The sequence below is a fragment of the Providencia lanzhouensis genome, from assembly GCF_050469745.1.
Lineage (GTDB): Bacteria > Pseudomonadota > Gammaproteobacteria > Enterobacterales > Enterobacteriaceae > Providencia > Providencia lanzhouensis.
The window spans coordinates 1,325,399-1,440,741 of the sequence record NZ_CP174123.1; the positions used below are offsets into that span (position 1 = coordinate 1,325,399).

Here is a 115,343-nt window from a genome sequence, read left to right on the forward strand (position 1 = left end):
TTCTAGTGCTAGCAGCAAACAAAGACAACCTTAGAAAGTTGTTTAGTCGTATCGCAGCATCAATAGACCGAAACTTCAGCAGTATCGTTCAGGCCATTAAAGATTGGCGAAATAAAGGGGGTAACTGATGGAAACCTTCCTTAGCAACATAAACCAGTTGGTTAATTGGATTGAGTTATATCCATGGGATGCGGCTGATATTTCATTCATGCTTACTTCAGCGATAACGGTATTTCTCTGCCCCTATAAGAAAACGAGAGATTCCGTCATTGGTAATATTCTAATTATTTGCTGGATTTGCCAAATAGGGGAAACGATATACGGAGAACGGATATCAGCGGCCTCGGATGTTTTATTTGATGGTGTATTTTTTGTCGTCATATTCGCCGTTGGCGGAAATATCATGTCGGTTGTCGTTTTCAGTAAATTAATCGCTCGACTCAAATCAATCTGGCTGCTAATTAAGCGGCCTTTTGCTTTTATGGTGAAAAAATGACTGAACCTAAATGGCTAACTGAAGCCAGAAAAGAAATTGGCGTTTCTGAACATACCGCTGAAGGTTCGAAAGCCGTAGATCAAATGTGGATTGATAGCAAGTTACGTGGATTGGTTGGTACTGCACGTAAAGTGCCGTGGTGTGCTGGTTTTGTTAATGCCATGTTAGAGCGTGCTGGTATTAAATCCCCTCGCAAAGATGCTTCAAGTTCATTTGATACTTTCGGGCAAAAGCTAACAGAGCCTAAATATGGCTGCATTGTTCGCTTCTCACGCTCAGGCGGTGGGCATGTTGGTTTCTGTGTTGGTAAAACTGAAAATGGCTCGCTTCTTATCTTGGGTGGTAATCAATCAGACGCAGTAAACATCAAAGCGTTTGGGACTGACCGAGTTGTTGCTTATCGCTGGCCTGATGGCGTTGAAGTAGACAACCGACCGCTACCAATTGGTGATGCTGCGCTGTCAGTTAAAGAGTCGTGATATGAGTGCGCTAATTAAAGTATTAATGGCCGCTTGTGCCATTTTGCTATTTTGGTTTATTTGGGTTGTGAATGATTACGACAAATTGAGTGATAAGTTTGATAAAAAATCAAATGAGCTTGCCGCCAATCAATTCATATTGTCCACTGTTTTAGAGCTATCGGTAACATTCAATGAAATTTCACGAAATAACCTTAGGGAGCGCGATGAGGCAGCAGTGGCCTCTGAAACGGTTAAAACTATTATCAAAACCGTTATTGTGGATGATAAGTGTGCTGCTATTGATGCTCCTCGTGATGCTACTGTCGAGTTGCACAACCACGCGAATAGAATACGTTCAAACGCCATCAGTGCCCATTCCAGCTCATCTACTCAATGATTGTTTGCCTGAGTACATCCCTGAGACATTTCCTTGGGGTGATTCTTTATTGATAAATGAGTCGCTACTAACAGTTATCGAGCAATGTAATTTAGACAAAAAGGCCATTCGAGAGATTGAAGCTGAAAGGGTAAAAAAATAGCCCATGCCTGGTGGGGGATGAGCTAACAGTATGCACAGCGAGGTTTATTGTTATATATGTCTTCTTTTACAGAATAGTACATTAATTGATAAATAAGTGTAATAAATTTTAACTAAGTATGTCAGCCTCGCAATCACGGGGCTTTTTATACCTACAGGAGAAACATAATGGCAACACAAGGTTGCGATAAACCAGCTCAATTCCGTGAAGAGTTGGATAAAAGCATTCCGAAAGAATAAAAAAAGCCCCTTTGCGAGGCGGGGCTGAAATAATCTATTAATTGAACCAATTTTTTTGTTTATGAATATCCCTAATAGGGAGCGCAGATAGTATCAGCATATGTTAAATAATCTAGATGTAAATTGTTACAAAATACGGAAAAGAATATTGAAAAAAGTGTATGCAAATAAAAAAAAGCCTACACAGCTGTAGGCTAAAGTGTTGCTTTACGATGAATATCAGCGTTAAGCCTAGCAGGTTATTTCAAATGCGCAATTATATTGGTGATTATCAAATGACATAAAAAAAGCCCTCTATAGAAGGGCATATCTAATGGAAATGCATCTTTATCATTATTGTTGTAGGACCAGTCATCCTTAACCAGCGGCAGGATATTACCACTACTTATTGCTTAAGCCAAATCGGAGTATTTATTGATGAGCAAAATCGTATTAACACCAGAACAAATTAAGTCCCTGCATGAGTTTGCTCAGCAAGAAGGACAAGCATCTTACACCATTGAAGTAGGCACCATCTGTGATGGTGATGAAATTGTTTATGAAGGTCTGATTGCTTATTCAGGCTCTGAAGAACATGGCGTTCTACAACTAGAATAATTGCGAGCGAGGCGCTGCGTTGTCGCTGTCTTATATGTTAGCTGAGACCCGCAACCTCTAAGCGGATAGCGCATATATAGAATCAAAAACAACGAATCCAAGTATGGATAGCTCATGCGGTGGAAACGTCAGCCATTGGAGAAGAAGCGGCGTGACTTATGGAGAGACATAATTTTATTTAATTCTACAAATGCTATTCATTGAGTAGCATTGATAGAGTTTTATATTGGTTTTGCGAGTGTTAGGTTAGCTGATTTTCGAGAGCTATATAAATTTAATTAGCACAATATTCTAAATAGCCACCAGCTAATCATTGGTGGCTTTTTCATTTGTGGAGAAAGTTATGTCAGATAAGCAAATTAATTTTGAAGCGATAGGTCGTTGCGTGAGTTTGCAGGAGAAAATATCCCAGCTAATCGAAAATAGAACGATGCTATATATGGATCTTCGTGGGATGGCTGCATCTGGAATGATAGTTTATGAAAATGCCGTAAATACTAAATCAGTGGATCTGGATTGCATCACTAAGCCTGTCGAGCTACTCAATAAAATCAACAAGATTAACCAAGATATCATTGAGACCGTTTCATCCTATAACGTATGGGCTGATAAGGCTGGTTATGAGCACTATGTTGTCAGTGGTGATTACACGAAAGATGCTGGCGAGTTAGTAGGGTTTACTGCTGAACATTTTGAGTGTAGTCATAATCCCAAGCTTATTGTGAGCCATGTTATTTGTGATGCAGCACTGCAATCGGCAGATGTTATTCATAAAATCAAGCAAGAACTCGAAGAGGCAGCGCGAGTGCAAGAAGCTGAACGTAAGGCGGTTGGCGAGAAAATTCGACAGCTTTCTATTGATGCTCTGCGTAACGGTTCAGGCTTTGCTTGATATGAAGAGACCCAATGTTTACGGCGGCAGATGGGTAAAGGTCAGGCTTAACTTTCTTAATGAGAATCCTTTGTGCGTCATGTGCAAAGAGCAAGGGCGCATTACGGCAGCGACAGTTGTTGACCACATTACCCCGCACCGACTACGAGATGCGCTCGCATCTGGTGATGTCGAGTGGATAGCCAAAGCCCAAAAGCTCTTTTGGGATAAAAAGAACTTCCAAAGCTTATGCGACCCCCATCATAACTCAACCAAGCAACGCATGGAGAAGAGTGGCGTTGTCGTTGGCTGTAGTGAAGATGGCATACCACTTGATCCTAATTCACATTGGAATAAATAGCATGACTGAAACTAAGCAGGTGAAATTATCCAAGTTATTTCGTGGTAGTCGATTTTCTGGTCATGCATTAAGTGTTGATGGACAGCTACTAAATAATCAAGAGTCGTTGGTGATCACTCCAACTACTGGTGAAACAAAACAGGTACGCGTGACCGTTACATTTATCTGTAATAACGAAATGGCTGTTGATGCACCTGATATTCATTTGAAGTCTTAGCGGTACGGTAGGGGGGCGGGGGAAAAGTTCAAAACCTTTGCCTTAAATTACCGACCGTAGTCATTAACGTGCACAACCGCGAAATGAAAAGTTTTTTTCTGGGAGGTTCCGATGGCAGGAAGGCGCCCGAAACCGACCCACCTAAAAGTGGTTACTGGTAATCCGGGTAAACGAAAACTCAATGACAAAGAGCCTAAACCCCGACGCGAAATTCCTAGCCCACCCGAACACTTAACCGATTGGGGAAAAATAGCGTGGGCAAAATTAACCTTGTTACTTGATGGCATGGGGGTTTTAACCATTGCTGATTCTTTGGCTTTGGAAAGGCTTTGCGATATCTACGCTGATATTCTTCAGCTGCGCGACACGATAGCGATTGAAGGTCGCACTTACACAACGAAAACCCAATTGGGTGATTTTCTGATTAAAGCACACCCCGCAGTCGCAATGCTGGGGGATGCGGATCGTCGTTTTAAAAGTTATTTAGTCGAGTTCGGTTTGACTCCGGCTGCTCGCTCAAAGGTGAAAATCGATGGTGGAGAAGAAGAGGAAGACCCGCTCAGCACGTACTTCGCTTGACCCTGCAACACAATATGCCCAAGACGTTCATGACGGTAAAATTCTTGCTGGTCCTGATATCCGAAACTCATGCGCAAGACACTTAAGAGATCTGAATGAAGCTAAGCAGCGAGGTTTAGTTTGGGACGTTGAGGCTGTTCAGCGTGCCATAGACTTTTTTGCCAAAGTGTTGAAGCTCAATGGTGGTGAGCATGAGGGTAAGCCATTTATTTTATTACCGTGGCAATGTTTTGTTATTGGCTCAATTTTCGGTTGGAAAATGGAAGATGGTACCCGCCGTTTTCGTATGGTGTATGTCGAATCGGGAAAAGGGTCTGGAAAGTCACCGTTATCAGCAGGCGTCGGTCTCTACTGCTTAGTTGCAGACGGTGAGCCTCGCGCTGAAGTTTATGCAGCAGCCACCAAAAAAGATCAGGCAATGATTTTATTTCGTGATGCGGTTGCAATGGTTGACCAATCACCGGCACTCAGCCAGCGGGTCATGAAGTCTGGCGGTGCAGGAAAAGAATGGAACCTCGCTTTTTTAAAGGCTGGGTCGTTTTTTAGACCAATTAGTGCTGATGATGGACAGTCGGGACCTCGTCCTCACTGTGCGCTCATTGATGAGATTCATGAGCACAAAAATAACAATGTCGTTGAAATGATGCGAGCCGGCACGAAAGGGCGACGACAAGCACTGATATTCATGATCACCAATAGTGGCCATGATAAAACCAGCGTGTGCTACGACTACCATGAATACGGTCGAAAAGTCGCTGAAGGCTCAGTTGAAGATGACAGTTTCTTTTCTTATATCTGTTCGCTTGATGAGGGTGACGATCCTTTTAAGGATGAATCGTGCTGGGGAAAAGCCAATCCCTCTTTAGGTTATACCTTCACTGACCGTTATTTACGGGAGCAAGTGACTCAAGCTCAAGGTATGCCAGCTAAAGAAAGCATTGTCCGCCGTCTTAATTTCTGCCAGTGGGTGGATGCAGATAATCCGTGGATCAATGGTGATACGTGGATGAATTGTGAGAAAGAATTCACATTAGAGGACTTGCAAGGTGAGGAATGCTATGGCGGACTCGACTTATCAGGAACACGAGATTTAACCGCGTTAGCGCTTTATTTTCCTCGGCTCAAACATCTGTATGTCGAATTCTGGACACCAAAAGATACTTTAATGGATAGGGCTAAAACTGACCGCGTTCCTTATGATGCGTGGGCTAGAAAAGGCTTCATCCATACCCCTCCTGGTAATGCGGTTAAATATGAGTTTGTTGCTGAGCGGATTGCGGAAATAACAGCACATGTGAATTTGCTCGCCATTGCATTTGACCAATACAGAATCAAATACTTAGAGCCTAAATTAGATGAGGCTGCAGTCACCGTTCCTTTGGTTCCTCATGGGCAAGGTTATTACAAGGCAAAAGATTCTGGCTTGTGGATGCCACACTCAATCGAACTGTTTGAAGGGTTGATTGATGACCGAGTCATCGTTATTCATGCAAACCCCTGTTTGCGGTGGAATGCGGCATCAGCCGTAACGGAAGCAGATCAAAAGGAAAACCGCATATTTGCGAAAAGGAAGAGTACGGGACGTATCGATGGTGTTGTGGCTTCCGCAATGGCAATTGGTGCTTCCGAGGGTGAGGTTGATGATAATGGCAACCTTGATGATTTTTTCTCTAATCCACTGAGTATGTGATGACAGATAAACAATATTCAATCGATTTGCGCACTAACAATAGTTGGTTTGCACGTCTGGCTTCCTTCTTTGTTGGAGGGAGACTTGTCACTCCCGATCAAGGTTCGCAAACGGGTCCCGTTTCGGCTCAAGGAACGCTGGGTGACTCATTGATAACCGATGAACGTATACTGCAAATATCGACAGTTTGGCGCTGTGTCAGTTTGATATCAACATTAACGGCTTGCCTGCCACTCGATGTTTTTGAAACAGATCAGGCAGGCAATAGAGCTAAAGTAGATTTAAGTAATCCATTAGCGCGTTTACTTCGTTATTCACCAAACCAATATATGACAGCTCAAGAATTCAGAGAAGCCATGACCATGCAACTTTGTTTTTATGGCAATTCTTATGCTTTGGCTGAACGGAATCGCTCCGGTGATGTGATCAGCTTGCTTCCACTCCTTTCAGCAAATATGGATGTGAGAATGGAAGGAAAAAACCTTATTTATAAATATCAAAGAGATAAGGAGTTTGCGAAGTTTAAACACTCTGAAATATTCCACTTAAAAGGATTTGGTTTCAATGGGTTAGTGGGATTATCTCCAATTGCACATGCATGTAAAACGGCAGGAACTGCCGTGGCAATGGAAGATCAGCAGCGTGAGTTTTATGCGAATGGCGCTAAGTCTCCAAAAATACTCACTACTGGCGATAAAGTGTTAAGTAAAGAGCAGCGAGCACAGGTTGAAGAAAACTTCAAAGAAATAGCGGGTGGGCCAGTTAAAAAGCGGCTGTGGATATTGGAGGGCGGCTTCAAGGCAGACGATATTGGTGTGAGCCCTCAAGATGCTGAAACGATGGCTTCTCGTAAGTTTCAGGTTAGTGAACTTGCTCGATTTTTTGGCGTTCCTCCTCATTTGGTTGGTGATGTTGAAAAATCAACAAGCTGGGGGACGGGGATTGAACAACAAAACTTAGGTTTTCTTCAATATACATTGCAACCATATATCTCCCGCTGGGAAAACTGTATAGCGCGATGGCTTTTAAAGCCCGGTGATGTTGGTAAATATCATGCTGAACATAATTTAGATGGATTGTTACGAGGTGACTCAGCTTCCCGCGCTGCATTTATGAAAGCGATGGGTGAATCAGGGCTACGTACTATCAATGAAATGCGGCGACTTGATAACTACCCACCTCTTGAAGGGGGCAATGTTGCATACCGACAAGCGCAATATGTACCAATTAATCAACTTAGCAAAGAGCCTCACGAAAGTGGGGCTTAATTATTTATGGGGGCGCAATGTCCGATATCAGAAAAACACTCGCTTTTGATGAAGCGGAGATCAAATTCTCTGGCGATGGTACGCAAGGTATTTTTGAAGGGTATGCTTCAGTGTTCAGTAATACTGATTCAGACGGCGACATTATTTTGCCGGGTGCATTCAAAAGTGTGCTAGCAAACCAAAAACGCAAAGTCGCCATGTTTTATAACCATCGCGCATGGGAACTGCCTGTCGGCAAATGGGAACACATGGAGGAAGACTCAAAAGGTCTACTTGTTCGAGGTCAACTTACTCCTGGTCATAGTGGCGCCCAAGATCTAAAAGCCGCTATGAAACACGGTACTGTAGAAGGTATGTCAGTCGGTTTTGGCTGCGTTCGTGAGGATTTCGATGTGACTTCCTCCGGTCGTATTTTTAAAAACATTTCCATGCTACGGGAAATCAGTATTTGTACTTTTCCTGCTAATGAACAGGCACAAGTCTCATCACTAAAAAGCGTTGATGGCCTGTCCACTATTCGTGATGTTGAAGATTGGCTGAGAGAGTCAGTGGGTCTATCAAAATCAGAGGCGCTTGGTTTTATCTCTCGCTTCAAATCAGCTATTCGGAGTGAGTCCGATGGCACTCAAAAATCTCAAGTAGATTCCATTATTAACCAAATTAATTCATTTAATCTGAAAGGATAAATTATGTCTGATTTAACCCAAATTCAAAAAGCCATCGAAGAGTCACAAGCTAAAGTCAGAGAGTTATTTGATGAGCAGAAGAAGCAAATTGAAGAAACAGGCACCATTTCAAAGCAGTTACAGAGTGACTTAACCACGGTTCAAAACGAACTGAAAAAAGCGGGGGAACGCCTGTTTGATTTAGAGCAGAAAGGCGCAGCGGGTGCGGATGATCCAAATGCTAAAAAAGACTTTTCTGAGCGTGCATCAGAAGAGCTCATTAAGTCATGGAATGGTAGCGCTGGAGCCTATGAAGTTAAAACATTCAATAAGTCACTGGGTAGTGATGCGGGCTCAGCAGGTGCATTAATTCAGCCAATGCAAGTGCCGGGTATTGTTATGCCGGGCATGCGCCGTTTAGTCGTTCGTGATTTATTAGCGCAAGGTCGCATTTCCAGTAATTCGCTGGAATATGTGCGTGAAAAGTTGTTTACCAATAGTGCGGCACCCGTAAAAGAAAAGGCTCAAAAGCCTGAATCTGACCTGACTTTCGAAAAACAAACCACTAACGTGATCACTATCGCGCACTGGATTCAGGCGTCACGCCAAGTTATGGACGATGCGGCGCAACTTCAGTCTTACTTGAATACCCGTTTGTTATATGGCTTAGCGCTAGTTGAAGAAAATCAACTGCTTAACGGTGATGGTTCAGCGGATAACCTGACAGGTGTTAACCAAGTCGCCACAGCGTACGATACTACGCTAAATGCCACAGGGGACACACAAGCTGACTTGATCGCCCATGCTATTTATCAGGTAACAGAGTCTGAATTTAGTGCATCGGGGATTATTTTAAACCCTCGCGACTGGCACACCATTGCGTTAATGAAAGACAAAGAAGGCCGTTATATCTTCGGTGGCCCTCAAGCATTTACCTCTAATGTGATGTGGGGCTTACCCGTTGTGCCAACAAAAGCACAGGCACAAGGTGAGTTTACGGTTGGTGCGTTCGATTTAGCATCTCAAGTATGGGATCGCATGGATGCCACTATCGAAGTGAGCCGTGAAGACCGTGATAACTTTGTGAAAAACATGCTAACCATTCTTTGTGAAGAGCGCTTAGCGTTGGCTCATTATCGCCCTCAAGCCATCATCAAAGGTTCCTTTGCTGCCGCGGAAGGTAAGTCAACTAAATAATAAGGTCGGGGTGGGTAACTACCCCGTATTACTTCAATGGATATCTTAGATGTTATTCCGCTTTCACTGTTAAAGCAGCACATTGAATATGATGATAATGATCGTGATGAGCAGATTACATTTTATGCTCAGAGTGCTTTGGATTATTGCCTAAAATGGTGTGATGAACCCGCATGGAAAGCACCTGAAGATATCCCTCATCCCGTTAAATTGGCGGCACTATTAGTTCTCGGTGATATGTTTGAGCATCGTACGAGCCAAAGCGAAATCCAGTTGTATGAAAACAAAGCGGCGGAGCGTTTATTGTTTCATCATCGAAATTGGCGGGGGGGAGAATGAATCCGGGGAGACTGCGTCACAAAGTCACTTTCCAGCGTAGTGAATTGGTTAAATTACCCTCTGGCGCTCGTGAAAATCAGTGGGTTGATATTGCTACGACACGCGCTGAAGTTAAGCCAATCTCAGGGCGTGAGCTTCTTGCATCAGGCGCCGAAATGTCCGAGGTAACTGTACGTGTTTGGATGCGCTTTCGGCCTGATATCAATTCAACGTGCCGCATGGTTTTTAACGGGCTCAACTATGATATTCAGTCCGTTATTCCTGATGTGAAAAATACCCGGCTTGAATTACTGTGCAAACAGGGGGTTAAGACTGATGGATAATTTTAATATCGATTTCAGCGGCTTTCTTGATATTTCTAAGGATTTAGAGTTACTTAGTAAGGCTGAAAGCAAAACAGTTTTGCGCCAAGCCACTTATGCGGGTGCTGCTGTTTTACGTGATGAAGTGAGAGCAAAGGCACCGAAACGCACTGGAAAACTAGCCCGAAATATTATGGCCAGCAGCCAACGTAGTCGCAAAGAGGGGGAAGTCTCAGCTGGCGTCTATGTTCGTGGCAGTAATCAGGAGGGTACTAATAGCGACAATTCGATGAAAGCTAAGGATCCGCGCAATGCCTATTACTGGCGATTTTTGGAGGAAGGGACTTCAAAGATGCCACCGGTACCATTTATTCGACCTGCGTTTGATAGCAAAGCGGATGAAGCTGCCAGTGCTGCAATCGAAAAGCTGAATCAAGCCATTGATGAGGTGCTCAACAAATGACAGATGCAGACCTGTTCAAACTCTTAGATCCTGTATTGCCTGATAAGGTCTTTCCGCTCGTTGTTCCGCAAGATGTGCCCACCATCAGTCCGCCATGGTTAATATTCTCATCCTATGAAGTTGATGAGGATGTGTTCGCGGGTCAGGCCGAAACGATGACTAACATTCAAATTGATGTTTATGCGAAAAGTCCTGATAAGGCCAGTGAATTCCGGGATAAGGCATTTATGGCCATAAAGGTATTAGCACCGACAAATGTCTCTCGAAAATCCGATTATGAATCCGACACAGCTCTATATCGTAAAACGTTAGAATTCCAAATCTGGAATTAAACCTCAACTCACACCATCAGCCACCTACGGGTGGTTTTTTTATGTCTATAGGAAACCGATATGACGAGTAAACATGAAAAAACGCAAGGTACCAAAATCAGCGTTTCTAAATTGGCGGCAACAGATATTACTGCAGTTGAAACAGATTCATTGCCAATTGATTGCACAACGAAAGAAGTTAGTTTCACAGGGGGGCAAAAAGCGGATATTGACGTCACTACGCTTTGCTCAACGGAGCAGGAAAATATAAACGGACTCGCGGCTCCTGCGGAAGTCACTATTGGCGGTAACTTTGCGATTGATGAAGGACAAGATGTGTTACGCCAAGCTTATGACAGTGATGCAGTCCATGCCTTTAAAGTTGTATTTCCATCAGGTGCAGGTTTCGCCTTCCTTGCTGAGGTTCGCCAAAATAGCTGGTCTGCCTCAACAAATGGCGTTGTGAGTGCATCCTTCACCCTTCGCCTTAATGGTAAACCTACGCCATTAGTGAAAGGCAAAGTGGTAGCTCCGGTAACGCAATCATTACCAACAGGAGGCGGTAAATAATGGCTAAAGTTAAAAAAACTAATTTGCGTGATTTAGCTCTCAGCGCCTCACAATCATTTCGGACCAAGAAAGTGATAGTTCCTGAGTGGGGAGGTCTGGAGGTGACTGTCCGTGAGCCATCGATTCAGGCGCGTATTCAATGCAGTGAATTTGTGCGTGAGAAAGAAGGTGAGGAGCTTACCTCTACTCAAAAGGCTTTACGTAACATTGAGGGTGATGCTGTTATTTTTATCAATATCCTACTTAATGAAGATGGTAGCCATGTATTTACGGAGGATGATCTTCCAGCCTTATTGAAAACGTATGGTCCAGTTCATGCGCGTTTGTTATCTGAAGCATTTGGATTGACTATTTCAGTATTAGAAGCTGAAAAAAAGTAAAAGAACCGGAAACGTTCTTTTTAATGACACTAGCGCTCAGATTAGGGAAAACACTTAAAGAGTTAATTCAGGATCTGGACGCTAGTGAATTAAGAATGTGGATGGCATACGACAAAATCAGTCCTATTGGGGATGGTCGTGGAGATATTCAAACGGCAATGCTCGCCTCCGCAGTCATGAATGCTGCTGGTGCGAAAGTCTCACTTCGAGACATGATTCTGGTTTGGGATCAGGAGGCAGCTAACGAATCTATCAGCGATAGTAAGAATCAAGAGCCGCTTGAGGCATGGTTGAGTAGTATGTCTGAATAGTTATATAGTAAGCCCATCATTCATTAATGGGTCAATGAAATGCAAAAATTAATATCTAGGGTCATGGTAATAATTGCTTCGTTAATTATCCTTTGGAGTATTTATATTGGCACAAGGGAAATAGTATCACTATTTATGATTATTCCACTCAATTTGGTGGTTGCAATTATATTTATCAAAATAAATGAGAAGTTATTAAATGATGAGGTTGGTGGAAAGAATGTTAATACTCTGTCGCTTATAAACTCCGCTATTTATTTAGTTGTAACAATGGTTTTGTGTTGGGCTATTTTATCATATGTAAATAGTGGGACATCTATTTTTGGTGACGCTTATAAAGAAAGAGTTGAGTTAGAAAATATAAAGAAAAAATCATGGCAAAATTCAGCATCTGAAATGAATCATGTGTCCATTGCAGAAAAGAGACTTAAAGAAAACCTTAAAGATCCTTCCTCTGCGGATTTTAAAGATAGTCGAATAGGGAGTAACGGGACTGTTTGTGGCCAAGTGAATTCTAAGAATGGCTTTGGTAGCTATACTGGGTATAAAAAATATATTCAAGTCGGGTCATTGACCATGATCGATGATGGGTCCGATGATTTCAAGAAACAATGGGTATCCTACTGCAATTGAGCATTAATAATTTCACAAAACCTCGCTAAAAGCGGGGTTTTTTAATTTAAGGAGCAAGTGTGGCTACTTTACGTGAATTGATTTTAAAAATATCTGCTAATTCAAGCAGTTTTCAGGCTGAGGTTAGCAAAGCTTCTCGAATTAGTAATGATTTTTATAAAAGTGCGGCGGGTGGTAGCCGTCAATTACGGCAAGAATTAGCTCAGCAAAAAAAAGCGCTTTCGGAAATTAATAGCCAATTATCCAGCGTTGCCATGACTGCAAAAATGAGTGCTGGTGCGCTGGCTGGTTTTTTCTCAGTATCCGCAGCAATCTCAACAGTTGATGAGTGGGGGCAGATGTCAGCCCGCATCACTATGGCACTAAAATCAGTTGAGGGTTCAGCGCAGCGATATGATGAAATACAGCAGCGATTTTTAACTATCAGCAATCGAAACGGTAAAGCTATAGAGACGACTCAAGAGTTGTATATTGGGACTGCATCAGCAATGAAGGAGCTTAATTACAATACAACTCAAACAGTGGATTACATTGAATCAATGTCATCAGCATTTACCGCTAATGCTACCAGTGCTCAAAAAACAGAATCAGCCCTTAATGCAATAAACAAAGCCACAATTGAAGGTAAGGTTGCTGGTGAAAATTGGAAGGCAATCCTAAATGCCACACCTTCGGTACTGATGGATATCGCTAATGAGTTAGAGCGCACCAATGGCGGAATGAAGGTTACTGAAAGCCAAGTTAAAAAACTGGCTGCAGAAGGTAAAATATCCTTTAAGTTATTTGCAGATGCAATGATAAATGCAAAGAATGCAAATAATGCTCTTGCTGATTCGATGGATAATACTGTCGCTGATGGCTTTATGCGAGTTGCTAACTCAGCAAAAAGCTATTTTGGTGAGTTAAATAGAGGTGCGGGTGCAACGAAATCAATAGCTGCTATTTTGGCTAAACTAGGCGATAACTTTGATAAAGTTGCACTTGCGGGTAGCTTAATTATTGGTGTTGGCTTGTCTCGGTACTTTGGGAATTTAACCCTAAGCGCTAAAAATTTAGCAAAAGAAACGGTTAATAGCTATCTATCCCTAGTCAATCAAACAAAGGAGCAAATCCGCAGCCTTCAGGTAACTCAAATGCGGATCAAGGACGAAAGGCAACTGCTTCTTGATATGCGCCAGTCGCTAGTAACTAAAAAGATGGTGGCAGCAACTGACAAGGAGCGATTAATTCTAGATGGTCAGTTAGCAAAAAATACCAAGGCATTAACAGTGCTTAGTAATCAAGAGGCTGCGGCGAATACAAAGCTTGCAGCATCACGCAGGGCATTAAGTAGCATGACATCAGTTACATCCACAATAGGTCGTGGGCTTTCTGGTGCACTGTCTTTAGCTGGAGGACTGCCTGGTGTGGTAATGCTAACTGCAGGTGCGTGGTATTTCGTCAATGAACGGCAAAAAGAAGCACATAGAACATCTCTTGAATACGCTAAATCTCTAGATGGTATTGCGGAGCGTACAAAGAACATGTCACTTTCCGAATCATCTGATGAGTCAAAAAAAGTTAAGGAAACGTTTGAGGCTCAAACAAAGGAAATTGAGAAGCAGCTCGAGTTGATTCAAAGAACACGATCCGGTCTTAATGAGATGAGAGGTGCGGCGGAGAAAAACTTCCCTGACTTGCCAGAAATAGCGAAAGAGGGAGCGTTAACTAATTACCAATCTGCATTGGAATCTCTTTCTGTTGAAGAAGATCGTCTTAAAGCATTAGAGCAAGATCGTGAAAAAACATTAAGTGTTCTTAATGGGCTGACCGAGCAATCAAATAAACAAATAGAAGCTGGTAATACCGCGAAAAATCAGAAGCTAGCTGCGATGGCGAAAGAGATCGCTCAAGAGTCAGAATTTAATCGACTACTTTCTCTTGGTAACAATTTACTGTCTAACCGCAATTTACTGACTCAAGCTCCTATGTTAGTTGGTAATCGTCCTGAATTAAATGATAACCAAAGACAGATGTTATGGGGCGCTGAGCAGGAGCGTATTCTTGCTGGCATGAAGCAGCGCGACCAGGTTGAGCAACGCGCCATATGGGAGGCAGAAAGTGCATTTTCCAATGACGACCACAAGAAACAGTATGTTAACGACAAACTAAAAGCCTTTGACGATCGCGAAAAAATGAATAACTCGCTTAAGTCTGGCGCGTCTTTAATGAAAGAAGCTGAACGAATCACTGAGCGCTACAAAGATAAAATAGCCGATCTTACCGTTGCGACTGAAGTTCAGCGTGTTCGTGCCTTGCAGGGGGAAAAAGCAGCTGCACTTTATGCCGCTGCGCATGAAACCGGATCTAAGTGGACGGATGAACAGCGAAAATCCATTCAATCATCTGCAGTTGAGCTGGCGGAATGGACGCAAAAAGCCGATGAAGCCGTGCGTAAGCAGCGTGAAATGACGGATGCATTGAAAGAACTAAAGGACGCAACGCGCAAATATAACGATGATGCCGCTTTAGCAAGAAGCACCGTGGGTATGGGCAATCGTCGCCGCAGTCTCGAGGAGGAGCGCCAGCAAGTTGAGCGGGTATTCAGTAAAACGGATGGCGGTACCGAGGCTTTATTAGCAAGACAAAATGCCTTGGACGCACTGAATAAAAAATACAAGGAAGCCGTTCTTGCTGAAGCTGATTGGCGTTCTGGCGTTAAAGCTGGTTTGGAAAACTGGGTTGATGATGCGAGCAACTACGCAGGGCAGGCGGCAAGCGCAACACAATCTGCAATGTCAGGGATGGTGAATAACATTTCCGACATGTTGGTTGGCAATAAAGCCGATTGGAAAAGCTGGGCAATCGACGTCCTGAAAAGTATTGATAAGGTCCTTATTAATATGGCGCTTGTTCAATCAATGAAAGCGGCGGGGAGTTATTTCGGTGGGGGATTTGGAAGCTTAATTAGCTCCATTGTCCCTAATGCGAAAGGGGGTGTTTATGATTCACCTAGCTTAAGTTCTTACAGTGGGCAAATTGTTAACTCGCCAACCATGTTTGCTTTCGCAAAAGGTGCAGGTTTGATGGGGGAGGCTGGGCCTGAAGCAATCATGCCTTTAACCCGAGGCTCTGATGGTTCATTAGGTGTACGCGTTCTTGGCTTGGAAAATGTTCAAAATGGCACTACATCCATCACTTCCAATAATGCTATCAAAATCGATGTTGGTGATATCAACCTGATCAGTGATGGATCTAAAGAGCAGCCGCCAATAGGTGACGTTAGTGGTGCTAAACAGCAACTCAAAAATGAAATTGTTAACACCGTCAATGAGCAGGCGTCGAGAGAGGGAACGCCGCTTTGGCAGCTAATTAACAGAAGAAGGTAAACTGTATGGTAGAAACGTTCACTTGGTGCCCCCGTATTAATGCGCAAAGTGATACAACATTCAGAGTCAAAAAAGCCCAGTTCGGTGATGGATATACACAAACCGCAGGGGATGGGTTAAACAACCGCTCTGATAGTTGGCAGCTTGAGTTTGTGGGTGAAGAGGCAATGATCGAACAGATTATTGCCTTTTTTGATCGCCATGGTGGGTATAAGTCTTTTATTTGGAAACCACCACTCCGACCACAAGGGTTATTTCGATGCGAACAATACAAACCTAATGCGCTGGGTGGCGGTAAATATTCATTAACGACGACATTTATTGAGGCATTTAGCTCATGAAAATAACTGCAGACGTTCAAATGCTGGAGCCGGGCAGTCGAATACAGTTAGTTGAAGTGGATGCCAGTGCGTTTGATGGTCCTATTCTGCGCTTTCATGCCTATAATTTACGTTATACCGAAAAAGAGCTTAAGGAGGCAGGTGATGAACTTGCCCCGCGTTCTATCTGGTGGCAAGGCAATGAATATGGTGCGCACCCTTATCAAATTGAAGGAATGTCCAAAAACAGTGACGGTGCGCAAGCTAGACCGAAATTTAGAGTCTCAAACGTCAATAGTGTTATTTCATCATTATGTTTGCAGTTTGATGATATGGCGCTGGCAAAAGTCACTATTTATGAAACCTTCGCTCATTATCTCGATGCTAAAAATTTTCCTGATGGAAACCCTACGGCGAACCCTGAAGAGTGCTTTACGCAAGTTTATTACATTGACTGTAAAACGAATGAAGTGGCAGGTGAAGCGGTTGAGTTCGAGTTATCTAGCCCGTTTGATTTGCAGGGAATTATGATCCCCGTTCGACAAATCCATAACCTCTGCTCCTGGTGCATGAAAGGTGACTATCGAAGTGGGCGAGGTTGCAATTATACGGGTAATAAATATTTCGATGAGCGTGGAGAGCCAGTTGATGATCCGGCATTAGATAAATGCGGCGGACTTATTAGCGACTGTAAAAAACGCTTTGGTGAGAATGAGCCTTTGGATTTTGGGGGATTCCCTGCAGCGGGGTTAATACGATGATCACAAAGAAATTAACCGAGGCGATATTTCAGCATGTAAAAGCGGAATATCCCAAAGAAGCGTGTGGCGTGATTTGCCAAAAAAGCCGAGTCAAAAAATACTTCCCTTGCCGTAACCTCTCCGATAATCCAACAGAACACTTTGAACTTTCCCCTGAAGATTATGCGAACGCTGAAGATTGGGGCGATCCAATAGCGATTGTGCATAGTCATTGCGGGGATGGGGTGACATCTCAACCGAGCGAAGTTGATAAGCTGCAGTGTGATGCGACGGGGTTGCCATGGGTAATAGCATCATGGCCAGAAGGTGACATTCGCACTATTCAGCCTCGTGCAGAACGTGAATTAGAAGGGCGCCCCTTTGTGCTAGGTCATGCCGATTGCTGGTCACTCATTATGGATTATTACCGACAAACTCACGGGATAGAGCTGCATAACTACAGCGTCGATCATCATTGGTGGGAGTGTGGTGAAAATCTGTATATGGATAACTGGCAGCAAGCGGGCTTTGTCGAGTTTGCCGGTGACTTAAAGGAGGGCGATATGGTCATTATGCAAGTGCAAGCTCATGTTCCGAACCATGCAGGGGTGATAGTGAATGGTATGCTGCTTCACCACTTATACGGTCAGCTAAGTCGCATTGTTCCTTACAGCGATTATTGGCGTGATAGGACGGTCAAGATAGTAAGACGCAAGGAGTTGGCATGAATTTAAAAACAATACGGCTCTATGGTGTTTTGGGTACCCAATTTGGTCGCGAACATCGGCTTGCTATCGATTCTCCCCGCGAAGCTATTAAAGCGTTATCGGTACTCTATGATGGATTCGAACAGTTCCTTGCCAATGCGCATCTGAAAGGGCTGGAATTTGCCGTCTTTAAAGGTAAGCGCAATATTGATGAAGATGAATTGCATCTTGATACCTGTGAAGAAATTCGCATCGCACCAGTAATCAAAGGCAGTAAGCGAGGTGGTTTCTTCCAGACTATTTTAGGTGTGGCCATGATTGGTGCGGCAATGATGTTAGGCCCAGCGGGTTGGGCTGCATTTGGTGCAGGTGGTTTTGCCGGTGGCGCATTGGCGCTCGGTGGGGCTGCTATGGCATTGGGTGGTGTTATACAAATGCTTTCACCTCAGCCACAAGGTCTATCAGTGCGACAAGATGCAGACAATAAACCTTCTTATGCCTTTGGTGGCGCCGTGAATACGACAGCGCAAGGTAATCCTGTACCGCTTTTATATGGATTAGACCGTCGAGAAGTGGGCGGCGCAATTATCTCTGCGGGGATCTATACCGAAGATCAGAAATAGTAAAACGAACACGTTAACACGAGCGGCTTAATTGCCGCTTTTTTATGGGTGAAATATGGAAACGATATACGGTGCCAAAGGCGGTGGTGGTGGCGGACATACGCCAGTCGAATCAAAAGACAGTTTGCTATCCGAATCTACCGCAAAAATTCTGTTAGCGATTTCGGAGGGTGAAATAGCCGGTGGTTTGGATGATACCCGTATTTTCCTCGACGATACACCGATTGGTAACTTAGACGGTACCAAAAACTTCGAAGGTGTGACGTGGGAGTTTAGATCTGGCAGTGAGCAACAAGAATACATCCAAGGCATTCCCTCCGTGGATAATGATATTGCCGTCGGGATGGAACTGAAAGACGATCAGCCGTACGTCAGAACAATCAATAATACTCAGTTATCCGCTATTCGTGTTCGCTTTTCGGTACCGCAATTAATGCACCAGCATGACAACGGCGATACGACAGGTTACCGCATTGATTACGCTATTGATTTATCCACGGATGGAGCCGGATATAAAGAGCTGGTTAAGTCTGCATTCGATGGAAAAACGACAAGTGAATATCAGCGTACCCACCGTGTCGATTTACCAAAAGCCACTACAGGTTGGCAATTGCGTGTTCGCCGGCTCACTAAGAATCAGAATACCGCCCGTATTGCCGATAAAGTGACGATTTCGGCCGTGACTGAGGTGATTGATGCAAAGTTGCGTTATCCCAATACCGCACTTCTGTTTGTGACGTTCAATGCGCGTCAATTCAATAACCGGATCCCCAAGATTAGCGTTCGCCCTAAAGGTGGGATACTTGTCAAAGTGCCCACGAATTATGACCCTATCAATCGGACCTATTCAGGCGTATGGGATGGGACATTTAAGCTTGCGGCAACCAATAACCCGGCATGGGTGTTTTATGATTTAGTGCTGAATAATTGCTATGGTTGCGGTGACCGTATCCAGTCTTCTCAGGTTGAAAAGTGGGACCTGTATAAGATTGCACAATATTGTGACGAGTTGGTACCGGATGGGCGAGGTGGCGACGGCAAAGAGCCGCGTTTTTTGTGTGATGTGTATATCCAATCGCAAGAGTCCGCGTATAACGTGCTGCGTGACATTGCGGCGATATTCCGTGGTATGACGTTTTGGGCTGATAATAAAGTAAATGCGGTTGCCGATATGCCAGCCAGTATCTTCCGTACGTTCACTAATGCCAATATTGTCGGCGGTAAACCATCATATTCCGGTGGTAGTATCCAAAATCGTTATACCCAAGCACTTGTATCTTTTACTGATACAGATAATCACAGTAATGATGATGTTGAAGCTGTTGCGGATTTAAAGCTTCAGCGTCGATATGGCGTGCGTAAAACCGAATTATCAGCGATTGGGTGTACGCGCCGTAGTGAAGCGAATCGTCGCGGTCGCTGGGCATTACTGACTAATGCAAATGACCGCATGATCACATTTGCCACGGGGTTAGAAGGGGCAATTCCCTCACCGGGTCATATTATCGCGGTAGCCGATTCAAATTTAGCAGGGCGTGACACCGGTGGACGTATCTCCTTAGTGAATGGGCGAAACATTACTCTCGATAGAGTCACGTCAATTAAAGCGGGTGACCGCCTGATCATCAACTTACCAGACGGAAAATCAGAAGGAAGAACCGTTACTTCGGTAAACAAAAAAGTGGTCACGGTTTCTGTTGAGTATTCGCAGGTACCGCAAAAAGAGGCTGTATGGGTCGTTGACTCTGATGATTTAGCGGTCCAGTTATATCGAGTGATTAATATCAGCGACAGCGGCGATAACACTTACTCCATCAGTGGCGCCATTCATAATCCTGATAATTACGAACACATTGACTCCGGTGCCCGAATTGATGAGCGACCTATTACAGTTATTCCTCCAAGTGTTCAGCCTTCCCCGAAAAACGTAAAAATCTCATCTTATTCTAGAGTGGATCAGGGCATTGCCTTTTCTACGCTGAGTGTCAGTTGGGAAGCGCCAGAAAGTGCGATTGCGTATGAAGCGCAGTGGCGCCGCGATAACGGTAACTGGATCAACGTGCCTCGAACGTCCTCTCTAGGGTTTGAGATTGATGGAATTTATTCTGGTCAATATCAAGTGCGTGTTAGGGCTATTAATGCGTCTGAAATTTCCAGTGTTTGGGCGAATGCGCCAGAAACAATACTGACAGGAAAAGCAGGGAACCCACCTAAGCCAGTGAATTTTAGAGCTTCACCGCTCGTGTTCGGCATTAAGCTTGATTGGGGCTTTGGTGAAAACACTAGCGACACGTTAAAGACTGAGATTCAGTACAGCAAAACCAACGATGGTAATGGGCTTATGTTACTTGCTGATGTTCCTTATCCTTCGCGTTCTCATGAGTTAGCGGGCTTGGCTGCGGGTATTGCTTTTTACTTTCGAGCGAGGCTGGTGGATAAATCAGGCAATGAATCTGAATGGACCTCATTTGTTCGTGGAGAGTCTGAGTTTGATGTGAATACTATCATGCCAGAACTTGATGAGCATTTCATGACCGCCGAAGCGGGTAAGCAGCTTGATAAAACACTCGACTGGCTTAATGAGGCATGCCTAATCAACATGGCTGCGACCTATGAGCTTCAAGAGGATTTATTTGTTAAGCATGGACAGTCGCAAGCTCAAATTAAAGAGCTATGGCGTGTGTATGTGGACAGCGAACTGGCTTGGGCAGAGAAGTACACGACGGTCAATGCCTCCATTAACGGCGTGAAATCTGAGGTTGCCACGCTAGATAAGGCTGTTGCGAAATTAGATAGCGCATTTGCAGAGTCGCAAACCCAGCTGCAGGTGAAATTTGATGAGCAAGAGGCGTTAATCAATACCAAGATGCAAGCTGAGTTTAAGCAAGGCGCAGGCTATGCGATGCACAGTACGAATATCACGATTGTTGTTGATGGTAAGAAGTACAATGCCGCAGGTATGGTGATTAGCGCTGAACTGAAAAACGGTAAAATCGAGTCATTCATCGGTTTCAATGCGAATAACTTTGCTTTCTATAATCCAGTTAATGGAAAAATGGAGCCCTTCTTATACATGAAAAACGGTCAAGTTTTCATGAATGAAGCATTTATTAGCAAGGCATGGCTTAACGAAGTTGTTGTAACTGACAAAATGACCTCAGCAAACTATGTCCCCGGTAAGATAGGTTTTAATATTGATGCTAAAACTGGGGATGCTGAGTTTAACAAACTGCTCATCAGCGGGGATTTTAAAATTGTCGGTGATGGCGGGCAATTATTAATTGATGGCACAGGAGTAACTATTTTTGATGAAAACAAACGATGGGCTACGAAACTAGGGAGACGCCCGGTATGAGTGATGATTATGGATTGTTTATTAACCCTAAAGACGGCGGGAAGCCGATTGAAATCACTAACAACTCTTATCCGCTAACCTTTCTAAAGCATATTGTTATTCATCCACTCAGCCCACAGCCGTATCAAAAAAATAAGTCTGTTAATGTACCAGGAATGTCCAAATACAATGTGGTCATTGTACCGTCAGCGTTATGCCACTTTCTGGCTTATGGTTCGGTGCAGGGTGTGAGTATCGGAAGCTATTGGGTGTCTGGCGATACATTCTATTGTAACTATGACTGGTGGGGCGGTGATTCAGGTTGGTTACCGGGGAGTGATGGTAACTCCCATTTTTTCCTATACGGTGTACTGAAGGAAGCCCCACAAGACTCTTATGGGCTTTTTATTAACTCGCAGATAGATGCTGCCGTTGATAATTTTAGAGCTATCACCCAAGAATCCACGGTTTCCTATTGTGTGTTTCGGCAAAAAATATTTATACAAGCGGATAAGAATGGTCGGGGTTATTGGAGCGTTCCGGATTCTATTCCTAACCGTAACTCGGTCTGTGTATTTATTCGACCTGAAAACACAAGTCAAACAATACGCTATGACAGACCGAATAACCGGATAATTTCGCTAGAGTCTGGTTGGGTATATGTTGTGATATTTGCGTCCGGGTTAAATCTTCAACCTTCCGACGGACTGACAATTTGGAACAGAGAGGGCAAGGTAGTCTTCAACTCCGAGTACACACCGTTTTATAACAATGGGCAGATAGTTAACACGAGCAATAATGTTGCCACTAGTAAATTCGATGTCCCGATGTTCACGATGGATAGCCCCAATACATGGTTGGAGAATGAGGGGAATACCGTTAACTGCTACATGTCTGGATTTAGGGTGTCAGGTAAACAGCTTATAGCGAAAAGAATGTGGACCATCGGTGATTACCCCACGTATGCCAACTACATGTACAACAAGATAGTGTATGCCGGCAGCTACGCCATCGACTTCAACGACTACTTCTAAATACCAATTCAACGATAAGCCGCGAAAGCGGTTTTTTTGCGTCAAAATTTTGGAGTTAATATGATTTATCAAACAGGCACAATCACAACCATAGCAGGACAAACAAAAATAAAAGGTATAGGAACTCGCTGGAAAGATAACTTAGTTGGTATCTCCGAAGGTTGTCCAATCTCTATTTTTATCAATAACGTTGTGTACTTTAACAATGTGCTATCTGTGAATTCAGATACCGAGATTAACCTTACTTATCCTGTACCTGTTGCAGCTTCGGCGGTTAAGTATCAGATTGCCACATTCGTTCTAGACAGCATGAGCGATGGCGTTCGCAAGATGTTAGCGAATCAGCAGTACATCCAGTATTTCCTGCGCAACATGGACACGTGGATGACGCAGGACGGCATTGTTGAAATTAAAACGCCAACAGGGGAAACGGTAAAACTCGAAAGCATCATTGCACTGAAGAAACTGATAGATGGGAAGTTGAGCTTGGCTGGCGGTACTATTTCTAAAAATGGAGAGGCCTTAACACTCAAGAATACATCAGAAAATCAAAGCCTTTATTTTGCAATTAGAGATACAAACGGGGTTTTGCGTGGCTATGTTGGAGCGCCAAATTCAGGAGATAGAATTGCTGTCGTCAACTCAAAAACAGGAAAAGAACTAGTTTTAACTGAGTGGGGAGCGCTTCAATATAACGGCAAGGATGTGATTCTTATAAATGATTATGGGGTTGGGCAAGTCAACTCACCGCCACATTTTGCTGATGTGAATAATTTTAGTGGAATTGGATGTGGTTTTTATTCTGCTAACTCAGTCAATACTGCAGGGCTATCCGCAATAAATGGAGGTCAGGGGTTTCACGGAGGTGGAATTCTAACTCGGTATTCGGGGGGGAATGAAAACTCAGAATTACTGCTTCTGGCAAATTATGGAACAAACTGGATACAGATGGTCAGAAAGGGTAATACATCGACGACAGCAGAACATTGCTCTGTTTATACAACGCGAAATACAACCAAAGATGCTAACGGAAACTTAAAAGCAGCATCTCCAATCATTAAAGTATTCTCTAATCACGCAGAAACTAACGACGAATCAGAGGGCGTTGAAGTCGAAAAGCTTGGTGTTGGTCGCTATAGACTCAAAGGTACTCTCGGCATGAACTCTGACGCAAGTTGGGGTGGCATCCATGGTGGTTTAGTAGTACCGAATGGGATTAATAATTTACCCCTCGTGTGGGCTGATTTTGACGTACTACCAGACGGTGACATCATCATTGAAACGCGCTATAGAAAGCACACACTTCATCCGCGACTCGAAGCGCAGCGCCTAATGACTTATCCAGAGTTTCTCGATGATAATAACATTGAGCGTGAAGACTATGACTATTGCGATATTCCCAATGGCCACTGGATTGATGTTCGTGTGAATATGCCGAGTGATTCTATCTACAATCAGAAGCTAGCTGAAGCAGAGCGATTAGCGAAAATTGAAGCGGAACGGGTAGCTAAAGAAGATGCTGACGAAACTGCGCGTGAGGAAGCGGAGAGATCAGGTGATGAATCTAAGCAAGAACAAGCAAGCAAACTAGAAGAGTAATAACTAAGGTGCGCCAGCTCGAGTAGTTGGCGCAATCTGATCATTTATCGAAATACTCCACCTCCTCAGTTTCTTTCATTTCAGGCATCCAGTCTCCATCATTCCAGATTTCTTCCAGCGTTTCTTCAATGTAGGTTTTCTTTTCGTTCTTTCCAAGACCATCAATAGACACATTCGCTTGAGATCCCCAGTTGATATCGATGTTTAAATCGGGGTATTTAGAGCTCAATCTTTTTGTGATCTCATTTCTCAATGCGTCGAAAGTCCCCATGGGTAACTTGCCTTTCATACTTGCAGCGAAGCGAACTTTAATTGTAACCATCTCACATCCTCCTTACATAAAATACTGTATATAAAAACAGTTAAATGATAGCTGTGATTATATACAGTAAAATATTAGTAGAGGTCAAGAAATAAGGTGAAATTTATCTTATGGCCAAGAAAATGACTTCCCCAAAACCATTTAAAGAATATCGTCAAATCAAGAGGTTAAATGATAGTTGAAAATGACATAAAACCAAGGGTTAATGCCATTTAAATGATTATGAATCAATAAGTTAAGTTATTATTAAGCGCATGAATAAAATACACATGCAAACTAGGTATAAATACGAAGTTAATCGCTCGCATTTCATACTGTATTGAATAGGGATATTTGGTCAAGAGTCGGATTTTGGCTTTTTGAATAAACTGAAAATAATCCGATGAGCGTTTTTCGTGAAATTTTAAATTTTTTGACGTATATCACAAAATTTAGATGCTATAAGTTAGTTATCAGCCCATGGTACACTGGGATAAATTGAGAATTCAGTACCAAAATGAAGACAAAGTATTTTTAATGGCTTAGCTTTATTGAATTGCTATTTAGTGAATAGATATCATTGATAATAAAGGCTATGCTTAAATTGAATTTCCACACTGAGCAACACGACTGAGCACGAAAGTAATGAGTGATTTTCTGGGCACATTTAAAACTGACACAATTTTTAAAGATGAAGTTGAAAAGACGCTGCAACCACCATCGATGTATAAAGTATTGTTAAATAATGATGATTATACTCCGATGGATTTTGTTGTTGAGGTGTTACAAAAATACTTTTCTTTTGATGAAGAACGCGCTACACAGATAATGTTAGATGTACATTTTCAAGGTAAAGGTATTTGCGGTGTCTATACTGCTGAAGTTGCAGAAACAAAAGCCGCTCAAGTCAATGCTTTTGCAAGGGAACATGAATATCCTTTATTGTGTACTATAGAGAAAGTCTGAAGAGTCTTAATATCAATTTTGGGAGGTGCTTATGCTCAATCAAGAATTGGAGCTTAGTCTAAATGTTGCTTTTACCAGAGCGAAAGACAATCGCCATGAATTTATGACTGTGGAGCACCTATTGCTGGCATTATTGAGCAATATCTCTGCGCGTGAAGCTTTAGAGGCTTGTAAGGTCGACTTGGTTGCCCTGAGACAAGAACTCGAACATTTTATTGCCCAAACTACGCCGCTATTACCTGAGAATGATACACGAGACACTCAACCGACTTTGAGTTTCCAGCGCGTACTGCAACGTGCTGTTTTTCATGTTCAATCATCAGGACGCAGCGAAGTGACTGGTGCGAATGTGCTAGTGGCAATTTTTAGCGAACAAGAATCCCAGGCGGCTTATTTATTACGTAAGCATGATGTTAGCCGCCTTGATGTCGTTAATTATATTTCCCACGGTACCATTAAAGGTGAAGATTCTTCTTCATCGGAGGATGATGCCGCAAACAATACACCGCCAAGTGAAGAGCAACCGGTCTCAGAAGACCATATGGATAACTTCACCACCAATCTAAATCAACAGGCTAAGAAAGGGAATATCGACCCGCTGGTAGGACGTCAGGCTGAATTAGAGCGTACCATTCAAGTGTTGTGCCGTCGCCGTAAAAATAATCCATTATTGGTTGGGGAATCCGGCGTAGGTAAAACGGCGATCGCCGAGGGCTTAGCATGGCGTATTGAGCAAAATGATGTGCCTGAAGTGATGAAAGATTGCACAATCTACTCACTGGATATCGGCTCATTGTTGGCAGGTACTAAATATCGCGGTGATTTTGAAAAACGTTTTAAAGCGCTGCTGAAAATGTTGGAAAAAGACCCGAAAAGCATTCTGTTTATCGATGAAATTCATACGATTATCGGTGCCGGTGCGGCATCGGGTGGACAGGTAGACGCTGCAAACTTGATTAAGCCGCTGTTATCAAGTGGGCGTATCCGGGTGATTGGCTCTACTACCTATCAAGAATTCAGCAATATCTTTGAGAAAGATAGAGCGCTGGCTCGACGTTTCCAAAAAATTGATATTGTGGAACCTACTCCTGAAGAAACTGTGCGTATCATTAATGGATTGAAACCGAAATATGAGTCTCACCATGATGTGCGCTACACCGCGAAAGCTATTCAGGCGGCGGTGGATTTATCGGTGAAATACATTACCGATCGCCATCTGCCGGATAAAGCGATTGATGTTATCGATGAAGCGGGAGCTAGAACCCGTTTAGTGGCGCCAAGCAAGCGCAAGAAAACCATCGGTGTACCTGAAATCGAAACTGTGGTGGCGCGTATTGCGCGTATTCCAGAAAAAACGGTTTCCTCTAGCGATAAAGATCGTTTGAGAACCTTAGACTCACGCCTGAAGATGTTAGTCTTTGGACAAGATAAAGCGATTGAGGCGCTGTCTGAGGCGATTAAAATGAATCGCGCAGGCTTAGGGTTAGAACATAAACCTGTTGGCTCATTCTTGTTTGCAGGACCAACTGGCGTGGGTAAAACGGAAGTCACCGTGCAGCTGGCAAAAGCATTGGATGTGAAACTGCTGCGCTTTGATATGTCCGAATATATGGAACGCCATACAGTTAGCCGACTGATTGGTGCTCCTCCGGGATATGTTGGTTTTGACCAAGGTGGTTTACTGACCGATGCCGTCATTAAGCATCCGCATTCCGTCGTGTTATTGGACGAAATTGAAAAAGCGCACCCTGATGTGTTTAACATTCTTCTGCAAGTGATGGATCACGGTACGCTGACGGATAATAACGGACGTAAAGCGGATTTCCGTAATGTTATTGTGGTAATGACTACCAACGCAGGGGTACAAGAAACTCAGCGCCGTTCGATAGGCTTTGCAGAGCAAGATAATAGTACGGATGCGATGTCTGAAATTAAAAAGGCATTTTCACCGGAATTCCGTAACCGTCTTGATGGCATTATTTGGTTTAATGCGCTGTCGATGGATATCATCACGCAAGTGGTTGATAAATTCATTGTTGAGCTGCAAGCCCAGTTGGATGAGAAGGGTGTCTCGATTGAGGTCAGCCAAGCAGCTCGTCGTTGGTTGTGCGAGAAAGGGTATGACAAAGCAATGGGTGCCCGACCTATGGCGCGTGTCATTCAGGACAACCTGAAGAAACCATTGGCAAATGAACTGTTATTTGGTTCGTTAACAAATGGCGGCTCGGTGAGTATCGGGCTTGATGAAAAGAGTCACACACTGACATACAGCTTCAGTAGCGTACACAAGGCCTCTCCAGAGGATGCTGTAATCTGACAATAACTAGTACCACAGGTGTCTTAGGCACCTGTGGTCTTGTCAGGCCTTGCCTGAAAATCGAAAATCAGCGGCTACGGAAAATGATGCGGCCTTTGCTCAGGTCGTAAGGAGTTAACTCTACAGTTACCTTGTCGCCTGTCAGAATGCGGATGTAGTTTTTACGCATTTTACCAGAGATGTGCGCAGTCACGACGTGACCGTTTTCCAGTTCAACGCGGAACATTGTATTTGGCAGGGTATCCAAAACGGTTCCCTGCATTTCAATATTATCTTCTTTGGCCATCTAATCCTCTAAGTCTAATAACCGTGATTTTTTACGGGCAAGATAATGCCCAAAAACCCACACTAAGTAAAGAAGTGTCGCATTTTAAAGCGATCTTTCTTTAAAATAGTTGGGGATAAAATTACTGTGTTGCCACTTTCTATCGCTTAAAAAGTGGTGATTTTTCAAATGATTGAGGTAAATCAATTGACTGTGGTAACCAGCATGCTGGGTCAATCCGCAGGTCACGCCACCGATAAAGAATATGCAGAAAATCCCTGCGGGAGATCTCCGTCGCGCCAAGTGAGGCGGTGTGGTGGTTAAGTACCTGACAATCAAAAAGTTGCCCATTATAGCGCAAAAAATGAAAATAGAATGTAATAAAAGCACATTTGGACGCATCATTCATTCTACTGAACATTGACTCCCCACAAAACAGGTGTCCCATGTTCACGCCATACAAACCGCCCACCAGCTGATCACCATGCCACGCCTCAATAGAGTGGGCGTGTCCCTCTTGGTGTAGTGCGAGATAGCCCGCTTGCACAGAGGGCAGGATCCACGTGCCTTCTTTGCGTACTGCACAAGCCGCTATCACCTCTTTGAACGCATGATTTATGGTAATGCGATAAGGGGATTTTTTTAATGTTTTGATCATGGAACGGCTGATATGCAGGTCGCCTACTTTCAAGACTGCTCGCGGATCAGGAGACCACCACAATGGGACTTCACCGGGGTTAAACCACGGGAAAATACCATCGTAGTAAGCCGCTTGTAAGCGTCGAGATGATAAATCACCGCCGATCGCCAGTAACCCATTAGGTTCCCGCATCGCTTCAGACACGGGCGGGAACAGGTATGAATCATCGTCTAATTGGTACATGGTGCACCTCAGCGAGTTTACTGAACCAAATGACGTTGACGGAATTGATAATAACGACCTTGCTCAGCTAACAATGTCGGGTGTGAGCCTTGCTCAATAATTTCGCCATTATCCATCACACAAATGGTATCCATTTGTTCTAACCCTTGCATACGATGGGTGATCACCAGTAGCGTTTTGTCAGCACATTTTTGTTTGAGCAAGCTAAGAATTTGCTGCTCAGTATGCGCATCTAACCCTTCGGTTGGCTCATCCATTAAGATAAGTGGCGCATTGTGCAGAAGGGCACGAGCGATACCTAAGCGGCGTTGCTCACCTCCTGATAATTGACGACCGCCTTCACCCATCCATGCGTTTAATTTTAGTTGATTATCCAATAAATTATCTAAGCCCACTTGGGTGAGTACATCGCAAAGTTGCTCATCTGAGGCTTGTTCGTTGGCTAATAGTAAATTGTTGCGCAGGGTATCACTGAACACATGAACGCGCTGAGGAACCACAGACATTACGCTACGTAGCGTTTCTTCGCTATAAGCTTGAATTGGTTGACCATTAATTGATATCACGCCATTGTCTACATCCCAAGCGCGGGTGAGCAATTGAAGCAGAGTGGATTTTCCACAGCCCGTTTTCCCTAATAACGCAATGTGTTGGCCTTGTTTAATCGACAAGGAGACATTTTTCAATACGGCGAAAGGCTGTTCTGGATAAGTGAATGTGACGTTATCGATGGTCAGGCTCTCAAGAGAATCGAGCGTAGTGCCTTGGCTGACAAAGCTAACTTCCGGTTTTGCATGCATTAACTGAGAAACGCGAGTAGCTGAGGCAATCACTTGTCCCATATGTTGGAATGCGACGGCAACAGGCCCTAAGGCTTCAAACGAGGCTAATGCACAGAAAACAAATAAGGCAATCAGCGCTCCGGGTTGTGTATTTCCGCCAACATGTTCAGCTGCCATCCATAAAAGCAAGGTCGCGGTTAGTCCTGATGCACACAGAATGATGGCTTGAGATAAACCTGTCAGTGCCGCTTGTTGCTGCTGGCGACCTTGCCATGAGTTTTCGATGTTTGATAAATTTTGACGAAAACGCGCAGTCGCGCCAAACAAGGCTAATTCGGCTTGACCTTGTAATGCTGAAGTTAATACGGTGCGGTAATTTCCGCGCAGTTCAGTCAGTTCGCGTCCAATCGGCTTACCTGCACGATAAAATACAAATGGCATCGTAAACAGCAGGAACAGCATAACGCCACCTAATGTCCATGCAAGGCGAGGATCAAGGAAACTTAAACCAATGATCAGGACAAACGTGACAAAGAAAGCACTGACAATCGGCGAGAGAACACGCAAGTAAAGGTGGTCTAGGGTTTCGACATCCGCAACCAGTCGGTTTAATAGATCTCCTTGGCGGAAACGGCTGATCCCACCCGGAGAGAGCGGTAACACCTTACTGAAGGCGAACACGCGCAGATGTGCTAACACTTTAAATGTCGCATCGTGGCTGACTAAGCGCTCGGCGTAGCGTCCTGCGGTACGGAAAATAGCCGCACCACGAACCCCAGCCGCAGGCAACATATAGTTAAAGAAAAAGATCCCCGGCGCACCGACGATAGCCGCACCGGCTAAGAACCATCCCGATAACGTGAGAAGGCCAATACTGGAAAGCAGCGTGACAATCGCCAGAATGATCCCTAAGGAAATCAAAAACCAATGACGGCGATAGAGGGCTAAGAAGGGGAGTAACACTTTCATTTTCAAAGCTCCTCTTGGCGATGAGCGAGTAACTGGGCAAAAGCACCTTCAGACTGGCTCAGTTGTTGGTAATCACCACGCTGGATAATTTTTCCGTTAGACATGACCCAAATTTGGTCGTAATCCATGGTTTCTTCCAGTAAATGGGTCACTAATAACGTGGTTTGCTGCTCAGATAATTGATTCAATGTTTCCATCACGCGCTGTTCGCTGTGAGCATCTAAGCTGGCAGCTGGCTCATCTAATAGCAACAAGCGAGAGGGTTTTAAGAGTACACGAGCGACAGCGACACGCTGGGCTTGCCCAACAGAAAGACGTGCTGCGAAATCACCTAAGCGAGTATTTAACCCATCCGGTAAGTTTGGCAAAAATTCCGCGACATAGGCTTTTTCGATCGCAGACTGAATTTCTGATTCAGTTGCATTGGGTTTTCCTAGGCAAATATTTTCCTGCAACGTTTGTTCAGGTAAATGTGGGTTTTGCCCAACCCAGCCGACCAAAGCACGCCACTGTTCAGGGCATAATTGATTGAGCTCATTGCCATTAATAGTGATGGAACCACGGTAAGGCAAGAAGCCAAGTAATAAGTTTAATAGGGAGCTTTTACCCGCACCACTTTGACCTACTAAGGCGATGCGTTGTTGCGGCTCAATGGTGAAATCGAGAGGACCCGCCAGGATAGTGCCATCATGGGAGAGAACTTCCAGCTGCTTGGCTTCAATGCGAATAGGTTGTTCATCAATTACCTTATCGCCTTGTGGTAATTGTTCGTCACCTTGACTTTCGAGTAAGGTCACCAGAGATTCCGCGGCGCCTACTGCTTGGGCTTTTGCATGATAGTAAGTGCCTAGGTCGCGCAGCGGCTGGAAAAATTCTGGGGATAAAATCAGCGCAAGGAAACCTGCAAATAATGTGACTGGCAGACCATAACTACCGAAACTTAACTCTCCAAGATAAGAGAATCCGAAATAAACGGCGACAACTGCAATGGAGATTGATGCGAAAAACTCTAAGACTCCCGACGATAAAAATGCCATACGCAGCACTTCCATGGTGCGAGAACGGAAGTCTTCGGTGGATTCACGAATCTGGGAGACTTCAGCTTTGCCACGGAAAAATAAGCGTAGGGTGTCTAATCCTCGTAAACGGTCGAGGAAACTACCACTCAAACGGCTTAAGGCAAGGAAGTTACGGCGGTTAGCATCGGCAGCACCGAGTCCTACCAGCGCCATGAAAATCGGAATTAACGGTGCGGTTGCAAATAAAATCAGCGCAGCTGCCCAGTTAAATGGGAAGATGGCAATCAAGATCATGATTGGGATGATGGTGGCTAAATACATTTGCGGAAGATAGCGAGAATAGTAATCCTGCATGTCTTCAATCTGCTCAAGAATAATCGTTGCCCAGCTTCCTGCTGGCTTACCCTTGACCCAGACAGGGCCTAACTCTTGCAGTTTATCTAATACCATACCGCGGACTTGCTGCCTGACAACTTGTCCACATCGGTAGCCCGCGCGTTCACGAAGATAGTGAACAACACCGCGTAAAATAAAGACACTAATTAATAATGCAAAGTCAGTGAGGAGTTGCTCTCGTGGAATGTGGTCCATCATGAGGGCTTGAAGGATCACAGCGAGGAACCAAGCCTGCGCAATAATTAATAAACCGCTGACTATGCCTAATAGCATAGAAATTCGGAGCCAACGCTTAGCAGGAGCGCTGTGTTGCTTTAACCAACGCACCAATTCAGTCTGTCTTGATTTATCCATAATGATTTAGTTAGCAGGTGTAGTTTTCATGTTATTGAGTGCAGTTAAGATAGTTGACTTTGTCATCAAATCTAACCGAATTTTTGCCTATCATAACAGCTTCCATCAGATATGTTACATAATAAAAGCCAGTTATTTGAATAGAACAATTTTTGTTATCGATATGTTTTATAAAGGTAAATTATATGAGCGTAATATAATTAAATTTGAACGAACAGAGGATGTTACCGTTATTACAAAGAAAAAATAAGATGGCTTAATTTATAATTGTTAAGCCACCTACATTTTAGGTTGAAATAATTTTGGGGGATTTTTGTGTGTTATTCAGGAACAATTTGCAACCAGGTTTTTGGTTTCAACATAAACTGGTTGTTGAGTAGCTTATCCCATGCTGTTTTTTTGAATTGCATATCATCGAATACCTCTCTTTGCGTATCCACTAATTTCCATGTGTTATCCGCGGACTGCCAAATAGTACATTCATAATCAAGGGACTCGGGTATGGAGTAGCACATCACCACGTCGTCAGTTCCATCGTTGTTTGCATCGGTCATAAATCCAAGGCATTCATAATTACTGTAATAATTGGTGCAATTCCATGCGTCGCGGATCCCGTCTTCCATATCAAACCAGCTTTGTGGCAATGGTTGGCTGCCTTTGGCGATGATAAGAACGTCTTTAAGTGGTTTAGGAACATCAGAGTAAGCGCCAACTTTGAGCTGTGCTTTCGTATCAGGGTCTTGCTCCAATTTTGCTAACGCCTCTTTTCCTTGCACTCCTAATTTCTCTAAGTCATAAGATAAATCGTAGTTAATTTTAATTTTGCCTTTTTCAACAGCCGCCATAATGCTGTTGACCGCAATGCGTTGGAAATCACCAATAGGGCTATTAATGACTAAGATTGTGGCGATTAAACCTAGAATAGCGACCTTATTTATCCTACCGAGGGAGAATGCCCAGCGGCGTTGTTTTACTATGATTGTGATGCTGTAAGCTAAAATAATCAGGGCTAAAAATAGTGCAATAGTAAATGCATATAGCCTGCTCACACTCCAGCTATATTGGCTAACACGAACGAAAATACCGTACAGAGAAAGTGCAGAAAATGCATTTAGTAGAACGATGCTGATCAGTACAAAGCCATTGATAATAGGTTTAAATTGGAATTGGGTTGTGCCATCGCCATAAAGGGCATTAATAAATATAATATTTAAAATCACAAAGCAAAGCATGGTGCCAGAACCTAGCTCTGAAGCTGTGTAATGCACACCAGTTAATATGGATACAACCAAGCCAGCTAAGAAAATTACGGCGATTAAACTGAGTAAGGGTAGGAAAAATTGCGAGAAATATTTGGCGATGTTGTTCAGTTGCATCACCAATTTGGAACGTAAAAAGAGCAAGCTAGTATTAAAACCAACTAAAAATGCTATCCAAAGGACAATATAGTGACCAAGAAATTGGCTGAGTGTTGATAGATTGACAATGCCGAATAAAAAGCTGGCTTGCTTGACAATCAGCGTTAGTAAGCCCCCAATGGCACAGGCGAAAAGACCAAATAAGGTGTTACGGAAATAGTGCCCGACTAAGCAGCTGTAATCAGCTTTCCAGGTTCCTGTGGCTTGGCGGTTTTGCATCCAAGGCAATATGAAAAAAATCAGGACAGTGAGCGTCGTAATAGAGAGGAATGGGGCATTGTTATCAGAAGTACCAATATCAAGGCTTTGCCAAGTATTGATCCAAAAAACAAGCACAATCGTTAGGATAATATTGAAATAAAACACCGCTTGCTTGGCATTGGTAATAAGAAAGCTGATAACCGAAGGAACAAAAATAACCAACATCATGGGTAAATAAGCCCATGTAGGGCTTAATGGAATTTCTATGGAATAATCAAGAGTGGCGGTGATGACAATTCCTTGAATAACCGATAGCAAGATAACAATGAAATACGCCAGCTTATTAAGTGAACCCATAAAGTTGGGCTCTTTTTGCGTTTGAGGCTCCATGTCACTTCCTTATTTGAATGAACAAGATAATTAAATTGAGTATAGGCATGGGGTAAAAAGAGGAATATAAACTTGCTCCTAATTCAGAATGGAATAGCGCTTTATTTTTAAAATAGGAATAAATAAAAAGCCCCATTCTATTTCGCTGCGAACTTAATGAACGACAACGCAAAAATGGGGCTTCTATTTTTAGATTAAAAAATTATTTCTTGTCTGCTAACCCGTCTAGGTAACGTTCCGCATCTAATGCTGCCATGCAGCCAGTACCGGCTGAAGTAATTGCTTGGCGGTAGATGTGATCCATAACATCACCGGCCGCAAAGATCCCTTCAACGGAAGTTTGAGTTGCGTTACCGTTGGTGCCGGATTGCACTTTAATATAGCCATTATTTAAGGCTAATTGACCGTCAAAAATTGCGGTGTTAGGGCTATGACCGATAGCAATAAAGGCGCCCATGACAGCAACATCTTCCGTTTTATTGGTTTTGGTGCAACGTAAACGAACGCCTGTAACGCCCATATCATCGCCCAGAACTTCGTCTAATGTATTGTCGGTATGCAGAACGATGTTCCCATTTTCAACTTTATCCATCAGGCGATTAACTAGAATTTTTTCCGCTCTAAAGCTATCGCGGCGGTGAATCAAATGTACTTCAGACGCGATATTAGAAAGATACAGCGCTTCTTCAACGGCAGTATTACCACCACCGACAACCGCAACTTTTTGGTTACGATAGAAGAAACCGTCACAAGTTGCACAAGCAGAAACACCGCGACCTTTAAATGCTTCTTCTGATGGTAGACCGATGTAACGAGCAGACGCGCCAGTCGCAATGATCAATGCGTCACACGTATATTCTGTATCATCACCAAACAGGCGGAAAGGGCGCTGCTGGAAATCCACTTTTGTAATGTGGTCGTTGATGATTTCAGTTTCGAATTTTTCCGCATGAGCATGCATGCGTTCCATGAGTCCTGGACCTGTTAAACCTTCAGGATCACCCGGCCAGTTTTCAACTTCCGTGGTTGTGGTTAATTGGCCGCCTTTTTCCACCCCAGTAATCAGTGCAGGGTGTAAATTTGCGCGAGCTGCGTAAACGGCTGCGGTATAACCTGCAGGGCCTGAACCTAAAATGATTAACTTACGATGTGTGGTTGTGCTCATGAATTCCTCTTTTTAGTCTCAAAAAAGCATAAGGACGATTGTAGGAGAAATAGGGGGGTAACAAAAGTGATTTAACCATTCATTGATGTGGAGGGGACAAATTTTTCTGATAGGTAATACCAATTAAGAGTTAAAAAATGAGAGGGAAAGTGCTTTAATCACGAAACGGTAATTTTAGGAATTATCTTGAATTGCGTCTGCGAAACGTTTTACTGAAAAAAAAACCGAAATCTTGTACTGATTTTTATTCATTTACTTTGACAATCGGCTGCGCATTTGCGAAAACATCTATCTAAGAGTTAATTATCTAGCAGGTCAATGGAAATGGCGTATTTTTGTTCTTACTGGAAAATTAACTTTACGTCACACATTCAAGCAATGTCGCGACGATTGTAAGCCGCTCCAAAAGTAAATATGTTTCGGTTTACGAGAACTTCAGTTATGACGAATAGAATAGGTTCCACGCCCGCTAGTCCGCTTAGGAAGACTGACGTATAGATGGTGCCGTTTTATAAGATGTAGAAAATAACAATTAAAGAAAGAGAGATAAGAGATGATTGACAATAAAAAGCGTCCTGGCAAAGACCTTGACCGTATTGACAGGAATATACTGAACGAATTGCAAAAAGACGGGCGTATCTCTAACGTTGAACTATCTAAGCGTGTTGGTTTATCTCCAACGCCATGTTTAGAGCGTGTTCGTCGTCTTGAAAGACAGGGTTTCATTTCTGGTTATACCGCACTGTTGAATCCACATTATTTAGATGCATCGCTGCTGGTTTTCGTTGAAATCACTTTAAACCGTGGCGCGCCAGATGTGTTCGAACAATTCAACACAGCAGTTCAAAAACTTGAAGAAATTCAAGAGTGTCACCTCGTTTCCGGTGACTTTGACTATCTGTTGAAAACGCGTGTGCCAGATATGTCCGCATATCGTAAACTGCTAGGTGAAACGTTATTACGCCTTCCGGGTGTAAATGACACTCGTACCTACGTAGTTATGGAAGAAGTGAAACAAAGCAACCGCTTAGTGATTAAAACTCGCTAATTGCGCTTTGTGTGCATCATTCCTGCACAGCAATCTGCATTGTTGTCGCACTGCTGTTTCAACGCTGGGTTTACTCAGCGTTGTTCCGTTTTTAAGCACCATGATTTTTCTCTTTAATTCTCCCAATGGTTCTTTTTCGAACATTCTCTCGTCACTGTCTGCGATAGACTCAAAATTAGTCAGAAATTTTCATTTCAATTTATTGATTTTAAAGCTATAAACAATTAAGAATTTTGACCTTAAATAGAGTTTGAAACCCTATTCGTAAGATGAAATACTGAGTCTTATGGTCTCTATGGTGTGATAATTTGTCTTAATCGTCTTAATGCAGGCGCGTTTAGGGGATTAGTGTTAGAATAATCATAGGATAATCACGTATTAAGCAAGAACATCAGTCAGTAAAGAAACAATAATGAGCCAAGAATATACCGAAGATAAGTACATCAAATTTAAAAAGCTCAGTAGCGGCAGACGGCTATTAGAGGTGATTTTGTTGGCAATCTGCCTCTGTGCGATTTTTCTTATGGTCGCGCTATGGAGTTTTAATCCTTCTGACCCGAGTTGGTCGCAAACTAACTGGGATGCCCCCGTTAAAAATTTAGGGGGAAGTATTGGCTCATGGAGTGCGGATATCCTGTTTTCTGCATTTGGTATTCTCGCGTTTGCGATCCCGCCATTATTGTTACTCGGGTGTTGGGCAATTTATCACTATGAAAGCCAACGCCGCTATATTGACTTTTTCTCGCTCTCTTTACGCCTCATTGGCGGGTTAGCGCTGATCCTTTCATCTTGTGGTTTAGCCGCGCTCAACTTTGATGATTTACCCAACTTCGCCTCTGGCGGGGTCATTGGTAGTGTATTCAGTAATGCAATTATGCCGTGGTTTAACTCATTGGGCGCTACCTTGGCGCTGTTATTCCTCTGGGCAATCAGTTTCACCCTATTCACGGGTTGGTCTTGGCTGACGATCGCAGAAAAAATAGGGGCAGGGATATTACTTCCTATCACATTGCTAACAAACCGTGCCCGTGGTGATGAACTTGATGACTACGATTATGATGTTGAAGAGACGGAAGAGGCGCTACAGCGTGCTCAAATCGCTGAACATCAAGCAAATGATGAAAACCAACAATTTGATGCGGATGATGTTCTGTTTTCCGCCCCAACAGTCTCTGAGCTCGTTTCTGAGGATGTGCAGCTTGCGACTGAGCCACAGGTTATGGCTGATCCTCTATTAACGGCTGCGCCGCAATCCATTATTGAGCAAGCCCAGCTAAGCGCTTCTTTGGCAGAGCAGCCTACCTTTATTACTCAACCAGCAGAAAATACAGCTTTACCGACATTTTCCGCGACAGAAGAGCCTTCAGCGACCAAAGAGCCGCAAACTTACCATTTTGAAGTGCCTGATGATTATCAGCCTCAAGTGGCACCGACTCAGGCATCTTCTCCTGCGCCTGTTATGCCTCAAGAACCAACATTTACGCCTGAGCCCGTTTTTGCTCCGGAACCTGTTTTTGAGTCTAAGCCTACAGCCCCAGTATTTACATCGCCACAGTTTACGCCTTTAGAGCCAACCATTGATATGGGAAGCCCTGACGTGAGTGAATCCTCGGTAACTAGCCGTGTTGCCGATCCTGCGGCGTTAGCAGCTGCGGGTATTTCGATTGCAGCGATGGAACGCCACGCGCAAGTGAAAAAGAATCTGGAACCAGAATTACCTCGTCCAAATCCAGTTCGTTTACCGACTCGCCGTGAGCTGTATGGTATTCGTATTCCATCTCAGCGTGATGCAGAGCTTCAACGTCGTCAAGAAGAGGCATCTCAGCGTGAGCAGGTATATCAGCAATGGTCTGCGACTGAAGAACCTGAAAATGAAGTGAAAACTAATGATGAGCTAGAGCAAGAAAGGTTGTTGCGCGTTCAATTCTTAGAGCAGCAACGTCAACGCTACGGCGAGCCAGATACGGATATGCAGGAGTTTGACGCTGCATTCCAGGTTAACCAGCCTGCGGTTGATTCTGTTGCCGCTTCAGATATTGCGCCAGAGCCAGAAACTCATCAAGATTATATGCCTGCGAGTACGTTTACTCAGCCAGAAATTGAACATCGTTGGGCTTCTGCTCCAGCATTTACGCCATCTTTTGAGCCTACAAAGCAAATAGAGCCAACTTCCCCTTCAGATATCCATCGCTTTACTGCCCATGCTGATGATGAGCATGAGCAGGATAATGATCTGGATGATTTTGAACCTAAAATTGATTTAAGTACGCCATTATCGGCATTTGAGCGTTTCTCGCCGGTGGATGATTTAGTCGATGATGAACCTGCAGCGCCGCTGTTTATGCCGTCATTTACCGAACCGCCAGTGCAAGCACATTCGATAACGCAAGAACAGCCAATAACACCGGCAAATAATGGAAATGAATTTGTTGCTCATCCTGCGGGGCAGCCTGAAACTGCAGCACAGCAGCCACAGCAGCCACAGCAGCCACAGCAGCCACAGCAGCCACAGCAGCCACAGCAGCCACAGCAGCCACAGCAGCCACAGCAGCCACAGCAGCCACAGCAGCCACAGCAGGATAGTTTATTCCACCCATTCTTAGTACGTAACGACCAACCGTTACCGAAACCAACGACGCCAATGCCGTCGCTTGACCTACTGGCGAGTCCACCAGAGCAAGAAGAGCCAGTGGATATGTTCAAATTAGAGCAAACCGCAAGGTTAATTGAAGCACGCTTGAACGATTATCGGGTTAAAGCTGAAGTGGTTGGCTTCTCTCCAGGTCCCGTAATCACCCGTTTTGAGTTGGATCTTGCGCCGGGAGTGAAAGCAGCTCGAATTTCCACGTTATCCCGAGATCTTGCGCGTTCATTGTCGACAACAGCGGTTCGTGTTGTTGAGGTGATTCCAGGTAAACCCTATGTTGGTTTAGAGTTACCGAATGAAAAACGTCAAACTGTTTATTTGAGTGAAGTTTTAGACTGTGATGATTTTAGAAAAAATTCATCGCCGTTGACGATTGTTTTAGGGAAAGATATCGAAGGTGATCCAGTTGTTGCCGATTTGGCAAAAATGCCGCACTTATTAGTGGCGGGTACAACGGGATCCGGTAAGTCGGTTGGGGTCAATGCGATGATCCTGAGTATCTTATATAAAGCGAAGCCTGAAGATGTTCGCTTTATTATGATAGACCCGAAAATGCTGGAACTTTCTATCTATGAAGGGATCCCGCACCTGTTAACTGAAGTCGTTACTGACATGAAAGATGCAGCGAATGCGCTACGTTGGTGTGTCAATGAAATGGAACGCCGTTATAAACTGATGTCAGCATTAGGCGTACGTAATCTCGCGGGTTACAACGACAAAATTAAAGCGGCAGCGGATATGAATCGCCCAATCCCAGATCCATTCTGGAAGCCTGGCGACAGTATGGATATGGAACATCCAATGCTGAAAAAAGAACCTTATATCGTGGTGATGGTGGACGAATTTGCGGACTTAATGATGACCGCAGGGAAGAAAGTGGAAGAGTTGATTGCTCGTTTAGCACAAAAAGCGCGTGCAGCCGGTATCCACCTCGTTTTAGCGACCCAACGTCCATCGGTTGACATCATTACTGGGTTAATTAAAGCCAATATTCCAACGCGTATCGCCTTTACGGTATCGAGTAAGATTGACTCGCGCACTATTCTTGACCAAGGTGGTGCTGAATCACTACTGGGTATGGGGGATATGCTGTATCTGCCACCAAACTCATCGATTCCAGTGCGTGTTCACGGTGCATTTGTCCGTGACCAAGAAGTTCACGCTGTCGTAAATGATTGGAAAGCACGCGGGAAACCGCAATATATTGATAGCATCACGACATGTAGCGATGATAGTGAAGGCGGTGGAAGTTCAGATAATGGTGATGAGGATCTCGACCCGTTATTTGATCAAGCTGTCGAATTTGTTGTTGAAAAACAAAGGGTATCCATCTCCGGTGTACAACGTCAATTCCGTATCGGTTACAACCGGGCAGCTCGGATTGTTGAGCAAATGGAAGACCAAGGGATTGTCAGTGAACCGGGGCATAATGGAAACCGAGAAGTATTAGCCCCGCCATCAATGGGATATTAATATTTCATGTGATAATTGCTGGTTTAATTCAAGGGGTGTATAAAGACATACGCCCCTTGTGGTATTAATTTTAAGGTCTTTTCTCGATGAAAAAAATGATGTTGTTAGGTGCATTAGCCCTGAGTTTAAACGTAGGTCAAGTATTGGCAGATGCGAGTCAAGACCTTCAAGATCGACTGAGTAAAGTGAATAGCTTCCAAGCGAGCTTTTCTCAGAAAGTAACTAGCCCAGAAGGTGATCTTATCCAAGAGGGTGTCGGTGACTTGTGGATTGAACGACCTAACTTATTTAACTGGAATATGACTTCGCCGGATGAAAGTGTTCTGGTATCAGACGGTAAAAACCTGTGGTTTTACAACCCATTTGTTGAGCAAGTGACGGTGACAAACTTAGCTGATGCTACCCAAGATACGCCATTCCTGCTATTAACTCGCAACAATCCGCAGGATTGGAAACAGTATTCTATTGTCCAACAGGGCAATACGTTTGATCTGAAACCAAAACAATCTAACGGGACATTAAAAAGTTTCTCTATTACGGTTAACCCACAAGGGACGATTGAGAAATTTGCTGCGGTTGAACAAGACGGACAAACCAGCGCCTATCAATTAAAACAGCAAAAAAATGGCCCAGTTGACCCAAGTAAATTCAAATTTACAGTACCAAAAGGGGTCACATTGGATGACCAGCGTTCTCGCGCTCACTAATATCTAGGGAGTAAAGAGGGTCTCGTGGGTAACTTATCTCTCGATTTTTCACAAAATGAATTCCAACCTCTGGCTGCGCGTATGCGGCCAGAAACGCTTGAGCAATATATTGGTCAAACACATTTACTTGCCGAAGGTAAACCATTACCACGTGCGATTAAGGCGGGTCATTTACACTCAATGATCTTGTGGGGACCTCCGGGAACGGGGAAAACTACTTTGGCTGAAATTATTGGTCACTATGCACAAGCGGATATCGAGCGCATTTCTGCGGTAACTTCAGGGATCAAAGAGATCCGTGAATCTATCGAAAAAGCGCGCCAAAATCGCAGTGCGGGGCGAAGAACCATTTTGTTTGTGGATGAAGTTCACCGCTTTAATAAAAGCCAGCAAGATGCTTTTTTACCTCATATTGAAGACGGTACCATCACTTTTATTGGTGCGACTACCGAAAACCCATCATTCGAACTCAACTCGGCACTACTTTCTCGCGCAAGAGTCTATCTATTAAAATCCTTAGAAAGTAGTGAAATTGAAGAAGTGCTGTTACAGGCATTGGGCGATAGCACCCGGGGTTTAGGTGGACAAAATATCGTTCTTCCAGATAGTACCCGAAAAATGATCGCTGACTTGGTTAATGGGGATGCAAGGCGCTCATTGAATCTGCTGGAAATGATGTCGGATATGGCGGAGGCAGATAACCAAGGTCAACGAGTGTTAACTGCCGAGTTGCTCAAAGAAGTGAGTGGTGAACGCGCAGCGCGTTTCGATAATAAGGGTGACCGTTACTATGATTTGATTTCTGCGTTGCATAAATCAGTTCGTGGTTCAGCTCCCGATGCTGCACTTTATTGGTATGCTCGGATTATTACTGCGGGCGGTGATCCTCTGTATGTCGCTCGTCGTTTATTGGCGATTGCCTCTGAAGATGTCGGGAATGCCGATCCTCGAGCCATGCAAGTGGCGATTTCAGCATGGGATTGTTTTACTCGTGTAGGCCCGGCGGAAGGGGAGCGAGCTATCGCTCAAGCCATTGTTTATCTTGCATGCGCACCGAAAAGTAATGCCGTTTACACCGCGTATAAAGCCGCAATTAAAGATGCTCAAATGCAGCCAGATTATGATGTTCCTGAACATTTAAGAAATGCCCCTACCAAATTAATGAAAGAGTTAGGTGTCGGTAAAGAGTATCGTTATGCTCACGACGAGCCTAATGCTTACGCGGCGGGTGAAAACTATTTCCCTGAACCGATGAAAGCGACGCAATACTATTACCCAACGGCACGCGGGCTAGAAGGCAAAATTGCTGAAAAACTCGACTGGTTAGCCCAACAAGATCAAATTAGCACAACAAAACGCTATCGCTAATCGGGTCAATGCGGTAAGGTTATAAAGCAATAAAATATTCTAAATATAACGCCGGAGCGCGTTATATTCGCTCTCACAATTGACTAACAAAATCACAGGATAAGCATGCTCGATCCAAATTTACTGCGTACGGAGCTAGACGCGGTTGCTACAAAACTGGCTCGCAGGGGTTTTACCCTTGATGTGGAAAAGCTGCGTGAATTAGAAGAACGCCGCAAAGTTTTACAAGTTGAAACTGAAACCCTGCAAGCAGACCGTAACTCGCGATCGAAAACTATTGGTGCAGCAAAAGCGCGTGGTGAAGACATTGAGCCATTGCGTCTGGAAGTGAACCAATTAGGCGAAAAATTGGATGCTGCTAAAGCAGAGTTAGATAAGCTGCAACAAGAAATCCGTGATATTGCATTAAGTATCCCGAATATTCCTGATGATGAAGTGCCTGACGGTAAAGATGACTCAGAAAACTTAGAAATCACTCGTTGGGGGCAACCTCGCCAATATGATTTTGAAGTCAAAGATCATGTGAGCTTAGGTGAACTGGCTGGTGGTTTAGATTTTCCAGCGGCAGTGAAATTGACAGGTGCTCGTTTTGTTGTGATGAAAGGTCAAATTGCGCGTATGCACCGTGCATTAGCGCAATTTATGCTGGATTTACATACTGAACAACATGGTTATCAAGAGCTGTATGTTCCTTATTTAGTTAACCATGACACGCTGTATGGTACTGGTCAGCTGCCGAAATTTGGTGAAGATTTATTCCACACTAAACCGTTGGAAGAAGAAGCGGATAGCAGCACTTATGCTCTGATCCCAACTGCGGAAGTGCCAGTAACTAACTTGGTGCGTGATGAAATTTTAGATGAAGATTCACTTCCTTTGAAAATGACGGCTCATACACCATGTTTCCGTTCAGAAGCGGGCTCTTATGGTCGTGATACTCGTGGCCTTATCCGTATGCACCAATTTGATAAAGTTGAATTAGTGCAAATCGTGCATCCTGAGAAATCAATGGCGGCACTGGAAGAGTTAACCGGTCACGCGGAAAAAGTTCTGCAATTACTGGAACTGCCATACCGTAAAGTGCTGCTATGTACTGGGGATATTGGCTTTGGTTCACGCAAAACTTATGATTTAGAAGTTTGGCTGCCAGCGCAAAATACATACCGTGAGATTTCTTCTTGCTCAAATATGTGGGACTTCCAAGCTCGCCGTATGCAAGCGCGTTTCCGTGGTAAGAGCGACAAGAAAACCCAACTGGTTCATACATTGAATGGTTCTGGTTTAGCGGTTGGTCGTACTCTGGTTGCTGTATTAGAAAACTATCAGCAAGCGGATGGACGTATTGAAGTGCCAGCAGTCTTACGTCCATATATGAAAGGCTTAGAATATATCGGCTAATTGATATATTTGATGTTGAAGGCTGAGCTTGGTTTTAGACTGGGTTCAGCCTTTTTTATTGTAAAAATAAGTGGTTAAGTCACAAGCTCAACACTTGAATTTCTGAATGGGACAATCCCGAGATTTGGCTAATAACATCAATACTGAGCCCCAGGCTTAAACTCGTTATGACCAGTGACCTCATGCGTTGACGAGTGTTAATAATTTCTTCTTTTCTCGCCTGCTCTATACCTTGCTCTATACCTTGCTCTATGCCTTGTTCTATACCTTTTTGCATTCCTTCATCCCTGAGTCTCTGTGCAATATTCATAATAGTTTCCTCATATTTTTCAGTTTGATTGATTAAAGCCTGTACTATTTGGGTGTAATCAGTGGAATCCATCACACTAAATAGATAGTTAATAATTAAAATCACATCATCTCGATGATTTTCATTTTCTTTAATCACATGTGCTAAGCGTTTAGATAGCAGAACAATGTCACCCTGTCGGGTTGAATACTTGAAAGCTAACTCCATTGCAGCCACCTTCCGGTGGGTAAGAATTTCATCATCGCTGACAGCATTTACGTCAATCAGTGGTAGGGGATTACAATAAAGGTCATGGGCTAAATCTGACCACTGAAAGCAGTCTGTCCATGAGCGTGAATAAGGGTAAGGCGACGGATCACCATGATAAAACTGAATAGGGACGATAAGGGGTAAAGCATGATGACCGTGTTGTAGATGTTGATTCATTGCGGAGAACGCGTAATGCATTAAGCGCCAGCCCATTAATTTATCTGGAGTCGATTGGTGCTCAACTAATAGATAGAAGTAACCCGAACCTTGTTTTGTTTCGACTCTATAGAGCAAATCAGATAAGCGAGAACGCAGCGTTTTATCTATAAATGAAGCACTCGTTAGTATTAAAGTATCGAAATTACAGTATTGTGTAATACGACTTGGTAAATGAGCCTCGAAGAAATCCCTTGCATTACCAAGCTTAGTCATAAAGCCTTTGAATGCAGAATCATGCGGTTTAGAAACTAAGTGAATAGACATATCGATCCTTATCCCGAGCGGTTGACGACGAGATACTAACCAATATTTTTTAAGGAGTGGAAAAAAGTTAGTCCTAATTCTAGATAATGGCTTGACTGATTAACTTTTTGTTATAAATGGTTTTATTTACTGATTTTAGTAATTAAAAAACACCTCATCGTCGTAATTCAACCCTGAGGTGTCAGGAGATAATTTTAGTCAATGCTGATGAGCTCAGTGCAAAACTTCCAAAGAAATTAGTGAGTCTCGTCCGCTTTAATTACACAATCAATGAACTGGTCTGTGACTGTTTAGTATCGGTAAAAAAGATACTGCGGTACGTGCTGTAGTAAGTTGCGTACATAATTGGCATTGAGATAAATAATCCTAAGCCAAATGGGATAATGGAGACAAACATTAGCACCATGGCAATCAGGAAGAATAAGAAGCCGGGTAATAGGTTTTTCTTCACTGCCTGTAAGCTGGCGGAGATAGATGTGCCAATTTTGAAATCATGATTCATGATAAGAGCGGGAGCAAACCACGTTAGTGCAGTGCCAAATAAGCTAGCTAATGCCATGATAATGCCCGCAAATACAAATGTTCCAGTTGATGCAAACAAGGCTGCATCCGAAATACCATCGTATTGGTCAGCTTGCATTACTAAGCTAAAAATGGCCGAGCCAGCAATCAGAAAAGCAATTAACATTCCGACCATATTGGCTGCAAAGTTTATGGCACCAATAGCAAATAGCTCACCAAATTTCTTTTGGAACCCAGAGAAAAGCAAGCCAATATCCGCTTCGCCAGTTTTGCGTTGGTTTTCACAAATTGCAATGATCCCCCCGACGAAAACGGGAGTAACAAAACTCACAAACATGCTGACAATGGGTAGAAAAGCCATAGCAAAGATAATCAGGAAAAAGACAACGTTAATCAGGATCCACATACCTAATTTTTCTTTGACCAGTGCCCACGCTTGGCTAATCCATTCAACGCCTTCTCCTGCTTGAACGGCGCGAGGTTCAGGCGTAAATACAAAACTATCAACGGGCTCTTGAAGTGATGGTGTTTCAGGTGCTGGCGTTACAGGTGATATGTTGTTATCGACATGATCGTGTTCATTGTTCATGGTAAATGACCTATTCGTAGTGATGAATCAGCAATGTTTATTATAGTGTTATGCTGCTATTGATTTATAAATTAAATTTAACTTGGGGATTATGCCTAAAAACTCAACATTATCAAAGCAGAGTAATCTGGTTGCGTGAGAGTAGGCAGGATTATGAAAGCGGGTAGGATGGTGTAGAAGAAGGGATAATAATGAGACTCCCCGAAGGAAGCCTCATTTTAATTAGTACATGACTTTTTTGCCGTAGCTTTCGAGGATGCTTTTTACTCTTTCCATCACTTCTTTTGATGGTGGTCTCACGCCATCAAGTTTGTATTCTTCACCCATGGTTTCCCATTTGTGTTTACCCAGCTCATGGTAAGGGAGCAGCTCAATTTTCTCGATATTATCCATATCTTTCACAAACTCACCGAGCATATGGACTGAGTGGTCATCGTCACTCCAGCCTGGGACAACGACATAGCGGATCCAGGTTTTTTGATTGCGCTTAGCGAGGTAGCGAGCAAATTCTAAGGTGCGATGATTGGAAACACCCACGAGTTTTTGGTGGATCTCATCATTAAGCTGTTTTAAGTCAAGCATGACAAGATCAGTGACTTCCATCAGCTCATCAATGACGGGGTCATAACGACGAACAAATCCATTAGTGTCTAAACAGGTATGGATGTTTTCTTTTTTACAAGCGCGGAACCAATCACGGACAAAATCAGCCTGTAAAATAGCTTCACCACCAGATGCGGTTACACCACCACCTGTAGCGTTCATAAAATGGCGATAAGTGACGGCTTCTTTCATTAACTCATCAACAGTGACCATGTTACCGGTATGGGTATCCCATGTATCACGATTATGGCAATACAGGCAGCGCATTAGGCAGCCTTGAAAGAAGACAATAAAGCGGATCCCTGGTCCGTCGACGGTACCACAGGATTCGAAGGAGTGAATTCGCCCAAACGTCGCAGGTGGCGAGGTGGTCGAAATTTCAGTCGTTGGAATAGTCTTTTGCGTTGTTGACATAGCAGGAACTCACAGAATGTAGAATTATAATTTGTTATCTTTGACTAAGATAGAAAGGCCCCAATGGGAGGGGCCTTTTATTTATTTTACGTTATAGAATCTTAGCAAAGTCTTACAGAGTACTGGTGAAAGTACGAGTAATAACGTCTTGCTGCTGTTCTTTAGTCAGAGAGTTAAAGCGCACTGCATATCCTGATACACGGATAGTCAGCTGCGGATATTTCTCTGGGTTTTCCATTGCGTCTAACAGCATTTCGCGGTTCATAACGTTCACATTTAAGTGCTGACCACCCTCGATAGAGGATTCATGGTGGAAGTAACCATCCATCAGACCCGCTAAGTTAGTTTTACGCACTTCGTCGTCTTTACCTAATGCATTTGGAACGATAGAGAAGGTATAAGAAATACCATCTTTCGCGTAAGCAAACGGCAGTTTAGCCACTGAAGTCAGTGATGCAACCGCACCTTTTTGGTCACGGCCGTGCATTGGGTTAGCGCCTGGTCCGAATGGAGCGCCAGCACGACGACCATCAGGGGTGTTACCTGTTTTCTTACCATACACAACGTTAGACGTGATGGTCAGAACTGACTGAGTTGGAACCGCGTTACGGTAAGTAGGCAGTTTCTGGATTTTCTTCATGAAACGTTCTACTAAGTCACAAGCGATGTCATCAACACGTGGGTCGTTGTTACCAAATTGTGGGTATTCACCTTCGATTTCGAAGTCGATAGCAATACCATCTTCGTCACGAATTGGTTTAACTTTTGCGTATTTGATAGCAGACAGTGAGTCAGCTGCAACAGATAGACCTGCGATACCACATGCCATTGTACGGTAAACATCACGGTCATGAAGTGCCATCAGTGCTGCTTCATAGCTGTATTTATCGTGCATGAAGTGGATGCAGTTCAGCGCAGTGACGTACTGAGTTGCTAACCAATCCATAAAGTGGTCCATTTTGTCCATCACGGTATCGAAATCAAGAACTTCGTCCATGATTGGAGCATGTTTAGGACCGACTTGCATTTTCAGTTTTTCGTCCACACCACCGTTGATGGTGTACAGCATAGTTTTCGCTAAGTTTGCACGAGCACCGAAGAACTGCATTTGTTTACCAACAATCATTGGGCTCACGCAACATGCGATTGCGTAGTCATCATTGTTGAAGTCAGGACGCATTAAGTCATCGTTTTCATACTGTACAGATGAAGTATCGATAGACACTTTTGCTGCGAACTTTTTGAAGTTCATTGGCAGTTTTTCTGACCACAGGATAGTCATGTTAGGCTCTGGAGATGGGCCCATGGTATACAGTGTGTTCAGGAAACGGAAAGTGTTTTTAGTCACCATAGTACGGCCATCAAGACCCATACCAGCCAGTGATTCTGTTGCCCAGATTGGGTCACCAGAGAACAGCTCATCGTATTCAGGAGTACGTAAGAAACGAACCATACGCAGTTTCATGACTAAATGGTCAATCAGTTCTTGCGCTTGTTCTTCTGTGATTTTACCTGCTTCTAAGTCACGTTGGATGTACACGTCTAAGAACGTAGATACACGACCAAATGACATCGCTGCACCGTTTTGAGATTTAACAGCGGCTAAGTAACCGAAGTAAGTCCATTGAACAGCTTCTTGTGCGTTAGTTGCAGGACCGGAGATGTCGTAGCCATATTTAGCAGCCATCTCTTTGATTTGACCCAGTGCACGGTGCTGTTCAGCAATTTCTTCGCGCAGTTGGATAGTCATTTGCAGGTCTTCACCTTTCTCTAATCTTTCTTGCAGAGAGGTGAATTGGTTGAACTTGTCTTTCATCAGGAAATCAATACCGTACAGCGCAACGCGACGGTAGTCACCGATGATACGACCACGACCATAAGCATCTGGTAAACCGGTTAAGATACCGGATTTACGGCATTTTAAGATGTCTGGAGTATAAACATCGAAAACACCTTGGTTATGGGTTTTACGGTATTCTGTGAAGATTTTTTTCAGGCTAGGATCTAAAGTACGATCGTAAGCTTTACATGAACCTTCAACCATTTTGATACCACCGAACGGGATAAGACCACGTTTCAGAGGTGCGTCAGTTTGTAAACCAACGATAGTTTCTAAGTCTTTGCTAATGTAACCTGCATCATGGGAAGTGATTGTTGATGCAACGTCTGTATCAAAATCAACTGGCGCGTGAGTGCGGTTTTCGATTTTGATCCCTTCCATGACTTTTTCCCACAGCTTATCAGTCGCTGGAGTAGAGCCTGCTAAGAAAGATTCATCACCTTCATACGGAGTATAGTTTTTCTGAATAAAGTCACGGACGTTGACGTTATTCTGCCAGTCACCTTGGCTAAAACCTTGCCATGCTAAAGCGAATTTTTCATTTAATTCGGACATGATACTTTTACCTTTTAACAATGGATCTTTGAGGGATCTTAATAAATCTTTGTGTACTTGTAATACCGAGTATATTAACCAATTTCGATTAATGTTTTTCGCTATTACGTAGATGCATTAACCAGTAAATTAGGCCGACTAACACTGCGCCGCCAATAATATTTCCGATAGTTACTGGTATTAAGTTTTCGGTAATAAAGTTTCCAACTGTTAAGTTAGAAAATTGTTCTGGTGCCATGTTGATATTTGACCAAAATTCAACAGGGGCGAATTCTTTAATCATGATAGCTAGAGGGATCATAAACATATTTGCAATGCTATGTTCAAAGCCACTAGCAACAAACATTGCGATTGGCAGAACTAATACTACCAGCTTGTCAGTTAGGCTACGACCGGCATAGCTCATCCAAACTGCTAAGCAAACCATTAAGTTAGCTAAAATACCTAAAAAGACAGCTTCAACAAAAGTATGGTGCAACTTGTAGTTAGCCGTTTGAAGAACGTTTAACCCCCATTGCCCATTCGCCGCAGCATATTGGCCTGCAAACCAAATAATAGCGACAAAAAACAGTGCGCCAATTAAGTTGCCAATATAAACGTTGAACCAATTGAGGAACATTTTTCCCCAAGTAATTTTGCCTGTTGCTTTAGATACGATGGTAAGAACAGTGGATGTAAATAAGTCAGCACCGCATACAACAACTAACATTAGTCCAAGGGAGAAGCAGATACCGCCAATCAGTTTAGTAAAACCGTAAGGAGCACTTGCTGCACCTGTCGTTGCAGTGATATAGAAAACGAAAGCGATAGAGATAAAGATACCAGCAGTGAATGCTGACAAGTAGGTAATAGCTGGGTGTTTGTTCGTTTTATAAACACCTGCATCATCAGCAACTTGCGCCATGACAGCAGGAGATAATAAATTAAAAGGGTTGTCAGCTTTCATACTAACACTCTCTTACAAAGTTGATTAATTATAGCACGCAATTATAGTAACAAACGGGTGTGACGATAAATTTGATGTGGATCATGAAGTGTTGAGAGAACGGGGTGGAAACAGTATAAAAAACGTCAAAATTTCATCTAATTATTTGATTTTAATATGAAAAATATTTTTTAAATTTTATAAAAAAATTTTATAAAACAGCTCAAAACGCTCTCGATAAGTAAAATGTTACAGATGATTGTTAATGAATTTCGATAATTATTATGTGATTGAAATTAAATATTGCTTAAGTAAAGATAAAAGCCCAGAGGCTTTTATCTCAAATCATCTTAAACCCCCACCAAGCCTATGGATTTGGTGGGAGGTTTTCTAATTAAGCATTAGCACGCTTCGCTTTTTGTAGCTTTTCGTAAGCTGCTAAAAGCCCTTGATGAGCAGGTAATGCTTTGAGCTCTTCATCAATTGACCATAATCCGTAGAAGCTTGATTCACCCGCAATTGCTGCTGACGCCGCATCTACCGCCTCTTGACCATACATACGGACAAAAGCTTGATAGTATTGAGCTGGCTCTCTTTCTTCTTCTTGGGAAAGTAGCAGCAGAGTATGTAAGCAGCGGTAGTAGTTAGCGCGTTCTGGCGTGAATACGGAACTGTTGAAGTCTTGTGTCCATTCAACCCAAGCCAATGCTTGTTCAAGGTCTCCACCCGCTAAGGCTAACATTGATTTCAATTCGCCAATACGTAGATTGCTCCAGCCATTATCTTTACCAACAGCCAAACCTAATAGTTCGCGCACACGGGTAAAGTCATCTAATCCGTCATCATCTAACTGTTCAATGAGAGCAAGATAATCTTCTTTTTCCCACTGACTATCAGGGAGGGACATAATGGTGTCGCGAAGGTAAGCACCCATTGCATTGTTGGCAATATGCAAATCTTCTACAGGATAGATATCTGACATACCTGGCACCAAGATACGGCAGGCATACACACCTAAATGGCTGTAATCTGCGATATACACTTCTGCGTCAAGTTTGTTGAAGATTGCCATTAACGTTGCAAATTCTTCTGTCGTGGTGCCTTTAAAGCTCCAATCTGCAAATGGATAATCCGCATCGTCTTTAAACATATCCCAGCTAATTAAACCGCTAGAATCGATAAAGTGGGTTTCTAAGTTTGTGTGCTCACCGACTTCTTCATCATCAAAGGTTGGGGCGTTAAACACGTCCAAATCTTTCAGTCCACGACCTTGCAGCAATTCTGTGACTGTACGCTCTAAGGCAACACCAAAATCAGGGTGCGCGCCGAAAGAGGCAAAGCAAGTCCCGTTCTGTGGGTTAAACAGCACCACACAGATGACTGGAAATTGGCCACCCAAAGAGGCGTCGTAACAGAAGATAGGGAAGCCTTCGTTTTCCAACGTTTCAATCGCTGCAACGACACCAGGGTAGCGAGCCATCACATCGGTAGGGATCGTTGGTAAACTAATGCTTTCGGCAATAATTTTATTTTTAACAAAGCGCTCAAACACTTCGGATAACCCTTGTACACGAGCCTCGTTTGCGGTGTTTCCGGCTGACATTCCATTAGACACATACAAGTTGCCGACGATATTCATTGGAATATAGACGGTGCTGTTGTCAGATTGGCGTGTGAATGGCAGGGCGCAAATACCGCGTTCTTCATTACCTGATTGCAGGTCAATCAGCTGGCTTCCTGCGAGTGCATTGTCAGGATCATAGAAAGCAACCAAGCGCTCATCCAGCAAACCTGCTGGCAGACTATCATCTTCAGTTAACGGGAACCATTTCTCATTAGGATAATGAACGAAATCCCCCTCAGCGATGGATTTACCTAAATAGAAATCTGCGAAGAAATAGTTGGTGGATAAACGCTCAAAATATTCACCGAGAGCAGAGGCTAAAGCCGCTTTTTTACTTGCGCCTTTACCGTTGGTAAAGCACAGCGGGCACTCTTTGTCACGAATATGAACGGACCAAACATTTGGAACCGGATTCAGCCAAGAGGCTTCTTCGATATCGAATCCTAAATTTTTCAGTTTGGTTTGGAATGCATCAATGGAGTCTTCGAGTGCGGCATCTTTGCCGGGAATAAATGTTTGGCTCATTGTCAGTCACTTGTAAATGGCTTGTTTCAGATAGCGGCTATGATACGGGCTTTTTGCTTAGTGCTCACGCTTTTTATTCAAGACAGAAAAATAGCGAAAAATTAAAATTTACTAAAATGACAAAGTCGATCACAAAACTCTCAGATTAAATCCACATAATAACGTGAGTTTATTTTTAATATTATGCTCGTTAATTTTAGTTAAAGGAAAATAGGATGAAAAACCGAAATAAAGCGCTGTTAGCCACACTGGTTTCACTGTTTGCCGCATCAGCATTTGCACAACCGAATATTACGGTGTTGGCAACGGGCGGAACCATTGCGGGTGGTGGAGAATCAGCAACAGGTTCAAGCTACCAAGCTGGAAAAGTAGGAATTGACTCTTTACTTAATGCAGTACCAGAGACTAAAAAAATTGCTAACCTGAGTGGTGAGCAGCTGGTGAATATCGGTTCTCAAGATATGAATGATCAAGTTTGGTTAACTCTCGCAAAAAAAATTAATCAAGATTGCAATAAAACCGATGGTTTTGTGATTACCCATGGTACTGACACCATGGAGGAAACGGCCTTTTTCCTTGATTTAACCACGGCCTGTAAAAAGCCGATTGTGATGGTGGGGGCAATGCGTCCTTCCACGGCTTTGGGCGCTGACGGCCCATTGAACTTATACAATGCCGTCGTATTAGCATCTGATAAATCAGCGGGAGAGCGTGGCGTGTTGATGGCGATGAATGACAAAGTGATCCAAGGTCGCAATGTTATGAAAATGAGCACAACAGAAGTTCAAGCCTTTGATGCTGTGAATGCGGGGGCAGAAGGCTATATTCATGATGGTAAGGTTACCTATTATCAAGCGCCTCAGCCGCGTGGGGATAAACCTGTTTTTGATGTGAGCAAATTAGATAAATTACCGGAAGTGGGTATTGTCTATAACTATGCGAATGCATCTTCAGCACCAGTAAAAGCACTGCGAGAAGAAGGTGTTAAAGGTATAGTGAGTGCCGGTGTTGGTAACGGGAATATGTATAAAACTATTTTTGATGCATTAGCTAATGCAGCGAAAGAGGATGTTGTCGTGGTGCGTTCTAGTCGCGTACCGACAGGCTATACAACGCGAAATGCAGAAGTGAATGATAACGAATATGGATTTGTGGCATCTGAAAGATTGAATCCACAAAAATCTCGTGTGTTACTGCAATTAGCCTTAACACAAACGAAAGATCCGAAAAAAATCCAAGAGATGTTTGAACAATATTAATATTTAATAATAGGCGGCAGAGATGTCGCCTTTATTCTATTTTTATTACGTATAAGCCGTGTTCTTTTGGGGATGAGTTAATTTGTATAATCAAAATAACTCGACAATAAATACCTATAAATAAGGTAAATCAGTTATTATCGAGCAATTCTATATCATCTATTTAACAAATTTAATTATAAAGAACCCACGTCAGGTGTTTGAGCTTCTGGTTTTCCTTGTTTAGATTTTTCTTTAAATACGGCAACATTACCTTCTGATTTAACCGCAGATTTGACTTCTGCTAAACCAGAAAAAATTCCGCCTTTTTTGATGGATAAATTTGAATAGCGAATCGTGCCGTAGATTTCACCATTAGTATCAATACTAATGGTTTCTGAAATACATTCCCCTTCCACTTTACCGTTTACCCACAACTCATTGCTGGTGATATTGCCGGTAACTTGACCATTTTGCATGATTTTAACGGTATTATTTTTACCAGCAATGTTGCCAATGACTGTGCCATAGATATGAACCTGTTCATTGGAGGTAATATTGCCTTCAAATACAACATCTTTGGCGATGATAGTATTGGTTTTTTCTTCGCTGATCATTGGTGACGATACTTGCATTTTTTCCTCAGCAATTTGCTGCATGATTTCTTCTTTATTGATAGTGGGAGTGGGTTCTGGTTTGCTTTGTTTTTTATTGAACATGCGACTAACCTTTTTGTAATTGAAGTATAAAACTAAACAAATGATCGAAGATATAAAGGCAACGGATGCCACGATGGTATATCTAAAAAACCACGCTATCAAAGTAAGAAACCAGAAGAAAAAACTTATGTTCAAAAACAGATATGTTTTCTTCATTCCTTAATCTCTTACACACAAATTTGATAATTAGTATAAATTAAAATAGCACATAACAAATTAAAGAATAGAGGATGATTTTGGTTTTATCTGAAGAAATGAAGCTATGTATTTTTAAAAAATAGTCGCTAATTTTCAGCTAAAGAGCAGAAATAGGGAAATGTTAAGTATGTTCAAATAAAAATACCCACTAATAAACATTAAGTGGGTATAATTAACATTAAATGATTCATTAAATAAAGCGCGCTTTTAGTTATTCGCGCCTGATTAAGTCATTATTTAGCTTCGTGCGCAGCACTATTTTCACGACAATCGCCTTCAGCACAGTGACCGTACAAATATAAACTGTGGTTAGAGAGTTTGATACCGTGACGAGCAGCGATGTCATGCTGACGCTTTTCGATTGATTCGTCAGTGAATTCGATAACCTTGCCGCAATCTAAACAGATCAAGTGGTCATGGTGGTGTTGCTGAGTTAATTCAAATACGGATTTTCCACCTTCGAAATTGTGACGAGTCACAATACCAGCATCATCAAATTGGTTTAATACGCGGTAAACAGTGGCTAACCCGATTTCTTCACCAATATCAATCAGCTTTTTGTAGAGATCTTCCGCACTGACGTGATGGCACTCAGGCTCCTGAAGTACTTCCAAAATCTTTAATCTTGGAAGAGTGACTTTGAGTCCTGCATTTTTCAATGCTTTATTATTGTCTGTCATGCGGGCTTGTCCTGTATTTTAAATCATAAATTTAACAATAATGAGACGTTTTTAACAAAAATCCAGTTGTCTTCTAAACTGATTTACAATTATAGGCATGGAAAATAAAAATAGAAACCATGCATTGTCTCATTATTTTGATTCGTTCTTAAAAGCGAGTCCATTAGATAGGAAGATTAATCCATCATATCGAATGGTTCCCGCTTTTAATTGACAATCTATGTCATTATTAGCCAAGGATTTCAGCCAGAGACATCTCTTCGGAGATTTGTTTAACCCAAGCGTCAACACGCTCTTCAGTCAGTTCTGGTTGACGATCTTCATCGATAGCAAGACCGATAAAGTGGTTATCGTCCGCCATACCTTTAGAAACTTCAAAGTGGTAGCCTTCAGTTGGCCAATGACCGACGATCACTGCACCACGCGGCTCAATGATGTCACGGATAGTTCCCATCGCATCACAGAAATACTCTGCGTAGTCTTCTTGGTCTCCACAACCAAACAGTGCGACAAGCTTACCGTCAAAATCAATTTCTTCTAATGTTGGGAAGAAATCATCCCAATCACACTGAGCTTCACCGTAGTACCACGTAGGGATGCCAAGAAGTAGGATATCAAACGCTTCGATATCTTCTTTGCTGCATTTAGCAATATCGTGAACTTCTGCAACATCTTTGCCTAATCTTTCTTGGATCATTTTGGCAATATTTTCTGTGTTACCTGTGTCACTTCCGAAGAAAATGCCTATAACTGCCATAAAGTGATTAACCTCTTGTTTTTCTAGTAGAGAGTATAAATTACCGATTCTGCTAGAACTAAAAATAGAACGAAAATAGGTAAAATTTTGCGCCTTATTTTGGCGAAAAAAACAGTGTTAGTCTGTCAAATTTGTGTGATTTACCCAGATACGGCTAGCGATCAATTGTCTCACTAACCTGCTCAAGTTGAGCCATCAAAATTTCTTCAATTAGCTCACTTCGGCTTATGTTTTTCTCTTCAGCTAATTGGTTTAAGACCGCGACAGCGTCTTCATTTAATTTCAGCTCAACTCGACGTAGCCCTTTGACTTTGTCTCGTTTTAGCTGATTTCGCTTATTGATTCGTAATTGTTCATCCCGCGACAACGGGCTAGTTTTTGGTCGCCCAGGCCTGCGTTCTTCTGCGAACAAATCCAGTGTGGTGCGGTCAGTTTGTTCTTTTGCCATATCTACTATTGCTAACGGAAGGGGTGTGCCAGTAATTCAGCGGGCAATGATACCCTAGCTGAACCCCTAGTACCATAGGTGCATACCCCGCTAATTCATCTAATAGATTAAAAAAAAAGCACTTTTAAGAAAAAAGCATCACCCAAAGAGTAAGTGATGCTTTTTTCTTCAGGTTAACGAGTCTGTTGTTGCCATAAATTGGCATAAAGGCCATTCAGTTTTAGAAGGTTCTGATGAGTTTCCGCTTCGGCGACTTCACCATCTCGTATCACGTAAATTTTATCGGCGTTCATAATAGTATTGAGACGATGCGCAATGCTAATCACAGTTCTGCCTTGCGTGATTAACGGCATATTTTTCATGATGGCAGATTCTGATTCGTAATCCAGCGCAGAGGTGGCTTCATCGAGAATTAAAATATCAGGTTCAGTAATTAAGGCTCGAGCAAGAGCAATACGCTGACGTTGACCGCCAGAGAGATTTAACCCTTTTTCAGATAAATGATAATTAAAGTTTTCAGGCAGAGACATAATAAACTCATAGGCTCCAGCCAATTTTGCAGCATGGACTAATTGCTCTTCGCTCGCTTGTGGGTAACTTAATCGGATATTTTCTGCAATTGTTCCTACAAAAAGGGTGCTTTCTTGAAGGACGACACTCATTCGGCGGCGTAACGCGACAGTATCTGTCACCGCTAAATCCATTCCATCCACAATAACTTGCCCATGTTGAGGAATATATAGCCGCTGTAACAATTTGGTGAGGGTGCTTTTTCCTGAACCAGATGGCCCTGTGATACCAATAAATTCCCCGGCTTTGATGGATAACGTCAGGTTACTTAGCACTTCAGGGGTTTCAGGTTGATAGCGAAAGCGGATATTTTGAAACTCAATTTCCCCTTGAATGGTGCTTGAGCTGGCAATGCCTTGTCGTTCATTTTCAATAGGTTTATCAAGAATATCACCAACGCGACGCAGAGAAATAATGGTATGTTGGAAGTCTTGCCAAATTTGAGCAAAGCGTAGAATAGGCTGAGTAACGTGAGCACTTAACATATTGAAAGCGACAAGTTCTCCTGGCGTGATATTTCCAGCCAAAACCTCATTAACGCCAAGCCAGAGTAGAATAGCGGTAGTCACTTTACTAACTAACGTCATTAACTGTGTTGCCACCACACTACGCATGGAAACTTTGAAACCTTGACTCAATTGCTGACTGAGTAATTTTTGCCAACGTTGGAAAAAGTATTTTTCAGTTGCTGTTGTTTTTACGGTTTCGATACCAGTTATTGATTCAGTTAAAAATGTAAGCCCGTTTTCATCGGCTTGGTAGGATTTTTCCGTCTGCTGACGAATGATTGGACCTAATATCATCCACAAAACAAAAAAGACCCCCATAGAGCCTACTAGTGTCCATGTCATCAGGCTGCTATACGAAAATAAGACAGCGATAAAAAGGATGACAAAGATAAAATCAATAAACAGCATCAGTGTTGAGCCAGTCAAAAATTGGCGTATATGGGCTAATTCACGGACACGTGCAATGATTTTACCTGTGGGTCTTAATTTAAAGTAATTAAGCGGCAGTGCCATTAAATGACGATAAATTTTTCCCGAAAGTTCAGCGCTAATTTGTGTACTTGTATGGCTAAAAACTTTATTACGAATAAAGCTGTAAACAGGTTCTGCAATAGCAATGGCTAATATTCCTAAGGCAATAACATGTAAATTAGGCAAGCTGCGCCCGACAAGCACTTTATCGATTAAGTTTTGAAATAGTAGAGGGCTTACCAGCGCAAAAAATTGCACAATTGCGGCAAGAATAAAGACATTTTTGAGTTTAAAACGTTGGCGAATAATAGATGGAATAAACCAACTGATGCCAAACGCTCTTTTTTGTTCTTTCTCCAACTGCTCTTTAATTAAAATGACGGAGTAATTGTATTCGGTGGATTTATCCCATGATTCCTCACCGTCTCCTTTGGGAGAAATCACGGTGAGTGGTGAATTTTGGGTGATAATATGCCAGCGTTGATTAATCAACACCAAAGCAGGTAATGGAATATCCTGCATCTGTTGTCGAGTGAGAGAAATGAGCTCTGTTTCATAACCAATAATCTGTGCACATTGTCTGATTTCAAAATCTGTGGGGGAGTCATTCTGCATACCAATGGCATGCATTAATTGTTCTTGAGTGACATTTTTTTGAAAATGATTAGCAATCCATATTAAGGCTTCCAAGCCATTGTTATTTTGCTGTTCCATCGATTACTTCTCTCTCATGGCTGTGGCGGTATATTCGTTAATTGGGCTTAATAGGTAGTCAATTAATCGTCGTTTATCTGTTTTTATTTCAGCGACAATAGACAAGCCTGGAGTCATTTCAATTTGCTCGCCTTCCACCAATAGCTGTTTGCTGCTTAAACCAATTTGCGCTAAATAGACGAGACCTAGATTGTCATCTTGCGTGCTATCGCGGGAAATGGACAATACCTCGCCTTCGATAGTCCCATAGCGGGTATAAGGGAAGGCGTCAATTTTGACATCCGCTTTTAAACCTTCTTGAATAAAGCCGATATCTTTATTCAGTATTTTGACTTCAGCTAATTGCACATGATTATTGGGCACAATAACCATCAATTGCTGTGCTGGTTGTAATACAGCTCCAAGGGTATAAACCGCAATTTGTTGCACAGTCCCATCTACTGGAGCACGAATAACTTCAAGCTGATTTCTCTCTTGGTTTTTAATCAATTCCTGTTCAAGAGAAACAAATTTGAATTTAGCTTGCTGATATTTCTCATGCCATTCTTGGTGTTTTTGCGCATTAATCCTATCTTGCTTTTCGAGTAAAGCATGATGTTGGCTATTTAATATAGAGAGTTCGGATTGTTTGGTGGTTTTTTCTTTTCTTGCGAGTAGTAATTCACGCTCCTGTTCTAAAAATTCTTTTTGACTGATTAACTGTTTTTGACTCAGGGCGGTATGCGCATCGAGCCGTTTTTTAATATTATTCATTAAGATATTGATGTCTTTTAACTCTCGTTCTCTTGCTTGAAAGTTAACGCGATTAAGCTGAATTTCATTGGTTATTTCGTTGAGTAAGGTTTCATACTCTTTTTTAATGGTTTGATAGCTGAGTTGTGCTTGAGTTTGCTCAGCAGCTGATAACTGGCTGTAATAAGCAGAAATTTCAATGGATTGCTGGTTGAGTAGGGCATGGTGGATCATTTCTTCACTGGCGTGAAAGTTTTTTTGGTAGTGCTGACTAAGAATATCTTGGTCTACGCCTAATACTTTAACGCTGAGCAGTGGATCCCCTTGCTTTACCTGTTGCCCATCTTCAACGTGAATTTGCTGTAAGCGGCTTAATTCAAAAGCTTGAATGGTTTGGGTGCGACCCGAAACGATGAGTTTTCCTTGAGTAGTCGCTTGAACATCTAATTTGCCAAAATAAGACCAAGCAATAGCGATAAAAATACCAACACTAATACTGATGGCTATGGTAAATGCCAAATAAGAAGGCGGTGTTTTTAGAATAGCTAAATGTGCAGGTAGAAAACTGTTATAGCGAGAGAGCGTTGGTTTTTTTTTCATGGTTAACATCCGTGTCATTATTTAAGAGACTGCTGAAGCGTCCATAAATGTGTATAGAATTGATTGTTCTCGATTAATTGTTGATGGCTGCCTTGCTCAACAATTTGCCCTTGCTGCATTACGATAATTCTCTGGTGATTACGGATCGTCGAAAGGCGGTGGGCAATAGTAATTACGGTACGTCCTTTGGCTATTTCTTGCATATTTTCTTGGATGATAGCTTGGGATTCATCATCTAAGGCGCTGGTGGCCTCATCGAAAATAATGATTTTCGGATCCGATAACAGTGTTCTGGCAATGGCGATGCGTTGGCGCTGCCCTCCAGAAAGAGAGGAACCGCCTTCGGCTAAGATTGTGTCATAGCCCATTGGTAGTTTAAGGATGAAATCGTGGGCACCCGCCATTTTTGCGGCATTCACAACCTCATCCATCGAGGCATTAGGGCGAGTTTGAGCAATGTTGTCGAAAACAGACTGATGAAATAGAAAATTCTCTTGCAAAACAATACCAATTTGCTGCCTTAGGGAAGCAAGGCTAAGTGCTGTAATGGGTGTTCCATCAAGATAGATTCCCCCTTTTTCTGGGGTGTATAAACGCAAAATTAGCCGAGCGAGAGTACTTTTCCCTGAGCCTGATGTGCCTACAATACCAATGGTTTCCCCGGCTTTTATTGAAAGGTTAAAGTTATTGAGGACGGTCGGCATATTAGGTTGATAACGGAAGCTAATGTTATGCAATTGAATATTGCCACTGAGTCGAGATTCATTTCCTTTTTTGCTCTGTTCTTGCGGAAGATTGATGATTTGAGACAGCTTTTCGACCGCCACTTTGGTACGAATATAATCTCCCCATAATTTCACTAATTTCACGAGGGGTTGGTTTGCATGGTTGACCATCATATGAAAGGCAATGAATTGCCCAATAGTCAATTGCAGTGCAAGAACTTCAGATGCGCCAACCCATAAAATGATAGCGCTCGTCACCTTTTCAATGACCATGACAATATGTTCAGAGCGTGAACTGATTTGCCCAGACACAAAATTGGTTTGGCTCATATCTGCCGTTTGTTTATCCCAACGACGGGTAAAGCTCGGTTCAATGGATAAGCTCTTGGCGGTTTCAATCCCATTAACGCTTTCTGTCAAGAATGAGGTATTCACTGCAATATTGGCAAACTGTTGCTGCGCTGCGGCTTCAATTTTCGGTGTGAGCCACCAAGCAACCAATAAATAACAGGGAATAGAACAGAGGAAAAGTAAGGTGAGGGTGCTGGAAAGCAAGTTCATTACATAGATGAAAACGAACAAGAACAGAACATCGACACACAGAGTGAAAAAGCTACTGGTTAAGAATTCGCGAATAGTTTCCAATTCTTTAACTCGAGTAACAATGGCACCAATTTGTCGATTTTTAAAAAATGAAATAGGCAGGTGCAATAAGTGATTAACTAACTTTAATCCTAACGTCATATCAATTCGATTGACGGTATGATTATAAATATATTCTCGCAGCCCTTTTAAGATGACTTCAATAATCGCCGCGACGATTAAACCGAAAATTAAAACATCCAAGGTTGATAAACTATTATGAATAAGTACCTTATCCATAATAACCTGCATCACAATGGGGGAGGCTAGCGCTAATATTTGTAAAATAAAAGAGAAAACTAATACCCAAGTGATGATTGTACGGTACTTCATAAATTCCGTTTGGAACCATGAAATATCGAATTTTCCTTGTTTAACTTTGACGTGAAGCCAATTCCCATTCCAATTTTTCTGTAGCTCTTCATGGCTCCATATTTCAGGCGCAGGATGACCAAAACGCTGAATGAGTACTTGTTCTTGATTATGATTAGCTAACAGAAAAGCATGACCATTGTTATCATAAAGAATGGTAGGGGATGGTAGTTTTGTGATACTTTTATCGCGCTGATGCTTGTTCTTGCATTTAATCTGATAATTATCTTTTATTGTTTTAATATAATCTTGAATTTGATTTATATTCTCTGTTTTCTGTTTGAAATCATCATAATCAATTTCGCCAGAAAGTTTTGCAATAACGCTAATAAAATATAATGTTGATTGTGTTTTGACACTTTCCATTGTGTATATTCATCATCCTGTATATTTAATAATGTCTGTGTATATATCGATTTGAAAAATATAATTATTTAGTCAAGGTAGATAATACAGTCATCATAATTACAAGTGTATTGAAGTTCGTCTTATTATTTGAATATGAATATATTTAGTGGATGTCTTTTATCCTGATATTGAAGATTTGAATATTCAATATCAGGATTGTGGGAGTCAAGGCGGATAGATTAGTCGTGAATAGCTAAAAATCGGTGAATCGCTCGTAGTACATGCTCCGGCTTTTCGGCATGAACCCAATGCCCAGCATCAGCAACCACCCAAGCTTTGGCTTGAGGAAACTGAGCTGCAATGTTGTCGCGGTACTCGGCTTGAACATAGGGTGAGTTTCCGCCGGGGATCAGTAACACGGGTTTATCCCATGCAGGCACCGTTTTCCACCCGATGATCTTTTCATAGTTAGCTTTGATTGCCGAAAGGTTGAATTTCCACTCACCTTGTTTAAAGGATTTTAGTAAGAATTGAATGACACCTTCTTCGGGAATGAATTTGCGCATAATGCCGCTAGCCTCTTGACGAGTTTTAGCGTGAGCTTGAGTTGTTGCTTCTAGCGCTGCAATAATTTCGTCATGGCGGCGAACGTTGTAAGCGACAGGTGCGATATCGATGGCCACAATTTTTTCGATGAAATCAGGTGCTATTTCACTGGCAGCCATGGCAATTTTTCCACCCATAGAATGTCCAATAAGAATGGCATTGTCGTAACCAAGGGATTTTACGAGTGAAATCACATCTTCGGCCATTTGTTGGTATTCCATTTCGTCAGAACGAAATGAGTCACCATGATTGCGTACATCGATTTGAATAGTATCGAAATAGTTTTGTAAGTCACGACCTAAAACACCTAAATTATTCAGGTCACCAAAGAGTCCATGGATCAAAACGACGGGGGTGACGGTGATCGGATTTTCAGGTTTATGGATTGTATAATTGAGTAATTCGGTCATATTTGGACTACGATTGATGTTGTTTGTCAGATTGAAGACTTATCATGGCATGGTGATGCCAAAAAACCAAATCTGTATAATCATAACAAGGTAACCTACTGAAATCCCATGAAACTTAACTCGTTGTTTGTTTTAAGTTATTGAAATTTTAATTGTTTTGTTTTTTTTAAATCTGGCTTATAATCTGGCGCGAATTTTAGATTAAGAAAGTACTGGGAAAAAATGAAAACGATAGAAGTTGATGAAGAGCTTTACCGCTATATTGCAAGTCACACACAGCATATCGGTGAAAGTGCATCGGATATTTTACGCCGTATGCTAAATTTCAAATCCGCGCAGCAGCCAGTACCCGCAAAAGAAGTGAGTGTAGCACCGTTAGCGTCACAAGATGTGCCGGTGATGAATACCAAGGTGGTTGCTCAAAACCCTGTGAGAGTGATCAGAGAATTATTATTATCTGATGCTTATGCAGAAAAAAATAAGGCAATTGATCGCTTTATGCTAATTCTTTCAACGCTATATAGCTTAGATGCGAAAAGCTTTGAGAGCGCAACAGAATCCATGCATGGTCGTACCCGTGTTTATTTTGCTGGTGATGAGCAAACACTACTGGCTGCGGGCAAGCAATCAAAACCTCGCCATATACCGGGCACGCCGTATTGGGTTATCACCAATACCAACACTAATCGCAAGCGCAGTATGATTGATGCGATTATGCAAGAGATGAACTTCCCAGCGAATGTCATCGAAAAAGTCGGCAATACGATTTAACTTTGGTAAATACTATCTAATCTTAGTAATGCTATCTAACCTTGATAGTCATCTAAACATTGTGAAGTCACTGGTGTTTCACGCTAAGCATCAGTGCTTTGGGAGATAACAAGTGGCAATTCATGAACGAGCAGGGCAGCTTCCATTTCAAAGTGATTTGATTAACGTTGCTCAGTTAACGGCTCAATATTATACCCAACAGCCAGATCCCGATGTGTCTTCTCAGGCCGTCAAGTTTGGGACTTCTGGGCACCGTGGTAGTTCGCTGCGTAACAACTTTAATGAAAATCACATTCTGGCAATCGCTCAAGCGATAGCGGATCTGCGTAAGCAGCAAGGAGTAACAGGACCTTGTTATGTGGGTAAAGATACCCATGCTTTGTCAGAAGCGGCTTTTATGTCGGTGATTGAAGTATTAGCAGCTAACCAAGTTCATGTTATTGTTCAAGAAGATAACGGTTTTACCCCAACTCCGGCTATCTCCCACGCAATTTTAAGCTATAACAATGCACATCAAGATGTTGCCGATGGCATCGTAATTACACCATCCCATAATCCACCAGAAGATGGCGGAATTAAATACAATCCAGCTAACGGTGGCCCTGCAGATACAGATTTAACATCGGTTATTGAGCAGAATGCTAATCAGTTACTTGCAGCCGATCTTGATGGCGTGAAGTGCTTAGATTTTGCTGATGCAATGGCGAGTGGTTTTGTAACAGAACAAGATCTGGTGATGCCATATGTTCGTGCGCTCGGCGAAGTTGTGGATATGCAAGCTATCCAAAAATCAGGATTAAAAATCGGTGTCGACCCTCTGGGTGGTTCCGGTATTGAATACTGGAAAAAAATTGCAGAGTATTATCAATTAGATATTGAAATTGTTAATGACCAGCTAGACCAAACATTCCGCTTTATGCCATTAGACCACGATGGTGTGATCCGCATGGACTGTTCATCTCGTTGGGCGATGGCAGGCTTGCTGGGCATGAAGGAAAAGTTTGATTTAGCATTTGCGAATGATCCGGATTATGATCGCCACGGTATTGTTACCCCTAGCGGGTTAATGAATCCTAACCACTATCTTGCTGTTGCTATTGATTATCTATTCCAGCACCGCCCTCAATGGGGCAAAGAAGTTGCTGTAGGTAAAACGTTAGTTTCCAGCGCCATGATTGACCGTGTTGTTAATGATATTGGACGTGAACTCATTGAAGTGCCTGTCGGTTTTAAATGGTTTGTGGATGGTTTATTTAACGGCAGCCTTGGTTTTGGTGGTGAAGAGAGTGCTGGTGCTTCATTTTTAAAATTTGATGGCACGCCATGGTCGACGGATAAAGACGGAATTATTTTATGTCTGCTTGCTGCAGAAATTACAGCAGTAACAGGGGAAAACCCTCAGCAGCGTTATAATAAACTCGCTGAAAAATTTGGGGCACCAATCTACAGTCGTATCCAAGCGAAAGCGACCCACGAGCAGAAAGCTAAGTTAAGCAAATTGTCGCCAGAAATGGTATCAGCAGACACACTAGCGGGTGATAAAATTACTCAGCGTTTAACGGCGGCTCCGGGCAACGGTGCATCAATTGGTGGGTTAAAAATCATGACTGACTATGGTTGGTTTGCCGCTCGCCCATCAGGTACTGAAGAAGCCTACAAAATTTACTGTGAAAGCTTCCGTGGTGAAGAACATCTTCACTTGATTGAGAAAGAAGCGATTGAAATCGTCAGTAAAGTCATTAGCTAATTATTGTCTTTAAAGCGGGTGGTAATCGCCCGCTTTTCATCATTAAATCCCCGACTACAAAATAAATCAGATTCGAGATTTTATCTCCTTTTTAGCACACATTACTTCATAAAATTGCGGTAGCTGATTCTGTGACGCTATTAACAAAATTGTTTTCTTTTTTTACCCTTCAAATTTGACCTTTTGTTTTTGTCATCGATACGTAATAACCGTTGCAGCTAGTGGCACGGAATGATACAACTTTAGGTATCTGAGTGATGTTAACTAACAATATTGAAGGTAGGTAAGGTCAATGAGTCAGGTTTATAATTTTAGCGCAGGGCCGGCAATGTTACCCATTGAAGTCATGCGCCGTGCAGAGCAAGAATTTTGTAACTGGAAAGGTTTAGGGGTTTCTGTGATGGAAGTGAGCCATCGCGGGAAGGATTTTATTGAAGTTGCGAAAGAAGCAGAACAAGATTTACGCGATTTATTAAATATCCCTGATAACTATAAAGTTTTATTCTGTCATGGTGGTGCTCGTGCTCACTTTGCCACGCTGCCAATGAACCTGTTAGGAGATAAAACGACAGCTGACTACATTGTCAGTGGCTATTGGTCTGAATCGGCAGCCAAAGAAGCTCAAAAATATTGCACACCGAATGTTATTGATGTCGTTCAAGAAAATAACGGTGTTGTCAGCATCAAACCAATGAGCGAATGGCCATTAAGCAAAGATGCAGCCTATGTTCATTATTGCCCGAATGAAACCATTGGTGGCTTAGCTATCCATGAAGAGCCTGATTTCCCTGCGGACAAAATTATTGTTGCTGACTATTCATCTGCGATTTTATCTAAACCTATCGATGTAAGTCGCTATGGTGTGATTTATGCCGGTGCACAGAAAAATATTGGTCCAGCAGGTTTAACGCTGGTTATCATTCGTGAAGACCTACTAGGCAAAGCTTCACCTCAAACGCCATCTGTTTTCGATTACACGGTACTTGCGCAATATGAATCCATGTTCAATACTCCGCCAACTTTTGCTTGGTATTTAGCGGGTATGGTTTTCAAATGGTTAAAAGAGCAAGGCGGATTGCAGGAAATTGCAAAGCGTAACTATGAAAAATCACAGTTACTGTATAACGCAATTGATGACAGTGAATTCTATATTAACCGCGTCGCGGTAGAAAACCGCTCTTGGATGAACGTACCATTCCAAATGCAAAATCCTGCATTGGATGCAACATTTATCGAAGATGCTAAAAACCAAGGGTTATTATCACTAAAAGGCCACAAGGTTTCAGGCGGAATGCGCGCATCTATTTATAATGCAATGCCGCTGGCGGGTGTTCAGGCGTTAGTCGACTTTATGGCTGATTTTGAACGCCATCATGCCTAATTTATGATGTACTAGTAGTCAAGCCGATTTGCTCAGGAAGAACGAGTCGGCTTATTAATTTAAATAACGATAAAAAAGTAGCAAATCACATCGGAGAAATCACTTTTCATGCAATCCCTGACATTACAACCAATTTCTTCAATTAATGGCACCATTAATCTGCCGGGGTCAAAAAGTGTCTCCAACCGCGCACTTCTATTAGCCGCCATGGCAAAAGGCACCACGGTACTGACTAACTTATTAGACAGTGATGATATTCGCCATATGCTGAATGCATTAAGCCTACTAGGTGTTAAATATCAATTATCTGAAGATAAAACTCGTTGCCAAGTTGAAGGGATAAATGGCTGTTTATCTCATCAAGGTGAGCTTGAGATCTTTTTAGGTAATGCGGGCACCGCGATGCGTCCATTAACAGCTGCACTGTCATTATGCGCAAATAATATTGTGCTGACAGGCGAGCCTAGAATGAAAGAGCGCCCAATCGGTCACTTAGTTGATGCCTTAAGAGAAGGCGGTGCTGATATTGATTATCTTGAACAAGAAAATTACCCTCCGATGCGCTTAAACGGCGGCTTTATCGGTGGGAATATTTCCGTAGATGGCTCAGTTTCTAGCCAATTTTTAACCGCATTACTAATGGCAGCGCCTTTAGCTTCTCAGGACACGGTAATTACTATTGCGGGTGATTTGGTTTCCAAGCCGTATATCGACATTACGCTGGCATTAATGAAAACCTTTGGTGTGGATGTTGAAAATCATCAATACCAAAAATTTGTGATTAAAGGTCAGCAGCAGTATGTATCCCCGGGTGAGTACCTTGTCGAAGGGGATGCGTCTTCCGCTTCCTATTTCCTAGCCGCAGCAGCGATTAAAGGCGGCGTAGTCCGAGTCACTGGGATCGGCCGTAATAGCTTACAGGGTGATACTAAGTTCGCTAACGTTTTGGAAAAAATGGGCGCAATTATCCGCTGGGGGGATGATTACGTTGAATGTGAGCGTGGCACTCTGAACGGCATTGATATGGATATGAACGCTATTCCAGATGCAGCGATGACTATCGGAACGGTCGCTCTATTTGCAAAGGGCGAGACAGTTATTCGTAATATTTATAACTGGCGAGTAAAAGAAACAGATCGCTTATATGCAATGGCGACCGAACTGCGTAAAGTGGGCGCGGAAGTAGAAGAAGGGCATGATTTTATCCGTGTCGTACCACCAGCCCAGATAAAACACGCTGAAATCGAAACCTATAATGACCATCGTATTGCAATGTGCTTTTCATTGGTAGCGCTTTCCGATACCCCTGTGACGATTCTAGATCCGGGTTGTACAGCAAAAACTTTCCCTGATTATTTCCAGCAACTCGCACGATTAAGTCACTAACTGAATTGGATTGGTTGATTAACATCAATGTGTTATCAACCAATTTTTCCTTTCATTTTCCTTACCTTCATCTATTTTTATTTGTAACAAACTCACCTGCGTATTTCACAATATCGATGAGTAGGTATAATACTCCCACAGATTTTAATTGCGGGTAGCTGAAGCTATTTGCAGGAAAGGAGATTTTTTATGGTGGCTATCGCCCCTGTAATCACCGTTGATGGACCAAGCGGAGCGGGTAAAGGTACTCTTTGCCAAGCATTAGCAAATGAATTTGGATGGCAATTATTAGACTCTGGTGCGATTTACCGCGTATTAGCGTTAGCGGCTCTGCATCACCACGTCGATATTCAATCTGAAGATGCTTTAGTGCCTTTAGCTGCAAATTTAGATGTGCGTTTTGTACCTGAAGAAAATCGTTTAAAAGTTATTCTCGAAGGTGAAGATGTGTCTAATGAAATTAGGCAAGAAACCGTCGGGAACACCGCATCTCAAACAGCCACGTTCCCACGCGTGCGAGAAGCACTGTTAAGACGCCAGCGAGCATTTAGAATGATGCCCGGTTTAATCGCTGATGGCCGTGATATGGGTACGGTAGTTTTTCCTGATGCGCCAGTGAAAATTTTTCTGGATGCCTCCGCCGAGGAGCGAGCTCATCGCCGGATGAAGCAGTTGCAGGAGAAAGGGTTTGATGTTAACTTTGAGCGACTTTTGACCGAAATTCAAGAGCGCGATTATCGGGATCGTAACCGTCCGGTTGCTCCTCTTATTGCCGCTAAAGATGCGTTAGTGCTGGATTCCACAAGTATGTCTATTGAGGAAGTTATTGAAAAAGCACGCACCTACGCGAAAAAAATTCTACAATTATCGTGATAATAGGCTTTATTTTAGCTTATAATTAGATAATATACGCAATTACCTCCATGCTGGTTATTTTCTAGCATGGTTAAAACCTTGCGACAAGGAATGTTGTGGGGTATGTGAAACAACCCCATTTGGCGGGATGCTAGATGGACGTTAATATAAGACACTTGAAGATCATTAATATGACTGAATCTTTTGCTCAACTCTTTGAAGAATCCCTGCAGAATATTGAAACTCGTCCTGGTTCTATTGTACGCGGTACAGTAGTTGCTATCGATAAAGACGTAGTCCTGGTAGACGCAGGTCTTAAATCAGAATCTGCTATCCCAGTAGAACAGTTCAAAAATGCTCAGGGTGAGCTGGAAATCCAAGTTGGCGACGAAATCGATGTAGCTCTGGATGCAGTAGAAGATGGTTTCGGTGAAACTATTCTGTCTCGTGAGAAAGCTAAACGTCATGAAGCATGGCTGATGCTGGAAAAAGCTTACGAAGAAGCTGAAACTGTAACTGGTGTTATCAACGGTAAAGTTAAAGGTGGTTTCACTGTAGAACTGAACGGCATTCGTGCTTTCTTACCAGGTTCACTGGTAGATGTACGCCCAGTTCGTGATACTACGCACTTGGAAGGCAAAGAGCTTGAGTTCAAAGTAATCAAGCTGGATCAGAAACGCAACAACGTTGTTGTTTCTCGTCGTGCTGTAATTGAATCTGAAAGCAGCGCTGAGCGCGATCAACTGCTGGAAAACCTGCAAGAAGGCATGGAAGTTAAAGGTATCGTTAAGAACCTTACTGACTACGGTGCATTCGTTGATCTGGGCGGTGTTGACGGCCTGCTGCACATCACTGACATGGCTTGGAAACGTGTTAAACACCCAAGCGAAATCGTCAACGTTGGTGATGAAATCAATGTTAAAGTTCTGAAATTCGACCGTGAGCGCACTCGTGTTTCTCTGGGTCTGAAACAACTGGGCGAAGATCCTTGGGTCGCAATCGCTAAACGTTACCCAGAAGGTACTAAACTGACTGGTCGCGTTACTAACCTGACTGACTACGGTTGCTTCGTAGAAATCGAAGAAGGCGTTGAAGGTCTGGTTCACGTTTCAGAAATGGATTGGACTAACAAAAACATCCACCCATCTAAAGTTGTTAACGTTGGTGATGTTGTTGAAGTTATGGTTCTGGATATCGATGAAGAACGTCGTCGTATCTCCTTAGGCCTGAAACAATGCAAATCTAACCCATGGCAGCAATTCGCTGAGACTCACAACAAAGGCGACCGTGTTGAAGGTAAGATCAAGTCAATCACTGACTTCGGTATCTTCATTGGTCTGGACGGCGGCATCGATGGCCTGGTTCACCTGTCTGACATCTCCTGGAACGTTGCAGGCGAAGAAGCAGTTCGTGACTACAAAAAAGGCGACGAAATCGCAGCTGTTGTTCTGCAAGTCGACGCAGAGCGTGAGCGTATCTCTCTGGGCGTTAAACAGTTAGCTGAAGATCCATTCAACAACTACCTGGCAGCAACCAAGAAAGGCGCAATCGTTACTGGTAAAGTAATCGCAGTTGATGCTAAAGGTGCAACTGTAGAGCTGACACTGGGCGTTGAAGGTTACCTGCGTGCATCAGAAGCTTCACGTGACCGTGTTGAAGATGCAACTCTGGTTCTGAACGTTGGTGATGATGTTGAAGCTAAATACACTGGTGTTGACCGTAAAAACCGTGTAATCAACCTGTCTGTTCGCGCTAAAGACGAAGCTGATGAGAAAGACGCTGTCGCAGCTGTGAACAAGCAAGAAGATACTGCATTTGGCAACAATGCAATGGCTGAAGCTTTCAAAGCAGCTAAAGGCGAATAATTAAGTGGGGGTAACTTCGGTTACCCCTTTGTATCGGTAGTTTAGGGAGGTACTATGACCAAGTCTGAATTAATTGAAAGACTGGCTAGCCAGCAGTCTCATCTTTCAGCGAAAACCGTTGAGGAAGCTGTAAAGGAAATACTTGAGCATATGGCTGATACGTTAGCTGAAGGCGAGCGTATTGAAGTCCGTGGATTCGGCAGTTTTTCTCTTCACTACCGTGCTCCACGTGTTGGCCGTAACCCAAAAACAGGTGATAAAGTGGAACTGGAAGGTAAATATGTTCCCCACTTTAAACCAGGTAAAGAGTTACGCGACCGTGTAAATATTTACGGCCAATAATCGACTGTAAATCTTAATTATTACTATAAAACAGCGCCTATATTGATATAGCGCTGTTTTTTTTTATTTCTACAATCTACCCTTTCAATTTTCCCTATATTTTTCTCGAATACCTTAATTAATCCATCATTTGTGGCTATTTTTGCGAAGCGCTTCGCAGCTCAATTTTTTAATTCTTTTGCATTACACATCATTTTGGAATCAAGCTTTAAATTTTTACTTACAGGGTTATTGAATCCCTGAGGATGCCTTTAACTTATCTGCACAGGAATAATCGTAGGTAGGTTTAAGGTCAATGGGAAACTATAGCCAGTATTACCAAAATACGCTCTCTTATACAGAAGCCTCTATTGCACTGATTATCGGTACGTTACCGCTACTTTTCTTGCAAAATATTCCTAGTTCTAGTCACTATTTAGTGGTCGGCATTATTCTGCTAGTCACTTTGGTTATTATTTGGCGCAATAAGCGCATTCGATTTTTGGCATTAATGGGCGCGGGGTTCCTTTGGGCTTGCTGGCATGGTGTTGAAGTGCGAAAGAAAATCGACTTTCTAAGTAGTGCTCATCGGCAATGGGATATTACGATTGTTAGCATCCCACTCAATCAGGATGATGCTAAAAAGAGAGCGAGAATAGATAGAGTCGATGGAATACGAATTTTTCCTCCGCTCTATGCTTCATTGAATTTAAAACAAAATAATCATGAAAAAGTATGTGCAGGGCAGCAATGGAGGGTTGTTGGCAAGCTAAATCCAGTTCATGCTTCTCTGAATGAGGGCGGATTTGATCTGCAAAGGCATTTCATTGCTCAACGAGTCATCGGTACACTAAAAGTCAAACAAGCTGTACAAGTTGGTCAGCAATGTTCTCTACGGCAAAAAATTATTGACCAGTTCCGTGAAATACTTTCGACACGACAAAATCATGGAATTATTTATGCGTTAATGTTTGGGGAAAGAGGACGGCTTTCTGTCGAACATATACAATTATTGCAATCAACAGGATTGACACACTTGATCGCAATCTCTGGATTGCATATTGGAATCGCCTATTTAATTGGTTACTTATGCGCTCGCTTATTGCAATTTTTCCTACCCGTTAAATGGATAGGTGAGAATTTACCATTATTTTCAGGCGTTATATTTGCCTTACTCTATGCTTGGTTGTCGAATTTTGCGATTCCAGCAACTCGCGCTGTATTTGCATTGCTACTTTGGATTTATGTTCGTAAGCAGCCATTTTTCTGTTTTCCGTGGCAATGGGCGTTATGGAGTATTGCTGGGATTTTATTGTTTGATCCGCTTGCCATCCTTTCCGATAGCTTTTGGTTATCAAGCTTTGCTGTATTAGCTATTCTGTATTGGTTTCGTGTTTTTCCCATTTCGTCTACGTTGAGTTGTCATCCAATCATGGGAAAAATAGTGCCACTAATTCATCTGCAAATTGGTTTATTGATTTTACTAATACCTATTCAAGTATTGCTGTTTAACGGCATTAATGTCATGAGCTTATTTGCAAACTTATGGTTTGTTCCTCTTATTACTTGGGGAGTAGTACCCGTTATTTTTAGCACGCTATTGTTGCCTCTTAGCGCTTGGCATAATGTTGCTTTCGGATTAATAGATAATATCCTTGAGTTTGGGCTAAGGCCGCTGACATATTTAAGCGGGTTTTGGATTGAAATTAACACAATGTCTATTTACACCGTGTTTTTTTGTTGGGTATTTGCTTTTATTATATTATTTGGTTGGTATAAAAATTACCTTGGTTTATTAAGTTGCATTGGTTTTTTATTATTTTTCACTAAGAGCCAAAGCCAGCACGAAGAGCATGACTGGTGCTTAACCATGTTGGATATTGGGCATGGGCTTGCTGTGGTTATGGTGCAAAATCAACAAGGGGTTTTATATGATACGGGAAACCGCTGGCGTGATGGAAGCAACGCTAAACGGCAAATTATCCCTTTCTTAAAGCATCATCAAATCACGCCTATTAACGTAATCTTAAGTCATAATCACCTTGATCATACTGGTGGTATCTCCGATTTAATTGAAGCATATCCATGGTTAAATCTACGTAGCAGTTTTGGTCAGCTCAATCATCTTCCTTGTTATCAAGGACAACGTTGGCAATGGGGAATGTTAAGGTTCGAAGTATTGTGGCCCGAGAAATTAGCTGAGATATCGCACAATAATGACTCTTGTGTCATTCAGGTTAGTGATGGGCATCGGCGACTATTGCTTACGGGTGATTTGGAAAAACAAGGTGAAAAAAAGTTAGTATTACAAAATGATGGGCAGCTCAAAGCGGATATTTTATTTGTTCCTCATCATGGGAGTAATACATCTTCTACACCGTTATTTATACGAAAAGTACAGCCAACGTTGGCATTAGTTTCCTCTGCGAGATATAGCCCATGGAAAATTCCATCAGATAAAGTCTATTTGCGCTATGCTAAAAAGAATATTCAGTGGCTAAATACGGCGGAGGAGGGGCAGGTAACAATATGTTTTAAAAAAGAAAAAATGGAAATTTTGCGTTACAGAAAAGAAATTAATCCACGTTGGTATCATCTGTGGTTTGGTGATCGCCAATTTCCCTTGTAGAATAGTGCGCTTACATTAAGTCTGGTAATAAAAGCATGAATGATCAAGACCTATCGACAAAGCAAACATTTAAGCGCCTATGGCCAACCATTGCGCCTTTTAAAATTGGATTAGTTGTTGCAGCAATTGCTCTTATCATCAACGCCGCAGGTGATGCGTTTATGATTTCTTTATTGAAACCATTATTAGATGACGGTTTTGGTAAAGCGGATAACAACACATTGAAGTGGTTACCGTTGGCAATTTTGGGCTTGATGATCGTGCGTGGATCTTCAAGTTTCGTCTCTACATACTGCGTTTCTTGGGTGTCAGGAAAAGTAGTGATGAGTATGCGCCGCAAATTATTTGGTCATATGATGGGAATGCCGGTGAGCTATTTTGACCAGCAATCCACAGGGACTTTATTATCGCGTATTACCTATGATTCAGAGCAGGTTGCATCTTCGGCTTCCGGTGCCCTCATTACCATTATTCGCGAAGGAACTTATATCATCGCGTTATTTGGTATTATGTTTTATAACAGCTGGCAATTGTCGTTGATTTTGATTGCTATTGCCCCTGTCGTCTCTATCACCATCCGAGTAGTTTCTAAGCGTTTTCGTAAAATTAGCAAAAACATGCAAACGGGTATGGGACATGTGACGACTAGCGCTGAGCAGATGCTTAAAGGGCATAAAGAAGTCCTCATTTTTGGTGGTCAGAAAGTCGAAACTGAACGTTTTGATAAAGTCAGCAATAATATGCGCCGTCAAAATATGAAGATGGTTAGCGCCTCAGCTATTTCTGACCCTATTGTTCAGATGATTGCCTCTTTTGCATTAGCGTTTGTTTTGTACGCAGCAAGCTTCCCTGAAATTAAAGAGCAATTATCACCAGGTACGATAGGTGTTGTTTTCTCGTCCATGTTTGCGTTAATGCGCCCACTTAAGTCTCTAACTAACGTTAATGCGCAATTCCAGCGTGGAATGGCAGCTTGCCAAACGTTATTTGCGATTTTAGATACTGAAAAAGAAAAAGATGAAGGAACGAAAGTTCTGACTCAAGTGAAAGGTGATATTGAGTTCGACTCAGTCACGTTTACTTATCAAACCAAAGAGCACCCTGCACTAGAGGATGTTTCTTTTACGCTACCTGCAGGCAAATCCGTTGCTTTAGTGGGACGCTCGGGTTCAGGTAAATCGACCATCGCTAACTTAATTACCCGCTTCTATGATATCGATAAGGGGAGTATCCGTATTGATGGGCATGATATTCGTGATTACACCTTAGAGTCATTGCGTAGCCAAGTGGCTCTGGTTTCCCAGCATGTATATTTATTCAACGATACTGTTGCGAATAATATTGCCTATGCGACAGATGGGCGATATAGCCGAGCAGAAATTGAAAAAGCCGCTGAAATGGCTTATGCCATGGACTTTATCCAAAAGCTGGATAATGGCTTAGATACGATGATTGGTGAAAATGGTGTGATGCTTTCCGGTGGTCAACGCCAACGTATTGCAATTGCTCGTGCATTATTACGTGATGCACCAATTTTGATTCTAGATGAAGCAACATCCGCTCTGGATACTGAATCAGAGCGTGCAATTCAAGCTGCATTAGATGAATTACAGAAGAATAGAACTTCATTAGTCATTGCTCACCGTTTATCCACTATTGAAAATGCGGATCAAATCTTGGTTGTACAAGATGGTCATATCATTGAACGTGGTGACCACTCAACGCTATTAGCGAAAAATGGGGCATACGCGCAATTACATAGGATCCAATTTAAGAATGATTGAGCGAATTTGGTCCGGTAAATCATGGCTTTATATTTTGTTGCTTCCATTATCATTTCTGTATGGAGTGATAACGTTAGTACGTCATATTGGCTATAAAACCGGATTATTTCGCTCATGGAAAGCCCCTGTACCTGTTGTGGTCGTGGGAAATTTAACGGCAGGGGGAAATGGAAAAACCCCTGTGGTTATTTGGCTAGTTGAATCGCTCATGAAACAAGGTGTTCGTGTTGGGGTTGTTTCTCGTGGATATGGAGGTCAATCTGACCATTATCCACTAGTGTTAGACCAAACGACAACGACGGCAGCCGCAGGTGATGAGCCAGTTTTGATTTATCATCGTACTCATGCGCCTGTTGCGGTGGCTCCAAAACGTAGTGATGCCATTAAAGCATTACTCGATAATTTTCAATTAGATATTATTGTTACAGACGACGGTTTACAGCATTATGCATTGCAACGTGACTATGAAATCGTTGTCATTGATGGGCAGCGTCGTTTTGGTAATGGCTGGTGGTTACCCGCGGGACCAATGCGTGAACGTGCAGGGCGATTAAAGACAGTGAACGCCATGATTGTAAATGGTGGTGTTCCTAACTCGAATGAAACACTGATGTCCCTAGAAGGGGATATGGCAGTGAACCTCGTTACAGGCGAAAAAATCTCGATCACTGAGCTTAACAATGTGGTTGCGATGGCTGGAATAGGTCATCCACCTCGTTTTTTCTCTTCTTTAGAAAGCAAGGGATTAACACTCATTAATACTCATGCGTTTTCTGATCATCAAGCTTATAGCCAGCAGCAACTTGCTCCTTTAGCTGAAACAAATCAAAATTTACTGATGACTGAAAAGGATGCTGTTAAATGCCATTCCTTCGCACAGACCAATTGGTGGTATCTTCCTGTGAAAGCGCATTTTGATGAAATAGGCGAAAAACGAATCTTAAGTGAAATAAAATCACTTATCTGAAATAAAACAGCTTGCTTTTAGGATTAATTTCAGATAATAATACCTGCAATGTGATGCAGATCTACTTATTATGTACCAAGTTGCAATACATTAATAAGTGGATTATTTGCTAGCTTTAATTTTACGACCCGTTCTTGAGTTAGTCACTTATCCTCGCAAGACACTACTTACTCTACTATTTCGTGTTGTCATCATAATGTCAAAATAGACTGTTAAGTTCACGGTAAATGTGTGGTGCCTGAAACCTACACTTGGGTCGTTATAAGATATGCATAAACATTTGATGCATAAATTGGTTAAGTTAATTACTCTTAATTATTGTTAATAGATTGAATTGAATAGATAGGTCAGAATGAACTGATCGAAATAAATAGTTCAGCAAAATAAATGGAATAACGTGTAGAGAGTAATGATACAAATATAAAAATTGTTCTCGGAACAAGAAGGAGTTTTAATATGAATTTTCAATTACATATGGGCCAAGTTAAATGGTTTGACGCAAAAGAAGGTTACGGCTTTATTTCACCTCGTAATGGTGGCGATGATATTTTCGTAACAACCAAGTCAATTGCGAATAAAAAAATAAAATCTTTATCTGAAGGTCAAAACGTCGAGTTCTCTGTTACTCGTAATTCAGATGGCATAACGGCAAGAGACGTTATCGCTTACTAATTGAATTCTTAACAGAAATATTTCTCCTGCTCTATCCTCTCACTCTTCGCAGGAGATCTTAATAAGCAAGAATAGAGTTAACGGTGATACCTGCATGTGATATCCTGACGCCAAGTGAGTTTAAATCCATTTGGGAGAAAACATGGATCACCGTTTACTTGAAATTGTTGCTTGCCCATCCTGTCACGGCAAACTAAGTTACAACAAAGAAAACCTCGAATTAATCTGCAAATTTGATCATCTCGCTTTTCCTGTTCGTGATGGTATCCCCGTTTTACTTGAGAACGAAGCGCGTAAAGTTGCTTTAGACGAAGGACTGTAATCCTATGTTTACCGTCATTATTCCTGCGCGTTACGCTTCAACACGATTACCGGGTAAGCCTTTAGCAGATATTCACGGTAAACCGATGGTTGTTCGTGTCATGGAGCAAGCGATTAAATCAGGCGCCAGTCGAGTCATTATTGCAACTGACCACCCCGATGTCGCTGCAGCGGTCATCGCAGCGGGTGGGGAAGCTTGTATGACCAATCCCGATCATCAATCTGGCACGGAACGTTTGGCTGAAGTGATTGACACTTACGGCTTTTCCGATGACGAAATTATTGTCAATGTGCAGGGTGATGAACCGCTGATCCCACCTGAAATCATCCGCCAAGTCGCTCATAATTTGCAAGGTAGTCAGGCAAATATGGGAACACTCGCTGTCCCTATTCATTGTGCGCAAGAAGCCTTTAATCCGAATGCGGTGAAGGTTGTGATGGATAAAGACGGTTACGCGCTTTATTTTTCTCGAGCGACAATTCCGTGGGATAGAGACCAATTTGCAAAGAGTAAAGAGACCATCGGTGATACTTTCTTGCGCCACATTGGTATCTACGCTTATCGCGCTGGCTTTATTCGTCGTTATATCGCGTGGGATGCTAGCCCATTAGAGAAAATCGAGATGCTAGAGCAGCTTCGCGTGCTTTGGTATGGTGAGAAAATTCATGTGGCGGTTGCTGAAAAGGCACCGGGCGCAGGGGTGGATACACCAGAAGATCTCGAATTGGTAAGACAAGAATTTCAGCCATAATTTCTAGTGTGAATAATGGTCTGATAAAACAAGGGGAAACTGAATAAGTTTCCCCTTTGTATTTACTCCGCCTGATTATCTTCGAGTGTCTGGGTATTATCGGGTTTTAAGTGCCACCAAATTGAACCAATGAGCTCATACCATGCTCGTTCACTGTGGCTAAAATAAAATGCGGAAGGAATGTAGCGCTCCCAAGGATTCAAATCGCTGGTGATCACCAATTGATTGGCTGGGGCTGGATAAGGCTGCATTCCACGACTCGTAAACATCTTCAACGCACGGGGTAAATGGTTCGCTGAAGTCACTAACAAGAACGGCTGCTTACCAATAATTTTTTCCACTTCATAGGCTTCTTCTTGCGTATCTTTCGGTTCGGTTAGCGGGATTGTATCTGTCGCTGGAACTCCTAAAGATTGAGCAACCATGGATGCGACTTCGGCGCTACTGATTGGGCTACTGGCTTTACCGCCAGTAAAAATCAATTTGCTGCCGGGATGCTGCAGATAAAGACGTACCCCTTCAGTGACTCGAGGCAAGCTGTTACTGAGCAAATTCGAGCTAGGACTCCAGTCTGGGTTATAGGTAAACCCGCCGCCCAAAACCACAATATATTTTATCTCTTTAGGTGGATTCGTGGTGATAAGCTCATAACGTTTATCATAAGGGCCTTCAACGGGCGCCAGTAGCCGATCAGAAATGGGTTGTAGCCCTAATAGCGAGATGATAACAAGGCTTAATGTCACCAAGGATTTTCCACTTTTTTGCCAGCGGGTAAACCATAATAAAATCAGTCCAATTCCCCCAATAATCAATAATAAGGGCAGAGGCATTAATAGTGAACCAAGGTATTTTTTAAGCAGAAATAACATAGAAAGCCTGTTATGAAGATAATGTAAGCGAATAGGGTCAAATGTAGCTGCATCAGCAATAAAATGCCATGTAAAATAAATCGGATACAAAATAAAGTACTATGCAAAAACAGCTAGATTATCTGTTATAATTCTTGGTTTTGATATGCTGTAAATAACTCATGATAGGTAATTGGAACGCAGATGGCAGACCGCAACTTTGATGATATTGTCGATAAATTTGCAAAAAATATTTATGGAACGACAAAAGGAAAAATTCGCGAAGCGGTAGTTTGGCAAGATCTGACCCAGTTACTGGAAACGCATTTTCAAGGTCAAACATTACGTATATTAGATGCGGGCGGCGGAGAAGGTCATTTTTCTCGTCAATTAGCTGCAATGGGTCATCAGGTTATTCTTTGCGATTTATCCGAAGAAATGTTAGAACGGGCATCGGTGCTTGCTGATGAACAAGGAATTAGCGAGAATATCAGCTTTGTTCACTGCGCTGTTCAAGATATTGCTCAACACCTTGATGAACCAGTTGATTTTGTCTTGTTTCATGCGGTACTTGAATGGATTAGCGACCAGAAATATGCATTAGAGCAACTGGCAGAGATTATCAGGCCGGAAGGCATATTTTCTGTCATGTTCTATAATGCAAATGGCTTGGTGATGCGTAATGCAATTTTAGGTAATTTTCATCTCGCAACTCCTCATATCCAGCGTCGTCGCAAACGTTCATTATCGCCACAGAACCCGCTTTTTCCTCAACAGGTTGATGAGTGGCTTATTGGTTGTGGTATGGATATTTTAGGCAAAAGTGGCGTCAGAGTGTTCCATGATTATTTGCAAAGTAGACAATTACAACAAAAAGACTTTCCAGCGTTATTGGCGCTTGAGCAACAATATTGTCGTGAAGAACCCTATATTAGCATGGGGCGATATATTCATGTCATGGCACGCAAACAAACCCAAAAGGACGATTTATGAGTGATTTTTCCCAGACCGTCCCTGAACTCGTGTCTTGGGCACGAAAAAATGATTTTGCGATTTCCCTACCCGCAGAGCGCCTAGCATTTTTGCTGGCCGTCGCAGTACTTAACAGTGAGCGGGTGAACGGTGAAATGAGTGAAGGGGAGCTGGTGGATGCGTTTCGAGAAGTGTGCAAAGGCTTCGAACAAACCACCGAATCACTGGCTGTCAGAGCGAACAACGCCATCAACGACATGGTTCGCCAAAAAATATTTAACCGCTTTGCCAGCGACATTGTCGAAGGAAATGCGATTTATCGCCTAACGCCACTCGGCATTGGCATTAGTGATTACTATATTCGTCAACGCGAATTTTCGACATTAAGATTGTCGATGCAGTTATCGATTGTCGCGGGAGAGCTACAACGTGCAGCGGAATCAGCCGAAGAAGGTGGTGATGAATTTTATTGGCACCGCCATGTTTTTGCGCCATTAAAATATTCAGTCGCTGAAATTTTTGACAGTATTGACCTGTCACAGCGAATTATGGACGAGCAACAAAACAGCGTTAAAGATGATATTGCTGCACTTTTAAACCAAGACTGGCAGGCAGCGATTGCCAACTGTGAACAGCTACTTTCTGAAACGTCCGGTACATTAAGAGAATTGCAAGACACGTTAGAAGCAGCTGGCGATAAGCTACAGGCAAACTTACTGCGTATTCAAGAAGCGAATATGAATGCGCCGCAGTTCTCGGAAATGGTCGACCGACTAATCTTTGATTTGCAAAACAAGCTAGACCGTATTGTGAGCTGGGGGCAGCAATCCATTGATTTATGGATTGGTTACGACCGACATGTTCACAAATTTATCCGTACAGCGATTGATATGGATAAAAACCGTATATTTTCTCAACGTTTACGTCAATCTGTACAGCAGTACCTTGATAGCCCTTGGGCACTCACCTATGCCAATGCGGATAGGCTTTTTGATATGCGTGATGAGGAGCTGGCACTTCATGATCAAGAAGTGATGGGGGAACTCCCACCTGATCTGGAATTTGAAGAGTTCAGTGAACTTAATGACCAATTAGCGGCGTTAATCGAAGCGCAACTTGCGTTCTATAAAACGGATAACAAACCGCTGGATGTCAGTCACGTATTACAGAGTTATCTGACGCAATACCCGCAGAAACGCCATTTTGATGTTGCGCGTATTATTATCGATCAGGCTGTAAAACTAGGTATCGCAGAGGCTGATCTGGCGGGATTACCGGCAGAATGGCGCGCTATTAATGATCACGGAGCCAAGGTACAGGCACATGTCATCGACAAATATTGAACAATTTATGCCAGTTAAACTGGCTCAAGCACTAGCTAACCCTATTTTTCCTGAGCTGGACAGCCAACTGCGTGCTGGTCGCCATATTAGTATTGATGATCTTGATAATCATGCATTTTTAATGGATTTTCAGGAATCGTTAGAGCAATTTTATGCTCGTTATAATGTTGAACTGATCCGGGCGCCAGAAGGCTTTTTCTATTTGCGTCCTCGCTCAAGCACTTTAATTCCCCGTTCTGTTTTGTCTGAACTGGACATGATGGTGGGTAAAATTCTGTGCTACCTCTATTTAAGTCCTGAGCGTCTAACCAACCAAGGGGTCTTTACCTCTCAAGAGCTGTTTGAAGAATTATTGTCGCTGGCCGACGAAAGCAAATTACTGAAATTTGTTAACCAACGCTCCACAGGTTCAGACCTTGATAAACAAAAATTACAGGAAAAACTGAGAACCTCCTTAAACCGTTTACGCCGTTTAGGTATGGTCTATTTCCTGCAAAATGACTCCAGCAAATTTATTATTAATGAGTCTGTATTCCGCTTTGGTGCGGATGTACGTAGTGGTGATAATCCTCAAGAAGCACAATTACGCATGATCCGTGATGGTGAAGCGGTCTCTCTTGAAGGGGAATTGTCGCTAAGAGACAGTGATGAAGACGAAACGGATGAGAGTCAAGATCTGGCTGACAGTGAAGAGGATGAACAAGAATGATTGAACGCGGAAAATTTCGCTCACTGACGCTGGTGAACTGGAACGGCTTTTTTGCTCGTACTTTTGACCTTGATGAATTAGTTACCACCCTGTCTGGGGGAAATGGTGCGGGTAAATCCACCACCATGGCGGCCTTTATTACCGCCATGATCCCTGACTTAACATTACTGCATTTCCGTAATACCACAGAAGCAGGAGCCACCTCGGGTTCCCGTGATAAAGGTCTACACGGAAAGCTGCGTCCTGGTGTCTGTTATGCCGTACTGGATGTGTTAAACTCTAAACATCAACGAGTTATGGTCGGTGTTCGCTTACAGCAAGTAGCAGGACGCGATAAAAAAGTCGATATCAAACCGTTTATGATCCAAGGCGTGCCATTAGCCACTGTGCCAACGGAAGTATTAACGGAAGTGTTTGAAGGGCGCCAAGCTAAGGTTATTCCGTTGAATGACCTGAAAGAGCGTGTAGAAAAACAAGAAGGCATCCAATTTAAGCAATTTAATTCGATCACGGACTACCACTCAGTATTATTTGAATTGGGTGTACTGCCAAAACGCCTGCGTTCAGCGGGCGATCGTAGTAAATATTACCGTTTGATTGAAGCTTCCTTATATGGCGGGATTTCCAGTGCAATCACTCGTTCACTACGTGATTATTTATTACCGGAAAACAGCGGTGTACGTAAAGCATTCCAAGATATGGAAGCGGCATTACGTGAAAACCGTTTAACACTGGAAGCCATCCGCGTAACACAATCTGACCGTGATTTATTCAAACATTTGATTAGCGAAGCCACAGACTATGTATCTGCGGACTATATGCGCCACTCAAATGAGCGTCGAATTCACCTAGATGCGGCTTTAGCTGCCCGAAACGAACTGTATAGCAACCGTAAACAACTACGCGTTGAGCAAGTTCGTAGTGTGGAAATGGCGCGTGAATTAAATGAACAAAACGAAGCATCAACGGAAATCGAAGCGGACTACCAAGCGGCAAGTGACCACTTAAATCTGGTGCAAGCGGCGTTACGTCATCAAGAAAAAATTGACCGCTACCAAGCTGATATTGAAGAGCTCACTTATCGTCTTGAAGAACAGAGCGAAGTCGTCGCAGAAGCCACAGAGAAACACGAAGAACTTGATGCCCGTGCTCAAGCGGCTGAAATTGAAGTGGATGAGCTGAAAAACCAGCTGGCAGATTACCAGCAAGCGCTTGATGTACAGCAAACTCGTGCGATTCAATATCAACAAGCACTTCATGCCTTAAACCGTGCTCGCGAACTCTGCCAGCTACCTGATCTTACCATTGAAAACATCGATGAATGGCTGGAAACCTTTGAAGCCAAAGAGCAGCAAGCCACAGAAGCCTTACTCGCATTAGAACAAAAAATGAGCGTTGCGGATGCGGCGCATAGCCAATTTGAGCAAGCGTATCAACTGGTGAAAACCATGTTAGGTGATGTGAGCCGTGGGGATGCATACACGCAAGCGCGTTCATTACTGCGCGACTGGTCATCGCAACAACATTTAGCAGAGCGTGTTCAGCCGCTGCGTATGCAATTATCTGAACTGCAACAGCGTTTAGACAGCCAGCGTAATGCAGAAAAATTACTGAGCGAATTCTGTAAACGTTATGGCCAAAGTGTTGAGCCGGATGAGCTTGATGCCTTGATGGCAGAGTTAGAAATTCTGCAAGAAGAGTTAAGTACTGGTGTTAATGAGAGCGGCGAAAAACGCATGCAAATGCGCCAAGAGTTGGAGCAAATTCGCCAGCGTATCAGCCAGCTTTCCGCTAAAGCGCCTGCGTGGATTATGGCGCAAGAAGCACTGACTCAACTCAATGAACAATCGGGTGAAACTTTCGAAAATAGCACTGAAGTGACTGAATTTATGCAGCAACTTCTTGAGCAAGAAAGGGAAATTACGGTTGAACGTGATGAAGTCGCAGCGCAGCGCCGTGACCTTGATAAGCAAATCGAACGTTTAAGCCAGCCAAGTGGTGCCGAAGATGGTCGCATGCTGGCACTGGCAGAGCGCTTTAATGGCGTACTGTTATCTGAAATCTACGATGATATTACCATTGAAGATGCGGCGTATTTCTCTGCATTGTACGGCCCAGCGCGTCACGGTATTGTGGTACAAGATTTGGCTGTGGTTCGCGAGCAGCTAGAAAATTTACAAGATTGCCCTGATGATGTGTACTTTATCGAAGGGGATCCATCTTCATTTGATGACAGCGTTTTTGATGCCCAAGAGTTTGAAAATGCTGTATTAGTCCGTTCATCGGAGCGTCAATGGCGCTATTCTCGCTACCCAGAGTTACCGCTATTTGGTCGTGCTGCCCGTGAAAGTCATTTAGAGTCACTGAGTGCTGAGCGTGATGAATTGGCTGAGCGTTATGCGACCTTGTCGTTTGACGTGCAAAAAATTCAGCGTGCTCACCAAGCATTTAGCCGTTTTATCGGTCAGCATATTTCAGTGGCGTTTGAAGCGGATCCTGAAGCTGAAATTCGTACATTAAATCAAAAACGTACTGAATTAGAGCGTGGACTGAACCAATTTGAAGAACAGACCCAGCAACAACGCCAACAGTTCGCTCAAGGCAAAGAAAACCTACTGGCATTAAACCGTTTATTGCCGCAAGTGAATTTGTTGATGGATGAAACGCTGGTGGATCGCGTTGAAGAGATCCGAGAGGAGCTTTCAGAAGCTGAAGAAGCGGCACATTTCATCAATAAGCACGGTAACAATCTGGCGAAGTTAGAGCCGATTGTGACGGTATTACTCAGTGATCCTGAGCAACATGATCAACTGCGTAAAGATTATGAATTGGCGAAACATACCCAGCAAAATGCGAAGCAACAAGCCTTTGCCTTGGTGGAAGTGGCACAGCGTCGCGCGCACTTTAGCTACAGTGATTCGACGGGGATGGTCAACGAAAATGCGGACTTGAATGAAAAATTGCGCCAGCGTTTAGAGCATGCGGAAGCCGATAGAACTCGTGCCCGTGAGCTATTACGCCAGCAACAAGCACAAAGCACGCAATATCATCAAGTTTTGGCATCGCTGCGCAGTTCATTCGACACCAAGCAAGAAATGTTGAAAGAACTTGAAGCAGAAATGCAAGAAATGGGCGTGAAAGCGGACCCAGATGCACAAGAGCGTGCCAGCATTCGCCGTGATGAATTACATCAATCTGTTATGGCAAACCGTAGCCGCATCAACCAGTTAGAAAAACAACTGACGTTATGTGAAGCGGAAATGGATAACCTGCAAAAACGTCTGCGTAAGCTGGAAAAAGATTATTACCAAATCCGTGAGCAAGTCGTGATGGCGAAAGCGGGCTGGTGTGCGGTGATGCGCTTGGTGAAAGATAATGGCGTTGAGCGTCGTCTGCATCGTCGCGAATTGGCTTATACCGATGGTGATAGTTTACGTTCGATGTCGGATAAAGCGTTAGGAGCGCTGCGTTTAGCGGTGGCGGATAACGAACATCTGCGTGATGTGTTGCGCATGTCTGAAGATCCTAAACATCCTGAGCGTAAAATTCAGTTCTTTATCGCAGTGTACCAACATCTGCGTGAGCGCATTCGCCAAGATATTATTCGTACTGATGACCCAATCGATGCGATTGAACAGATGGAAATTGAGTTAGCGCGTCTGACCGAAGAGTTAACTGCCCGTGAGCAAAAACTGGCAATTAGCTCGAAGAGTGTGGCGAATATCATTCGTAAAACTATCCAGCGTGAGCAAAACCGTATTCGTATGCTGAACCAAGGCCTACAAGCGGTGGCATTTGGTCAGGTTAAAGGGGTTAGATTGAATGTGAATATTCGTGAAAGCCATGCCTTATTGTTGAGCGTGCTATCCGAAGAGAGCGAATTGCACCAAGACCTGTTTACTAGCCAACGTTTAACCTTCTCTGAAGCGATGGCGAAACTGTATCAACGCCTGAACCCACAGATGGATATGGGGCAACGCCTGCCGCAAACCATTGGTGAAGAACTGTTAGATTACCGTAACTACTTAGAGTTAGAAGTTGAAGTTAACCGTGGCTCTGATGGTTGGTTAAAAGCAGAAAGTGGGGCGTTATCAACGGGTGAAGCGATCGGTACGGGGATGTCTATCTTAGTAATGGTCGTCCAGAGCTGGGAAGAAGAAGCCCGCCGACTGCGTGCGAAAGATATCATTCCATGTCGCTTACTGTTCTTGGATGAAGCGGCGCGTTTGGATGCGAAGTCTATCGCTACGTTATTTGAGTTATGTGACAGACTGGAAATGCAGCTTATTATCGCTGCGCCGGAAAACATTAGCCCAGAGAAAGGAACCACCTATAAACTGGTGCGTAAAGTGACTGGTAATACGGAACACGTTCACGTTGTTGGGTTAAAAGGTTTTGGTCAGGATAATCCGGCTCCACAAGCATTACCTCAATAATTGATTTTTTGTAGATAATAAAACCGACATAGGAAACTGTGTCGGTTTTTTATTATCTTTGCATTTTTAATTTCTTTATTTTTATTATCTTCATTTCCCTTTAAATCATTAATAGATGACCGCAATGAGATTTGAATCTCATTTTTATGTAATGAAAACTTTTATCATTGCAGTCCGTGAGTAGTTAATCACGAAATAAAACTATTATAAGGATCGAACATGAAGAAAATCACACTAACGCTAAGTGCAATTGTATTAGCGCTGAGTTTTACGGCAACATCTCAAGCCAAAATTCCAATGCCAGAAACAGTCAGTACTGGAGTGACAGTTGCGGAATTAGCGGCACAACAACCGGTTCATTGGGTCTCTGTTGAGCAAATTAAACAGAGTTTAGAAGGTAAAGCACCAATGGCGGTGGGTTTTGATATTGATGACACCGTTTTATTCTCAAGCCCAGGTTTTTACCGTGGAAAACTTGAATTCTCCCCAAATGATTTTAGCTATCTGAAAAACCCTCAATTCTGGGAAAAAATGAATAATGAGTGGGATAAATTCAGTATGCCAAAACAAGTGGGCATCGATTTAGTTAAAATGCACTTAGAACGCGGTGATAAAGTTTACTTTATTACAGGTCGTACACAGACTAAAACTGAAACTGTGACTCAATATGTGCAAGAAGGCTTAAGAATTCCTGCAGATAAAATGAATTCAGTCATTTTCGCTGGTGATGAACCCGGTAAAAATAATAAAGTAAGCTGGATGCGTGACCATAAATTAACTATCTATTATGGTGATGCTGATGCGGATATTGCTGCGGCTCATGAGTTAGATATTCGTGGGATTCGTATTCTCCGAGCTTCAAATTCCTCTTACCAACCGTTGCCAAAAGCAGGTCGCTTTGGTGAGGAAGTTGTTATCAATTCCGAATATTAATATTCGATAAAAAGTTAGTTAAAGGTGACTATTCGCCTTTAACTAACAAAATAGTGTTTATTTATTGATGACATATTCCGGCGATTTAATATAACTTATATTAAATTAATTCTATTGAGAGAATAAAAGACGTCAATATTTGATATGTTATATCGTTTAGTTTTGGTGGTAAACGCAAACAATTCTATTTCTCATGCTGTTTTTATAAATAGCGCTCATTTCGGATCGCCTACCTCAATAACTTTTTCATCAATAAAGACAAAATTAGTCAATTCCTATAACATTCTTCTCAGAGTTAAATATAATCAAATAGTGTCACTATAATAAAAAAATAATGTTATCCATGTAGTAACTTTAAGGTGGATGTATGGCAAAGAGAAGAGTGAAAGCTCTGCAGATCTCAGTATTATGTGGGCTGATGGCGATGCAGTTCCCTGCATTTTCCGCAGCAGAAAATACGCAGCAAAACAGTATGGAAATTCAACAACCTCAATCAGTTGTTGCTGAAGAAGTGAGTAAAGTCACGGCAAAAGAGAGCTTGGAAAAGCTTAACGCATCTTTGCCTGTAGAAACAAAATTGGTGTTTGCGGACCAGTTGGCAAAAATTTATGCAGACAGGCAAATGCAATTGTTATGGCAAGATGAAACGGCAATTAGCCAGTTTCAACAGCAATTAGCCGAGCTTGCCTTAGCGGGTTTCCAACCTCAATTTAGCGAATGGTTAGTTTCATTGGAAAATAGCCAGCTGAGCGAAATGGGGCGTGATGCTATTTTATCCGACGCTATGTTGGGGTATTTACAATATCTTTCTTCTGTTGAGTCAACGGGACAATATTGGTTATACACCAGCCGTCCTTATAAAATTATCGCACCAACTGCGGCACAAATGAAACCGTGGTTAGAGGCTGAATCTGAACATCGCCTGGGTGAGTGGGTGAAGGCTCAAGCACCGAAACACGCGATGTATCAGCCGATGCGCAAAGAGATGCTAAAACAGCTCGCATTGCCGGAAGATACGTTAGAAATTACAAGTACAAAGGCATTAAAACCGGGTCAAGCCAGTGATGATGTCATGACGCTCCGTGAGATTTTAGTGCGAGATGGATTATTGGAAGCCTCTGCGGTTGGTGAAGCCGTTGATGCATCCGCACCGCCAGAAGAGATCAATAAAGTCACCGCCAATGCCCGTGTGTATAGTGATGACTTAGTGGATGCAGTGAAAAAATTTCAGCTTCAATATGGTTTAGAAGCTGACGGTGTGATTGGTAAAGGCACGCGTGTTTGGCTCAATATGCAGCCAAAACAAAAAGCGGGGCTGATGGCACTGAATATTCAGCGTTTACGGATTGTGCCGGAAAGTAGTGGTACAGGAATCTTGGTGAATATTCCTGCGTACACATTGGATTTTTATCTGAATAACGACATCATTTTGGATTCGAAAGTGATTGTTGGGCGTGCAGATCGTAAAACGCCAATTATGAGCAGCGCACTGAATAATGTGGTGATTAACCCACCTTGGAGTGTGCCAACCAGTTTGGCGCGCAAGGATATTGCGCCGAAAGGTAAAATGGATCCAAGCTACTTTAGCCGCAAAGGCTATACGGTTTATTCAGGTTGGGGGCAAGATGCTTATGAAATCGACCCTTATACAATCGACTGGGAAAATATTACGCCAGCGAATTTCCCTTATCGCATTCGTCAAGCACCAGGCTCAAGTAACTCTTTAGGGCGTTATAAGTTTAATATGCCAAGCTCAGATGCGATTTATTTGCATGATACACCGAACCATAGTTTGTTTAATAAAAATGCCAGAGCAATTAGTTCAGGCTGTGTTCGTGTAAATAAGGCTAGTGAGCTAGCGACGATATTATTAGGTGACGCAGGTTGGGCTCAGACTCGCATTGATGGGGCATTAAAAGAAGGTTCAACACGTTATGTGAATATTCCTGACCGTATTCCTGTGTACCTTTACTATCAAACTGCGTGGGTTGATAAAGATGACCAACCGCAATACCGGGCTGATATTTATCAATATGATGGCAGTATTGGTAATGCAGAAAAATATCTGCCTGCAATCAAAGTAATTTTAAAATAGTGACTATTACTCGAGGGGCTTAGGCTCCTCGATGCTATTTCCTGCATTAATTCCTAAATCTTCCTAACAATTCCGTTTTAATATATTTATATATTGAATGCATTGTGTTTACATATCATACGCAGTAAGGAATTAAAGTCGTCTTAATCGGCATGTTATAAGTGATTTCACTCACCTTTTTGCATAAAAGTGATGGATTTTCCTTAATTTACGCAATTCTTTACATAATTATACATTAAAGCTAAATATCCTTTGCTAGACTGATGAAGTTGAAATGTATATTTACTGAATAATTAACACCTGAGTTATCACCTATGGATATGATTGATCAAAACCGCAGAAAGTGGTTGGGAATTGGTGCTGCCGCAATCGGTCTGGGACTATTACCTAATCATGTACTTGCTGCAATGAGTACACCTCGCCCAAGAATTTTACGTTTTCAAAACTTAAATACAGGTGAGTTTTTAAAGACCGAATTTTTCGATGGTCGCCGTTATAATAAATCTGAATTAGCTCGCTTAAATCACCTTTTCCGTGATTATCGCTGCGATAAAGTGAAAACCATTGATCCTAAATTATTTGACCAAATTTATTTACTGCAAATGATGATGGGAACCAATAAGCCAGTTCAGCTGATTTCAGGTTACCGTTCATTAGAAACGAATAATGCATTGCGTCGTAAGAGCTCTGGTGTGGCTAAGCAAAGCTACCATACCCGTGGGCAAGCGATGGATTTCCATATTGAAGGCTTGCAGCTAAGTAACGTCCGTAAAGCGGCATTAAAAATGAGTGCTGGCGGTGTGGGCTATTATCCGAAAAGCAATTTCATTCATATCGATACAGGTCCAGTGAGAACATGGTAATCTGTGCATAGGTGACACAGATTATGGAGTGATTGTTCGATGAAATATACTATTATCCCAGTAACCCCGTTTATGCAAAACTGTCAGGTTATCTGGGATGAAACCTCGATGAATGCAGTGATTGTTGATCCCGGTGGTGAGGCTGAGAAGCTGATTGCCGCCATTGAAAGCCGCGGATTAACATTAACAAAAATCTTACTTACCCACGGTCATTCTGACCATATTGGCGCCTCAGCCCCTCTTGCAAAACATTTCGGTGTACCGATTTATGGTCCACAGAAAGAAGATGCGTTCTGGATTGAAAATCTCGCTGAGCAAAATGCGATGTTTTATATTGGTGATTGCCCTGATTTCACACCAGATCATTGGTTAGAAGAGGGGGATAGCATCATGTGTGGGAACATCAAGTTTGATGTGCTGCATTGCCCTGGCCATACACCCGGTCATATTGTTTTCGTGAACCATGCAGACAAGCTCATTTCCATGGGAGATGTGTTGTTTAAAGGTGGTGTCGGACGCAGCGATTTCCCGCGTGGTAACCATCAAGATCTTATCGCATCGATTAAAAATAAATTGCTGCCTCTTGGTGATGATTATCACTTTATTCCGGGACACGGTCCTATGTCCACATTAGGGCATGAGCGTATTTCTAATCCTTTCTTACAAGATGAATTACCGGTTTGGTAATGATGTTTGAATAAAAACCTCCTATAAAAGCCTCTTAATTGGGGCTTTTTTGTATAAAAATTTAAAACTCATTTATAAAAAAATAAACTATATCCTAATTATATTTCTTCGGTTTTATTCTGTTAATTATCTTTGGTATTTTTTAATAAATAGGTAATCAGTTGCTTATTTATTAATTTAAAGAATATATTGATTTTAACAATGAGGTATAAATGCCAAAGCCAAATATTGAGTTGAGATTTTCACAAGAAACGTTATTAATTAATTTAAAAGAGTTTGATAACAAAGGGAAAATCGCGAATTTTTTCAGAGGCGAAAAATCGCAAAGTAGGTTGAGTCACTTAAAAAAAATGGTGACATGGGATGGTGTGGATTATTCCATGTCAGATGGCTACTGTTATGGGTTTTCAAATGAGTTCTTATCTTATAGTTCAATAGGCCAAGGGAACGATTATCTTAATAAGTTAAATGAATTAATAAATATTATCGATGATAAAACAGAATATAAAAATGCTTATGATAAAGTCAGAGCTAAATCATTAAAAATGCACGCAAGTGTACTATTCAATGAGTATTTAAAAGATGTGATACATACTCATAGAATCGAAACTGATTCATCCGTTATTCATGCAAATTTATCGTATCGGTATGTTACGCCAATTGAAGGGAAGTCTTTTCTGGAATATATGAGTCATTCGATTGATGAAGGTATCGAATCATATAAAAAATATCGTGAAAAAAATAAAAATAAGCAACAGTATGCAGATAATCTTAAAGAGCTTCAAAAAATAAAATTACATCAATTTTACGATGCGTTGGAAATCGAATTTAGCCAGATTGAGAAACGTAATAATCCATTGGCCCAAGACCCTTGGTTCAAACAGTTTCATGAACGATTTTCTAGCCGGAAAAATGAAATAGCGAAAAACTTTGATATTAACGATGCGAATTTTTCTAAAGAAATGATCTTAAAGAGTCTTGATTTTGATAACTATAAAATTCAAAAAGAAAACAATAGGAAAAACGGAGTTTCATTAGATTTAGATAATCATAGTTATAACGGTAGGGAGAGCTATCGTAGCGAAATTAACCTCAATGAATTTATTCGTAAAATTTCCAGCCATACGAAGAAAGGTCAAGAAACATTGTTGTTTGAATTTAAGGCTGTAAATCATTCCATGGCATTGGTAGTCGAATACAATCAGAAAACTCAATCATGGGGTTACAATTTCTTTGATCCTAATTATGGTGTTTTTAAATACTATGACGAGGCAAGCTTCAAGACATTTATTATCGACTTTGTTGATAAACAGGCAGATTATTATGGTTTTTTAAGAAAAGAAAACGGTGATTTTGGTATCGGTTACTCATCATTTAATAAAAATGAATTTCAAAGAGCACCTTTAAAAAATCTTAATATTGAGAATATTAAGCTGACAGAAAGCTTGCTTTTAGCTGAAGGGAAAGAAACTGTTTATCTCGATAACAATAAGAAAAATAAGTTGATATATCAAGAATTTTTCTTAGAGAATGAATTTGTTAAAATTAAAGCGGATTTAAACGGGAAAAAATATTTTATCTTCACTGATATACTCGATGTGGCAGAATTGAAAACACGAATAAATGACAATCTGGAAACGTTATCTAAAATATCAAGTGATATCGTTATTTCTCAAAACGAAAGTAAAGTGTATTCCGTTAGCAGTAACTTTGATGTGATTCACTTAAAAAATGTAGCAACCTCCGCACCAAGCCTTCATGCAAGTAGTCAAAGTTACTCGAACATCAATTTAAAACTTCAGCCATTATCAACGACGGAAAAAAGCGCCAATATCGGAATCCCCATTGAGCACCAAAAAGCTATTTCACTAATAGCAGATAAAGAAGATATTATTATTGGCTTTCGTCCGATAGATGAGAAATCGAGTTCATTGATCCAATCCGGTCACTATAGTAGCAAAGGGCTGGCGATAAAAGGAAAGAGCGCGGATTGGGGGCCTCACTCAGGATTTATACCTGTAGAACAGAGATTTGCTAAATCATCAGGGCGGGCAGAAAGCAAAAAATATAATAGTTATGTCCAAGATTCGCTGGCGAAAGGCAAGGGTGTTTCGGTGATATTGGAAATAACATCTGAGCGTATTAACGAACTCCAACAATATAAAACCATTTCATCACCAACGACTATAAATAAAAATGGCGATATTCAGGTTACTTCTGTTCTTGATGGGAATGAAGTCCATTTTATATTGAAAAGATTAACTCGAGATGGAGTGGATACTTGGCAAGTTTATTATCAAGATAATGGTGAAATTAAACCATTTTATGTTGTTGGTGACCCTAAAACGGGGAAAGCCATGACCGCCGATTATGATTTATTCAGTATTATTTTCCCAATTTCAGAGCTGGAACACTATGTCAAAGTGAGTGAAATGCCAACTTGGGCAGAGTGGAAAGCCAGTGTGAATTTTGATGAGCTAACCTCACGTCAGAAAGCGTTATATGCCAATGAAGCAGAATATAATAAGCATGAAGGTCGGGACAATGGCATCACTAATAACAGAATTAAAGAGATCAAAAATAAGTTAAACAAAAGGCTTAACCGTACAAATGGTATGGAGTTAATTCACCATGGTGCGGATGATGCAAACCCGGCAAGCGTCATGAAAGAAAACTTCCCGATTACGTTTTTCCTGCCTGAAAAATTAAAGGCGCGAAATGCCTTAACAGGTTCCTCCGAAGCGATATCCACCTATTTTCAGATGAACGCACAAGGCGCCATTATTATTAATGATGTTGAGCAGCTTTCTAATTTCCAGCAACTACTCATTAACCAAGGTTATCGTGCGCCATTAAATAAAAAATGGAGCGAAGGAGATATTGGGCAATATTTTGATCCCAAACGCAAAATATCAGACAGTTTTATTGAAGGACGGATTGAATTGGCGCGGAAAAAAAGCTTAGCCAATCAATTCGCGCTTAATGTGGATGTTGCAGCAATTCAACAACAGAGTCAGCACTACGATAGTGAAATGGAGCGACAACTTGGCAAACCCGTCGCTCAATTAGATACAGGATTTGATGATGTTTATCTTCAGCATATGATGCAGAGTCATTCTGAGTTCCTCGCCGGGGAGCGATCTCCGACAACCGACTCAATTGATCAGTGGCAGGATCCTATGTCGCGATATCAAGAACTCACGCAGCGGAACACAAAAATCAACAGAACCGTAAAGCCAACACAGTATGACTACAATGTGTTTATTATGCTTGCTGGGGATAATGTTTCTGCATGGTCTACTGCGCGTGCATTTTCTAAACATCCCGATGATTCAATGATCGTTCAATTCAACATGCAGACGAAGCAATATAAAGTGCTACATGGGGATGTTAAGCGTCTAGAAACAGGAAAAATACGTTTTATCACAATCGGTCACGGTAATTATCAAGGTGAGAATCAACCGACGACGTATGCAGGAAATTCTGCTAAGCAGTATGTTGAAGGTCTACGTTTTTTACAACATGAACTATTAGGTGATCGTAATCCTGATAAATTGGTGATGTTAGGGTGCAATTTAAGTCGCGGAGGGGTCAATGAAAACTTTGCGATGAAAGCTGTCAGTTTATTTGCTGAACATAATATGCATATGCCCGTGACAGCTTATAATCGTCCGGTCAGAAATATCCATTCAGGAGCCAAACTTGTTCAGCCAGCGGGTGATCCCACTGAGGCAGTGAGTCCGGAAGGCTATAAGTTTATCTATCAATATCACCCAGAGACACAGCAAATACGTGTTAATCGTCAATCAAGCACACTGTTTTTTATCAATGAAGTGCGTCGAGGTGAATTATCCATAGACCAATTAACGTATTATACCAAACCCGATCATTTCTCTGCGTTTAGGGATCCGGGTACGCAAAATTTAGATCTCAATCTCTTGAGGAAAGTCATTTATAACCCTGAAGTTTATCGATTATTTGTTGGCGAATTAAAAAAAACAGGCGGGAAATTACCCGATAATTTCTATCGTGATTTTACGAAAAAATTAAATCAAGAAGGAATGACGTCTATCCCATTATGGAAAATGGTTGATAAAACACGTATACAAAAACTGTCCAGCCCGACATCGACTGCCACAGACTCAAATTTAACGGTCATTATCCGCCTTACTGGTGATGGAAAAGGTCGCCAACTTGCAGAAAGCTGGGCAGCGAAAAATCCATATAATACGCTGATTTTTCAAATGGACGCAGAGGCGAAAAAGTGGACTATTGAATACGGTGAGGCTTCGATTGCTTCATTAGTAGAGAGCCAAAAAACGGTGGACTGGCTGCTGATAGGTGATGGTGAAACCTTAAGTAAATCAAATATAAACTTGGTTTCAGGATTAGTTGCGCTAAAACAGAAATACCCATTCGCGGCACCAGACCATATTCTATATCATACCTTGAGTGACGGGATGATCACTGAGGCTGCGGAACATCACAGCTTTACTTCTGAGCTTGAAGCGACGTTAAAACAGCATGGGTTCGAGACTAAGGTATTGTCGAAATTTACTCATGAGCGAGGAGCGTTATCCACAACAAAAGGGCAACAAATTCAAGCGTTGTTTGAAAAAGTGGCACTAGGAGAACAGGATCTCAACGCGATCCGTTTGACGGACCATCCTTATTTAGCAGACGATTTTACGAATGAGCACGGGAATTTTGACCAACGAAAATTCAAAATTGCACTTCATGATCCATTCGTCAATGCAGAATATAATCAATCGCTGAACAAAGATGAAACTCAGCTACCTCTATGGTTATCGGGGAACATTGAGCAGGACCTGCAACCGTCTCACCCGCGACAAGCAATAAAAATGCAAAGGTTGCTGTTAGCCATTAAAAATGATTTGTCGGTATTAAATCATCTGAGTGATCACTCAGTTGAGTTACTTAAATCTCTATTTCCGGCAGGTGATGGGGTTGATAAAGGAAAAATATTAGATTTGGTTACTGACCATAATAAATTTATGCTTTTTAGTGATAAATTAGAGGGATTTAGCCAGATTAGTGATAGTCATTTTGATGGGGAAAACGCGCTCCTGAAAGGGCTTTCATTTTCAGAGGCATTAGATGCTTATGAAAATAACCAAACTCAACGTTTGAAACAATATAATCAGTTATTGAATTATCAAAACCAGATGGAGGCGGGATATCATAGCGGTTTAATTAATCATGGAATAATTCGTTCAGATAAGCCGGCTCAATCTATCGACCAAACTTTAGGTGCCGTATATGCCATTGAATATCATCTGACAGACAGTTATGCCGCGAGAAATTTCTTAGAGCAAAAAGCACAACTTGAATGGGCTAAACAGCACGGTGTTTTAACTGCCTCTGGCGAAGCATTGCTAGATAAAATGCAGCAATATGAGCAGGGCATTAGTACGCGAGTTAAGAATAGTGGGGTCACGATTGCTGATCAATCAATCTCAACACTATTTTCCCCTGAGGCTGACTCGGTAAATGGGATTGTATTCTTGAAAGGGAAAGTGACGAGCTATACCGTTATTTACGTGAAACGCAATGGTGTTTATGAATTCAGCTTATTTGATCCTCAGGGCATCCAATTTACCAGTAAAAATGCCTCTCTTCAGACTGCAAAGCATCAGTTCAAACAACATTTAAAAAACTATTTTAATCAAACTATAGAACTTGCTGATGGACAATCTATGCCTCGGGGAGTCGCGGCAGGATTTCAATTAACTAGCGATGGCGATTTTAGAACCAATCTTCAATTTATCAATCTTGAAGATAATGAATTGAAAGTGTCGCTATCTGAATCTTTAAATCAGCGAACGTTAATTAGGGAACAGGTGGAATTTAATTCGACTCAAAATTGTTGGGTTGAATTAAATGGAGAGAAAATAGCCTTTTCTAAATTACAGCATCTTGGCGCGACGATAGATGGGAAGCCTATTACTCATGGAGATATGGCATTACCTAATTTGCATAAGAATATACGCTTTTCATCTGAAAAATTGGCGATGTATTTTACGGTAATGGACGGAAATAAAGATGATATTGCGTTTATAAAGATATTTTATGAACAATTAAGTTCTGGGGATATTTATCAATTGGTGAAACGTGATGCAAACTTTGCTGAGTCTGGGGTGCTTAAAAAACAATTTAAATATTTAGCAAACGATGTAGATCTTCAACACGAGTCTGTTTCATCAACCACATTACAAAATATTAGGCAGGCAGGTACTCGACTTCCATTATTTCACCGGATTGCTAATCGCTTTGGGCAAAGCATGGGCGGTGCTGGGGCTATTCAGGGTCTCATAGGGGCTTATTCAATTTTGAATCGATTGGATAACCCGGATATCACCGATGAAGAAACTAAAGAATTAGAAAAACAATTATATTTACTTTGCGCTTCTGCCTTTTTTAATTACGGTGACATGATAATACAGCCGATGTTGCTCAATATTGCCTCAAAAAAAAGTGCTACTTCACTTGTTAGAGCAAGGATATCGACAGGTGTTGTGGTAATTTTTAATTTAGTTGGGATGGGCATTGATATTTATCAAGCCTACGATAGCCTCTCTAAGTTAGATAGCGTGACAGACCCGAAACAGCGCCAAGATCTCATTGTTAATGCTTCATTTTCTATTGTTAGTGCGGTGGTTAATGGTGTCACGGTTATTGCGGTACTGGTAGGAGCTTCCTCAGTCCCTGTAGCGGGATTGGTTATTGGCGGAATATTACTGGTTGGCGGTTGGGTCTATAACGGTGTTCGTGCTGTCGAAAAGATTAAAACAGTGATTGATATCGATTGGGATCGTGAACTAGAAGAAGGGATCCGAGGGGCGCTAGGATTAGAGCCCACGTTGCGTAGCCAACAAGAAATGAGTACCCAGTTATATATTAATGCGTTTAAAGACCAAGATTGGCAGATGGATCTTACTCAGTTTGAAAACAGTATTTTGCAAGCAGGTTTTGACCATCACTTAAGTATTGTTGAAAAACCCACTTATCAAAATGAACCCCGATATTATTTAGTAGATGACTATGGTAATCATTTTTACGGAACCCTAAAAAATGAATATCACGGCATGAATACTTGGGGAATGCGTTATACAGAGAAAGGCGCGCCATCGTTCACTGCGGCGGAAGTCGAGTTTATTTTGGTCAACAAAGTGATAAGAAAGACAGCATGGTATCGAAATTTAAAACATCTTTATAGTAGTAAGGGACGGAATCTACGAGAACATTTTCGCTCACATAAAAAAGCCAAAGAAGTGATTGACCTTAAACGCACAGGGAGTGAGCCAACCCACGAACGCTATTATTTAAATTTGGCCTACAAAAACCCGTTACTCGATGAATTTCAAACTCGCCATCGTATATCAAATGGTGATGCCACATTATCGCTTCAAGACCAATTAGCCCAATCGAATCCTGAACAGCTGAGCTTCTATTCAAAAAAAAGGGAGTTTGGGGTATTAGGGCAACAGATATTACAAGAAAATGAACGCCTCTCCAGTGAGCATTTAGTTAATGATAAAAAAGGTATTAGCCTTTATCTTAAGAACCCGCATAGCCGAGGAACGAGTTGGAATACAGGGAATGGCAATGACTTACTTATCGGCCATCAAGAACAAAAAAATGCCTTTCAAGTTCTTTCTGGGGAGAAATATTTTGCGGGGGGAAATAAAGATGATCTGTTTTATATTCGGGACAGTAGTTTAACGTCACTTCGTTCCCGTGATGATAATAAACCAACAAAGTACCTAGATGGTCAGCAAGGACAAGACACGGTCGTGGTCGATAGCTTACCTGAAGGTTATGATGTCCATGCCAATTTAGCGTTAAATAGTCTGCACTATAAACATCAGTTTACACATCAATTTATTTCGGTTGCCCATTTACAAAGTATCGAGAATATCCTTATCAAAGGAAATAGTAATGACAGGTTACGTGGCAATGATATGGCTAATATTCTTGATGGCGGATTGGGTAAAGATTTACTTATTGGGGAAGATGGTAACGATAAACTGATTTTAACCCAAGGAATGGCGGTAGGCGGTCAGGGTGATGATAGTTACCATATCCGACGTTTTGATTGGACGGCGGATGTGGATAACCTTTATCTGACGAACCGCTATTGGGATGGGAAACTAAAAGCAGTCAAAACCAAAACGACGCTTAACCCAATCTACCAACATAACCATCAACAGTATCACGTAAAAGTGGTTATTGATGAGTCCAGCCAATCTCAAAGCATTGTTAGCCTAGAGTATTCACTGAATGAAATAAAACAGGTCTATCTTCAAGATAATAACTTGTATCTCGTCATTTCACTGCCTAGCTCTAAGGTGGATGATTTTACTTACAGCAATGTTGAGAGTTCGGTAACGATTGTCTTGAATAACGTGACTACGGTGAGTCAAGGTCAACAAAAAACCAACCATACTTATCGGTTACATACGAAAGATGGTTTTGTGATGACCAGCCAGATAAAAGCGTTAGATGAAGGGGCGCCGACCCAATTCTTCAATATTAGCTATATTCAAGAAAATGACCAACTAAGAAACTCAGATGGTAAATCAGTCAAAATTGATGAAACGTTAAATGCCATTACCATCAACCAAAATCGTCATCATATAGCCTCAAGTTGGGGATGGTTTACGCCCATTGGGCGAGCGGAGAATTTGGTGTATCAGGGGGATGATAAGAACAATCTATTATCACTGATTAGTTCTGGAAGTTACATTCATGCCAGCCGCGGAATAGATACCTATCAAATCGTACATGCGGAAGATGAGCGTTCGACAATCACCTTTGATTTTGCATCGGTTAATGGGCAATTTACGGCAGATGATAAAGTCATCTTACTTCTGCCTACCGATAATGGTTATGCATTGTCAATGGAGGGGTTAACGCTATATAGCAAGGATAAATTCGGTCAGCGGCAATTAGCGATTAATTTCGTCAATGTTGATGACAAATTGACCGATGTTATTTTGATTCAGGATAGAAACAGCAATATGTTTTCATTAGATTTGCAGACTCAGAGCCTTATGCCACTGAAACCTGTTTCTAAGAGTAGTGACAGTGCCGATGAAATTATTTTACCAGTAGGCTATCTGTCTGAGCGGCATATCATTGATGGGAAAGATGGCGATGACATTATTATCAATAGAAGCCTAGCCAGTTACATACTGATAGGTGGTGAAGGGGATGACAATATCAAAGCTATTGATGGTAATAATGTGTTATATGGTGGCGCCGGAGACAATTTTTTGAGTGGTGGTGAAGGCGATGACTTATTGTTGTCAAGTCAAGGAAATGACACCTTAATGGGGGAGGCGGGGAATGACCACTATGTTATTGATGGAAACCATTCTGGTACTGTTTATTTAGAAGACAATCTCGGTGATAACCACATCCATCTAATTAACTTTAAACCACAAGTGATTAAGGATGCCTCAGGGGAAATACAGTATCACCTTTATGTTTCTCAAGCGGGAAAAATCGTCAAAATCAAACCGCCAACCGATGGCAGCAACGCTAGTGTTACTGTGCATCACTATGAGCAATTAGATGCGGAATATTTCTCTTCGGCAAAAAATGGAATGACACCATTAGTAGACTACTTATCCGCTCAACAGGATTTAGCTAAACAGTCTGGTCGATTAGCAACCTGGAAGCCAGTGAGTGAATTAGCTGAAACATTAAAGGGAATGGCTAAACCATTGAAACAAACCACAGGAAATGATGCCATCTTAATAAAAACACCTAGCGAACACTTTTTGATAGATACGTTAGATGGCGATGATGAAATTGTTGATGAATCCTCCCAAGGGCGCGTGATCAAGGGTGGGAATGGGAATGATAAACTGATTTGCTTTGATGGTGAGAACGTTCTGTATGGTGGGGAAGGTGATGATACTTTACTGGCAAAAGGTATGGGGCGGGATGTTCTGATTTCGTTAACTGGCAATGACAAGCTTTCCGGCGAGAAAGGCGATGATCTCTACATTGTGAGTGGTCATGGGCAAGGAAATGTGGCCATTCATGATTTTGAAGGGCGTAATCAAGTGGCTCTGATTGACTTTAAGATAGATGCTATCCGTTATCAGGAAGTATCTCCTACTATTGCGGAGACAACCTATCAGTCATACAGCGGAAGAACGGTCACGCTACGCCATAATAATCACCAAGGCTCGATGGCTAATGTGACGCAGGTGAGCCACATAAACAATCATCAGAAACTCTCACAACAGAATGTGGATTTAAAGATTGATCGTTTGGTTCAACTGCTTGCAGAGCAGCGGATTGAGCATGAAAGCAATTTGGAAAATCAATCTAAAAAGAATTCGCCAGTGCCTTATTGGGGTGCGGTGTCTACAACAGTGCATTTTCTTAACGTTCTGTAATTCCTATTGATGTAAAAACAAAAAAACACCCCATTAAGGGGTGTTTTGCAATTCATCAGATTCCAAATTGAATCTTAAAGCACTTTTACAATAGCATCACACAGCGGAACCATGTTTTCCAGTGTTAAGCCAGCCACGTTGATGCGGCCAGAACTTACTGCGTAGATACCAAATTCGCTACGTAGACGCTCTACCTGCTCTTTAGTTAGCCCACTGAAGGAGAACATACCATTTTGGTTGATGATGAAGCTAAAGTCTTGTTTAGCGCCTTTCTCTTCCAATGTTTTAACCAGCAGTTGACGCATACGTTTAATACGTTCGCGCATTGAGGTCAGTTCTTGGATCCACTCAGCTTTTAATGTTTCATCAGACAGGATAGTGGTAACCACCGCCGCACCGTGTGCTGGTGGGTTGGAGTAGTTAGCACGAATAACCGCTTTCGCTTGGCTAAATGCGCGCTCTGCGTTATCGCTATCTTTGGCGATGATGGTGCAAGCACCCACACGCTCATTGTACAGACCGAAGTTTTTCGAGAATGAGCTGGCAACAATCATTTCTGGGTTGTTTTTGGTGAAAATGCGTAAGCCTTCTGCATCTTCATCTAAACCTTTCGCAAAACCTTGGTAAGCGAAGTCGAATACAGGTAATAACCCTTTTTCAGCACACAGAGCAGCCAGTTGAGTCCATTGCTCTGGCGTTGGGTCAATACCGGTTGGGTTATGGCAGCAGCCATGGAGAACAATCACATCACCAGCAACCGCAGATGACAGGCTGTTTAGCATGCCAGCAAAGTCCATACCGTGGTTGGCTGCATCGTAGTAATTGTAAGTCAGCACTTCTAAACCAGCTGCTTCGAAAATATTCTTATGGTTAGGCCACGTTGGGTTGCTGATCCAAACACGCTTTGCGTTAGTTTGTTTAGCAATGAAATCGGCTGCGATACGCAGGGCACCTGTACCACCTGGTGCTTGCGCCGTACGAGCACGTTGTGAGCTGATGATTTCATGGTTAGCACCAAACAGCAGCGTTTGAGTGACACGACCAAACTCCGGCATTCCGCTAATCGCGAGGTAGTTTTTGGTATTCTCGTTGTCTAGCAGGAATTTCTCTGCTTTTTTGACGGTGTCTAGAACAGGGGTTTTACCTGATTCGTCTTTGTAGACACCGATACCGAGGTTGATTTTGTTATCGCGAGGATCAGCACGGAAACTATCAGCAAGACCGAGGATAGGGTCAGCTGGGGCAGAAATGATTTTCTCAAACATATTGTCGATTCCAAAACTCTGTGGTTTAGCTGAAAAGAGGTACAACGGAAAATGTCGAGCTATCAGAGTAACTTGGAAGAGGGTTTTTGCCAATTGTTTTACTAAAAATTGGTGTGATCTTGTGAGCTAGATAGCCATTACATCAAATTTAACCAAAAATTGAGTATAGACCAGTGAGTTAATCTAATTAGTGGGATTATTAACAAATAAGAGGGTTAGCCGATTCGATGATGGAGGAATAAAATGCGAGCAATAAAAAAGCAGCGCCGGAGCGCTGCTTTCAAAAACATGATTTACTGTTTTCAGATTATCAGTTAACTGATAATTAGAATTGGTAAACTAAGCCCAGACCTAACACGTTGTCAGTGCTGATACCAGCAGCTTTAGTGAAGTCGTTGTCTTTCAGCAAGTTGATTTTGTAATCAACAACTGCAGACATGTTTTTGTTGAAATAGTAGTAAGAACCTACAGAGATATATTTAACTAAATCTTCGTTTTGGTATTTACCATCAACATTTTTGTACAGGTCTTTACCTTTAGATTGGTTATAACCTAAAGATGGTTTCAGACCGAAATCGAACAGGTATTGAGCTACTAATTCAACGTTTTGAGTTTTGTTAGCAACACCACCTTCTTCGCCGTAGCGAGTTGTGTTAAGTGTTTCACCGTACATAGCTGCTAAGTATACGTTGTTAGCGTCAAATTTCGCACCAACATCCCATGCTTGAGCACGTTCGCCAGACGCTTTACCATTAGTATCAACGTTTTGTGCTGGAGTACGGGAAGAGTTAGAGTAACCACCACCCAGAGTCACGCCCCAACCTAAGTCATAAGCGGTAGAGAAACCGTAACCGTCACCGTTGTTTTTATCAACTGATGAGCTAGTTGACAGGTTTTCGTCACCATTTTTACCTTGGTATTGCAGAGCGAAGCTCAGGCCATCAACATAACCGAACATGTTGTTGTTACGGTAAGTTAACAGGTTACGGTTACGTGAAGTCATGTAGTTGTCTGACTGAGCCATAGTGTCGCCGCCCCATAATGGGAAAACGTCGGTCCATGCGTTCGTGTCATAGATAACACCGTAGTTACGGCCGTAGTCGATAGAACCGAAATCTTGGAATTTCAGACCAGCATACGCTAAACGGTTTTTGTTTGTTGACTCTGATTCACTTTTGTTAGTTTTAGTTTCCCACTCAAAACGACCAAAACCAGTCAGTTGATCAGTGATTTGAGTATCACCTTTAATACCTACGCGAACACGTGAATCATCACCGTCTTGGCTTTTAGCGTTGCTGTCTTCGCTAACGCGAGCATCAGCAAAGTAATGACGTACGTCCACTTTACCGTAAACGTCTAATTTGTTGCCGTCTTTGTTGTAGACTTCAGCTGCGTTTGCTGCACCAGCAGCTAACAGAGCTGGGATAACCATTGCAAGAATATTGCGTTTCATCATTATTATTACCCTCATTGGTGTTATTCGGACACCTGCCACTGCCAAAAATAATCCATAAATTTCTTTTGAACTATTTATGAGAGATTAGTGTCGTCTTTAGTCGGCGTCCAGTGTTCCATTGGTAGATAAATTTATCTACCCCCAAAATGCTACAAAAACGAAGATTCTGAAACAAATGGTAACAAGGTGTTTCTAAATGTAAAAAATCGAGTAAAAAATAACCACTCATCCTACCAGTTGAAAAAATTTTACAAAAAAGAGGGAACTTTTTTGAAAGACAAATTGAACTTTTTTCGAACGATATCATTCATTGATGAGGGAAAAGTGTACTGACAAATAAGAATGGCAACACGCTCAAAGCAGATTATTCTTAGTCGGAATAGGAATCGTTAATAAAAAAGCAAAAAATAGGGCGATAAAAGGAAAACTGTGACAGTGCTCTCAAAATATTCAGTCAGGGCCAATAGTTAGTAATAAACAGTAGAGATAACAATATCGGGCCACTTAGTGACCCGATATGAATAACCATTTAAGCCCTATGACGGGTAATTGGCATTAGAATGCCGCGTTTCTTGGGGTACGTGGGAATGGGATCACTTCACGTACGTTGCTGACGCCAGTGACGTAAGCAATTAAACGCTCAAAACCAAGACCGAAACCAGAATGAGGCACGGTGCCATAACGGCGCAGATCACGATACCACCAGTAATCTTCTTTATTCATGCCCATTTCTTCTAAACGTGCATCCAGTCTGTCCAAACGTTCTTCACGCTGAGAACCACCGATGATTTCACCAATGCCAGGGGCTAAGACATCCATCGCAGCAACGGTTTTACCGTCTTCATTAAGGCGCATATAGAAAGCTTTAATATCTTTCGGGTAGTTTTTAACCACAACTGGCGCTTTAAAGTGCTGCTCTGCTAAGTAACGCTCATGTTCTGAAGACATATCGACACCCCAATAAACTGGGTTTTCGAATTTCTGACCGCAGGTTTCGAGGATTTTGATCGCATCGGTATAGTCAACTTGAGCAAAATCAGAACTCACAAAACGTTCCAGACGGTTAATCACATCTTTATCGACACGTTCAGCAAAGAATTCAAGGTCATCGCGACGTTCGGTTAATGCCGCGTTGAATGCATATTTCAGCATTTCTTCAGCAAGACCTGCGATGTCATCTAAGTCAGCAAATGCGACTTCAGGCTCTAACATCCAGAATTCAGCCAAGTGGCGGCTGGTGTTGGAGTTTTCAGCACGGAAAGTTGGACCAAAGGTGTAGATTTTGCTTAATGCAGTCGCATAAGCTTCGCCGTTCAGCTGACCAGAAACCGTTAAGAAGGCTTCGCGACCGAAGAAATCTTCGCTGAAATCCACTTCGCCTTTGTCATTACGTGGCAAGTTGTTGTAGTCCAGTGTAGAAACACGGAACATTTCACCCGCACCTTCAGTATCTGATGCAGTGATAAGTGGGGTAGAAACCCAGAAGAAACCCTGTTCATCAAAGAAACGATGCAGAGCTTGCGCTAATGTGTGGCGAACACGTGCAACAGCACCGATTAAGTTAGTGCGTGGGCGCAAGTGAGCGGCTTCACGTAAAAACTCGACGCTGTGGCGTTTGGCTGCCATTGGGTAAGTGTCAGGATCTTCAACCCAACCAACGACTTTCACGGACGTTGCTTGCAATTCAAAAGGTTGACCTTGACCTTGAGATTCGGTCACGACACCGGTGACTTCCACTGAGCAGCCTGTGGTTAAACGCAGGACTTCGTCATTATAATTAGATAAATTATTATTGATGATAGCCTGTAATGGGTTAAAGCATGAACCGTCATAAACGGCGAGGAAAGAAAAACCAGCTTTTGAATCTCTCCTTGTACGTACCCAGCCTTGAACGGTGACTTCAGAGCCCACCGCCACACGGCCTTGCAGTACATCGACTACAGGCGCAACGATCATAAAAATTACTCTCTTTTAAATAATATTAACGATATGAGATGACGAGTATGCGTTATTGGGGTTGACTGCTTAAGGGTTTACGAAGAAACACTATATAAGAAGAAAACTCACGATAAGAAAAAGCGATAACCCGACATCTTTTCCGAAATCCCATATTTCAGGGGTAATCTGCTATGTTACTTGCCATTTGGCAGGAAACAAGTAAAAAATCGCTATCGGGTTATTAATTTGTTTTTAGCAGGCTTTTTCCATTTTAGGAAGGTCAAAGGCTTTGCGTAGCTGATTCACAAATTCATCATCTTCACAGATGGTTTTTCCTGGGCTATCGGATAATTTAGCAACGGGCTTGCCATTACATTCCACCAGCTTGATCACGATATTCATCGGTACCACGTTCGGAATGTTGCAAGTGAGTCTTGTACCAATACCAAACACTAAATTGATCCGTTTATGGAAATAGTGGTATAGCTCTAAGGCTTTTTGCAGGTCTAAATTATCGGAGAACACCAACGTTTTACTCAGTGGGTCAATGCCCAATTTTTGATAATGGGCGATGGCTTTTTCACCCCATTCAATAGGATCCCCAGAATCGTGGCGTAATCCTTGGTAACGATTAGCAAATTCGCGGTCAAAATCACGCAAGAAAGCATCCATCGTAATACAGTCGGTGAGGGCGATACCTAGATGATTTGGGTACTCATCCAGCCAGCTTTGTAGGGCTTCACGTTGGCTATTGGCGAGTTCAGGGCTTATCTGTTGATGAGCTTGGAACCATTCATGCGCTTGAGTGCCTACAGGCATTAAGCCCAATTCACGAGCCAATTTGTAGTTACTGGTACCCACTAAATAAGGGAATTCTTGCTTGAGCATACCCACGATAGCCGCTTGCACTTTATAGGAAAAACGGCGGCGAGTACCGAAATCCATCAACTTAAAACCCGATAGATTCAATTGGCGTTCGCTGGCTTCTTGATAAAATAGCCCCAATAATTTGTGCAGTTGGTTAACGGCATCATCAGCGGTAATGGTAGGGTGTCTGTCACGTTGAACAATTTCACTCACTAACGCTAACAGTGGCACTTCCCACATAATCACTTCGCGCCACGGACCACTGATGCGTATGGCCAGTTGACCATTATCAGCGACGCTGACGACAACTTGCTCAGGATTAAAGCGGAATGTTTTTAGCCACGAGAGGTAGTCTTCGGTGAAAAAGGGCAGAGTACGCAGGTACTGATATTCATCATCCGAAAGAGAAAGCTGTGCCATCAATTGAATCTGTTGTTCAATCTCATTGGCATAGGCACCTAAAATATCACTGCTACGGCAACGAAATTCAGCGACAACGGGAACTTGGTTGTAGCGGTGAAAAACGGCTTGCTGCATATGAAGCTTATAAGCATCGGTATCCAGCAGTGATGTAATAATCGGTGTTACGTCTAAATTCATGCGCGCAGAGTTCCTCGCGGAGCTGACTAATTGCTAAATCGTTAAAGTTGAAAAAGTATACCCGCTTTAACAAAAGATAGAAGTTTTATTCTATCTGTATGTTGTTGGAAGATAATTCAACTTTAATCCACCCAATTAACTGTTGAGTTAAACGCGTTCAACGTGGTCATTATTCTAAACGAATCTTCATTTACTGTTCGATAACATACTCAGAACAATAATCACTGAATGATACTAACATGTAAATTTAGATTTAATAGATCTATAGCACCAACAGGCAAACCGCATGCCCACAAAGTTGGATACTACTCTCATAAATTTGATGGGAAATAATAGAAAAATATCGCAATTTGTGATGAAAATGTTTCTCAAGTCCATTCACATTAGTTCATCTTATAGTATTGTATACAGTAGAAAGAGACTATGACACGGATATAACGAATAAAAAGGTTACCTATGACTCAGTTAAGACAAGCGAAATATCGTCAAGATTATCAAGCACCTGATTATACAATTACAGAAATATTCCTTGATTTTGACCTTGATCCCGCCAAAACCAAAGTGACCGCTATCAGTAAGGTGAAACGCCTTAATCCGCAATCTTCCACCTTAGAATTATTTGGTGAAGATTTAACTCTTATTAGCCTTGAAGTCGATGGTAAAGCGTGGACAAACTATAAAGAAGAATCAGGCAAGCTTATCATTGAATCGCTACCAGAGGCGTTTACACTGAGTATTGTTAATGAGATTAGCCCTGAGAAAAACAGTGCGTTAGAAGGGTTATATGTTTCTGGTGAAGCTTTGTGTACTCAGTGCGAGGCAGAAGGTTTCCGCCACATTACTTATTACCAAGATCGCCCCGATGTTTTAGCACGTTACACCACCAAAATTACAGCAGACAAATCTCGCTATCCTTATTTACTTTCTAACGGTAACCGCATCGCGGAAGGTGAATTGGACGATGGTCGCCATTGGGTAAAATGGGAAGACCCATTCCCGAAACCAAGTTACTTATTTGCACTGGTCGCAGGGGACTTTGATGTGTTACGCGATGAGTTTGTGACTCGCACTGGTCGCAAAGTCGCATTAGAGCTGTTTGTTGATAAAGGCAACTTAGACCGTGCGCCATGGGCTATGAAATCCCTGCAAAATGCAATGAAATGGGACGAAGAGCGTTTCGGTTTAGAATATGACCTTGATATTTATATGATTGTTGCCGTTGATTTCTTCAACATGGGTGCAATGGAAAATAAAGGTCTGAATGTATTTAACTCGAAGTACGTTTTAGCGAAAAGCGAAACTGCCACAGATAAAGATTATCTGAATATTGAATCTGTGATTGGTCACGAATATTTCCATAACTGGACAGGCAACCGTATTACTTGTCGTGACTGGTTCCAATTAAGTTTAAAAGAAGGGTTAACCGTATTCCGAGATCAAGAATTTAGCTCTGATTTAGGTTCACGTTCAGTTAACCGTATTAATAATGTCAAAGTCATGCGGGCGGCGCAGTTTGCGGAAGATGCAAGTCCAATGGCTCACCCGATCCGCCCTGAAAAAGTGATCGAGATGAACAACTTTTATACACTGACAGTGTATGAAAAAGGGTCTGAAGTTATCCGCATGATCCACACTTTGCTTGGAGAAGAGATGTTCCAAGCAGGGATCCAGCTGTATGTTCATCGCCATGATGGTAGCGCTGCAACCTGTGATGATTTCGTGCAGGCGATGGAAGATGCATCGAACGTGGATTTGTCCCTGTTCCGTCGCTGGTATAGCCAATCAGGAACGCCAGTTTTGACCGTTCGTGATGAATACTCGCCAGAGAAGCAACAATATACGCTGCATGTCAGCCAAATGACGCCACCAACTGCCGACCAAGCAGAAAAACAGCCTCTGCATATTCCATTGGATATCGAATTGTACGGTGAAGATGGTGCAGTGATCCCACTTAAGCGTGATGGAAGCTTGGTGAACTCAGTCTTAAATGTCACTCAAGCGTCACAAAATTTTGTATTTGACCATGTGACTTCTCGCCCAGTGCCTTCTTTATTACGTGAATTTTCTGCGCCAGTAAAATTGGATTATCCATATACAGATGCACAATTGGCATTTTTAATGCAGCATGCGAGTAATGAATTTTCTCGCTGGGATGCGGCGCAGCAACTGATTAATAACTATGCCAAAATTAACGTGGAAAAACTGCATAAAGGGGAAGCGCTGGTCCTGCCTGAGCATGTTGTGGATGCATTCCGCGCTGTATTGCTCAGTGACAATATTGACCCTGCATTAGCTGCTTTAATTTTGACTCTGCCTTCAGAAAATGAAATTGCCGAGCTGTTTACCGTTATTGATCCTGTGGCAATCCATAACGCGATTGATTTTATCCACTCTACGCTAGCAAATGAAATGCACGATGAATTCTTAACTGTTTATCGTTCGATTAAAATTGATGGATATCGTGTAGATCACGGTGATATTGCACTGCGTTCACTGCGTAATACATGCTTGCAATATTTGGCGGCAGCGGACGATCGTGAGTTAGCGAATAAGCTGGTGGAAGCTCAATATCGCAGTGCGGATAATATGACCGATTCACTCGCGGCATTAACCGCTGCAAACGAAGCGGGCTTGCCATGTCACGCTGAGCTGATGTCAGATTTTGACGATCGTTGGCACCATGATGGCTTGGTGATGGATAAATGGTTTACGCTGCAAGGCACCAATCCAGCTAAAAACACTCTGGAAAAAGTACGTGAATTATTAAATCATCGCTCATTTAGCATGACTAACCCGAACCGTGTTCGTGCATTAGTGGGTTCATTTACAGCAGGCAACCCGGTGAACTTCCACGCAGAAGATAGCAGCGGTTATCAATTCCTGTATGAGATCTTAGTGGATCTGAATACTCGCAATCCACAAGTGGCATCGCGATTAATTGAGCCATTAATCCGTTTTAAACGTTATGATGCGAAGCGCCAAGATTTAATGCGTGAGGTTCTGGAAAAACTCAAAGGGTTAGAAAACCTTTCTGGGGATCTGTTTGAGAAGATAACTAAAGCGCTAGAAAGTTAATTCTTAGGATAGTAGGTAGTTAATTCTGAGAATAAATGCATGTAAGCCCTTAGATTTTCGAGTCTAAGGGCTTTTTTATGGTAGAAGATCAAAACAATTAGCACTTTTAGTGATATTTTCATGGATTATTACCCCACAGTTGGGGTAGCATATGTGCCGTTTTATCAAGCCAATCTCACTTGTATACTCACAAACCCTATTTGGTAAAACAGGTTTGGGGGTATTTTTGCACGCGCTGAGTTTGAGTGTGTCGTGTAGAGAAATGCATATTCAATCGTACTTAGACAGAAAGTAGGTTAATAGCTATGTTATATCACCTTGCCCGAAAGGCACTGTTTCAGCTCGACCCTGAAAAGGCCCATGAATTAACGTTTCGTCAGCTTCAGCGTTTAAACCACTCTCCTCTCCAATTCCTCCTTCGTCAATCCATTGCAACCAAACCCGTTACCTGTATGGGACTCTCCTTTAAAAATCCATTAGGCCTAGCCGCAGGACTCGACAAAAATGGCGAGTGCATTGATGCGTTTGGTGCTATGGGATTTGGTTTTGTAGAAATTGGAACCGTTACACCACGTCCTCAAGATGGAAATGACAAACCAAGATTATTCAGAGTTGTTGAAGCGGAAGGGATTATTAACCGCATGGGTTTCAACAATAAAGGGGTTGATAACCTTGTTGAGAACGTTAAAAAATCAACCTACGGCGGGATTATCGGGATTAATATTGGTAAGAATAAAGATACGCCCGTTGAGCATGGTAAAGACGATTATTTAATTTGTATGGATAAAGTGTATGCCCACGCAGGGTATATCGCGATTAATATTTCATCACCAAATACCCCTGGATTACGCACATTACAATATGGGGAAGCGCTGGATGATTTATTAAGTGGCATCAAAGAGAAGCAATTAGCATTGCAATCACTCCATCAGAAATATGTTCCTGTTGCGGTCAAAATTGCACCGGATTTAACTGAAGAAGAAATTGTGCAAGTGGCTGACAGTTTAGTGAGACATAATATTGATGGCGTTATTGCGACGAACACCACATTGGATCGTTCTTTAGTTCAAGGTTTAAATTACTGTAATGAAGCGGGTGGTTTAAGTGGTCGTCCGGTGCAATTAAAAAGTACCCAGGTCATTAAACTTATTTCCCGTGAATTAAATGGAAGGTTACCAATTATTGGTGTTGGTGGTATTGATTCATTAACTGCAGCCAGAGAAAAAATGGAAGCAGGGGCATCATTAATCCAAATTTATTCTGGTTTTATTTACCACGGACCAAAATTAATAAAGGATATTGTTAATCACATCTAAAAAATGGTGATTAATTATACAAGGGGGGTTTATTTATTCCCCCTTTTATCCTATATTAAGATTGAACATAAATTATATCCATTAAATGACAAGTTATACGTGTAGTTGTGCACTATATAGTTTTCGCTCATCTGATTAATTCGTTTTTAAAAAAGCCGACATTGACGTTTGCTTAATATTGATCAGTCTGTCGTGTATCTTTTTCTTTTAAGCTTTAGGATATAACAGAGATATGTTTAAAGGGATCTTAATAAAGGATCCAAACAAAGCTTATTTGCTTATAACATCGCTAAAGGATCGTTTATGAATATTAAACCTGATGATCATTGGCGTTGGTATTTTGATCGTGACCATGACAGAGTGATGTTAGATCTCGCCAACGGCATGATATTTCGGTCTTGTTTTCCAGCTAAAATGTTGACTGTTTCTGCACAAAATGAAATGCCTTTTAGTATTGAAGATGCAGCAGAGTTTTATTTATTTGATGAGCAAGCCAAGAGATTAAATATTAGTTATGAAGAGAGAGCGGAATTAGTCTTAAATAGCCTAGTTGCTTACCGCTTCTTAAAGCCCCAAATGCCAAAAAGTTGGTATTTTTCCAGTTTCCATTTTATGAGTGCACCAGAACGCGGTCAGTTAATTCAAGTGTGCTTAGAAAATAGCAATGTTTATTCAACATTTATTATTGCAGAAGCGGGTCATTCAGCAAGCTTGTGTTTATTAGCAGAAGCATCATTAGAATTACCGGATCGTACTTTGCGATTCTGTGATCCAATTAAGATCATGAACGATCGGATGATGCATTATCAGTCGAAAACCAAGCGCCTATTATATGGAAATGCCATGTAATTGATCACTGATGATCATATTCGTATTTTGATTGCTTTTATACGGAATAAAGTTTTCCATGCAAAATAAATAAAATGAAAAAATAGGCATGATAAAATTTATACGATAAATGTAGCTGAAGAATATGGGAAGAATTTATCTTTAATTAAGAGCCTCAACTAAAAAATTATTTTCTTAGTTGAGGCTTTATTTCTATTTAATCGGCTTGATTAAATGCAAGTTTGAGCGCAGTTTTTGGAATACAGCTACAAGCCAAAATATCCCCATTATCTTTGATAGCGCTTTGTTTTAGTGGAGTGACTTCCCCTTCAAGCAGTGAAATTCGGCAACGTCCACAAATTCCTGCACGGCATGAATAAGGGATTGAAAGCCCGTGAGATTCAAGCTGTTCAAGGATCACATGCTCTGTGTTTCCGATATATTCTATCTCTTCAAAAACCAAATTCACGGCAGTTGGAGTCGGTTTTGTGGTTTGGATAACAGGGGCTTCTTTATCGCGTAATGGATATTGTTTTGGCTGCTTAGTTTCTAATACGGTGAGAGTATCTCCTACGCGGATGATCCCCGTATTTTCAATTAATGCATTTTGCCCAAAGTCCACATCACCAGTGTCATCCATACGGAAAGTTTGCAGCGTAGCGAGCGGTTCTGCGTGTGGGTGCTTGATCCCTTTCTCTGGACTGACGGTGGTCAAAATACAGCGGCTACAAGGTTTATCTAAAGTGAAGATCACATCACCAATTTGAATGCGTTTCCAGCTATCTTCTTCGAACGGCTTAGCACCGGTAATAATTAAGTTACCGCGAAATTGTTCGAGTTTTACGCTGGCTGGGCAGCGGCGTTGTAGCTCTTGTACTGAGGCTTCATTGATAAGTAAAAATGGGTAGCCATCGGCAAAAGATAAGGGAATGTCTTGGTGCTTTTTGACTCGACGAGATAATTCAGGACTTAGCCATCTCAGTTGGACTGGCTCGTCAAAAAAGCTGCTTAACCAACTATTTATCTCATCAGGTGCAATAAGTGCATGAAAATGATTGCCCCAAACTTCTGTAGGACTCTGTTTCTCATTAAAGTCCTGATACAATACGGTGGCGCTTTCACCATTAGGTGCTTTTAGATAAAGCCCATTATTGAGCATAGCTGGGGTAAATAATAATATCTGCGGATATTTACGCGCAGTGATAAACTTACCTTCTAATGTGGTGACCATAAAGTTACGATCAAACGTCAATCCGCTGATATCAGCGTAACCATGAGATAGACGAATGCCCCTCATTGACTTGACTGGGTGTGTATACAGGCGCGAAAGCGTAATCATTTTTTAATCCTATAATTGTTGTGCAGCAACTTTATGACAAGTGCATGAGATTAGCTATAATGCGCAACAATTTTTCATCGAAATCGGTAATAAATACTATGAATTTTCTGTTTGCCAGCACAGCTCGAGGCCTGGAAGAACTACTGAAAACTGAATTGGAAGCGCTAGGCGCTAGCCAGTGCAAAGTGGCACAAGGGGGCGTCTATTTTCAGGCTGATGACCGTGTGATG

At 42.2% G+C, this 115,343-nt stretch carries 91 protein-coding genes (2 of these 91 running past the window's edge); 64 read left to right on the plus strand and 27 right to left on the minus strand.

Annotated elements, in window-relative coordinates; genetic code table 11:
* The 30 genes from ACIH2S_RS06135 to ACIH2S_RS06280 all read left to right on the plus strand — a co-directional run.
* Positions 1-128, plus strand: partial view of a putative holin gene (locus tag ACIH2S_RS06135; protein WP_125892324.1) — the final stretch only. Its footprint begins 286 nt before the window's first position; the window shows 128 of its 414 coding nt (coding positions 287-414); the start codon falls outside the window, past its left edge; its stop codon occupies positions 126-128.
* Positions 128-496: a hypothetical protein gene (locus ACIH2S_RS06140; protein ID WP_430248269.1), complete on the plus strand. Its 369-nt coding sequence runs from the start codon at positions 128-130 to the stop codon at positions 494-496. Before ACIH2S_RS06135 ends, ACIH2S_RS06140 begins: the two co-directional genes overlap by 1 nt.
* Entirely contained in the window at positions 493-975 is a 483-nt protein-coding gene (locus tag ACIH2S_RS06145; RefSeq protein WP_430248270.1) for a TIGR02594 family protein, read from the plus strand. The genes ACIH2S_RS06140 and ACIH2S_RS06145 overlap by 4 nt, the downstream gene beginning before the upstream one ends.
* A 1-nt stretch (position 976) precedes the next feature.
* Entirely contained in the window at positions 977-1,354 is a 378-nt protein-coding gene (locus ACIH2S_RS06150; RefSeq protein ID WP_430248596.1) for a hypothetical protein, read from the plus strand.
* Positions 1,272-1,496 (plus strand): Rz1-like lysis system protein LysC, encoded by a 225-nt coding sequence (gene lysC / locus ACIH2S_RS06155; protein WP_420794122.1) that lies wholly within the window; start codon positions 1,272-1,274, stop codon positions 1,494-1,496. Before ACIH2S_RS06150 ends, lysC begins: the two co-directional genes overlap by 83 nt.
* A gap of 656 nt (positions 1,497-2,152) precedes the next feature.
* On the plus strand, positions 2,153-2,332 hold the full coding sequence (locus ACIH2S_RS06160; protein ID WP_430248271.1) for a hypothetical protein: 180 nt from the start codon (positions 2,153-2,155) through the stop codon (positions 2,330-2,332).
* Positions 2,333-2,675: 343 nt separating this feature from the next.
* Entirely contained in the window at positions 2,676-3,224 is a 549-nt protein-coding gene (locus ACIH2S_RS06165; protein ID WP_430248272.1) for a hypothetical protein, read from the plus strand.
* A gap of 1 nt (position 3,225) precedes the next feature.
* Positions 3,226-3,564, plus strand: coding sequence for an HNH endonuclease signature motif containing protein (locus tag ACIH2S_RS06170; RefSeq protein ID WP_430248274.1), 339 nt, complete (start codon positions 3,226-3,228; stop codon positions 3,562-3,564).
* 1 nt (position 3,565) lies between these two features.
* Positions 3,566-3,781: a hypothetical protein gene (locus ACIH2S_RS06175; RefSeq protein WP_430248275.1), complete on the plus strand. Its 216-nt coding sequence runs from the start codon at positions 3,566-3,568 to the stop codon at positions 3,779-3,781.
* A 111-nt stretch (positions 3,782-3,892) separates the two neighbouring features.
* On the plus strand, positions 3,893-4,360 hold the full coding sequence (locus ACIH2S_RS06180; protein WP_430248277.1) for a phage terminase small subunit P27 family: 468 nt from the start codon (positions 3,893-3,895) through the stop codon (positions 4,358-4,360).
* Positions 4,314-6,050 (plus strand): terminase large subunit, encoded by a 1,737-nt coding sequence (locus ACIH2S_RS06185; protein WP_430248279.1) that lies wholly within the window; start codon positions 4,314-4,316, stop codon positions 6,048-6,050. The genes ACIH2S_RS06180 and ACIH2S_RS06185 overlap by 47 nt, the downstream gene beginning before the upstream one ends.
* Positions 6,050-7,318 carry a phage portal protein gene (locus ACIH2S_RS06190; protein ID WP_350572638.1) on the plus strand — a complete coding sequence of 423 codons (1,269 nt, stop codon included), beginning with the start codon at positions 6,050-6,052 and terminating at the stop codon, positions 7,316-7,318. Before ACIH2S_RS06185 ends, ACIH2S_RS06190 begins: the two co-directional genes overlap by 1 nt.
* 17 nt (positions 7,319-7,335) lie before the next feature.
* The gene (locus tag ACIH2S_RS06195; protein WP_430248281.1) at positions 7,336-8,004 is read left to right on the plus strand and encodes an HK97 family phage prohead protease; all 669 of its coding nucleotides are present in this window, start codon (positions 7,336-7,338) and stop codon (positions 8,002-8,004) included.
* 3 nt (positions 8,005-8,007) lie between these two features.
* Positions 8,008-9,180: a phage major capsid protein gene (locus ACIH2S_RS06200; protein ID WP_430248283.1), complete on the plus strand. Its 1,173-nt coding sequence runs from the start codon at positions 8,008-8,010 to the stop codon at positions 9,178-9,180.
* A 36-nt stretch (positions 9,181-9,216) separates the two neighbouring features.
* Positions 9,217-9,519 (plus strand): head-tail connector protein, encoded by a 303-nt coding sequence (locus ACIH2S_RS06205; RefSeq protein WP_115164392.1) that lies wholly within the window; start codon positions 9,217-9,219, stop codon positions 9,517-9,519.
* Positions 9,516-9,842 carry a phage head closure protein gene (locus ACIH2S_RS06210; protein ID WP_430248287.1) on the plus strand — a complete coding sequence of 109 codons (327 nt, stop codon included), beginning with the start codon at positions 9,516-9,518 and terminating at the stop codon, positions 9,840-9,842. Before ACIH2S_RS06205 ends, ACIH2S_RS06210 begins: the two co-directional genes overlap by 4 nt.
* Positions 9,835-10,284 (plus strand): HK97-gp10 family putative phage morphogenesis protein, encoded by a 450-nt coding sequence (locus tag ACIH2S_RS06215; RefSeq protein WP_430248289.1) that lies wholly within the window; start codon positions 9,835-9,837, stop codon positions 10,282-10,284. The genes ACIH2S_RS06210 and ACIH2S_RS06215 overlap by 8 nt, the downstream gene beginning before the upstream one ends.
* On the plus strand, positions 10,281-10,616 hold the full coding sequence (gp17, locus tag ACIH2S_RS06220) for a tail completion protein gp17 (RefSeq protein WP_430248290.1): 336 nt from the start codon (positions 10,281-10,283) through the stop codon (positions 10,614-10,616). Before ACIH2S_RS06215 ends, gp17 begins: the two co-directional genes overlap by 4 nt.
* Before the next feature lie 60 nt (positions 10,617-10,676).
* Positions 10,677-11,165 carry a phage tail tube protein gene (locus tag ACIH2S_RS06225; protein WP_430248291.1) on the plus strand — a complete coding sequence of 163 codons (489 nt, stop codon included), beginning with the start codon at positions 10,677-10,679 and terminating at the stop codon, positions 11,163-11,165.
* The gene (locus ACIH2S_RS06230; protein ID WP_430248292.1) at positions 11,165-11,545 is read left to right on the plus strand and encodes a phage tail assembly chaperone; all 381 of its coding nucleotides are present in this window, start codon (positions 11,165-11,167) and stop codon (positions 11,543-11,545) included. The genes ACIH2S_RS06225 and ACIH2S_RS06230 overlap by 1 nt, the downstream gene beginning before the upstream one ends.
* A gap of 23 nt (positions 11,546-11,568) precedes the next feature.
* Positions 11,569-11,856 (plus strand): phage tail assembly protein T, encoded by a 288-nt coding sequence (locus tag ACIH2S_RS06235; RefSeq protein ID WP_430248293.1) that lies wholly within the window; start codon positions 11,569-11,571, stop codon positions 11,854-11,856.
* Between the two features lie 39 nt (positions 11,857-11,895).
* Positions 11,896-12,489 (plus strand): hypothetical protein, encoded by a 594-nt coding sequence (locus ACIH2S_RS06240; RefSeq protein WP_430248294.1) that lies wholly within the window; start codon positions 11,896-11,898, stop codon positions 12,487-12,489.
* Between the two features lie 59 nt (positions 12,490-12,548).
* Positions 12,549-15,857: a phage tail tape measure protein gene (locus tag ACIH2S_RS06245; protein ID WP_430248295.1), complete on the plus strand. Its 3,309-nt coding sequence runs from the start codon at positions 12,549-12,551 to the stop codon at positions 15,855-15,857.
* Positions 15,858-15,862: 5 nt separating this feature from the next.
* Positions 15,863-16,198, plus strand: coding sequence for a phage tail protein (locus ACIH2S_RS06250; RefSeq protein WP_154633087.1), 336 nt, complete (start codon positions 15,863-15,865; stop codon positions 16,196-16,198).
* Complete coding sequence (locus tag ACIH2S_RS06255; RefSeq protein ID WP_430248296.1) at positions 16,195-16,938, plus strand: phage minor tail protein L; 744 nt, start codon at positions 16,195-16,197, stop codon at positions 16,936-16,938. The genes ACIH2S_RS06250 and ACIH2S_RS06255 overlap by 4 nt, the downstream gene beginning before the upstream one ends.
* Complete coding sequence (locus ACIH2S_RS06260) at positions 16,935-17,645, plus strand: NlpC/P60 family protein (protein WP_430248298.1); 711 nt, start codon at positions 16,935-16,937, stop codon at positions 17,643-17,645. The genes ACIH2S_RS06255 and ACIH2S_RS06260 overlap by 4 nt, the downstream gene beginning before the upstream one ends.
* Positions 17,642-18,247, plus strand: coding sequence for a tail assembly protein (locus ACIH2S_RS06265; protein ID WP_430248300.1), 606 nt, complete (start codon positions 17,642-17,644; stop codon positions 18,245-18,247). The genes ACIH2S_RS06260 and ACIH2S_RS06265 overlap by 4 nt, the downstream gene beginning before the upstream one ends.
* Before the next feature lie 55 nt (positions 18,248-18,302).
* On the plus strand, positions 18,303-21,602 hold the full coding sequence (gpJ, locus tag ACIH2S_RS06270) for a TipJ family phage tail tip protein (protein ID WP_430248302.1): 3,300 nt from the start codon (positions 18,303-18,305) through the stop codon (positions 21,600-21,602).
* Positions 21,599-22,615, plus strand: a complete 1,017-nt coding sequence (locus ACIH2S_RS06275) for a DUF6453 family protein (RefSeq protein WP_006659401.1) — start codon at positions 21,599-21,601, stop codon at positions 22,613-22,615. Before gpJ ends, ACIH2S_RS06275 begins: the two co-directional genes overlap by 4 nt.
* A gap of 60 nt (positions 22,616-22,675) precedes the next feature.
* A complete protein-coding gene (locus ACIH2S_RS06280) occupies positions 22,676-24,214 on the plus strand; it encodes a hypothetical protein (protein WP_430248304.1) in 1,539 nt (512 codons plus the stop codon).
* 40 nt (positions 24,215-24,254) lie between these two features.
* On the opposite strand, the gene ACIH2S_RS06285 is transcribed toward ACIH2S_RS06280, so the two are convergent.
* A complete protein-coding gene (locus tag ACIH2S_RS06285; RefSeq protein ID WP_036983167.1) occupies positions 24,255-24,536 on the minus strand; it encodes a DinI-like family protein in 282 nt (93 codons plus the stop codon).
* Between the two features lie 624 nt (positions 24,537-25,160).
* On the opposite strand from ACIH2S_RS06285, the gene clpS reads away from it, so the two are divergent.
* On the plus strand, positions 25,161-25,481 hold the full coding sequence (gene clpS, locus ACIH2S_RS06290) for an ATP-dependent Clp protease adapter ClpS (protein ID WP_036951847.1): 321 nt from the start codon (positions 25,161-25,163) through the stop codon (positions 25,479-25,481).
* Between the two features lie 31 nt (positions 25,482-25,512).
* Entirely contained in the window at positions 25,513-27,798 is a 2,286-nt protein-coding gene (gene clpA, locus ACIH2S_RS06295) for an ATP-dependent Clp protease ATP-binding subunit ClpA (protein WP_036951845.1), read from the plus strand.
* 67 nt (positions 27,799-27,865) lie between these two features.
* Here the strand turns inward: clpA and infA are convergent, their stop codons facing one another.
* The 6 genes from infA to trxB all read right to left on the minus strand — a co-directional run bounded on the left by infA (position 27,866) and on the right by trxB (position 35,640).
* Positions 27,866-28,084 (minus strand): translation initiation factor IF-1, encoded by a 219-nt coding sequence (gene infA / locus ACIH2S_RS06300; RefSeq protein ID WP_004244560.1) that lies wholly within the window; start codon positions 28,082-28,084, stop codon positions 27,866-27,868.
* A 139-nt stretch (positions 28,085-28,223) separates the two neighbouring features.
* Complete coding sequence (aat, locus tag ACIH2S_RS06305) at positions 28,224-28,946, minus strand: leucyl/phenylalanyl-tRNA--protein transferase (RefSeq protein WP_211885025.1); 723 nt, start codon at positions 28,944-28,946, stop codon at positions 28,224-28,226.
* A gap of 17 nt (positions 28,947-28,963) precedes the next feature.
* Entirely contained in the window at positions 28,964-30,697 is a 1,734-nt protein-coding gene (gene cydC, locus ACIH2S_RS06310) for a heme ABC transporter ATP-binding protein/permease CydC (protein ID WP_430248307.1), read from the minus strand.
* Positions 30,698-30,699: 2 nt separating this feature from the next.
* Entirely contained in the window at positions 30,700-32,466 is a 1,767-nt protein-coding gene (cydD, locus tag ACIH2S_RS06315; protein WP_108478925.1) for a heme ABC transporter permease/ATP-binding protein CydD, read from the minus strand.
* Between the two features lie 320 nt (positions 32,467-32,786).
* Positions 32,787-34,475: a DUF7057 domain-containing protein gene (locus ACIH2S_RS06320; protein WP_430248308.1), complete on the minus strand. Its 1,689-nt coding sequence runs from the start codon at positions 34,473-34,475 to the stop codon at positions 32,787-32,789.
* Between the two features lie 202 nt (positions 34,476-34,677).
* Positions 34,678-35,640, minus strand: coding sequence for a thioredoxin-disulfide reductase (trxB, locus tag ACIH2S_RS06325; protein ID WP_108478922.1), 963 nt, complete (start codon positions 35,638-35,640; stop codon positions 34,678-34,680).
* Positions 35,641-36,193: 553 nt separating this feature from the next.
* On the opposite strand from trxB, the gene lrp reads away from it, so the two are divergent.
* The 5 genes from lrp (at position 36,194) to serS (ending at position 44,281) form a co-directional block, all read left to right on the plus strand.
* On the plus strand, positions 36,194-36,688 hold the full coding sequence (gene lrp, locus ACIH2S_RS06330) for a leucine-responsive transcriptional regulator Lrp (protein ID WP_004918089.1): 495 nt from the start codon (positions 36,194-36,196) through the stop codon (positions 36,686-36,688).
* Between the two features lie 409 nt (positions 36,689-37,097).
* Positions 37,098-40,808 (plus strand): DNA translocase FtsK 4TM domain-containing protein, encoded by a 3,711-nt coding sequence (locus ACIH2S_RS06335; protein ID WP_430248560.1) that lies wholly within the window; start codon positions 37,098-37,100, stop codon positions 40,806-40,808.
* A gap of 86 nt (positions 40,809-40,894) precedes the next feature.
* Entirely contained in the window at positions 40,895-41,515 is a 621-nt protein-coding gene (lolA, locus tag ACIH2S_RS06340; RefSeq protein WP_036951825.1) for an outer membrane lipoprotein chaperone LolA, read from the plus strand.
* 24 nt (positions 41,516-41,539) lie between these two features.
* Positions 41,540-42,883 carry a replication-associated recombination protein A gene (locus tag ACIH2S_RS06345; RefSeq protein WP_036951822.1) on the plus strand — a complete coding sequence of 448 codons (1,344 nt, stop codon included), beginning with the start codon at positions 41,540-41,542 and terminating at the stop codon, positions 42,881-42,883.
* 105 nt (positions 42,884-42,988) lie between these two features.
* On the plus strand, positions 42,989-44,281 hold the full coding sequence (serS, locus tag ACIH2S_RS06350; RefSeq protein WP_132494457.1) for a serine--tRNA ligase: 1,293 nt from the start codon (positions 42,989-42,991) through the stop codon (positions 44,279-44,281).
* A 79-nt stretch (positions 44,282-44,360) separates the two neighbouring features.
* Here serS and ACIH2S_RS06355 read toward each other — a convergent pair whose 3' ends face one another.
* The 6 genes from ACIH2S_RS06355 to ycaO form a co-directional block, all read right to left on the minus strand.
* Entirely contained in the window at positions 44,361-45,323 is a 963-nt protein-coding gene (locus tag ACIH2S_RS06355) for an Rpn family recombination-promoting nuclease/putative transposase (protein WP_321146465.1), read from the minus strand.
* Between the two features lie 259 nt (positions 45,324-45,582).
* On the minus strand, positions 45,583-46,434 hold the full coding sequence (locus tag ACIH2S_RS06360) for a BPSS1780 family membrane protein (RefSeq protein ID WP_349487665.1): 852 nt from the start codon (positions 46,432-46,434) through the stop codon (positions 45,583-45,585).
* A gap of 222 nt (positions 46,435-46,656) precedes the next feature.
* Positions 46,657-47,451, minus strand: coding sequence for a pyruvate formate lyase 1-activating protein (pflA, locus tag ACIH2S_RS06365; RefSeq protein ID WP_036951813.1), 795 nt, complete (start codon positions 47,449-47,451; stop codon positions 46,657-46,659).
* Positions 47,452-47,563: 112 nt separating this feature from the next.
* Positions 47,564-49,846, minus strand: coding sequence for a formate C-acetyltransferase (gene pflB, locus ACIH2S_RS06370; protein ID WP_036951811.1), 2,283 nt, complete (start codon positions 49,844-49,846; stop codon positions 47,564-47,566).
* Between the two features lie 88 nt (positions 49,847-49,934).
* Positions 49,935-50,792, minus strand: coding sequence for a formate transporter FocA (gene focA, locus ACIH2S_RS06375; protein ID WP_036951809.1), 858 nt, complete (start codon positions 50,790-50,792; stop codon positions 49,935-49,937).
* Positions 50,793-51,165: 373 nt separating this feature from the next.
* The gene (gene ycaO / locus ACIH2S_RS06380) at positions 51,166-52,920 is read right to left on the minus strand and encodes a 30S ribosomal protein S12 methylthiotransferase accessory factor YcaO (protein ID WP_108478917.1); all 1,755 of its coding nucleotides are present in this window, start codon (positions 52,918-52,920) and stop codon (positions 51,166-51,168) included.
* A gap of 215 nt (positions 52,921-53,135) precedes the next feature.
* Here ycaO and ansB point away from each other — a divergent pair, with 215 nt between their 5' ends.
* Positions 53,136-54,179 (plus strand): L-asparaginase 2, encoded by a 1,044-nt coding sequence (gene ansB / locus ACIH2S_RS06385; protein WP_108478916.1) that lies wholly within the window; start codon positions 53,136-53,138, stop codon positions 54,177-54,179.
* Positions 54,180-54,355: 176 nt separating this feature from the next.
* Here the strand turns inward: ansB and ACIH2S_RS06390 are convergent, their stop codons facing one another.
* The 8 genes from ACIH2S_RS06390 to ybfF form a co-directional block, all read right to left on the minus strand.
* Complete coding sequence (locus ACIH2S_RS06390; RefSeq protein WP_230082503.1) at positions 54,356-54,877, minus strand: bactofilin family protein; 522 nt, start codon at positions 54,875-54,877, stop codon at positions 54,356-54,358.
* A 431-nt stretch (positions 54,878-55,308) separates the two neighbouring features.
* The gene (gene fur, locus ACIH2S_RS06395) at positions 55,309-55,755 is read right to left on the minus strand and encodes a ferric iron uptake transcriptional regulator (RefSeq protein WP_036951797.1); all 447 of its coding nucleotides are present in this window, start codon (positions 55,753-55,755) and stop codon (positions 55,309-55,311) included.
* 229 nt (positions 55,756-55,984) lie between these two features.
* Complete coding sequence (gene fldA, locus ACIH2S_RS06400; RefSeq protein WP_036951795.1) at positions 55,985-56,512, minus strand: flavodoxin FldA; 528 nt, start codon at positions 56,510-56,512, stop codon at positions 55,985-55,987.
* 154 nt (positions 56,513-56,666) lie between these two features.
* On the minus strand, positions 56,667-56,960 hold the full coding sequence (gene ybfE, locus ACIH2S_RS06405) for a LexA regulated protein (RefSeq protein WP_036951793.1): 294 nt from the start codon (positions 56,958-56,960) through the stop codon (positions 56,667-56,669).
* 173 nt (positions 56,961-57,133) lie between these two features.
* Positions 57,134-59,224 carry a type I secretion system permease/ATPase gene (locus ACIH2S_RS06410; protein WP_108478914.1) on the minus strand — a complete coding sequence of 697 codons (2,091 nt, stop codon included), beginning with the start codon at positions 59,222-59,224 and terminating at the stop codon, positions 57,134-57,136.
* Positions 59,225-59,227: 3 nt separating this feature from the next.
* Positions 59,228-60,556: an HlyD family type I secretion periplasmic adaptor subunit gene (locus ACIH2S_RS06415; protein ID WP_080675637.1), complete on the minus strand. Its 1,329-nt coding sequence runs from the start codon at positions 60,554-60,556 to the stop codon at positions 59,228-59,230.
* A 17-nt stretch (positions 60,557-60,573) separates the two neighbouring features.
* On the minus strand, positions 60,574-62,661 hold the full coding sequence (locus tag ACIH2S_RS06420; RefSeq protein WP_272534465.1) for a peptidase domain-containing ABC transporter: 2,088 nt from the start codon (positions 62,659-62,661) through the stop codon (positions 60,574-60,576).
* A 221-nt stretch (positions 62,662-62,882) separates the two neighbouring features.
* Positions 62,883-63,659: an esterase gene (gene ybfF / locus ACIH2S_RS06425; protein ID WP_108478912.1), complete on the minus strand. Its 777-nt coding sequence runs from the start codon at positions 63,657-63,659 to the stop codon at positions 62,883-62,885.
* A 222-nt stretch (positions 63,660-63,881) separates the two neighbouring features.
* On the opposite strand from ybfF, the gene seqA reads away from it, so the two are divergent.
* The 13 genes from seqA (at position 63,882) to kdsB (ending at position 79,110) form a co-directional block, all read left to right on the plus strand.
* On the plus strand, positions 63,882-64,430 hold the full coding sequence (gene seqA / locus ACIH2S_RS06430; RefSeq protein ID WP_036951779.1) for a replication initiation negative regulator SeqA: 549 nt from the start codon (positions 63,882-63,884) through the stop codon (positions 64,428-64,430).
* A gap of 112 nt (positions 64,431-64,542) precedes the next feature.
* On the plus strand, positions 64,543-66,177 hold the full coding sequence (gene pgm, locus ACIH2S_RS06435; RefSeq protein WP_108478911.1) for a phosphoglucomutase (alpha-D-glucose-1,6-bisphosphate-dependent): 1,635 nt from the start codon (positions 64,543-64,545) through the stop codon (positions 66,175-66,177).
* Between the two features lie 292 nt (positions 66,178-66,469).
* Entirely contained in the window at positions 66,470-67,558 is a 1,089-nt protein-coding gene (gene serC, locus ACIH2S_RS06440; protein WP_108478910.1) for a 3-phosphoserine/phosphohydroxythreonine transaminase, read from the plus strand.
* A 108-nt stretch (positions 67,559-67,666) separates the two neighbouring features.
* Positions 67,667-68,944 carry a 3-phosphoshikimate 1-carboxyvinyltransferase gene (gene aroA / locus ACIH2S_RS06445; protein ID WP_108478909.1) on the plus strand — a complete coding sequence of 426 codons (1,278 nt, stop codon included), beginning with the start codon at positions 67,667-67,669 and terminating at the stop codon, positions 68,942-68,944.
* 189 nt (positions 68,945-69,133) lie between these two features.
* Positions 69,134-69,817: a (d)CMP kinase gene (gene cmk, locus ACIH2S_RS06450; RefSeq protein WP_036951769.1), complete on the plus strand. Its 684-nt coding sequence runs from the start codon at positions 69,134-69,136 to the stop codon at positions 69,815-69,817.
* 173 nt (positions 69,818-69,990) lie between these two features.
* Complete coding sequence (gene rpsA, locus ACIH2S_RS06455) at positions 69,991-71,664, plus strand: 30S ribosomal protein S1 (RefSeq protein ID WP_006662163.1); 1,674 nt, start codon at positions 69,991-69,993, stop codon at positions 71,662-71,664.
* Positions 71,665-71,718: 54 nt separating this feature from the next.
* Positions 71,719-72,006, plus strand: a complete 288-nt coding sequence (ihfB, locus tag ACIH2S_RS06460; RefSeq protein ID WP_006657810.1) for an integration host factor subunit beta — start codon at positions 71,719-71,721, stop codon at positions 72,004-72,006.
* A 295-nt stretch (positions 72,007-72,301) separates the two neighbouring features.
* Positions 72,302-74,614 (plus strand): DNA internalization-related competence protein ComEC/Rec2, encoded by a 2,313-nt coding sequence (locus ACIH2S_RS06465; protein ID WP_154639499.1) that lies wholly within the window; start codon positions 72,302-72,304, stop codon positions 74,612-74,614.
* Between the two features lie 35 nt (positions 74,615-74,649).
* Positions 74,650-76,398, plus strand: a complete 1,749-nt coding sequence (gene msbA / locus ACIH2S_RS06470; protein WP_036951762.1) for a lipid A ABC transporter ATP-binding protein/permease MsbA — start codon at positions 74,650-74,652, stop codon at positions 76,396-76,398.
* A complete protein-coding gene (gene lpxK, locus ACIH2S_RS06475; protein ID WP_154609467.1) occupies positions 76,391-77,365 on the plus strand; it encodes a tetraacyldisaccharide 4'-kinase in 975 nt (324 codons plus the stop codon). The genes msbA and lpxK overlap by 8 nt, the downstream gene beginning before the upstream one ends.
* Positions 77,366-77,821: 456 nt before the next feature.
* Positions 77,822-78,037, plus strand: a complete 216-nt coding sequence (locus tag ACIH2S_RS06480) for a cold-shock protein (RefSeq protein ID WP_036951758.1) — start codon at positions 77,822-77,824, stop codon at positions 78,035-78,037.
* A gap of 142 nt (positions 78,038-78,179) precedes the next feature.
* Entirely contained in the window at positions 78,180-78,359 is a 180-nt protein-coding gene (locus ACIH2S_RS06485; protein WP_036951756.1) for a Trm112 family protein, read from the plus strand.
* A 4-nt stretch (positions 78,360-78,363) separates the two neighbouring features.
* Positions 78,364-79,110: a 3-deoxy-manno-octulosonate cytidylyltransferase gene (gene kdsB, locus ACIH2S_RS06490; protein WP_036951753.1), complete on the plus strand. Its 747-nt coding sequence runs from the start codon at positions 78,364-78,366 to the stop codon at positions 79,108-79,110.
* A 62-nt stretch (positions 79,111-79,172) separates the two neighbouring features.
* Here the strand turns inward: kdsB and elyC are convergent, their stop codons facing one another.
* The gene (elyC, locus tag ACIH2S_RS06495) at positions 79,173-79,979 is read right to left on the minus strand and encodes an envelope biogenesis factor ElyC (protein WP_108478906.1); all 807 of its coding nucleotides are present in this window, start codon (positions 79,977-79,979) and stop codon (positions 79,173-79,175) included.
* Between the two features lie 183 nt (positions 79,980-80,162).
* On the opposite strand from elyC, the gene cmoM reads away from it, so the two are divergent.
* The 9 genes from cmoM to ACIH2S_RS06540 all read left to right on the plus strand — a co-directional run bounded on the left by cmoM (position 80,163) and on the right by ACIH2S_RS06540 (position 102,429).
* The gene (gene cmoM / locus ACIH2S_RS06500; protein ID WP_108478905.1) at positions 80,163-80,951 is read left to right on the plus strand and encodes a tRNA uridine 5-oxyacetic acid(34) methyltransferase CmoM; all 789 of its coding nucleotides are present in this window, start codon (positions 80,163-80,165) and stop codon (positions 80,949-80,951) included.
* Entirely contained in the window at positions 80,948-82,273 is a 1,326-nt protein-coding gene (gene mukF, locus ACIH2S_RS06505) for a chromosome partition protein MukF (RefSeq protein WP_036951744.1), read from the plus strand. The genes cmoM and mukF overlap by 4 nt, the downstream gene beginning before the upstream one ends.
* On the plus strand, positions 82,254-82,982 hold the full coding sequence (gene mukE, locus ACIH2S_RS06510; protein WP_036951742.1) for a chromosome partition protein MukE: 729 nt from the start codon (positions 82,254-82,256) through the stop codon (positions 82,980-82,982). Before mukF ends, mukE begins: the two co-directional genes overlap by 20 nt.
* Positions 82,979-87,418, plus strand: a complete 4,440-nt coding sequence (gene mukB, locus ACIH2S_RS06515) for a chromosome partition protein MukB (RefSeq protein WP_036951740.1) — start codon at positions 82,979-82,981, stop codon at positions 87,416-87,418. The genes mukE and mukB overlap by 4 nt, the downstream gene beginning before the upstream one ends.
* 219 nt (positions 87,419-87,637) lie before the next feature.
* Positions 87,638-88,351, plus strand: coding sequence for an acid phosphatase AphA (aphA, locus tag ACIH2S_RS06520; protein WP_036951738.1), 714 nt, complete (start codon positions 87,638-87,640; stop codon positions 88,349-88,351).
* Between the two features lie 367 nt (positions 88,352-88,718).
* The gene (ldtD, locus tag ACIH2S_RS06525; RefSeq protein ID WP_108478903.1) at positions 88,719-90,446 is read left to right on the plus strand and encodes a L,D-transpeptidase; all 1,728 of its coding nucleotides are present in this window, start codon (positions 88,719-88,721) and stop codon (positions 90,444-90,446) included.
* A gap of 314 nt (positions 90,447-90,760) precedes the next feature.
* Complete coding sequence (locus ACIH2S_RS06530) at positions 90,761-91,309, plus strand: YcbK family protein (protein WP_108478902.1); 549 nt, start codon at positions 90,761-90,763, stop codon at positions 91,307-91,309.
* Between the two features lie 39 nt (positions 91,310-91,348).
* Positions 91,349-91,996 carry an MBL fold metallo-hydrolase gene (locus ACIH2S_RS06535; RefSeq protein WP_108478901.1) on the plus strand — a complete coding sequence of 216 codons (648 nt, stop codon included), beginning with the start codon at positions 91,349-91,351 and terminating at the stop codon, positions 91,994-91,996.
* Between the two features lie 212 nt (positions 91,997-92,208).
* On the plus strand, positions 92,209-102,429 hold the full coding sequence (locus tag ACIH2S_RS06540; RefSeq protein ID WP_430248315.1) for an anthrax toxin-like adenylyl cyclase domain-containing protein: 10,221 nt from the start codon (positions 92,209-92,211) through the stop codon (positions 102,427-102,429).
* A gap of 74 nt (positions 102,430-102,503) precedes the next feature.
* Here the strand turns inward: ACIH2S_RS06540 and ACIH2S_RS06545 are convergent, their stop codons facing one another.
* The 4 genes from ACIH2S_RS06545 to pncB all read right to left on the minus strand — a co-directional run bounded on the left by ACIH2S_RS06545 (position 102,504) and on the right by pncB (position 108,555).
* Complete coding sequence (locus ACIH2S_RS06545) at positions 102,504-103,694, minus strand: amino acid aminotransferase (RefSeq protein WP_108478899.1); 1,191 nt, start codon at positions 103,692-103,694, stop codon at positions 102,504-102,506.
* Positions 103,695-104,019: 325 nt separating this feature from the next.
* Positions 104,020-105,150, minus strand: coding sequence for a porin (locus ACIH2S_RS06550; protein WP_279432353.1), 1,131 nt, complete (start codon positions 105,148-105,150; stop codon positions 104,020-104,022).
* 555 nt (positions 105,151-105,705) lie between these two features.
* Complete coding sequence (asnS, locus tag ACIH2S_RS06555; RefSeq protein ID WP_108478898.1) at positions 105,706-107,106, minus strand: asparagine--tRNA ligase; 1,401 nt, start codon at positions 107,104-107,106, stop codon at positions 105,706-105,708.
* A 234-nt stretch (positions 107,107-107,340) separates the two neighbouring features.
* Entirely contained in the window at positions 107,341-108,555 is a 1,215-nt protein-coding gene (pncB, locus tag ACIH2S_RS06560; RefSeq protein ID WP_108478897.1) for a nicotinate phosphoribosyltransferase, read from the minus strand.
* 456 nt (positions 108,556-109,011) lie between these two features.
* Between pncB and pepN the strand changes: the two genes are divergently transcribed.
* The 3 genes from pepN (at position 109,012) to ACIH2S_RS06575 (ending at position 113,795) form a co-directional block, all read left to right on the plus strand.
* Positions 109,012-111,630 (plus strand): aminopeptidase N, encoded by a 2,619-nt coding sequence (gene pepN / locus ACIH2S_RS06565; protein ID WP_108478896.1) that lies wholly within the window; start codon positions 109,012-109,014, stop codon positions 111,628-111,630.
* 305 nt (positions 111,631-111,935) lie between these two features.
* Positions 111,936-112,946, plus strand: coding sequence for a quinone-dependent dihydroorotate dehydrogenase (pyrD, locus tag ACIH2S_RS06570; RefSeq protein WP_036951716.1), 1,011 nt, complete (start codon positions 111,936-111,938; stop codon positions 112,944-112,946).
* A gap of 303 nt (positions 112,947-113,249) precedes the next feature.
* Positions 113,250-113,795: a cell division protein ZapC gene (locus ACIH2S_RS06575; protein WP_154604232.1), complete on the plus strand. Its 546-nt coding sequence runs from the start codon at positions 113,250-113,252 to the stop codon at positions 113,793-113,795.
* A gap of 196 nt (positions 113,796-113,991) precedes the next feature.
* Here the strand turns inward: ACIH2S_RS06575 and ACIH2S_RS06580 are convergent, their stop codons facing one another.
* On the minus strand, positions 113,992-115,113 hold the full coding sequence (locus ACIH2S_RS06580) for a YcbX family protein (protein ID WP_430248317.1): 1,122 nt from the start codon (positions 115,111-115,113) through the stop codon (positions 113,992-113,994).
* A 98-nt stretch (positions 115,114-115,211) separates the two neighbouring features.
* Between ACIH2S_RS06580 and rlmKL the strand changes: the two genes are divergently transcribed.
* Positions 115,212-115,343, plus strand: the 5' end (the start) of a protein-coding gene (gene rlmKL / locus ACIH2S_RS06585) for a bifunctional 23S rRNA (guanine(2069)-N(7))-methyltransferase RlmK/23S rRNA (guanine(2445)-N(2))-methyltransferase RlmL (RefSeq protein WP_430248318.1). The gene runs 1,977 nt beyond the window's last position; the window shows 132 of its 2,109 coding nt (coding positions 1-132); it begins with the start codon at positions 115,212-115,214; its stop codon lies beyond the right edge, outside the window.

Bases quoted from the DNA above. Each gene is read 5' to 3' on its own strand.
- elyC (WP_108478906.1), bottom strand. From the start codon at position 79,979: ATGTTATTTCTGCTTAAAAAATACCTTGGTTCACTATTAATGCCTCTG.
- pflB (WP_036951811.1), bottom strand. From the start codon at position 49,846: ATGTCCGAATTAAATGAAAAATTCGCTTTAGCATGGCAAGGTTTTAGC.
- ACIH2S_RS06265 (WP_430248300.1), top strand. From the start codon at position 17,642: ATGAATTTAAAAACAATACGGCTCTATGGTGTTTTGGGTACCCAATTT.
- ACIH2S_RS06355 (WP_321146465.1), bottom strand. From the start codon at position 45,323: ATGTCTATTCACTTAGTTTCTAAACCGCATGATTCTGCATTCAAAGGC.
- ACIH2S_RS06210 (WP_430248287.1), top strand. From the start codon at position 9,516: ATGAATCCGGGGAGACTGCGTCACAAAGTCACTTTCCAGCGTAGTGAA.
- ansB (WP_108478916.1), top strand. From the start codon at position 53,136: ATGAAAAACCGAAATAAAGCGCTGTTAGCCACACTGGTTTCACTGTTT.
- ACIH2S_RS06175 (WP_430248275.1), top strand. From the start codon at position 3,566: ATGACTGAAACTAAGCAGGTGAAATTATCCAAGTTATTTCGTGGTAGT.
- gpJ (WP_430248302.1), top strand. From the start codon at position 18,303: ATGGAAACGATATACGGTGCCAAAGGCGGTGGTGGTGGCGGACATACG.
- aphA (WP_036951738.1), top strand. From the start codon at position 87,638: ATGAAGAAAATCACACTAACGCTAAGTGCAATTGTATTAGCGCTGAGT.
- ACIH2S_RS06240 (WP_430248294.1), top strand. From the start codon at position 11,896: ATGCAAAAATTAATATCTAGGGTCATGGTAATAATTGCTTCGTTAATT.
- ACIH2S_RS06410 (WP_108478914.1), bottom strand. From the start codon at position 59,224: ATGGAACAGCAAAATAACAATGGCTTGGAAGCCTTAATATGGATTGCT.
- ACIH2S_RS06415 (WP_080675637.1), bottom strand. From the start codon at position 60,556: ATGAAAAAAAAACCAACGCTCTCTCGCTATAACAGTTTTCTACCTGCA.
- trxB (WP_108478922.1), bottom strand. From the start codon at position 35,640: ATGAGCACAACCACACATCGTAAGTTAATCATTTTAGGTTCAGGCCCT.
- rpsA (WP_006662163.1), top strand. From the start codon at position 69,991: ATGACTGAATCTTTTGCTCAACTCTTTGAAGAATCCCTGCAGAATATT.
- ACIH2S_RS06280 (WP_430248304.1), top strand. From the start codon at position 22,676: ATGATTTATCAAACAGGCACAATCACAACCATAGCAGGACAAACAAAA.
- lrp (WP_004918089.1), top strand. From the start codon at position 36,194: ATGATTGACAATAAAAAGCGTCCTGGCAAAGACCTTGACCGTATTGAC.
- ACIH2S_RS06160 (WP_430248271.1), top strand. From the start codon at position 2,153: ATGAGCAAAATCGTATTAACACCAGAACAAATTAAGTCCCTGCATGAG.
- ACIH2S_RS06485 (WP_036951756.1), top strand. From the start codon at position 78,180: ATGGATCACCGTTTACTTGAAATTGTTGCTTGCCCATCCTGTCACGGC.
- fur (WP_036951797.1), bottom strand. From the start codon at position 55,755: ATGACAGACAATAATAAAGCATTGAAAAATGCAGGACTCAAAGTCACT.
- ACIH2S_RS06580 (WP_430248317.1), bottom strand. From the start codon at position 115,113: ATGATTACGCTTTCGCGCCTGTATACACACCCAGTCAAGTCAATGAGG.
- ACIH2S_RS06170 (WP_430248274.1), top strand. From the start codon at position 3,226: ATGAAGAGACCCAATGTTTACGGCGGCAGATGGGTAAAGGTCAGGCTT.
- cydC (WP_430248307.1), bottom strand. From the start codon at position 30,697: ATGAAAGTGTTACTCCCCTTCTTAGCCCTCTATCGCCGTCATTGGTTT.
- infA (WP_004244560.1), bottom strand. From the start codon at position 28,084: ATGGCCAAAGAAGATAATATTGAAATGCAGGGAACCGTTTTGGATACC.
- pncB (WP_108478897.1), bottom strand. From the start codon at position 108,555: ATGAATTTAGACGTAACACCGATTATTACATCACTGCTGGATACCGAT.
- ACIH2S_RS06540 (WP_430248315.1), top strand. From the start codon at position 92,209: ATGCCAAAGCCAAATATTGAGTTGAGATTTTCACAAGAAACGTTATTA.
- ldtD (WP_108478903.1), top strand. From the start codon at position 88,719: ATGGCAAAGAGAAGAGTGAAAGCTCTGCAGATCTCAGTATTATGTGGG.
- mukF (WP_036951744.1), top strand. From the start codon at position 80,948: ATGAGTGATTTTTCCCAGACCGTCCCTGAACTCGTGTCTTGGGCACGA.
- ACIH2S_RS06145 (WP_430248270.1), top strand. From the start codon at position 493: ATGACTGAACCTAAATGGCTAACTGAAGCCAGAAAAGAAATTGGCGTT.
- ACIH2S_RS06535 (WP_108478901.1), top strand. From the start codon at position 91,349: ATGAAATATACTATTATCCCAGTAACCCCGTTTATGCAAAACTGTCAG.
- ACIH2S_RS06225 (WP_430248291.1), top strand. From the start codon at position 10,677: ATGACGAGTAAACATGAAAAAACGCAAGGTACCAAAATCAGCGTTTCT.
- ACIH2S_RS06530 (WP_108478902.1), top strand. From the start codon at position 90,761: ATGGATATGATTGATCAAAACCGCAGAAAGTGGTTGGGAATTGGTGCT.
- asnS (WP_108478898.1), bottom strand. From the start codon at position 107,106: ATGATCGTTGCGCCTGTAGTCGATGTACTGCAAGGCCGTGTGGCGGTG.
- pepN (WP_108478896.1), top strand. From the start codon at position 109,012: ATGACTCAGTTAAGACAAGCGAAATATCGTCAAGATTATCAAGCACCT.
- kdsB (WP_036951753.1), top strand. From the start codon at position 78,364: ATGTTTACCGTCATTATTCCTGCGCGTTACGCTTCAACACGATTACCG.
- lolA (WP_036951825.1), top strand. From the start codon at position 40,895: ATGAAAAAAATGATGTTGTTAGGTGCATTAGCCCTGAGTTTAAACGTA.
- mukE (WP_036951742.1), top strand. From the start codon at position 82,254: ATGTCATCGACAAATATTGAACAATTTATGCCAGTTAAACTGGCTCAA.
- ACIH2S_RS06360 (WP_349487665.1), bottom strand. From the start codon at position 46,434: ATGAACAATGAACACGATCATGTCGATAACAACATATCACCTGTAACG.
- clpA (WP_036951845.1), top strand. From the start codon at position 25,513: ATGCTCAATCAAGAATTGGAGCTTAGTCTAAATGTTGCTTTTACCAGA.
- ACIH2S_RS06150 (WP_430248596.1), top strand. From the start codon at position 977: ATGAGTGCGCTAATTAAAGTATTAATGGCCGCTTGTGCCATTTTGCTA.
- lysC (WP_420794122.1), top strand. From the start codon at position 1,272: ATGCTACTGTCGAGTTGCACAACCACGCGAATAGAATACGTTCAAACG.
- clpS (WP_036951847.1), top strand. From the start codon at position 25,161: ATGAGTGATTTTCTGGGCACATTTAAAACTGACACAATTTTTAAAGAT.
- pyrD (WP_036951716.1), top strand. From the start codon at position 111,936: ATGTTATATCACCTTGCCCGAAAGGCACTGTTTCAGCTCGACCCTGAA.
- aat (WP_211885025.1), bottom strand. From the start codon at position 28,946: ATGTACCAATTAGACGATGATTCATACCTGTTCCCGCCCGTGTCTGAA.
- serS (WP_132494457.1), top strand. From the start codon at position 42,989: ATGCTCGATCCAAATTTACTGCGTACGGAGCTAGACGCGGTTGCTACA.
- lpxK (WP_154609467.1), top strand. From the start codon at position 76,391: ATGATTGAGCGAATTTGGTCCGGTAAATCATGGCTTTATATTTTGTTG.
- pflA (WP_036951813.1), bottom strand. From the start codon at position 47,451: ATGTCAACAACGCAAAAGACTATTCCAACGACTGAAATTTCGACCACC.
- ACIH2S_RS06420 (WP_272534465.1), bottom strand. From the start codon at position 62,661: ATGGAAAGTGTCAAAACACAATCAACATTATATTTTATTAGCGTTATT.
- ACIH2S_RS06285 (WP_036983167.1), bottom strand. From the start codon at position 24,536: ATGGTTACAATTAAAGTTCGCTTCGCTGCAAGTATGAAAGGCAAGTTA.
- mukB (WP_036951740.1), top strand. From the start codon at position 82,979: ATGATTGAACGCGGAAAATTTCGCTCACTGACGCTGGTGAACTGGAAC.
- cmoM (WP_108478905.1), top strand. From the start codon at position 80,163: ATGGCAGACCGCAACTTTGATGATATTGTCGATAAATTTGCAAAAAAT.
- ACIH2S_RS06195 (WP_430248281.1), top strand. From the start codon at position 7,336: ATGTCCGATATCAGAAAAACACTCGCTTTTGATGAAGCGGAGATCAAA.
- ACIH2S_RS06180 (WP_430248277.1), top strand. From the start codon at position 3,893: ATGGCAGGAAGGCGCCCGAAACCGACCCACCTAAAAGTGGTTACTGGT.
- ihfB (WP_006657810.1), top strand. From the start codon at position 71,719: ATGACCAAGTCTGAATTAATTGAAAGACTGGCTAGCCAGCAGTCTCAT.
- cmk (WP_036951769.1), top strand. From the start codon at position 69,134: ATGGTGGCTATCGCCCCTGTAATCACCGTTGATGGACCAAGCGGAGCG.
- ACIH2S_RS06480 (WP_036951758.1), top strand. From the start codon at position 77,822: ATGAATTTTCAATTACATATGGGCCAAGTTAAATGGTTTGACGCAAAA.
- ybfE (WP_036951793.1), bottom strand. From the start codon at position 56,960: ATGGCAAAAGAACAAACTGACCGCACCACACTGGATTTGTTCGCAGAA.
- ACIH2S_RS06235 (WP_430248293.1), top strand. From the start codon at position 11,569: ATGACACTAGCGCTCAGATTAGGGAAAACACTTAAAGAGTTAATTCAG.
- ACIH2S_RS06205 (WP_115164392.1), top strand. From the start codon at position 9,217: ATGGATATCTTAGATGTTATTCCGCTTTCACTGTTAAAGCAGCACATT.
- ACIH2S_RS06465 (WP_154639499.1), top strand. From the start codon at position 72,302: ATGGGAAACTATAGCCAGTATTACCAAAATACGCTCTCTTATACAGAA.
- ACIH2S_RS06550 (WP_279432353.1), bottom strand. From the start codon at position 105,150: ATGATGAAACGCAATATTCTTGCAATGGTTATCCCAGCTCTGTTAGCT.
- ycaO (WP_108478917.1), bottom strand. From the start codon at position 52,920: ATGAGCCAAACATTTATTCCCGGCAAAGATGCCGCACTCGAAGACTCC.
- ybfF (WP_108478912.1), bottom strand. From the start codon at position 63,659: ATGACCGAATTACTCAATTATACAATCCATAAACCTGAAAATCCGATC.
- seqA (WP_036951779.1), top strand. From the start codon at position 63,882: ATGAAAACGATAGAAGTTGATGAAGAGCTTTACCGCTATATTGCAAGT.
- serC (WP_108478910.1), top strand. From the start codon at position 66,470: ATGAGTCAGGTTTATAATTTTAGCGCAGGGCCGGCAATGTTACCCATT.
- ACIH2S_RS06230 (WP_430248292.1), top strand. From the start codon at position 11,165: ATGGCTAAAGTTAAAAAAACTAATTTGCGTGATTTAGCTCTCAGCGCC.
- focA (WP_036951809.1), bottom strand. From the start codon at position 50,792: ATGAAAGCTGACAACCCTTTTAATTTATTATCTCCTGCTGTCATGGCG.
- ACIH2S_RS06165 (WP_430248272.1), top strand. From the start codon at position 2,676: ATGTCAGATAAGCAAATTAATTTTGAAGCGATAGGTCGTTGCGTGAGT.
- gp17 (WP_430248290.1), top strand. From the start codon at position 10,281: ATGACAGATGCAGACCTGTTCAAACTCTTAGATCCTGTATTGCCTGAT.
- ACIH2S_RS06545 (WP_108478899.1), bottom strand. From the start codon at position 103,694: ATGTTTGAGAAAATCATTTCTGCCCCAGCTGACCCTATCCTCGGTCTT.
- fldA (WP_036951795.1), bottom strand. From the start codon at position 56,512: ATGGCAGTTATAGGCATTTTCTTCGGAAGTGACACAGGTAACACAGAA.
- ACIH2S_RS06190 (WP_350572638.1), top strand. From the start codon at position 6,050: ATGACAGATAAACAATATTCAATCGATTTGCGCACTAACAATAGTTGG.
- ACIH2S_RS06250 (WP_154633087.1), top strand. From the start codon at position 15,863: ATGGTAGAAACGTTCACTTGGTGCCCCCGTATTAATGCGCAAAGTGAT.
- ACIH2S_RS06185 (WP_430248279.1), top strand. From the start codon at position 4,314: ATGGTGGAGAAGAAGAGGAAGACCCGCTCAGCACGTACTTCGCTTGAC.
- ACIH2S_RS06320 (WP_430248308.1), bottom strand. From the start codon at position 34,475: ATGGAGCCTCAAACGCAAAAAGAGCCCAACTTTATGGGTTCACTTAAT.
- aroA (WP_108478909.1), top strand. From the start codon at position 67,667: ATGCAATCCCTGACATTACAACCAATTTCTTCAATTAATGGCACCATT.
- ACIH2S_RS06275 (WP_006659401.1), top strand. From the start codon at position 21,599: ATGAGTGATGATTATGGATTGTTTATTAACCCTAAAGACGGCGGGAAG.
- ACIH2S_RS06140 (WP_430248269.1), top strand. From the start codon at position 128: ATGGAAACCTTCCTTAGCAACATAAACCAGTTGGTTAATTGGATTGAG.
- ACIH2S_RS06255 (WP_430248296.1), top strand. From the start codon at position 16,195: ATGAAAATAACTGCAGACGTTCAAATGCTGGAGCCGGGCAGTCGAATA.
- ACIH2S_RS06200 (WP_430248283.1), top strand. From the start codon at position 8,008: ATGTCTGATTTAACCCAAATTCAAAAAGCCATCGAAGAGTCACAAGCT.
- ACIH2S_RS06575 (WP_154604232.1), top strand. From the start codon at position 113,250: ATGAATATTAAACCTGATGATCATTGGCGTTGGTATTTTGATCGTGAC.
- ACIH2S_RS06260 (WP_430248298.1), top strand. From the start codon at position 16,935: ATGATCACAAAGAAATTAACCGAGGCGATATTTCAGCATGTAAAAGCG.
- ACIH2S_RS06215 (WP_430248289.1), top strand. From the start codon at position 9,835: ATGGATAATTTTAATATCGATTTCAGCGGCTTTCTTGATATTTCTAAG.
- cydD (WP_108478925.1), bottom strand. From the start codon at position 32,466: ATGGATAAATCAAGACAGACTGAATTGGTGCGTTGGTTAAAGCAACAC.
- msbA (WP_036951762.1), top strand. From the start codon at position 74,650: ATGAATGATCAAGACCTATCGACAAAGCAAACATTTAAGCGCCTATGG.
- ACIH2S_RS06390 (WP_230082503.1), bottom strand. From the start codon at position 54,877: ATGTTCAATAAAAAACAAAGCAAACCAGAACCCACTCCCACTATCAAT.